This window comes from Hyphobacterium sp. SN044, from assembly GCF_021864465.1.
Classification (GTDB): Bacteria; Pseudomonadota; Alphaproteobacteria; order Caulobacterales; family Maricaulaceae; genus Hyphobacterium.
Genome location: NZ_JAKKUV010000009.1, coordinates 1 through 112374, shown reverse-complemented (window position 1 = coordinate 112374; position 112374 = coordinate 1). Strand labels below are relative to the sequence as shown.

The 112374-nt window shown below is 64.1% G+C and carries 109 protein-coding genes, 1 tRNA gene and 1 pseudogene (1 of these 111 only partly in view); 50 read left to right on the top strand and 61 right to left on the bottom strand.

The genetic code is table 11. The annotated features are described in order from the left end of the window. Positions 1 to 195: the 3' portion of a hypothetical protein gene (locus L5876_RS12350; protein ID WP_236956662.1), read on the top strand. It extends 222 nt beyond the left edge of the window; only the last 195 of its 417 coding nucleotides appear in the window; its start codon lies off the left edge, out of view; it ends in the stop codon at positions 193 to 195. A 10-nt stretch (positions 196 to 205) separates the two neighbouring features. Here L5876_RS12350 and L5876_RS12345 read toward each other — a convergent pair whose 3' ends face one another. The 3 genes from L5876_RS12345 to purD are packed head-to-tail and all read right to left on the bottom strand — an operon-like array spanning position 206 to position 3874. Continuing rightward, positions 206 to 1270 carry a phosphotransferase gene (locus L5876_RS12345; protein ID WP_236956661.1) on the bottom strand — a complete coding sequence of 355 codons (1065 nt, stop codon included), beginning with the start codon at positions 1268 to 1270 and terminating at the stop codon, positions 206 to 208. Continuing rightward, positions 1267 to 2553, bottom strand: a complete 1287-nt coding sequence (locus L5876_RS12340) for an amidohydrolase family protein (RefSeq protein ID WP_236956660.1) — start codon at positions 2551 to 2553, stop codon at positions 1267 to 1269. Before L5876_RS12340 ends, L5876_RS12345 begins: the two co-directional genes overlap by 4 nt. Positions 2554 to 2578: 25 nt before the next feature. Then, positions 2579 to 3874 (bottom strand): phosphoribosylamine--glycine ligase, encoded by a 1296-nt coding sequence (gene purD, locus L5876_RS12335; RefSeq protein WP_236956659.1) that lies wholly within the window; start codon positions 3872 to 3874, stop codon positions 2579 to 2581. 79 nt (positions 3875 to 3953) lie between these two features. On the opposite strand from purD, the gene xseA reads away from it, so the two are divergent. Genes xseA through L5876_RS12320 form a run of 3 tightly spaced genes read left to right on the top strand, consistent with a single transcriptional unit; the run spans position 3954 to position 6664 of the window. After that, the gene (xseA, locus tag L5876_RS12330; protein WP_236956658.1) at positions 3954 to 5519 is read left to right on the top strand and encodes an exodeoxyribonuclease VII large subunit; all 1566 of its coding nucleotides are present in this window, start codon (positions 3954 to 3956) and stop codon (positions 5517 to 5519) included. Positions 5520 to 5549: 30 nt separating this feature from the next. Continuing rightward, the gene (locus L5876_RS12325; RefSeq protein ID WP_039718539.1) at positions 5550 to 5774 is read left to right on the top strand and encodes a DUF2093 domain-containing protein; all 225 of its coding nucleotides are present in this window, start codon (positions 5550 to 5552) and stop codon (positions 5772 to 5774) included. Next, on the top strand, positions 5771 to 6664 hold the full coding sequence (locus L5876_RS12320; protein WP_236956657.1) for a M23 family metallopeptidase: 894 nt from the start codon (positions 5771 to 5773) through the stop codon (positions 6662 to 6664). The genes L5876_RS12325 and L5876_RS12320 overlap by 4 nt, the downstream gene beginning before the upstream one ends. Here L5876_RS12320 and L5876_RS12315 read toward each other — a convergent pair. From L5876_RS12315 to L5876_RS12300, 4 genes are read right to left on the bottom strand one after another with little or no spacing between them, the layout of a single operon-like run. Then, complete coding sequence (locus tag L5876_RS12315; protein WP_236956656.1) at positions 6613 to 7557, bottom strand: lysophospholipid acyltransferase family protein; 945 nt, start codon at positions 7555 to 7557, stop codon at positions 6613 to 6615. The genes L5876_RS12320 and L5876_RS12315 overlap by 52 nt on opposite strands. Continuing rightward, positions 7554 to 8576, bottom strand: coding sequence for a tetraacyldisaccharide 4'-kinase (gene lpxK / locus L5876_RS12310; RefSeq protein WP_236956655.1), 1023 nt, complete (start codon positions 8574 to 8576; stop codon positions 7554 to 7556). Before lpxK ends, L5876_RS12315 begins: the two co-directional genes overlap by 4 nt. Further along, positions 8573 to 9853, bottom strand: coding sequence for a 3-deoxy-D-manno-octulosonic acid transferase (locus tag L5876_RS12305; RefSeq protein ID WP_236956654.1), 1281 nt, complete (start codon positions 9851 to 9853; stop codon positions 8573 to 8575). Before L5876_RS12305 ends, lpxK begins: the two co-directional genes overlap by 4 nt. Further along, positions 9850 to 10593, bottom strand: coding sequence for a lysophospholipid acyltransferase family protein (locus L5876_RS12300; RefSeq protein WP_236956653.1), 744 nt, complete (start codon positions 10591 to 10593; stop codon positions 9850 to 9852). The genes L5876_RS12305 and L5876_RS12300 overlap by 4 nt, the downstream gene beginning before the upstream one ends. A gap of 113 nt (positions 10594 to 10706) precedes the next feature. Here L5876_RS12300 and L5876_RS12295 point away from each other — a divergent pair, with 113 nt between their 5' ends. Further along, positions 10707 to 11372, top strand: coding sequence for a beta-lactamase hydrolase domain-containing protein (locus tag L5876_RS12295; protein ID WP_236956652.1), 666 nt, complete (start codon positions 10707 to 10709; stop codon positions 11370 to 11372). Between the two features lie 3 nt (positions 11373 to 11375). Here L5876_RS12295 and L5876_RS12290 read toward each other — a convergent pair whose 3' ends face one another. The 10 genes from L5876_RS12290 to L5876_RS12245 form a co-directional block, all read right to left on the bottom strand. Beyond that, positions 11376 to 13133, bottom strand: coding sequence for an ABC transporter ATP-binding protein (locus L5876_RS12290; protein ID WP_236956651.1), 1758 nt, complete (start codon positions 13131 to 13133; stop codon positions 11376 to 11378). A gap of 24 nt (positions 13134 to 13157) precedes the next feature. Then, a complete protein-coding gene (locus L5876_RS12285; RefSeq protein ID WP_039718533.1) occupies positions 13158 to 13394 on the bottom strand; it encodes a DUF4170 domain-containing protein in 237 nt (78 codons plus the stop codon). Between the two features lie 22 nt (positions 13395 to 13416). Continuing rightward, positions 13417 to 14196 (bottom strand): 3'(2'),5'-bisphosphate nucleotidase CysQ, encoded by a 780-nt coding sequence (locus L5876_RS12280; protein WP_236956650.1) that lies wholly within the window; start codon positions 14194 to 14196, stop codon positions 13417 to 13419. After that, on the bottom strand, positions 14171 to 15532 hold the full coding sequence (locus L5876_RS12275) for a TldD/PmbA family protein (RefSeq protein ID WP_236956649.1): 1362 nt from the start codon (positions 15530 to 15532) through the stop codon (positions 14171 to 14173). The genes L5876_RS12280 and L5876_RS12275 overlap by 26 nt, the downstream gene beginning before the upstream one ends. Before the next feature lie 43 nt (positions 15533 to 15575). Further along, positions 15576 to 15968: an MAPEG family protein gene (locus L5876_RS12270; RefSeq protein WP_236956648.1), complete on the bottom strand. Its 393-nt coding sequence runs from the start codon at positions 15966 to 15968 to the stop codon at positions 15576 to 15578. Positions 15969 to 15980: 12 nt separating this feature from the next. Then, positions 15981 to 16439 (bottom strand): hypothetical protein, encoded by a 459-nt coding sequence (locus tag L5876_RS12265; RefSeq protein ID WP_236956647.1) that lies wholly within the window; start codon positions 16437 to 16439, stop codon positions 15981 to 15983. Positions 16440 to 16504: 65 nt separating this feature from the next. Next, entirely contained in the window at positions 16505 to 17164 is a 660-nt protein-coding gene (locus L5876_RS12260; protein WP_236956646.1) for a DsbA family oxidoreductase, read from the bottom strand. Position 17165: 1 nt separating this feature from the next. Then, the gene (locus tag L5876_RS12255) at positions 17166 to 17555 is read right to left on the bottom strand and encodes a hypothetical protein (RefSeq protein ID WP_236956645.1); all 390 of its coding nucleotides are present in this window, start codon (positions 17553 to 17555) and stop codon (positions 17166 to 17168) included. 64 nt (positions 17556 to 17619) lie between these two features. Beyond that, positions 17620 to 18033 (bottom strand): hypothetical protein, encoded by a 414-nt coding sequence (locus tag L5876_RS12250; RefSeq protein ID WP_236956644.1) that lies wholly within the window; start codon positions 18031 to 18033, stop codon positions 17620 to 17622. 21 nt (positions 18034 to 18054) lie between these two features. Continuing rightward, entirely contained in the window at positions 18055 to 19272 is a 1218-nt protein-coding gene (locus L5876_RS12245) for an acyl-CoA dehydrogenase (protein ID WP_236956643.1), read from the bottom strand. Between the two features lie 88 nt (positions 19273 to 19360). Between L5876_RS12245 and L5876_RS12240 the strand changes: the two genes are divergently transcribed. Together L5876_RS12240 and L5876_RS12235 are read left to right on the top strand one after the other, a co-directional pair. Beyond that, positions 19361 to 20098 (top strand): sulfite exporter TauE/SafE family protein, encoded by a 738-nt coding sequence (locus L5876_RS12240; protein WP_236956642.1) that lies wholly within the window; start codon positions 19361 to 19363, stop codon positions 20096 to 20098. Between the two features lie 5 nt (positions 20099 to 20103). Then, positions 20104 to 20697, top strand: a complete 594-nt coding sequence (locus L5876_RS12235; protein ID WP_236956641.1) for a GNAT family N-acetyltransferase — start codon at positions 20104 to 20106, stop codon at positions 20695 to 20697. Here the strand turns inward: L5876_RS12235 and L5876_RS12230 are convergent. Then, positions 20669 to 21115 carry a nucleoside deaminase gene (locus tag L5876_RS12230; protein WP_236956640.1) on the bottom strand — a complete coding sequence of 149 codons (447 nt, stop codon included), beginning with the start codon at positions 21113 to 21115 and terminating at the stop codon, positions 20669 to 20671. The two genes, L5876_RS12235 and L5876_RS12230, sit on opposite strands and share 29 nt — an antisense overlap. Positions 21116 to 21180: 65 nt before the next feature. Here L5876_RS12230 and L5876_RS12225 point away from each other — a divergent pair, with 65 nt between their 5' ends. Next, entirely contained in the window at positions 21181 to 22206 is a 1026-nt protein-coding gene (locus L5876_RS12225) for a pseudouridine synthase (protein WP_236956639.1), read from the top strand. After that, on the top strand, positions 22203 to 22763 hold the full coding sequence (rsmD, locus tag L5876_RS12220) for a 16S rRNA (guanine(966)-N(2))-methyltransferase RsmD (RefSeq protein ID WP_236956638.1): 561 nt from the start codon (positions 22203 to 22205) through the stop codon (positions 22761 to 22763). Before L5876_RS12225 ends, rsmD begins: the two co-directional genes overlap by 4 nt. A gap of 118 nt (positions 22764 to 22881) precedes the next feature. Here rsmD and mutL read toward each other — a convergent pair whose 3' ends face one another. The 10 genes from mutL to L5876_RS12170 all read right to left on the bottom strand — a co-directional run bounded on the left by mutL (position 22882) and on the right by L5876_RS12170 (position 35131). Further along, a complete protein-coding gene (gene mutL / locus L5876_RS12215) occupies positions 22882 to 24705 on the bottom strand; it encodes a DNA mismatch repair endonuclease MutL (RefSeq protein ID WP_236956637.1) in 1824 nt (607 codons plus the stop codon). A gap of 114 nt (positions 24706 to 24819) precedes the next feature. Then, positions 24820 to 25374: a DUF3035 domain-containing protein gene (locus tag L5876_RS12210; RefSeq protein ID WP_236956636.1), complete on the bottom strand. Its 555-nt coding sequence runs from the start codon at positions 25372 to 25374 to the stop codon at positions 24820 to 24822. A gap of 72 nt (positions 25375 to 25446) precedes the next feature. Then, positions 25447 to 25950, bottom strand: coding sequence for a signal peptidase II (gene lspA / locus L5876_RS12205; protein ID WP_236956635.1), 504 nt, complete (start codon positions 25948 to 25950; stop codon positions 25447 to 25449). A 3-nt stretch (positions 25951 to 25953) separates the two neighbouring features. Continuing rightward, positions 25954 to 28914, bottom strand: coding sequence for an isoleucine--tRNA ligase (ileS, locus tag L5876_RS12200; RefSeq protein ID WP_236956634.1), 2961 nt, complete (start codon positions 28912 to 28914; stop codon positions 25954 to 25956). A 159-nt stretch (positions 28915 to 29073) separates the two neighbouring features. Continuing rightward, positions 29074 to 30024, bottom strand: coding sequence for a bifunctional riboflavin kinase/FAD synthetase (locus L5876_RS12195; protein WP_236956633.1), 951 nt, complete (start codon positions 30022 to 30024; stop codon positions 29074 to 29076). 8 nt (positions 30025 to 30032) lie between these two features. Further along, positions 30033 to 30476, bottom strand: a complete 444-nt coding sequence (locus L5876_RS12190; protein ID WP_236956632.1) for a MaoC family dehydratase — start codon at positions 30474 to 30476, stop codon at positions 30033 to 30035. An 80-nt stretch (positions 30477 to 30556) separates the two neighbouring features. Beyond that, on the bottom strand, positions 30557 to 31411 hold the full coding sequence (locus tag L5876_RS12185) for a TIGR01459 family HAD-type hydrolase (RefSeq protein WP_236956631.1): 855 nt from the start codon (positions 31409 to 31411) through the stop codon (positions 30557 to 30559). Positions 31412 to 31451: 40 nt separating this feature from the next. Continuing rightward, the gene (locus L5876_RS12180; protein ID WP_236956630.1) at positions 31452 to 32663 is read right to left on the bottom strand and encodes an EAL domain-containing protein; all 1212 of its coding nucleotides are present in this window, start codon (positions 32661 to 32663) and stop codon (positions 31452 to 31454) included. A gap of 89 nt (positions 32664 to 32752) precedes the next feature. Beyond that, positions 32753 to 34315, bottom strand: a complete 1563-nt coding sequence (locus tag L5876_RS12175) for a hypothetical protein (RefSeq protein ID WP_236956629.1) — start codon at positions 34313 to 34315, stop codon at positions 32753 to 32755. Positions 34316 to 34462: 147 nt separating this feature from the next. Then, the gene (locus tag L5876_RS12170) at positions 34463 to 35131 is read right to left on the bottom strand and encodes an OmpA family protein (RefSeq protein ID WP_236956628.1); all 669 of its coding nucleotides are present in this window, start codon (positions 35129 to 35131) and stop codon (positions 34463 to 34465) included. Positions 35132 to 35352: 221 nt separating this feature from the next. Here L5876_RS12170 and groES point away from each other — a divergent pair, with 221 nt between their 5' ends. Together groES and groL are read left to right on the top strand one after the other, a co-directional pair. Next, complete coding sequence (groES, locus tag L5876_RS12165; RefSeq protein WP_039718514.1) at positions 35353 to 35643, top strand: co-chaperone GroES; 291 nt, start codon at positions 35353 to 35355, stop codon at positions 35641 to 35643. Positions 35644 to 35701: 58 nt separating this feature from the next. Continuing rightward, a complete protein-coding gene (gene groL, locus L5876_RS12160) occupies positions 35702 to 37345 on the top strand; it encodes a chaperonin GroEL (protein ID WP_236956627.1) in 1644 nt (547 codons plus the stop codon). A gap of 69 nt (positions 37346 to 37414) precedes the next feature. On the opposite strand, the gene L5876_RS12155 is transcribed toward groL, so the two are convergent. Beyond that, on the bottom strand, positions 37415 to 38068 hold the full coding sequence (locus L5876_RS12155; protein WP_236956626.1) for a hypothetical protein: 654 nt from the start codon (positions 38066 to 38068) through the stop codon (positions 37415 to 37417). A 305-nt stretch (positions 38069 to 38373) separates the two neighbouring features. On the opposite strand from L5876_RS12155, the gene L5876_RS12150 reads away from it, so the two are divergent. Continuing rightward, positions 38374 to 40296: a S9 family peptidase gene (locus L5876_RS12150; protein ID WP_236956625.1), complete on the top strand. Its 1923-nt coding sequence runs from the start codon at positions 38374 to 38376 to the stop codon at positions 40294 to 40296. Here the strand turns inward: L5876_RS12150 and L5876_RS12145 are convergent. Beyond that, complete coding sequence (locus tag L5876_RS12145) at positions 40293 to 41378, bottom strand: glycoside hydrolase family 3 N-terminal domain-containing protein (protein ID WP_236956624.1); 1086 nt, start codon at positions 41376 to 41378, stop codon at positions 40293 to 40295. The two genes, L5876_RS12150 and L5876_RS12145, sit on opposite strands and share 4 nt — an antisense overlap. A gap of 198 nt (positions 41379 to 41576) precedes the next feature. After that, positions 41577 to 42107 carry a hypothetical protein gene (locus L5876_RS12140; RefSeq protein WP_236956623.1) on the bottom strand — a complete coding sequence of 177 codons (531 nt, stop codon included), beginning with the start codon at positions 42105 to 42107 and terminating at the stop codon, positions 41577 to 41579. A gap of 131 nt (positions 42108 to 42238) precedes the next feature. Between L5876_RS12140 and L5876_RS12135 the strand changes: the two genes are divergently transcribed. The 3 genes from L5876_RS12135 to L5876_RS12125 all read left to right on the top strand — a co-directional run bounded on the left by L5876_RS12135 (position 42239) and on the right by L5876_RS12125 (position 44790). Then, a complete protein-coding gene (locus tag L5876_RS12135) occupies positions 42239 to 43168 on the top strand; it encodes a LysR family transcriptional regulator (RefSeq protein WP_236956622.1) in 930 nt (309 codons plus the stop codon). Between the two features lie 250 nt (positions 43169 to 43418). Then, complete coding sequence (locus L5876_RS12130; protein WP_236956621.1) at positions 43419 to 44537, top strand: hypothetical protein; 1119 nt, start codon at positions 43419 to 43421, stop codon at positions 44535 to 44537. Between the two features lie 94 nt (positions 44538 to 44631). Beyond that, positions 44632 to 44790 carry a hypothetical protein gene (locus tag L5876_RS12125; RefSeq protein WP_236956620.1) on the top strand — a complete coding sequence of 53 codons (159 nt, stop codon included), beginning with the start codon at positions 44632 to 44634 and terminating at the stop codon, positions 44788 to 44790. A gap of 164 nt (positions 44791 to 44954) precedes the next feature. Here L5876_RS12125 and hisS read toward each other — a convergent pair whose 3' ends face one another. Further along, positions 44955 to 46433 carry a histidine--tRNA ligase gene (gene hisS / locus L5876_RS12120; protein WP_236956619.1) on the bottom strand — a complete coding sequence of 493 codons (1479 nt, stop codon included), beginning with the start codon at positions 46431 to 46433 and terminating at the stop codon, positions 44955 to 44957. A 16-nt stretch (positions 46434 to 46449) separates the two neighbouring features. Further along, a complete protein-coding gene (pgi, locus tag L5876_RS12115; RefSeq protein ID WP_236956618.1) occupies positions 46450 to 48057 on the bottom strand; it encodes a glucose-6-phosphate isomerase in 1608 nt (535 codons plus the stop codon). A 68-nt stretch (positions 48058 to 48125) separates the two neighbouring features. Here pgi and L5876_RS12110 point away from each other — a divergent pair, with 68 nt between their 5' ends. Continuing rightward, entirely contained in the window at positions 48126 to 48602 is a 477-nt protein-coding gene (locus L5876_RS12110; protein ID WP_236956617.1) for a hypothetical protein, read from the top strand. Here L5876_RS12110 and L5876_RS12105 read toward each other — a convergent pair. The 3 genes from L5876_RS12105 to L5876_RS12095 all read right to left on the bottom strand — a co-directional run bounded on the left by L5876_RS12105 (position 48599) and on the right by L5876_RS12095 (position 52416). After that, positions 48599 to 50680, bottom strand: a complete 2082-nt coding sequence (locus L5876_RS12105) for a protein-disulfide reductase DsbD (protein ID WP_236956616.1) — start codon at positions 50678 to 50680, stop codon at positions 48599 to 48601. The genes L5876_RS12110 and L5876_RS12105 overlap by 4 nt on opposite strands. 156 nt (positions 50681 to 50836) lie before the next feature. After that, the gene (locus tag L5876_RS12100) at positions 50837 to 51625 is read right to left on the bottom strand and encodes a SapC family protein (RefSeq protein ID WP_236956615.1); all 789 of its coding nucleotides are present in this window, start codon (positions 51623 to 51625) and stop codon (positions 50837 to 50839) included. A 158-nt stretch (positions 51626 to 51783) separates the two neighbouring features. Further along, positions 51784 to 52416 (bottom strand): OmpW family protein, encoded by a 633-nt coding sequence (locus L5876_RS12095; protein WP_236956614.1) that lies wholly within the window; start codon positions 52414 to 52416, stop codon positions 51784 to 51786. 181 nt (positions 52417 to 52597) lie between these two features. Here L5876_RS12095 and L5876_RS12090 point away from each other — a divergent pair, with 181 nt between their 5' ends. After that, positions 52598 to 53035 (top strand): transcriptional repressor, encoded by a 438-nt coding sequence (locus L5876_RS12090; protein WP_236956666.1) that lies wholly within the window; start codon positions 52598 to 52600, stop codon positions 53033 to 53035. 156 nt (positions 53036 to 53191) lie between these two features. Continuing rightward, positions 53192 to 54106, top strand: coding sequence for a thioesterase family protein (locus L5876_RS12085; protein WP_236956613.1), 915 nt, complete (start codon positions 53192 to 53194; stop codon positions 54104 to 54106). On the opposite strand, the gene L5876_RS12080 is transcribed toward L5876_RS12085, so the two are convergent. Together L5876_RS12080 and L5876_RS12075 are read right to left on the bottom strand one after the other, a co-directional pair. Beyond that, entirely contained in the window at positions 54103 to 55002 is a 900-nt protein-coding gene (locus tag L5876_RS12080) for a lipopolysaccharide assembly protein LapB (protein ID WP_236956612.1), read from the bottom strand. The genes L5876_RS12085 and L5876_RS12080 overlap by 4 nt on opposite strands. Positions 55003 to 55049: 47 nt before the next feature. Next, positions 55050 to 55892, bottom strand: a complete 843-nt coding sequence (locus L5876_RS12075; protein WP_236956611.1) for a hypothetical protein — start codon at positions 55890 to 55892, stop codon at positions 55050 to 55052. 49 nt (positions 55893 to 55941) lie between these two features. Between L5876_RS12075 and L5876_RS12070 the strand changes: the two genes are divergently transcribed. Further along, positions 55942 to 56610, top strand: a complete 669-nt coding sequence (locus L5876_RS12070) for a DUF1131 family protein (protein WP_236956610.1) — start codon at positions 55942 to 55944, stop codon at positions 56608 to 56610. 78 nt (positions 56611 to 56688) lie between these two features. Then, on the top strand, positions 56689 to 57891 hold the full coding sequence (locus L5876_RS12065) for an NAD(P)/FAD-dependent oxidoreductase (RefSeq protein ID WP_236956609.1): 1203 nt from the start codon (positions 56689 to 56691) through the stop codon (positions 57889 to 57891). Here L5876_RS12065 and L5876_RS12060 read toward each other — a convergent pair. From L5876_RS12060 to L5876_RS12050, 3 genes are all read right to left on the bottom strand, one after another. After that, on the bottom strand, positions 57888 to 58778 hold the full coding sequence (locus tag L5876_RS12060) for a LysR family transcriptional regulator (RefSeq protein ID WP_236956608.1): 891 nt from the start codon (positions 58776 to 58778) through the stop codon (positions 57888 to 57890). The two genes, L5876_RS12065 and L5876_RS12060, sit on opposite strands and share 4 nt — an antisense overlap. Positions 58779 to 58880: 102 nt before the next feature. Further along, a complete protein-coding gene (locus L5876_RS12055) occupies positions 58881 to 59342 on the bottom strand; it encodes a hypothetical protein (protein WP_236956607.1) in 462 nt (153 codons plus the stop codon). Between the two features lie 56 nt (positions 59343 to 59398). Then, positions 59399 to 60898 carry an amidohydrolase family protein gene (locus L5876_RS12050; protein WP_236956606.1) on the bottom strand — a complete coding sequence of 500 codons (1500 nt, stop codon included), beginning with the start codon at positions 60896 to 60898 and terminating at the stop codon, positions 59399 to 59401. A 156-nt stretch (positions 60899 to 61054) separates the two neighbouring features. On the opposite strand from L5876_RS12050, the gene L5876_RS12045 reads away from it, so the two are divergent. Continuing rightward, the gene (locus L5876_RS12045) at positions 61055 to 61666 is read left to right on the top strand and encodes a hypothetical protein (protein ID WP_236956605.1); all 612 of its coding nucleotides are present in this window, start codon (positions 61055 to 61057) and stop codon (positions 61664 to 61666) included. 161 nt (positions 61667 to 61827) lie between these two features. On the opposite strand, the gene L5876_RS12040 is transcribed toward L5876_RS12045, so the two are convergent. Genes L5876_RS12040 through L5876_RS12030 form a run of 3 tightly spaced genes read right to left on the bottom strand, consistent with a single transcriptional unit; the run spans position 61828 to position 65680 of the window. Then, positions 61828 to 64023, bottom strand: a complete 2196-nt coding sequence (locus tag L5876_RS12040) for a 3-hydroxyacyl-CoA dehydrogenase NAD-binding domain-containing protein (RefSeq protein WP_236956604.1) — start codon at positions 64021 to 64023, stop codon at positions 61828 to 61830. Between the two features lie 23 nt (positions 64024 to 64046). Beyond that, positions 64047 to 65255: an acetyl-CoA C-acetyltransferase gene (locus tag L5876_RS12035; RefSeq protein ID WP_236956603.1), complete on the bottom strand. Its 1209-nt coding sequence runs from the start codon at positions 65253 to 65255 to the stop codon at positions 64047 to 64049. Next, positions 65252 to 65680 carry an endonuclease domain-containing protein gene (locus tag L5876_RS12030; RefSeq protein ID WP_236956602.1) on the bottom strand — a complete coding sequence of 143 codons (429 nt, stop codon included), beginning with the start codon at positions 65678 to 65680 and terminating at the stop codon, positions 65252 to 65254. Before L5876_RS12030 ends, L5876_RS12035 begins: the two co-directional genes overlap by 4 nt. Before the next feature lie 276 nt (positions 65681 to 65956). Between L5876_RS12030 and L5876_RS12025 the strand changes: the two genes are divergently transcribed. From L5876_RS12025 to L5876_RS12015, 3 genes are read left to right on the top strand one after another with little or no spacing between them, the layout of a single operon-like run. After that, a complete protein-coding gene (locus tag L5876_RS12025) occupies positions 65957 to 66616 on the top strand; it encodes a hypothetical protein (protein WP_236956601.1) in 660 nt (219 codons plus the stop codon). 4 nt (positions 66617 to 66620) lie between these two features. Next, the gene (gene pheT, locus L5876_RS12020) at positions 66621 to 69017 is read left to right on the top strand and encodes a phenylalanine--tRNA ligase subunit beta (RefSeq protein ID WP_236956600.1); all 2397 of its coding nucleotides are present in this window, start codon (positions 66621 to 66623) and stop codon (positions 69015 to 69017) included. Next, entirely contained in the window at positions 69017 to 69628 is a 612-nt protein-coding gene (locus tag L5876_RS12015) for a nucleotidyltransferase family protein (protein WP_236956599.1), read from the top strand. The genes pheT and L5876_RS12015 overlap by 1 nt, the downstream gene beginning before the upstream one ends. On the opposite strand, the gene L5876_RS12010 is transcribed toward L5876_RS12015, so the two are convergent. Both L5876_RS12010 and L5876_RS12005 read right to left on the bottom strand, forming a co-directional pair. Beyond that, positions 69625 to 70218 carry a DUF1134 domain-containing protein gene (locus L5876_RS12010; protein WP_236956598.1) on the bottom strand — a complete coding sequence of 198 codons (594 nt, stop codon included), beginning with the start codon at positions 70216 to 70218 and terminating at the stop codon, positions 69625 to 69627. The genes L5876_RS12015 and L5876_RS12010 overlap by 4 nt on opposite strands. A gap of 81 nt (positions 70219 to 70299) precedes the next feature. Further along, on the bottom strand, positions 70300 to 70737 hold the full coding sequence (locus tag L5876_RS12005) for a BLUF domain-containing protein (protein WP_236956597.1): 438 nt from the start codon (positions 70735 to 70737) through the stop codon (positions 70300 to 70302). A 146-nt stretch (positions 70738 to 70883) separates the two neighbouring features. Between L5876_RS12005 and lepA the strand changes: the two genes are divergently transcribed. Beyond that, positions 70884 to 72692, top strand: a complete 1809-nt coding sequence (lepA, locus tag L5876_RS12000; RefSeq protein ID WP_236956596.1) for a translation elongation factor 4 — start codon at positions 70884 to 70886, stop codon at positions 72690 to 72692. Here the strand turns inward: lepA and L5876_RS11995 are convergent. Beyond that, complete coding sequence (locus L5876_RS11995) at positions 72689 to 73570, bottom strand: HNH endonuclease (protein WP_236956595.1); 882 nt, start codon at positions 73568 to 73570, stop codon at positions 72689 to 72691. The genes lepA and L5876_RS11995 overlap by 4 nt on opposite strands. A 116-nt stretch (positions 73571 to 73686) precedes the next feature. On the opposite strand from L5876_RS11995, the gene L5876_RS11990 reads away from it, so the two are divergent. From L5876_RS11990 to L5876_RS11980, 3 genes are all read left to right on the top strand, one after another. Further along, positions 73687 to 74226, top strand: coding sequence for a peroxiredoxin (locus tag L5876_RS11990; protein WP_236956594.1), 540 nt, complete (start codon positions 73687 to 73689; stop codon positions 74224 to 74226). Between the two features lie 113 nt (positions 74227 to 74339). Further along, positions 74340 to 77147, top strand: coding sequence for a sorbosone dehydrogenase family protein (locus L5876_RS11985; protein ID WP_236956593.1), 2808 nt, complete (start codon positions 74340 to 74342; stop codon positions 77145 to 77147). A 63-nt stretch (positions 77148 to 77210) separates the two neighbouring features. Further along, positions 77211 to 78275 (top strand): sulfotransferase, encoded by a 1065-nt coding sequence (locus L5876_RS11980; protein ID WP_236956592.1) that lies wholly within the window; start codon positions 77211 to 77213, stop codon positions 78273 to 78275. Between the two features lie 111 nt (positions 78276 to 78386). Here the strand turns inward: L5876_RS11980 and L5876_RS11975 are convergent, their stop codons facing one another. From L5876_RS11975 to L5876_RS11965, 3 genes are all read right to left on the bottom strand, one after another. Further along, positions 78387 to 79049 carry a Fe2+-dependent dioxygenase gene (locus tag L5876_RS11975; protein WP_236956591.1) on the bottom strand — a complete coding sequence of 221 codons (663 nt, stop codon included), beginning with the start codon at positions 79047 to 79049 and terminating at the stop codon, positions 78387 to 78389. A gap of 64 nt (positions 79050 to 79113) precedes the next feature. Beyond that, on the bottom strand, positions 79114 to 79791 hold the full coding sequence (locus tag L5876_RS11970) for a 2OG-Fe(II) oxygenase (protein WP_236956590.1): 678 nt from the start codon (positions 79789 to 79791) through the stop codon (positions 79114 to 79116). A 120-nt stretch (positions 79792 to 79911) separates the two neighbouring features. Beyond that, on the bottom strand, positions 79912 to 81069 hold the full coding sequence (locus L5876_RS11965) for a hypothetical protein (RefSeq protein ID WP_236956589.1): 1158 nt from the start codon (positions 81067 to 81069) through the stop codon (positions 79912 to 79914). A gap of 137 nt (positions 81070 to 81206) precedes the next feature. On the opposite strand from L5876_RS11965, the gene serA reads away from it, so the two are divergent. Next, positions 81207 to 82412, top strand: coding sequence for a phosphoglycerate dehydrogenase (gene serA / locus L5876_RS11960; protein ID WP_236956588.1), 1206 nt, complete (start codon positions 81207 to 81209; stop codon positions 82410 to 82412). Here the strand turns inward: serA and L5876_RS11955 are convergent. Both L5876_RS11955 and msrA read right to left on the bottom strand, forming a co-directional pair. Beyond that, the gene (locus L5876_RS11955; protein WP_236956587.1) at positions 82409 to 83062 is read right to left on the bottom strand and encodes an HAD-IB family phosphatase; all 654 of its coding nucleotides are present in this window, start codon (positions 83060 to 83062) and stop codon (positions 82409 to 82411) included. The genes serA and L5876_RS11955 overlap by 4 nt on opposite strands. Positions 83063 to 83096: 34 nt before the next feature. Then, positions 83097 to 83756: a peptide-methionine (S)-S-oxide reductase MsrA gene (gene msrA / locus L5876_RS11950; protein WP_236956586.1), complete on the bottom strand. Its 660-nt coding sequence runs from the start codon at positions 83754 to 83756 to the stop codon at positions 83097 to 83099. Positions 83757 to 83930: 174 nt separating this feature from the next. On the opposite strand from msrA, the gene L5876_RS11945 reads away from it, so the two are divergent. Continuing rightward, positions 83931 to 84020 (top strand) — tRNA-Ser (locus tag L5876_RS11945). Positions 84021 to 84369: 349 nt separating this feature from the next. Here L5876_RS11945 and L5876_RS11940 read toward each other — a convergent pair. The 8 genes from L5876_RS11940 to L5876_RS11905 form a co-directional block, all read right to left on the bottom strand. After that, positions 84370 to 86094, bottom strand: a complete 1725-nt coding sequence (locus L5876_RS11940) for a recombinase family protein (protein WP_236956585.1) — start codon at positions 86092 to 86094, stop codon at positions 84370 to 84372. Then, positions 86091 to 86525 carry a DUF2924 domain-containing protein gene (locus L5876_RS11935; RefSeq protein WP_236956584.1) on the bottom strand — a complete coding sequence of 145 codons (435 nt, stop codon included), beginning with the start codon at positions 86523 to 86525 and terminating at the stop codon, positions 86091 to 86093. The genes L5876_RS11940 and L5876_RS11935 overlap by 4 nt, the downstream gene beginning before the upstream one ends. Further along, positions 86525 to 86995, bottom strand: a complete 471-nt coding sequence (locus tag L5876_RS11930; RefSeq protein WP_236956583.1) for a DUF3489 domain-containing protein — start codon at positions 86993 to 86995, stop codon at positions 86525 to 86527. The genes L5876_RS11935 and L5876_RS11930 overlap by 1 nt, the downstream gene beginning before the upstream one ends. A 239-nt stretch (positions 86996 to 87234) precedes the next feature. Continuing rightward, on the bottom strand, positions 87235 to 87840 hold the full coding sequence (locus tag L5876_RS11925; protein WP_236956582.1) for a DUF5681 domain-containing protein: 606 nt from the start codon (positions 87838 to 87840) through the stop codon (positions 87235 to 87237). Beyond that, positions 87840 to 89177: a site-specific DNA-methyltransferase gene (locus L5876_RS11920; RefSeq protein WP_236956581.1), complete on the bottom strand. Its 1338-nt coding sequence runs from the start codon at positions 89175 to 89177 to the stop codon at positions 87840 to 87842. Before L5876_RS11920 ends, L5876_RS11925 begins: the two co-directional genes overlap by 1 nt. Continuing rightward, on the bottom strand, positions 89174 to 89401 hold the full coding sequence (locus L5876_RS11915; protein WP_236956580.1) for a hypothetical protein: 228 nt from the start codon (positions 89399 to 89401) through the stop codon (positions 89174 to 89176). Before L5876_RS11915 ends, L5876_RS11920 begins: the two co-directional genes overlap by 4 nt. 97 nt (positions 89402 to 89498) lie before the next feature. Then, positions 89499 to 90218 (bottom strand): hypothetical protein, encoded by a 720-nt coding sequence (locus L5876_RS11910; protein ID WP_236956579.1) that lies wholly within the window; start codon positions 90216 to 90218, stop codon positions 89499 to 89501. 246 nt (positions 90219 to 90464) lie between these two features. Further along, positions 90465 to 90965 carry a hypothetical protein gene (locus L5876_RS11905; RefSeq protein WP_236956578.1) on the bottom strand — a complete coding sequence of 167 codons (501 nt, stop codon included), beginning with the start codon at positions 90963 to 90965 and terminating at the stop codon, positions 90465 to 90467. Between the two features lie 90 nt (positions 90966 to 91055). Between L5876_RS11905 and L5876_RS11900 the strand changes: the two genes are divergently transcribed. The 6 genes from L5876_RS11900 to L5876_RS11875 all read left to right on the top strand — a co-directional run bounded on the left by L5876_RS11900 (position 91056) and on the right by L5876_RS11875 (position 99625). Then, positions 91056 to 91259, top strand: coding sequence for a helix-turn-helix domain-containing protein (locus L5876_RS11900; RefSeq protein WP_236956577.1), 204 nt, complete (start codon positions 91056 to 91058; stop codon positions 91257 to 91259). A gap of 427 nt (positions 91260 to 91686) precedes the next feature. Next, positions 91687 to 93009 (top strand): DNA (cytosine-5-)-methyltransferase, encoded by a 1323-nt coding sequence (locus tag L5876_RS11895; protein ID WP_236956576.1) that lies wholly within the window; start codon positions 91687 to 91689, stop codon positions 93007 to 93009. Beyond that, a complete protein-coding gene (locus tag L5876_RS11890) occupies positions 93009 to 94586 on the top strand; it encodes an ATP-binding protein (protein WP_236956575.1) in 1578 nt (525 codons plus the stop codon). Before L5876_RS11895 ends, L5876_RS11890 begins: the two co-directional genes overlap by 1 nt. Further along, positions 94576 to 96777 carry a Z1 domain-containing protein gene (locus L5876_RS11885; protein ID WP_236956574.1) on the top strand — a complete coding sequence of 734 codons (2202 nt, stop codon included), beginning with the start codon at positions 94576 to 94578 and terminating at the stop codon, positions 96775 to 96777. The genes L5876_RS11890 and L5876_RS11885 overlap by 11 nt, the downstream gene beginning before the upstream one ends. 6 nt (positions 96778 to 96783) lie before the next feature. Continuing rightward, positions 96784 to 97746 (top strand): PD-(D/E)XK motif protein, encoded by a 963-nt coding sequence (locus tag L5876_RS11880; RefSeq protein WP_236956573.1) that lies wholly within the window; start codon positions 96784 to 96786, stop codon positions 97744 to 97746. A 313-nt stretch (positions 97747 to 98059) separates the two neighbouring features. After that, positions 98060 to 99625, top strand: a complete 1566-nt coding sequence (locus L5876_RS11875) for a caspase family protein (protein WP_236956572.1) — start codon at positions 98060 to 98062, stop codon at positions 99623 to 99625. A 306-nt stretch (positions 99626 to 99931) separates the two neighbouring features. Here the strand turns inward: L5876_RS11875 and L5876_RS11870 are convergent, their stop codons facing one another. Then, the gene (locus L5876_RS11870; protein WP_236956571.1) at positions 99932 to 100345 is read right to left on the bottom strand and encodes a helix-turn-helix domain-containing protein; all 414 of its coding nucleotides are present in this window, start codon (positions 100343 to 100345) and stop codon (positions 99932 to 99934) included. A 78-nt stretch (positions 100346 to 100423) separates the two neighbouring features. Here L5876_RS11870 and L5876_RS11865 point away from each other — a divergent pair, with 78 nt between their 5' ends. From L5876_RS11865 to L5876_RS11800, 14 genes and pseudogenes are all read left to right on the top strand, one after another. Continuing rightward, on the top strand, positions 100424 to 100822 hold the full coding sequence (locus tag L5876_RS11865) for a mercuric transporter MerT family protein (RefSeq protein ID WP_236956570.1): 399 nt from the start codon (positions 100424 to 100426) through the stop codon (positions 100820 to 100822). A gap of 23 nt (positions 100823 to 100845) precedes the next feature. Next, positions 100846 to 101181, top strand: coding sequence for a heavy metal-associated domain-containing protein (locus L5876_RS11860; protein WP_236956569.1), 336 nt, complete (start codon positions 100846 to 100848; stop codon positions 101179 to 101181). Positions 101182 to 101288: 107 nt separating this feature from the next. Then, positions 101289 to 101351, top strand: a complete 63-nt coding sequence (locus L5876_RS14885; RefSeq protein ID WP_236956665.1) for a hypothetical protein — start codon at positions 101289 to 101291, stop codon at positions 101349 to 101351. Between the two features lie 73 nt (positions 101352 to 101424). After that, entirely contained in the window at positions 101425 to 102855 is a 1431-nt protein-coding gene (gene merA, locus L5876_RS11850) for a mercury(II) reductase (protein ID WP_272906960.1), read from the top strand. Positions 102856 to 103257: 402 nt separating this feature from the next. Further along, positions 103258 to 103599, top strand: a complete 342-nt coding sequence (locus tag L5876_RS11845) for a PepSY domain-containing protein (protein ID WP_236956568.1) — start codon at positions 103258 to 103260, stop codon at positions 103597 to 103599. 88 nt (positions 103600 to 103687) lie between these two features. Beyond that, positions 103688 to 104179 carry a response regulator transcription factor gene (locus L5876_RS11840; RefSeq protein ID WP_236956567.1) on the top strand — a complete coding sequence of 164 codons (492 nt, stop codon included), beginning with the start codon at positions 103688 to 103690 and terminating at the stop codon, positions 104177 to 104179. After that, positions 104088 to 104669 (top strand): annotated as a pseudogene (locus L5876_RS11835) (NAD-dependent epimerase/dehydratase family protein); the annotation flags it as partial. The gene L5876_RS11840 and the pseudogene L5876_RS11835, both read left to right, overlap by 92 nt. Before the next feature lie 109 nt (positions 104670 to 104778). Further along, entirely contained in the window at positions 104779 to 105138 is a 360-nt protein-coding gene (locus L5876_RS11830; protein ID WP_236956565.1) for a hypothetical protein, read from the top strand. Positions 105139 to 105194: 56 nt separating this feature from the next. Next, the gene (locus tag L5876_RS11825) at positions 105195 to 106454 is read left to right on the top strand and encodes a TolC family protein (RefSeq protein ID WP_236956564.1); all 1260 of its coding nucleotides are present in this window, start codon (positions 105195 to 105197) and stop codon (positions 106452 to 106454) included. A 5-nt stretch (positions 106455 to 106459) separates the two neighbouring features. Further along, positions 106460 to 107710 carry an efflux RND transporter periplasmic adaptor subunit gene (locus L5876_RS11820; protein ID WP_236956563.1) on the top strand — a complete coding sequence of 417 codons (1251 nt, stop codon included), beginning with the start codon at positions 106460 to 106462 and terminating at the stop codon, positions 107708 to 107710. An 8-nt stretch (positions 107711 to 107718) separates the two neighbouring features. Beyond that, entirely contained in the window at positions 107719 to 110871 is a 3153-nt protein-coding gene (locus L5876_RS11815) for an efflux RND transporter permease subunit (protein WP_236956562.1), read from the top strand. Further along, a complete protein-coding gene (locus L5876_RS11810) occupies positions 110868 to 111224 on the top strand; it encodes a DUF3147 family protein (protein WP_236956561.1) in 357 nt (118 codons plus the stop codon). Before L5876_RS11815 ends, L5876_RS11810 begins: the two co-directional genes overlap by 4 nt. Before the next feature lie 221 nt (positions 111225 to 111445). Next, positions 111446 to 111718, top strand: coding sequence for a hypothetical protein (locus L5876_RS11805; protein WP_236956560.1), 273 nt, complete (start codon positions 111446 to 111448; stop codon positions 111716 to 111718). A 54-nt stretch (positions 111719 to 111772) separates the two neighbouring features. After that, positions 111773 to 112348: a TolC family protein gene (locus L5876_RS11800; protein ID WP_236956559.1), complete on the top strand. Its 576-nt coding sequence runs from the start codon at positions 111773 to 111775 to the stop codon at positions 112346 to 112348. Positions 112349 to 112374: the final 26 nt, after the last annotated feature.

Sequence of the window (112374 nt, the reverse complement as noted above, 5' to 3'; positions counted from 1 at the left end):
CGCAACAGCGTCGTGGCGGCAGGCTTTGCCGTCGGAGCGCTCTGGCTCGGCATGGCGATCGGCCGGATCGTATCCATGCTGGCCGACGGCAAGGCGCATCAGACGCGGACGTCCTACAACCTCTTCTCCACCGGTTTCGAGATCGCCATGGGTCTGGCCCTCTGGGCGCCCTGGCTGGGGCATATCGGCGGCTAAACCCGACGGGTCACGCCCCCATCCGCTCCGCGAACGTCCAGGCATAGTCCGCCATCGGCTTGACCATGGCGCCATATTCGCGCGCCTTGGCGTTCGAGGCATTGCCCTGCAGCGAGCGGTGATAGACGCCCTGAACGATGCCGGCGAAGCGGAACAGGTTGAACGCGAAGTAGAAGTCGAGCTTCGGCAGGCCGTCACGGCCCGTGCGTTCGCAATAGGCGCGGACATATTCGTCCTCGGTCGGGATGCCGAGCGATTTCAGATCCGACCCGAGGAAGCCGTTGCGCATCTCCTTCGGCGCGCGCCACTGCATCAGCTGATAGCTGAAATCGGCCAGCGGGTCGCCGAGCGTCGAGAGCTCCCAGTCCAGAACCGCGATCACGCGCGGCTCGGTCTTGTGGAAGATCATGTTGTCGAGGCGGAAATCGCCATGAACGATGCTGGAGCGTTCCTGCTCCGGCGTCGCGCCGGGCAGCCATTCGATCAGCCGGTCCATCGACTCGATCGTGTCCGTCTCTGACGCCTTGTACTGCTTCGACCAACGCGCGATCTGGCGGGCGATGTAATTGTCCGGCTTGCCATAATCGCCCAGCCCGGCCTTGGCGGGATCCACGCCGTGCAGCTGCGCCAGCGTGGCATTCATCGCGTCATAGATCGCGCCGCGCTCGTCCTTCGGCAGGTCCGGCAGGAACGGGTCCCAGAAAATGCGCCCATCGACGAAATCCATGACGTAGAATTCCGTGCCGATCACACCGCGGTCTTCGCACAGCCCGTGCATGACCGGCACCGAAAACCCGGTCTTTCCGAGCGCGCTCATCACCCGGAATTCGCGGTCCACCGCATGCGCCGACGGCAGAAGGTTGCCGGGCGGCTTGCGGCGCAGCACGTAGGACTTGCCGCCTGCATCGACGCGGTAGGTCGGGTTCGACTGACCGCCCTTGAACTGGCTGACGCGCAGCGGACCGGCAAAGCCCTCGACATTGTCGCGCATCCAGCGGTCGAGGCCCGCCTCGTCGAAGCGTAGCGCGTCGGCGACATCCTTCGTGCCGGAGAAGGTTTCGTCCATCTGGCTCATTGGTCGCGATACACCTCGCCGCCCTGCATCACGAACTGCATGTCCATCAGCGCCGAGACGCCGTCCAGCGGATCGGCGGCCACGGCGATGATGTCGGCATACTTGCCCGGCTCGATCGTGCCGATGTCGTCGCCCATCGCCAGATGGTCAGCGGCATTGACCGTGGCGGCGGTGATCGCCTCCATCGGCGTCATGCCGGCCTCGACCATCAGCTGGAATTCCCGTGCGTTCATGCCGTGCGGAGAAACACCGGAATCGGTGCCGAAGGCGATGCGCACGCCGCCCGCATGGGCGCGGCGCAGCATGGCCAGCATGTTCGGTCCGACTTCCATCGACTTCTGGCGCACTTCCGGCGTCATCCAGTCGGCGGTCTCGGCCAGTTCGGCCACCGTCACGCCCGCGATCACGGTCGGGACCAGATACGCCCCCGTCCGGCGGAACAGGCGGATGCTGTCGTCATCGAGATAGGTGCCGTGCTCGATCGAATCCCCGCCGGCTTCTAGGAAGGCGTTGATGCCGGACACGCCGTGCGCATGGGCGGTCACCTGACGGCCCATCATGTGCGCGGCCTCGACGATGGCTTCGAGCTCATCGGCGAAGAATTGCTGCTCGGTTCCCGCCGCGGTCTGCGACAACACTCCGCCGGTCGCGGTGATCTTGATCACGTCGACCCGGGCGCGGATCAGTTCGCGCACCGCGCGGCGGCAATCGGCCGGACCGTTGCAGGCCGCCGGGCTTTCCATGGCGTGCATCACATCGAGATTGTAGCCGTTGACGTCGGCATGGCCGCCCGTGGGCGTGACCGCCGGACCGGAGACGCGCATGCGCGGCCCAGCGATCCAGCCATTGCGCTGTGCGTCGCGCAGCGCGACCGAGGCTTCGAGATCCCCGCCGACATCCTGCACCGTGGTGAAGCCGGCCATCAGCGTCGTTCGGGCATAGGCCGCGCCCTGTAGCGCGTCGTCAGCGCTCGACCGCGTGACATTGTCCAGCCGCCGGGTCGGGCTCAGCTCGTGCTGCAGATGGACATGGCTGTCGATGAAGCCGGGCATCACATAGGACGAAGTCAGGTCGATCACCGTCGCCCCCTCGGGCGTGACATAGCCGTCCTCGACCGCCTCGATCCGCTCGCCCCGAATGATGATCGATTGCTCGCGTTCCGGCTGTTCGCCCGGCACGGCCAGCAGCCAGCCGGCGTGAATGACCGTCACGTCCTCATCTTGCGCAAATGCCGCAGATGTGGACAGCAGGGCTGCCGCGGCAGCCGTCAGAATCCGGATCATCGATGTCCTCCCCTTTGTCCCGACCTTAGCGGGAATCGCCGAGCGCGCGCCACCCGATATCCCGGCGGAAAATGCCCTCCGGCCAGTCGATCAGGTCGACCGCCTCATAGGCGCGCTTCAACGCCGCTTCGAGCGTGTCACCCGTTGCGGTGACATTCAGCACGCGGCCGCCCGCCGAGACAATGTCGCCCGCGCCATTCACATCCGTACCGGCGTGGAAGATCGTCACATTCTCCAACGCGGCGGCCTCCTTCAGCCCCTTGATCACGCTGCCCTTTTCGTAGGAGCCGGGATAGCCCTTCGTCGCCATGACAACCGTCACGCACGGCGTGGGGCGATCCGGCACCGGCAGCAGTCGCGCAAAGTCGCGCTGGTTCATCCCGCCGGTCGCGGACGCCAGCAGGGCCGGGACGATGTCCTCGTCCATCTGCGCCATCAGCACCTGGCATTCCGGATCGCCGAAGCGACAGTTGAACTCGACGACTTTCGGCCCCTCCGGCGTGATCATCAGCCCGATATAGAGCACGCCCTGATAGGCCATGCCGTCAGATTTCATGCCGGTCAGCATCGGACGCGTGACCTTGTCCTCAACGAATTGCATCAGTTCCGGCGTCATGATCGGCGCGGGCGCATAGCTGCCCATGCCGCCCGTGTTCGGCCCGGTATCGCCGTCGCCGACCCGCTTGTGATCCTGTGCCGGCGGCAAGGTGATGATGTTCGTCCCGTCGGTGATGACGAAGACGCTCGCCTCCTCGCCGGTCATGAATTCCTCGATGACCAGCTCGGCCGAGGCTTCCCCGAACTTGCCCGACAGCATCTCTTCGACTTCGCCATCGGCCTCAGCGCGGGTCTCGGCGATGACCACGCCCTTCCCCGCCGCCAGCCCGTCGGCCTTCAGCACGTAGGGGGCTTCAAGCGTGTCGAGAAACGCCTTCGCCTCGGCCACGTCCGTGAACCGGCCATAACGCGCGGTGGGCACGCCGTAGCGGCGCATCCGGTCCTTCGCGAACCCCTTGGAGGCCTCCAGCTGCGCGGCTTGCGCCGACGGTCCGAACACATCAAAGCCGCGTGCGCGCAGCCGGTCGGCCAGCCCCATCGCCAGCGGCGCTTCAGGGCCAACGACGATCAGATCGGGTTCCAGTTGCAAGGCCAGCTTTTCAAGGCCGTCCACGTCATCGGCTTTCACGTCGAAGCACGGCCCCAGCTTGTCCATCGCCACCGACCCGGGCGCGGAATAGATCTCGTCGACCAGCGGGCTGTGCGAGATTTTCCACGCCAGCGCGTGTTCGCGCCCGCCCGAACCGATGACCAGTATCCGCATGCCTGCCTCCGAAGCTCGTCTGCGCGGCAGGGTTAGACCGGACTTGCGCGCCTGACCAGAGCGCGACTACCTATCTGTCATGTCCGAGGACGCGTCCAACGCCCACGAGTTTTCCGTTTCCGAACTGGCCCTGTCGCTGAAGCGCACGGTCGAGGACGCCTATGGTCATGTCCGGGTGCGCGGTGAGCTCGGCCGGGTCACGATCGCCAAGTCCGGCCACATGTATCTCGACCTCAAGGACGAGAAGGCCGTCATCGACGGGGTGATGTGGAAGGGCGCGGTCAATGCCCTGTCCTTCCGCCCGGAAGAGGGTCTCGAAGTCGTCGCGGAAGGCCGCCTGTCGACCTATCCGGGCCGGTCGAAATACCAGATCATCATCGAGAAGCTGGAGCCCGCCGGGGCCGGCGCGCTGATGGCGCTTCTGGAGGAGCGCAAGAAGAAGCTCGCCGCCGAGGGCCTCTTCGCGGCCGAACGCAAACGCCCCCTGCCCTTCCTGCCGAAAGTGATCGGCGTCGTTACTTCACCGACCGGTGCGGTCATTCGTGACATCCTGCACCGCCTTGAAGACCGGTTTCCGCGCCACGTCCTGCTCTGGCCGGTCGTCGTCCAGGGCGAGACCGCCGCGCCGCAGATCGCCGCCGCGATCGAGGGCTTCAACGCCCTGCCTGCGGGCGGGCCGATCCCGCGCCCCGACGTGTTGATCGTCGCGCGCGGTGGCGGCTCGATCGAGGACCTCTGGGCGTTCAACGAGGAAATCGTCGTCCGCGCCGCCGCGGCGTCGGGCATTCCACTGATTTCCGCCGTCGGACACGAAACCGACACCACGCTGATCGACTTCGCTTCGGACCGGCGCGCGCCGACACCGACCGGTGCGGCGGAAATGGCCGTTCCCGTCCGCGCCGAACTGATGGCCGATGTACGCGGCTGGGACGAACGCCTGACGCGCGGCCTGATGCGGCTGGTGGACAACCGCAAGAACGAGCTGCGCTCTGCCGCCCGCGCCCTGCCCCGGCCGGAAACCTTGCTCGGCCTGGCCCGGCAGCGTTTCGATTCGGCCGCCGACCGCCTGCCGGTCGCGCTCAACCGCTTGGTCGAGCGCCGCAAGGACCGTTTGCGCATCGCCTCGGCCAGCCTGCACAGCCCCAAAGCGCTGATCGCGATGGCCAGACAGCGCTATGCCGGGTCGAAAGACCGGCTCGCGCCCGCACTTCGCTCACTCACGCGCTCGCGCCGGGAACGGCTGAACACCGTGATGGCCGGGCTTCGGCCCGCCACGCTGAAACGCGAATTGCAGCGCGAACGGCGCAGTCTCGATCAACTCGTCGTTCGGCTCACGGTCGGCGCCGAAAGCCGGACACGGGAGCGTCGCAAGGATCTCGCCGCGCTCTCGGCCCGGCTGGAATCGGTGAACTTCAAATCCGTCCTCGGTCGAGGCTTTGCGTTGGTTCGCGACGGCGATGGCGCGCTCGTGCGCGCCGGTGCCGGTCTGCAATCCGGTCAGGGCATCGAGATCGAATTCGCCGATACGCGCCGCAAGGCCGTCGTGGATGGCGAGGGACGATCTACCCCGCCGCAATCCGCGCCGCCGAAGAGGCGCAGCCCGGCCCCGAAACACCCGTCACCAAAGCAGGGCAGCCTGTTCTAGGCTGGCCCGCCTCGTGCTAGAGACCTCCCCATGACCTCTGCCTTCGATAGCGAATTCCAGGGCGAAGCCGTTCTCGAATTCTCCGATTCCGACTTCATGATCCTGAAGCCGGGCAATTTCGTGCGCTGCGCCGTCACGGGCGACCCGATTCCGCTGCGCGATCTGCGCTACTGGAGCGCCGAACTGCAGGAGGCCTACAAGGACGCCTACGTTTCGGTGAAACGCTGGCAGGACACGCACGGAGCCAGCCGATGATCGACCTTCTCCTCGCCCTCGCGCTTCAGACGTCCGATCCGATTGGCGACCTTCTGGAAGCCGACGCGGAAATGCCGCGCGCCGGGCAGGAAGCGGAAATCCCGCCGGCCCCGGAACCGCGCGAACGTCCGGTGCGCTGTGCCGGCGAATTCATCCAGGGCGCGATGCTGGTCTGCCGCACGGCGCCCGGCACGCGGATCGATTTCGGCGACCAGTCGGCCACCGCCGATGCCGAGGGCTGGGCGGTACTCGGCCTCGACCGCGACCAGGGCGAGGAAATCACGCTGTCTGCGCGCCTGCCCGACGGCACGGAATTCCTGCAGACCCATTCGGTGACCCAGCGCGAATACAATATCCAGCGCGTGGAAGGCGTGCCGCAGCGCACCGTAACCCCGTCCGAAGAAGACCTGATCCGCATCCGTGCGGAGAGCCAGCGCAAGGCCGCCGCCTACACCTCGCGGTGGGAAGGTGCGGGCTTTGCGGGCGGCTTCATCGCCCCGGCCGAAGGAATCATCTCCGGCGTATACGGCTCACAACGCGTCTATAACGGCACGCCGGGCCGTCCGCATTACGGGCTTGATTACGCCAACGATCCGGGCACGCCGGTCGTCGCACCGGCGGCGGGTCTCGTCGTGCTCGCCGACAACGACATGTTCTATGAAGGCGGCCTCGTCTTCATCGACCACGGCCAGGGCTTTACCAGCGCCTTCCTGCACATGTCGGATGTGACGGTCGATGTCGGCGATGTCGTGGAACAGGGCGACCAGATCGGCGCCATCGGTGCGGGTGGCCGCGCGACGGGTCCGCACCTCGACTGGCGCATCAAGTGGCGGAACCGCTACATCGATCCGGCGCTGGTGCTGGAGGTCGATCCCGCATCCTTGCGGTAGACCGACTTGTCCCAGCGGCGATGCACCCAGAACCATTGTTCGGGAGCTTCGCGGATCCGGTCCTCGACCCAGCGATTGATGTTGGTGACGGTGTCGCGCACGGCCTCGGTCTTGTCGGCCGCCGTGCTCTGCTCGATCGGATCGTAGAAGGTCACGCGGAAATTCGCGCCCTCAAGACGGCGGGTCACGATCGGGATCAGGGGCACGCCGGTGCGCATCGCCATCTTCGAGGGGCCCGGCGCGGTCATCGTCTCGTAGCCGAAGAACGGCGCGGCGATGCCGTCATTCATCTTCTGGTCGTTCATCAGCGCGACCGCCGTGCCCTCGGACAGGCATTTCAGCAATTCCTTCGCGCCGGCTCCGCCCTTCGCGGTCATGATCTTCAGACCGTAGGCCGCGCGGGTCGACAGGATGCGCTCGTCGATGATCGGATTGTTGGCGTGGCGGTAGGTGACGCGGCAATTGAGGCCCAGGTCGGCGATCACCGCCCCCATCACCTCCCAGTTCGAGAAATGCCCCGAGACGAGGACGTAGGGCTTGTGCTCGCGGGTCAGCTTCAGAACCAGCTCCTCGCCGCGCACCTCGACGCGTTCGCGCGTTTTCGGCGGGGCCAGCACCGCCATGTTCGGGTTCTCGCCGAGGAAGCGGCCGAAACTGTCCCACATCCGGGTCAGCAGCCGGTCGATCTCCGGCTTTGTCGCTTCGGGAAAGGCACGCTGCATGTTGATGCGCGCGACATTCTGCACCGATGCCATGGGCCCCAGACGGCGCAGTATGGCGGCCCCGGCATCGCCCGCGCGGTCGATCCCCATCGAGCGGAAAATTCCCTCATAGGTATCCCAGCCGAGCGCTTCGGCGCGCCAACCCAGTTTCTGGTGCCACGGTGCGTTCATCGTGCCGCGGCCTTTACCCCGCGCGCGGCGGCGGCGTCCAGACCGGCCTGCAAGATCGCATCGAGCGCGCGTGCGTCCGCGAACCTCGCGTCCACCCGGCTGACGAAGACGGTCTCGCGGAAACCCGCTTGCAGGCGCACGGCGTCCTTCTCCGTCGTGACCAGCGTACCATTCGCGCCGGAAGCAAGATCGGCAAGGCGTTCCAGTTCGCGCGCGCTGAAACGGTGATGGTCCGGAAAGGCCACGGTCTCGACAACATCGCCGCCCTGCCGGCGGATCGCATCGAAGAATTTCTCAGGCCGTCCGATCCCGGCGAAAGCAACCAGCGCTCCCGGCGGAGGCGGTTCGGCGGGTTCCAGCCAAGCACGAAGCACAGGCTTTTCGAGATCGGCGAGACCGAGTGCTTCGAAATTCGGAATGTCTTCCGGGCCGGGCATCATCACGACCACCGCGTCGGCACGCCTCAGCCCCGCTTCGACCGGTTCGCGCAGCGGGCCGGCGGGAAACACGCGGCCATTGCCCCATCCCGCCTCACCGTCGATCACGATGATCGAGGCGTCCTTGTGCAGCGACGGATTCTGGAAGCCGTCGTCCATGACGATCGCGTCCGCCCCATTCTCGACGGCTCGCAATGCACCTGCCACGCGGTCACGGCTGACCCAGACAGAAGCGTGCCGCGCGAGCAGAAGCGGCTCATCGCCCGTGTCGTCGGGCCCGTGCAATTCGGGATCGACGCGTTCCGGGCCTTTCAGGCGACCTCCATAACCACGCGACAGACCGTGGACGGCCACATCGCGGTCCGCAAGGCGATCCATCGCGGCGGCAGCGACCGGTGTCTTCCCGGTCCCGCCGACGCTCAGATTCCCGACGCAGAGGACGGCGGCATCGACCCGAGCGCCTGGCTTTGCCACGCGCTGCGCGGTCGCAGCGGCCTGAATGGCCGAGAGCGGCGACAGCAGCGCCTGTGCAAGCCGGCTGCCCGGTCCCGTTGATCCAGCCCAGAAGGCCGGCGGTTTCATGCGAGCGTTCCGGTCAGCATCGGGCGCAGGGCTGACATCGTCTGCGTCAGCGCACCGGAGGACAGGTCCTTCACGGCTTGCCGCGCCGCCGGGACCGTATCGGACTGCCCGTTCCAGATCGCCGCGACCGCAGCGGACAGCGCATCGGCATGCGCCACGCGCGTGACGGCGTCATGGGCTTCATAGGCGGCGAAGACATCGTCGAAGCTGGCGGTGAAGGGTCCGGTCAGCACGGCGGCGCCGCCCTGGGTCGCTTCGACGGGATTATGCCCGCCTATCCCGTCGATCAGGCTGCCGGCGATAAAGGCCACGGGCGACAAAGCGAACCAGAGTGCCATCTCGCCCATCGTGTCGGCGAGCCAGACCGAATGCTCCGGACCCGGCAAGTCCCCCGCCGACCGCCGCGCATGCGCGAAATCGCCGGAGGCCAGCGTATCGCTCATCGCATCGCCCCGGTCGGGATGGCGCGGCGCAAGGATCAGAAGCGCATCCGGATAATTCTTCAGAAGATTCTGGTGCGCGGCCAGGACGATCTCGTCTTCACCCGGGTGCGTGCTGGCGGCCAGCCAGACCGGGCGGCCGCCGATCGTCGCGCGAAAGCGCTCTAGAGTCTCTGCATCAGGCGGATCGGCTTCGGCATCAATCTTCAGATTGCCGACCATCGGCACGTCATCGTCGAGGATCGCCGACAACCCCTCGGCCGTGCGCCGGTCGGCCGCGCCGATCCACGCGAAGCAGCGCAGCAGACGCCGCGCGCTGCCGCGATTGGCCAGCCAGTTCCGGACCGACTTCGAATTCATCCGCGCATTGACGAGCGCCATCGGGATGCCGCGCCGTTCCGCCGCGAGCAATAGGTTCGGCCAAAGCTCCGACTCCGCAAAAATCCCGAGATCGGGCTGCCAGTAGTCGAGGAAGCGGCGCACATAGCGCGGCCGGTCGATCGGCACATACTGGTGAATGGCACGTGACGGCAGCTTCTCGCTCATCAGCTGCGCGGACGTCGTCGTTCCCGTCGTGACGAGGCAATGCAGATTGGGGTGCTCTTTCAGAAGCGCCCGCACCAGCGTCAGGATCACTCGCGACTCGCCGACGCTGGCGCCGTGCAGCCAGACGAGATGGCCGTTCGGCCGATTGCGCGAGGGCCGGCCCTGCCGCTCGTCGAGGCGGAGCGGGTCTTCCTTGCCGCGCTTGACCCGGTGGTGCAGCGCCGGATGCGCCAGCGGTCCGGCCAGACGCGTCGCCCAATGATAGACGAAGAGGCCAGGAGGCAGGCTCATGACACTGCCCCGGCGGTATCCGGGAGCGGTTCGGGCTCACTGATCGGCCCGCCGCACGCCCGATCGGCCTCGAGCGTGATGGCGTTGAGACGGTCTTCCAGGACCAGCCGCAGACGCTCCATCTCCTGCACCGAAGCATCGACCGGCACGACGATGGATTCGCCCCAGACCACCACGCCGCGCCCGAAGGGCAAAGGCAGGATGAAGCGGTCCCAGGACTTGGCGACATGCTTGTTCGTCACGGACCAGGAGAAGATCATGATCGGCGCACCGGTCGCCTTGGCGAGGCGCAGTGCGCCCATGGTCGCGCGCTGGCGCGGGCCGCGCGGGCCGTCGATCGTCAGCCCCATGCAGTTTCCGTCATCGACCCAGCGATCCATGTCGCGAAAGGCCGCCACGCCGCCCTTCGCCTTGTCCTTGCGGCGGTTTCGCGAGGACCCGCGAACGGTCGCAATGTCGAGATGACGCGCAAATCGGGCGATGAAGTCGCCTTCCTTTGATCGCGAGATGAGCATGGCCGGTTTTTGCGGTGCTGAACGCGGCCACGCCATGAAGCTCAGCGCGATGCGCGAATGCCAGAAGGCCGCCACGATCCCGTCGCCCCGCTCGGTCAGCGCATCGATATGATCGCGCCCGCGATACTCCCACCGCGTCGTCGCCGCACACAGCTGCATGTATCGCGCGAGCAGCCATGCAACCGCGATCTGGAAGGGGGCTGAACGGGTCAGGCGCTTTACCATGTTCACCTTGCTCGCAATGCCCGACTTGCGGGTCAAGTCCGGGCGGGAGTTGCGGGGGGAGATAAGCCCGCCTAAACCCCCGCGAAAGGGTTGTAGCAGGACCATTGCGCCTGATGGCTTACGATTTGACCAATGCGGCTGACCGCGAACGCGCCTGGCAGGACTATCTGTGGAAGGACCATGGCGTCCTGCGCCTGAAATTCCACAACATGCATCCGGTCGGCACCAAGGGCATGTGGCGCGCCAACCAGCCCTCGCCGAACCGGATCAAATGGCTGGCAGACAACGGCTTCAAGACCATCCTGAACCTGCGCGGCACCCAACCGGGACGGCCCTACTATGATCTCGAACACGACGCCTGCGAGCGTCACGGCCTCGCCATCGTCGACCTGCCCTGGGGGTCCCGCGAAGCGCCTTATGTCGATCGCATCGAACGGTTGATCGAAGTGTTCAATTCGATCGAATACCCCGCGATGATGCACTGCAAGTCCGGCGCGGACCGGGCCGGTATCGTCGCGGTGATGTACATGCTGCTGCACGAAGGTGCGTCCTTCGAGGAAGCGATCGACCACCTCTCGTTCAAATACCTGCACGTGAAGCAGGGCAAGACCGGCATGCTCGACTACTTCTTCGAGCAATACCGGCTCGCGAACGAGGCCGAGCCGATCGATTTCCTCGAATGGGTCCGCACGAAGTACGACCGTCAGGCGACCCATGACGGCTTCATGGCCAGCTGGTGGGGCAGTCTCCTGACCGAGAAACTCCTGCGCCGGGAATAGGCGTCAGCCCGCCGCGAATTGCAGCTTCGACAGGCGGGCATAGAGCCCGTCCTTCGCAACGAGGTCGTCGTGACGGCCCTGTTCAGCAATCCGCCCCTGATCGAGCACATAGATCCAGTCGGCATTACGCACGGTGGCCAGCCGGTGGGCAATCACGAAGCTTGTCCGGCCCTCGGTCAGCCGCGATAGCGCCTCCTGCACCCGCGCTTCGGCTTCGGCGTCGAGCGCGCTGGTCGCCTCGTCGAGCAGCAGGATCGGTGCGTCCTTGAGGATGGCGCGCGCAATCGCAATCCGCTGGCGCTGACCACCGGACAATTGCCCGCCGCGCGGCCCCACCGGCGCGTCGTATCCGCCCGGCAGAGCGGTAATGAAGTCATGCGCATCAGCTGCTTTCGCCGCCGCGGCGATCTCCTCGTCGCTCGCATCCAGCCGGCCGAATGCGATGTTGGCCCGCACCGTGTCGTCGAACAGCGTCACGTCCTGACTGACAAGGGCGATGGTCTGTCGCACCGACGCGATGGTCGCGGACCTGATGTTCTGCCCGTCTATCAGGACCCGGCCTTCGGTCGGGTCGTAGAGCCGTGGAATGAGGTTGAGGATGGTCGTCTTGCCGGACCCGGACGGGCCAACGAAGGCAATCGTCTGTCCCGGCTCTGCCCTCATCGAGATGCCGTGGAGAGCTGGCGCATCCTCGCCATAAGCGAAGGCGACGTTGTCGAACTCGACCGCGCCGCCGGAGAGTTTCAGAGGCTTAGCATCCGGTGCTTCGGTGACGGCGTCGGGCGTATCGATCACGGTGAACACCCGGTCCAGAACGGCCAGACCTTCCTGGACGACGGCGTTCAATGTGCCGAGGGCGCGCACGGCAGGGGCCATCACACCGATCGCGGCGATAAAGCCGATAACGTCGGGCACGCTCATTTCGCCATTGGATATCCGCCAGCCAGCGAAGCCCAGCACGCCGGCAAGCGCGATCCCGCCAATGACTTCCAGGATCGGATCGACCCGAGCCCTGGACGCCGCCAGCTTCAGGGCCAGTCTGAAACGCTTGAGGAAGGCACCGTGCGAGCGCTTCTCCTCGTATTCTTCCAGCTGATAGGTCTTCACCATCCGGACGCCGGAAAAGCTTTCCTCGAGGAAGCTCGTCACCTCACCCATCTGCTGCTGCGCCTCGTTGGACGTCTTGCGCAGCCGCTGGCCGATCCGCACGACCGGCAGGGCCGCGATCGGGTAGACGAAGAGGACGAGGATGGCGAGCATCCAGTCGAACCAGAACATCGCCGCGACAGCGCCGACCACGGTCAGCGTGTCGCGCAGGAGATTGTTGGCGGCGCGGACCAGCGCCTCTCGCAAGAGCGTGATGTCATTGGTGAACCGGGAGACCAGCGACCCGACGGGCTCGGCCAGCAGGCGCGCGAAATCGGCGCGCACCAGCCGCACGAACATGCGTTCCTGCAATTCCTGCATCACCCGCAAAGCGAGCCGGTTGGTCTGGACCGTCTGGGCGAACAGCGACAAGCCGCGCACCGCCGTCATCGCGAAGATGGCGATCGGCGCAATCCAGATCACCCGTTCGTCGCTGCGCTCGAGCAATTCCATCGTCCAGCTCAGGACAAAGGCATAGCTCGACACCGCAGCAGCCGTGAGCGCGGAGAGAAGCACTGCGACAAGCACCAGCGGCCAGCGATGCGCCAGCCAGTCGCGCCACAACCGGGCGGTCAGTTCACCTGTGGAACGGGCGCGGGGCGTTTCCGCGTTCAATCGGACCTCTTTCCCGCCCGCCGATCAGTGGTGATCCGACGACGGATCGAGCAGCTTGTGGGCGTGGATAATGAAATAGCGCATGTGTGCGTTGTCCACTGTCGCTTGCGCGGCCTGCTTCCAGGCGCGGCGCGCATCGTCGTAATTGGCAAAGGCCCCGACGAATTCGACCTTGGACAGATCCTTGAACTGGTTGGCGTGCGGGCTGACTTCGGACAATTCGCCGCCAATGACGAGATGAAGCAGCTGACGGTCGGGCATGGGGGCTCCGTTGGGTAGATGTCTAGGTCTTGTTTTGAAGCCGGTCTCTTAGCAATGCGTGAAGCCTCGGACCAGCCGCCAGCGGCGGTCGGCACTGCACCGTATCCGTGTTGTAGCGGTATGGCTGCCCGGCATGGTCGGTCAGGAGGCCGCCTGCCTCGGACATGATGATGTCCGCCGCCGCCAGATCCCAGTCCGATTTCGGCCGCGGCGAAACCGAGGCATCGAACCGTCCGGCGGCAACCAGCGCGATCCGGTAGGCGATCGAATTGCGCGACTCGATCGTCGTGCCTTCCTCCAGAAGACCGCGCGACAGGTGCGGATCGCCGAGAAGCCGGGCGCCCGCTAGAGTCGGCTGGTCGCTCGGGTGGATCGCCTCGCCATTCAGAGTTGCGCCCTCGCCCTTGGCGGCATCGAACATTTCGGCCGTGATCGGGTTGAAGATCGCACCCGCGACCGGACAGCCTTCCTCGACCACGCCGATCGAAACCGTGAAATGCGGCTTGCCCTTGATGAAGGCGCGCGTGCCGTCCATCGGATCGATCACGAAGCTGCGCCGCGCGGTCAGCCTGGTCCCGTCATCGACGCTCTCTTCGGACAGCCAGCCATAGTCGGGGCGCGCCGTTTTCAGGAGCGATTCCAGAGTCTTCTCCGCTGCCAGGTCGGCTTCGGTGACCGGATTTCCGCGGCTCTTCTCCCAGGCCTCGGCCCCGCGCCGGAAAAAGTCGGCAAGGATCTCGCCCGCCGCGCGGGCCGCCTCGCGTATCAGGGCGCGATCAGGATCCGCCAACGGAGAGGTCATCGACCAGCACGCTCGGCGCGTTCACCGCATGACGAAAGAGAAGGTCATTGGCCGGGACCAGCCGGGCAAAGATATCGACCAGATTACCCGCGACCGTGATCTCGCTGACGGGGTGATCGACCGCGCCGCCCGCTATCCGGAACCCGGACACGCCGACCGACCAGTCACCCGTATTCGGATTGAGCGAGGGTCCGAACATGTCGGTCACAAGCAGCCCGTCGGCGATCCCGCCGATCATGTCCTCCGGCGAGGAGTCTCCGGCATCGAGATGCAGATTGCTCGGACCTGCGCCCGGAGGTCCGCCGAGATTGCGCGCCGCGCAGCCATTGGGCTCAAGGCCGAGCTGGCGGGCCGCGGGAAGGTTGAGGAACCAGTCCGTAAGAACCCCGTCCTCGATCACCGCCCAGTCCCGCGCCGGCAAGCCTTCCCCATCCCACGGCCGCGATCCGAGACCCCAGTCGCGGGTCGGCACGTCGAGAATGCGGATGCCGTCGGCGAAGACTTTCTGACCGCGCTTGTCGCGCAGGAAGGACACGCCGCGCGCCACCGCCGGACCGCTGATCGCGCCACACAGCGAGGACAGGAAGACGCTCGACACGCGGCGATCGAACACGACCGGCCGCTTGCCCGACGGCAGGGTTTTCGGTCCGAGACGGGCAACGGTTCGCTCTCCGGCCTCCCTGCCGATCTCTTCCGCGGAACGCAGATCGGCCTCGCGCCGCGCCTGGGTAAAGGCGTAGTCGCGCTCCATCGCGCCATCGCGCGCGGCGATCATCACCGCGCCATAGCCCATGGTGGATTTACGCCAGCTGCCGGCAAAACCATTCGACGCGGCAACCGCGCCCGTCGCCGTTCCCCGGCTTGCGGTCGAGGATTCCGTCATCGTCACGCCGTCGACCGCGCGGCCGGCTTTCTCGGCTTCCGCAGCGAGCGCTTCGAGGTGTTCGGGGCTCCAGTCGCCGTCCTCGAACATGGCGATTTCGGGCGCGTGTTCGCAGAGCTGTCCCGGTTCGGCGAGCCCGGCCCACTTGTCCTCCGGGGCAATGCGCGCCATCGCAATCGCCCGCTCCACAACGGTTCTGAGGCCGTCGGGCGACAGGTCGGAGAAGGACACGCCCGCCTGCCGCTTGCCGATCATGACGCGCAAGCCGGCGTCCTGCGACTCGGAGCGCTCGATGTCCTCAAGCTCCCCGTCGCGCAGGGACACTTCGGTCGAACGCGATTCGATCACCGCCGCCTCGGCGGCGTCCGCCCCGCCCTTCCGGGCCAGGGCGACGAGCTCGTCGGCGATGGATTGAAGGCGTGCGGGATCGGGGGCGTCGGTGTGCTGGCTCATGCCGCATGCCTAGCCCCCGCAGGGGTTTCAGGCAACGCGCCGTCTACATCACCGCATACCAGAACAGGGCAATGACCTGCGCGAGATAGACCAGCGCGGTCAGCAAGGCGCCGATCGTCCGGCCGGGACCGGACTGTTTGCCCAGCCCCATGGTCGAGGCATGCGCCACCCGGGCGAGGGACAGTGCCACGCCCAGCACGTGGATCAGGAAGGCCGGCGCGCCGACGAGGGCGAGGATAACCAGCCCCACCAGAGCTGCCGGAATCCACTCCGCCGCATTGGCGTGAGCACGGATGCGCAGCTCCATGTCGGGAACGCCGCCGGTTCCGAAATTCACCTTGTGCCGCCCGCGCGCCAAACCGGTACCAAGGCCAAGGACAAGCAGAATCAGGATGTTGATCGCCGCGTAGAGCGCGGCGGCTTCGATCGCCGTCATGACTGATCCCTGTTAGTTGAAGCCGCGTTCAACGCATTCGCGCGTTTCGTTCGTCATGAACATCGCTGCGCTAGTGACTTCTTCGATCGTCAGACGCATGCGGATTTCCGTGGCTTCCTCGGCGCGCTGGTTCATCGAGGCGACGAGGAAATCCTGCACATCCTCGCTCAGTTCTTCCCGCGCCGACGCGGCGACGCAGATGCACGTCTCGCGCGACAAATTCGTGGATTGCAGGCAACCCTCGATGAATTCCGGGTCGGTCCCGGCGGACGTCATCGGCTCATCACCGCCGGATGATGCGACATCATTGCCGGCATCTTCGTCATCTTGTGCGGCATCATCGCCGTCTTGATAATCCATCTGGCCGTTCACGGCCTCCGGCGCGTCCTCGGCGGGATCATCCGAACCGCCGCAACCGGCCAGCACGAACGCGACCGCCGCGGCTCCGAAAATCGAAACGAGAGATCTCATTAGGCTTCCTCCCTGAAGAGCTTTCGGCGAGACTAGGACGAAATCCGGTCGTCTGCTGAAAATTCTCAATCCCCGTCGGCAAGGGCTTCCTTCGCAGCCTCGACGAGGGTTTCCGGCGCGACCGCGCCGGGCACGGCAAACTTGCCGTTGAGGATATAGGTCGGCACGCCGTTCACCCCGAGCCGGGCGAAGAACATCGCTTCGTCGCGGACCGCCGCCATATCCCGGTCGGTGGAGAAAAGATCGGTGAGGATCGCCTTGTCGAGACCGGCTTCGGCGCCGATCGCAATCAGCACCTCCGGGTCGCCTATATCCTTCAATTCCTTGAAATAGGCGGAGAAAAGCCGGTCGGCGATCGTCTCCGCCACCGCATTGTCCTGACCCCGCGCCCAGCGCATCAGCCGGTGCGCGTTCACGGTCGAGGGCCGGTGTTCGATCTCGCCGAAGCGGAACTCGATCCCGGCGGCCGGCGCGGCGGCTTCGAGATGCTCGCTCATCTGCTGCCACCGTTCCCGGTTAGTGCCGGAGAATTTCGCTTCCATATAAGCCTTGTAGGGCAGGCCCTGCGGCGGGATGGACGGGTCGAGCTCATGCGGCCGGAAGATGGTCTCGGTCGCGACCTCCGGCATCAGCTCGCGCGCCTTTTGCCAGTGGCGATGGCCGAGCCAGCACCACGGGCAGACAAAATCAATGACGAGGTCGACCTGCAGCGTGTCGTCCGCCACGCTATTCGCTCCGGACGGGCGCCAGCGACAGACAGGTCATCACGCCGTTCTGGATCACATTGGCAGCCGAGAGTTGCTCTTCCGGCTCAAGCGCGCCGAACACGCGTTCGCTTTCCTCGCGTGCGGCATCCCAGTCCTGGACCATGGCCTGATCCTGCAGCGTGCCCTGGCTCCCCAGTGCCATGGCCCGGAACAGGGCTTCGCTGGAATTTTCCGCCATGTCGGCGCTAAGGCAGTCACAGAACGCAGTGTACTCGGCTTCCTCGCCGCCCTGATTGACCGCCTGCTGCACGCGGCAGGCATGCTTCATGTACTCGTCGAGGACGGCGGGATCCTCGGTGAAGGGCGTGCTCTGCAAGACGACGGCAGCAAACAGGCTGGCAAGCGGCATGGATCATACTCCGTGAAACGGTGCGCACCTTGGCGGTCACGGACCGCTCGCGTCAAACCCCGGTTCAGGGGGTCGGCAGTCCGGTCAGGATGAAGGCCGCCACCGGCGCGGCGAAAATCGCGGCCACAACGATCTCGATCGCGACCGAGAGATAGGTGTGCTGGACGCGCACGCCCTTGTCGCCATCGAGGAGGAGGGAGACGATCCGGCCGAGCGCCGCCCCGCCCCATCCGGCGGAAAGGACGGCCGCCGCGCCGATCGCACCGAAACCGGTGACCGCCGCACCGATATAGGCGAGGTGCAGGAGCAGCATCATGCCCCCCAGCGTCGCCCGGAATTCGGCATAGCCGCCCGGCCGCGCCGGGTCGGCCTTCAGCCGTGTCAGGTTCGACCCGAATTCGGGCCGGACCAGAGCATACGCCCCGAGCCCGGCGCCGAAGACGGCGGCGACCACGGCAATGATCTCCAGAATGTCCATCTTTCACGCCTCCCGGCGGTTTCAGCCCTCGTTCGACAGGCGTTTCATTTCCATACGGGCGATGGCGCGTTCATGCACCTCGTCCGGGCCGTCGGCCAGACGCAGCGTCCGGATGCCCGCCCAGGCGCTGGCCAGCGGCGTGTCCTGAGACACGCCCGCGCCGCCGAACACCTGGATCGCATCGTCGATCACTTTCAGCGCCATGGTCGGTGCCGCGACCTTGATCATCGCGATCTCCTTCTGCGCCACCTTGTTGCCGACCGTGTCCATCATCCAGGCGGCCTTCAGCGTCAGAAGGCGGCAGGATTCGATGTCGATCCGGGCGCGGGCGATGCGGTGGTGCCACACCGACTGGTCGGCGATCCGCTTGCCGAAGGCGACCCGGCTCATCGCGCGGCGCACCATGAGTTCGAGCGCCCGTTCGGCGGCACCGATCGTGCGCATGCAGTGGTGAATGCGGCCCGGTCCGAGGCGGCCCTGCGCAATCTCGAAACCGCGCCCTTCACCCAGCAGCATGTTCGATGCCGGCACCCGCACATTGTCGAGCCGCACTTCCATGTGGCCATGCGGGGCATCGTCATATCCGAAGACGTTGAGCGGACGCACGACCGTGATACCCGGCGTGTCAGCGGGAACCAGGATCATCGACTGCTGCTTGTGGCGTTCCGCGTCGGGGTCGTTCTTCCCCATCAGGATGTAGATCTTGCAGCGCGGATCGCCGGCGCCGGACGACCACCATTTGCGGCCATTGATCACATACTCGTCGCCGTCGCGCTGGATCGAGCAGGAGATGTTCGTCGCATCGGACGACGCCACATCCGGCTCGGTCATCAGGAAGGCGGAGCGGATCTTGCCGGCGAGCAGCGGCTTCATCCACTTGTCCTTCTGCTCCGCCGTGCCGTAGCGGGCGAGCACTTCCATATTGCCCGTGTCCGGCGCGGAGCAGTTGAACACTTCCGACGACCACAGCACCCGGCCCATCTCTTCCGACAGCGGCGCATAGTCGAGATTCGACAGGCCGGCCCCGTCTTCCGATTCCGGCAGGAAGAGGTTCCAGAGATCGGCCGCCTTCGCCTTTTCCTTCAGCTCCTCGATGATCGGCAGCGGCTGCCAGCGATCGAGCCCGTTGGCGGCCAGCTGTTCGGCATAGGTCGCTTCATTGGGATAGACGTGCGCGTCCATGAAGGCGCGGACCCTGTCGAGATATTCCTGGCAGCGCGGCGAATAGGCGAATTCCATGTCCCGTCCCCTTGTGGTTCGTAGCAGCCGTATGGCCATCCTTTGGGGGCGACTATAAACCTCCTGACGAAAAAGGGAGGGGATTCGCATGACGTGGCCGATCATTATTGTCGCAGCCCTCGTCACCTCCTTTGTTTCCGGAATTTTCGGTATGGCCGGCGGGCTTATGCTGATGGGCGTACTCGCCTTTCTGCTTCCGGTCTCCGCGGCGATGGTCGTTCACGGCGCCATCCAGTCGGTCTCGAATGGCTGGCGTGCAATTCTGTGGCACCGCTGGATCGACTGGCGCATCCTCGGCCTCTACCTGATCGGGTCCGCAGCGGCTGCGGCGCTCCTCTTCGCCTTCATGATCCGCCTGCCGGAAGCCTGGCTCTTCATCGTGCTGGGGCTTGTCCCCGGCCTGCTCTGGCTGCCGCTGAAACAGTTCGCGCTCGATGCGCGCAAGACCTCCCACGCGATCGCATCAGGTGTCGGTGTCACGGGTCTGGGGATCGTCGCGGGCGTCTCCGGCCCGTTGCTCGACGTCTTCTACGTCACCACCGGCATGGACCGGCGCACCGTCGTGGCGACCAAGGCCGCGACACAAGTCGTCGCCCACGGGTTCAAGATCGCCTACTACATCGTCCCGGCGCTTGCCGCGGGGGCGCTGGCCGAGCCCTGGTGGCTGCTCGCGGCCATCCCGCTGGCCATGCTGGGCACCACGCTCGGAGCGCATGTCCTGAAGCGGATGAGCGACATCCAGTTCCGCAATGCAACGAAATGGATCGTGACGGTGATCGGCACCATCTACGTGATAAGGGGCATCCTCCTCCTCACCACGGGATAGCCGCCATGGATTTGCGTCCGAGGGTTCTCGAAAACGAATTCGTCCGCCTCGAGCCGATGGAGGAGCGCCACCGCGAACCGCTGCGCCCGGTCGCCGACGACGAGGACATATGGACGCTGATGACCCTGCCCGGCTTCGGGCCGCATTTCGACACCTGGTTCGACATGATGCTGGCGGCGCAGGACCGCGACCAGATCAGCCATGTGATCTACCGCAAGAGCGACGGGAAGGTGGTCGGGCATTCCGCTTATCTGCTGATCGTGCCTCAACATCAGCGCGTCGAGATCGGCTGGACCTACTACGCCGCCGAGGCCCGCCGCACGGCGGTCAATCCGGCCTGCAAGCTTCTCCTCGTCGGCAATGCCTTCGACAGCGGGGCGCAGCGCGTCGAGCTGAAGACCGGTGGCAAGAATCTGCGCTCCCAGGGCGCGATGACCAAGGCCGGATTCGTTCGCGAAGGGACGTGGCGCAGCCATCTCAACACCTGGCGCGGCGAGCGGCGCGATACGGTCTATTTCTCGATCCTGCCCGAGGAATGGCCCGGGGTGAAAGCCGGCCTCCAAGCGCGGCTCAACGCGTTTTCGTCCGCCGCTGCCTGAAGAAGTCCTTCAGCATCGCCGAGCTTTCCTCCCACATGACGCCGTGCTCGACCGCCGGCCGCCAGTGACAGGTCGGCTGGTCGAAGAATTTCGGGCCGTGGATCACCGCCCCGCCCTTCGGGTCGGTCGCGCCGAACACCAACCGTCCGATACGCGCATGGCTGATCGCCCCGGCGCACATCGCGCAGGGCTCGAGCGTGACGTAGAGTTCGAGACCCGTGAGCCGGTAATTGCCGATCGTTTCGGCGGCGAGGCGCATGGCGCGGATCTCGGCATGCCCGCTCGGGTCGTGCGTGGAAATCGGCGCATTGCCTGCGGCGGCGATGATGCTATCCGTCGCCGGATCGACTATGACCGCGCCAATGGGCGCCTCGCCTGCAGTGGCGGCGGCTTGCGCCTCCTGCAGGGCTGCCCGCATAAACCGGTTGTCGCGCGCCTCGTCCATGTCCGGGCGGTACGGCGCGCCCGCGAAAGGGTCAAGTCTTGAACGATACCGCAGACGGAGAACGCATCGCCAAAGTGCTGGCGCGCGCCGGCGTCGCCAGCCGCCGCGAGGTCGAGACGATGATCGAGGCCGGGCGGATCACGCTGAACGGCAAGACGCTGACCACGCCTGCCGTGAAAGTGACCGACAAGGACCGGATCACGGTCGACGGCCAGCCCGTGGGTGAGGCCGAACGCACACGGCTTTGGCGCTATCACAAGCCCGACGGGCTGGTGACGACGCACAAGGACCCGCAGGGGCGCGAGACCGTGTTCGAGACACTGCCGAAGGAAATGGGGCGCGTGATCTCGGTCGGCCGGCTCGACCTGACGTCTGAAGGCCTCCTCCTGCTCACCAATGACGGCGAGCTGGCCCGCGCGCTGGAACTGCCTTCGACCGCCTGGACCCGCCGCTATCGCTGCCGCGCCTTTGGCGATCTGACCGAGGACGGGATCGCGAAGCTGAGAAAGGGCATCACCCATGAAGGCATCCACTACGGCCCGATCGAAGTCGAGGTGGAACGCAAGCAGGGCGGCAATGTCTGGCTTCTGGTCTCGCTGAAGGAAGGCAAGAACCGGGAGGTCCGGAAGGCGCTCAACGCCGTCGGACTGACCGTGAACCGCCTGATTCGGACTGCCTACGGCCCCTTCCAGCTCGGCAGCCTCGACAAGGGCGAGGTCGCTTCGGTCAATAACCGGGTGCTGGTCGACCAGTGCGGCCACCTTCTGCCCAAGCTGAAGGACCAGACCGGCGACGACCCGGCCAGCGGGCAAGCGAAAGCGAAGACTCCGACGCGCAAGAAGCCGCCCATGGGCGACAAGCGAAAGTCCGGCGGACGTCCGCCATCCAAGGGGCCGGGTGGGCCGAAGGGCGACGGAAAACCGCAAGGCGACGGGCCGCAAAAGGGTCCCGGCCGTCCTCAGGGACCCGGCCGGCCGCAAGGGTCCGGCAAACCGCAAGGATCACGCCCGGCCCCCCGTTCTGGTGATCGTCCCTCCGGACCGCGTGGAAGCCGGTCCCGATGAGAATTGTCGCCGGACGCTTTGGCGGACGCCCGCTCGTGGCGCCGAAGGGGTCGGGCACGCGCCCGACCTCCGACAAGGCGCGTCAGGCCCTGTTCAACGTGCTGGAGCATGCCGACTGGACCCCGCCGCTCGACGGCGCGCGGGTGATGGACATCTATGCGGGGTCGGGCGCGCTCGGCTTCGAGGCGATCAGCCGCGGCGCCAGTTTCTGCCTCTTCGTGGAAACCGCTGCCACCGCGCGCGGCGCGATCCGCGACAATGCTGAGGCGCTGCAGCTCTTCGGCATCACCCGCATCCACCGGCGCGACGCCACCGCGCTTGGCACCAAGCCAGCCGGCGTCGGTCCGCCCTTCGACATCGCCTTCATGGATCCGCCCTACGGCCATGACCTCGCACCGAAGACGCTGCGCACGCTGAAGGAGGGTGGCTGGCTGAAACCCGACGCCCTCGTCGTGCTCGAAGTCGGCGAGGACGAGACGCCCGACACATCGGGCTGGACCGTTCTCGACCAGCGCGACTGGGGCAAGGCGAAGGTGCTGTTCTTGCGGGGTGAGTAGTTTTCCTCCCCCGTTTACGGGGGAGGTGTCAGCGCAGCTGACGGAGGGGGGAAATCCACCCTCGCTCCTTCGGGTCACTCCCCCCGCAGGCGGGGGGAGAAAGGTTTCTAAAGGCTCTCTACCGCCGCCCGAACAGCCGTTCGATATCCTTCAGCTTCAGCTCGACATAGGTCGGGCGGCCGTGATTGCACTGGCCGGAATGGGGCGTCGCCTCCATCTCGCGCAGCAGGGCATTCATCTCCTCGCCGGTGAGGCGGCGGCCGGAGCGCACCGAGCCGTGGCAGGCCATCGTGCCGACAACCTCCTCCAGCTTCTCCTTCAGCGACAGTGCCGCGTCATATTCCGCGAGTTCGTCGGCGAGGTCGCGGATGAGGCCCTGGACGTCGAGCTTGCCGAGCAGCGCCGGCACCTCCCGCACCGCCAGCGCGCCGGGGCCGAAGGGCTCGACAGACAGGCCAAGTTCGGCGAGTTCCTCACCGCGTTCGAGAATGCGCTTCAGATCGGCCTCGTCCATCTCGACAATTTCCGGCACCAGCAGCGCCTGTTTCGGCACGCCGCGGCCGGCCATCGCCGCCTTCATCTTTTCGTAGACGAGGCGTTCGTGGGCGGCGTGCTGGTCGACGATGACAATGCCGTCGCCGGTCTGGGCCACGACATAGGTCTCGTGCAGCTGCGCGCGCGCCACGCCGAGCGGACGATCGGGCTCCGGCGCGGCGGTTTCGGTCTCGTTACGCGCCTGCCAGTCCGGCTCGACCCGGGCGGAATGCCCGCCCAGCAGCGAGGACGCGGTCTCGGCGAATTGCGAGGGCGGCGGCGCGCCCCAGCTCTGCATCGGGCGGTAGCTCGGCGGCAGGGGCTGACTGCCCTGCGGACGCGCCGCGCCGAGCGCGAAACCGGACACCGTCGTCGACGCCCGGTGCCCCGCCCCGGCGAGCGCATGGCGCAGCGCCCCGACGATCAGACCGCGCACCAGCCCCGCATCGCGGAAGCGCACCTCGGCCTTGGCCGGGTGGACGTTCACATCGACGCCGCCGCCTTCGAGATCGACGAACAGCGCCACGACCGGATGCCGGTCGCGGGCGAGGAAATCCTGATACGCGCCGCGCACCGCGCCATGGAGCAGCTTGTCGCGCACCGGGCGGCCATTGACGAAGAGATACTGGTGCATCGCCGAGCCGCGATTGAAGGTCGGCAGCGAGGCAAAGCCCGACACCCGCACGCCCTCGCGCGCCTGGTCGATCTCCAGCGCATTGTCCCCGAAATCGCGGCCGAGGATTGCCGCCATCCGCGCCTTGCGTGCATCAGGCTCCGCGCCGGTCTCGGCCGCGAGGTTGAGACGCGAACGCCCGTCGAGCGTCAGCTGGAAGGCGATGTCGGGCCGGGACAGCGCGATGCGCTTCATCATGTCCGCGATGGCGTTGTCTTCCGCCCGCTCGGTCTTCATGAATTTGAGGCGCGCCGGGGTGGCGTAGAACAGGTCGCGCGCCTCGATCCGCGTGCCGGGCCGCCCCAGCGGCGGGGCCGGGCGGACCTCCGAGGTCTCGCCACCCTCAACCGCAATCGTCCAGGCATCGCCTTCGCCCTCGGCCTGCGAGGTGATCGTCAAGCGCGAGATCGAGCCGATCGAGGGTAGCGCCTCGCCGCGAAACCCCATCGTCGTGATGTGGAGGAGGTCGTCCTCGCCCTCGGCATCGATGGGCAGTTTCGACGTGGCGTGACGCTCGACGGCGAGCGCCAGCGTCTCGGCATCCATGCCGCGCCCGTCATCATCGACAACGAGCCGGTTGAGCCCGCCGCCTTCGGCGTTGACGATCACCCGCCGCGCGCCGGCATCAAGCGCGTTCTCCACCAGCTCCTTCACCGCTGCAGCCGGGCGCTCGATCACCTCGCCGGCGGCGATGCGATTGACGGTTCCCGGGGACAGGCGGCGGATCACGCTCATGGGGGCAGCCTTTCGCGCGGGCCCGAGTCGGTCAAGCCGAGCGCACGGTCAGCGGAGAAAAGAAAAAGGCGGCGGGCCGGAGCCGCGCCGCCTTCAACGGGAATGGTATGCGGATCAGAGACCCGGCAGCTTGCCGATACGGCTGCGGTCGCGCTCGATCTCGACGGGCTGGCCGCCGGTCACGGCGTCGATTCGGGCCTGTTCCTCGGCGAGGCGCGCGGCCTCTTCGTCGGCGTCAAGCGGCGTCTCGGCATCGCGATAAGTCGTGCCCGGACCTTGCCAGAACAGGATCTGGTCGGTGAAGCTGCGCGTCTTGCGCACGAGCCCCGCCGTTTCCCCGTCCACGATTTCACGGATGAAGGGGTCGGCTTCGCTGGCACCGGCGCGGGCGACGAGCAGCGCTTCGCCGTCGCTGCCTTCGAAATTGTCCTGCTGGCCGAACAGCGCGGCACGCGCCGCCTGATCCGGATAGACGTCTTCCGGACGGGGCTCACCCGGCCGCGGCGGACGCAGATTGTATTCCGGCGGCACGGTTAGCGGCGCGATGGTCACGACGCGGAACTCGTCCGGCGTGACTTTTTCCGCACCGAGCGCCTGGCGCACGTTGGAACAGCCGGTCACCGCCACGGCGGCGATGGCGAGGCTTATGAAGATGGCGCGTTGACGCATGGTGTTCCGCTCCGGTGTTGACGTTCGGACGGGAGTTTTAACGAAGCTGGCCCGTCCTTGCCAGCCTTTGGCTCATTTCGACTTTTCGCTGTTCAGCACGAGGTCGAGCAACAACAGGCCGACACCCACATTGATCGCCATGTCCGCGACGTTGAACACCCAGCTGAAACCGAGATCGGAAAAGTCGAGGAAGTCCGCCACGGCGCCGTAGATCGCCCGGTCGATCGCATTGCCGATCGCCCCGCCGATGATCGCGCCATAGGCAAACACCTGCAGCCGCCGGGTTGCCCGCAGCATCCAGGCGCAAAGGAGGCCGGACACGGCGAGCGAGAAGGCGATAAGGATCAGGCTCTGCCACAGCGCCTGCGCCTGGAAGAGGCCGAAGCTGATGCCCCGGTTCCACACCATGGTCAGGTTGAAGAAGGGCAGGACCTCGATCGAACTGCCCGCCCCGCCCGCGTCGAGATCGAGGATGTAGAGGATCCAGTATTTCGACGCCTGATCGAGCGCAATGATCAGGAGCGCGAAGGCAAAGCCGATAATGGCCAGCGTCGAGGATGAGCGGCGGCGAAACATGGATCAGACACGCTCCTTGCGGGAATCCCACCACGCCACGGCATCGGCGTCGCGCGGGCTGAGTTCAGGATAGCGCGGATCGCGGCCCACGTCGGGAGAGATTTTCCACGAGCGTGCGCATTTCCGCCCTTCGGCCGGCTTCACCTCGACGGCGGCGTCGTTCACGTCTTCGAGGCGCCAGGCCGAAGCCGGGAGCGTGCCCTCGACGAGATGCGCCGCGCTGGTGATCGAGATTTCCGCGAGGAAGTCGTCCACCCCGCCCGGCGCTTCCGCTTCGAGCGCGGCGCGATAATCGCCGGTCGAGACATGGATGACCGGAGCCGCCTCCAGCGACGAGCCGATCCGCTTTTCCCGGCGTTCGACTTCCAGCGCGCCCGTGACCACACGGCGCAGGCGGCGGATCGTCTGCCAGCGCGCGGCGCGGTCGGCGTCGAGCCAGGCCGACGGCGTGTCCGGGAAATCCTGCAGATGGACCGAGCTGTCGTCGCCCGGATAGCGGCTGACCCACGCCTCTTCCATGGTGAAGGGCATGATCGGCGCCAGCCAGGTGACAAGCCGGTCGAAGACCGCGTCCATCACCGTGCGGCAGGCGCGGCGGCGGACCGAATCCGGCCGGTCGCAGTAGAGGCTGTCCTTGCGGATATCGAGATAGAAGGCCGACAGATCGACGATGCAGAAATTGAACAGCGCCGCATAGACCCGCTTGAAGTCATAGGTCTCGTAGCCCTGCCGCACCGTGCGGTCGAGCTCGGCCAGACGGTGCAGGATGAAGCGCTCCAGCGCCGGCATGTCCGCCTCCGGCAGGAGCTCGTCTTCGGAGAATCCGTCGAGCGCGCCGAGCAGGTAGCGGATCGTGTTGCGGATCTTGCGGTAGGCATCGACCGACGTGTTGATGATCGCGTCGCTGATCCGCAGGTCGGCCGTGTATTCCTGGGACGAGGCCCACAGTCGCAGGATTTCCGCCCCGAACTTGTTGGCGACCTCGTTGGGCGCGACAACATTGCCGAGAGATTTCGACATCTTCCGGCCTTCGCCGTCCATGACGAAGCCGTGCGTGACGACCGCGTCATAGGGCGCGCGGCCGCGCGTGCCGCACGATTCCAGCAGCGAGGACTGGAACCAGCCGCGGTGCTGGTCGGAGCCTTCGAAATAGACGCTGGCCGGCCATTTCTGGCTCTCCGCGCCTTCGAGCGTGAAGACATGCGTGCAGCCGGAATCGAACCAGACATCGAGGATGTCGGTCACCTTTTCCCAGTCGCCGGCATTGTGTTCGGACCCGAGGAAATCCTCCGCCGGACGGTCGAACCAGGCATCCGCGCCGTCCGCCGCGATCGCGTCGATCACGCGGGCATGCACCGCCTCGTCGTCGAGGATTTCACCCGTCGACTTGTTGACGAAGATGGTCAGCGGCACACCCCAGGCGCGCTGGCGCGAGACCAGCCAGTCCGGCCGGCCTTCGACCATCGACCGGATGCGATTCTTCGCCGTCGCCGGCGTCCATTGCGTGTCGTCGATCGCCTTCAGCGCCAGATCGCGCAGCGTCTTGCCGTCGAGGAAGGGCTTGTCCATCGCCACGAACCATTGCGGCGTGTTGCGGAAGATGACCGGTGCCTTCGACCGCCAGGAGTGCGGATAGGAGTGCTCCAGACGTCCGCGCGCCAGAAGCAGTCCGGCCTCGACCAGCTTCTCGATCACCGCGGCATTCGCCGGGCCGTCCTCGCCCGTCTTCTTGCCGGAGGTGCGGATGATTTCGAGGCCCGCGAACAGGGGGATGTGCGGCAGGAATTCACCGCCCTCGCCCACCGTGTGCGGAATCGGCTCGCCCTTGTCGTGCCATTCCTTGGCGCCCATCCAGGCCACATAGTCCTCCGCGCCATGGCCCGGCGCGGTGTGGACGAAGCCCGTGCCATCCTCGTCGGTGACGTGATCGCCTTCCAGAAGCGGCACCGGGTAGTCCCAGTAGGTGTCCAGCCTGGCGAAGGGGTGCGAGCAGACGAAGCCGTCCGGGTTCACGTCGCTGACGCGTTCCCATTTGGTGATCGCGGCTTCCCCCGCGACCTTCTCCCACAGCGCATCGGCGCAGATCAGGAGATCGCCCGGCCGCGCCCAGGGCGTGAATTTCTCGGCGTCGGCGGCGATCACCTTGTAGGCCCCGTAGGCGACGCGGGAGGAGAAGCAGATCGCCTTGTTGCCGGGGATCGTCCACGGCGTCGTCGTCCAGATCAGGACATGCGCACCGGCCAACCCGCCCGGTATACCCGAGCCGTCCTTCTTCACACCGCGCAGCGGGAATCGGACCGTGATCGTGGAGGACACCTTGTCCTGATATTCGACCTCGGCCTCGGCCAGCGCGGTGCGCTCCACTGGCGACCACATTACCGGCGACGAGCCGCGATAGACGAGCCCGTTCTTCACGAATTTCAGGAATTCCGAGGCGATCACCGCTTCGGAGCCATAATCCATCGTCGTGTAGGGCTCCGCCCATTCGCCGATGCCGCCGAGGCGCTGGAACTCCTCGCGCTGCACATCGAGCCATTTCGAGGCATAGGCGCGGCACTCGGCACGGAACTCGGTCAGCGGGACCTCGTCCTTCGACTGGCCCTTGGCGCGGTATTCTTTCTCCACCTGCCATTCGATCGGCAGGCCGTGGCAGTCCCAGCCCGGACGATAAGGCGAATCATGGCCCAGCATCTGGCGCGAACGGACGATGAAGTCCTTGAGGATCTTGTTCATCCCCGTGCCGATGTGGATGTGGTTGTTCGCATAGGGCGGGCCGTCATGCAGGTTGAAGCGCGGCCGGCCCTCGGCCTTGGCGCGCAAACGGCCATAGATGTCCATCTCCGCCCAGCGCTTCAGCCATTCGGGCTCGCGCTGCGGCAGGCCGGCACGCATCGGGAAATCGGTTTGCGGCAGGAAAAGCGTCTCGCGATAGTCGCGGCCGGTTCCGTTCGGGGAATCCGTCATCGCGTTCAGGTCCTTGTCTGTATCGTGTTCTGGAAAAACGGGTCGCGCATATGTCCCGGCTCCCCGGCGCGATTCAGCGCGCGAGGACCGGGCCGGTAATTCGCCCGATGGCCGGATGTATGAGAAGCGCGAGGACCATGCGTGAGGCTGTAACAGAGGCTATGCGGACGGTCCAGTGACGGTGGCGGCGAGGATGTCGCGGGCGGCTTCGGCGTCCTTCGCGATCTGCTCCTTCAGCGCGTCGAGGCCGTGGAATTTCTGTTCCGGCCGGATGAAGCCGTGGAAGGCGACGGCGGCGGGCTCGCCATAGATGTCGCGCTGGAAGTCGAACAGGTGAACTTCGAGCCGTTCTTCCTGGCCGGCGACCGTGGGGCGGATGCCGACATTCGCCACGCCCTTTAGCCAGTCACCTGACCCGCCCAGCTGCAGCGTGACGGCATAGACGCCGAATTTCGGCCGCTGGTAGCGCGCGAGCGGAATATTGGCCGTCGGGAAGCCGATCGTGCGGCCGCGCCGGTCGCCCTCCTCGATCACGCCGTCAATCACCCAGGGCCGGCCCAGAAGCGTTTCGGCCTCGTCGACCCGGCCTTCGGACAGGGCTTCGCGAATCCGCGACGAGGAGATCACCTCCGCCCCGCCGGAGACCAAGTCCGCGGCATGCGCCGTGAAGCCATAGCTTTCGCCGAGCTGTCTCAGCGTGGCCGTATCGCCGGCCCGATTGGCGCCGAAATGAAAATCCGCGCCGGTGAAGACCGCGTCGGCCCCAAGCCCGTCATGCAATACCTCACGGGCGAACGCGCCCGGATCGCGGGCCTTCATCTCGTCATTGAAAGGCAGGACGTGCAGCCGGTCGATCCCCAGCGCTGCCAGCGTCTTCGCGCGGCGCGCCTCGCTCATCAAATGGAAGGGCGGACCGTCCGGGCGGAAGAAGTCGCGCGGATGGGGCTCGAACACGATCACATTCGCAGCCATCCGGTGTTCGGCGGCAAACGCCTTCATCTGGCCGATCAGCGCCTGATGGCCGCGATGAACCCCGTCGAAATTTCCGAGCGCGAACGCCCCGCCCTTCCGGGCGGCATCGAGACCGGAAAAGCCGCGAACCAGATCCATGCGAACCGTTACTCCGCCGATTTCTTGCGGCGCGTGCGGACCATCACCGTGGCCTTGGCCGTCATGGCAATCTCGCCCTCGACCGTGCACACGCAGTCCATCGTCACCATGCGGGATTTGAGGTCGACTTCCAGAACCGTCGCCTTGGCCAGCACCGTGTCGCCAATGCGGACCGGTCGCTGAAAGCGGATATCCATGCTGACGAAAATGGCCCCCGGACCCGGGAGCTCATTGCCGAGCACGCCGGAAATGAAGGAGGCGATCAACGCACCGTGCGCGATCCGGCCGCGGAACGGTGTGCGCCGCGCATACTCCTCGTCGAGATGGAGCGGGTTGTAGTCGCCGGACACTTCGGCAAACGCCTTCACCGCCGCGTCATCGACGACGCGGGTGATTTCGGCGGACCGGCCGATGTGAAGGTCTTCCAGCGGAATGGGCTCTTTCACACTCATGTCGGGGCGTCTCTCCAGAAATCCGGTGACGGTTTAAGCGGAGTTGCAGCGCGCTTGTCCAGCCCGATCGGCGCGCGGCGCTACCATTTAAGTTGTGCCGCCGCCCAGCGGCAGCGCGTGCCGTATTCCTCGAGCACCGACCCGACAGCTTCGGGATCAAACCGGTCGAGGTCGAGATCACCACCGAGAATGCCGCCCGCGACGAAAAAACCGTCGAGCCCGTTGCGCTCCGCACCGATCAGATCGGTTTCCGGCCCGTCGCCGATCGCCAGCACGCGCGACCGGTCGAGATGGTGGCCCGCTTCGGCCAGCACTTCGAAGGCCAGCTCGTAGATCGGTGTGTGGGGCTTGCCCGAAATCACCGTCTCGCCGCCCATTTCGCGGTAGAGCCGCGCCAGCGCGCCGGCACACCAGAGGAGATCGTCGCCCCATTGCACGACAATGTCGGGATTGGCACAGACCATGGGCAGGCCACGCGCCTTCATCGCCGCCAGCATGTCCCGGTAATCGTCCGGATGTTCGTCTCGGCGGTCGAATTTCAGCCCCGTGCAGACGACATAGGCAGCGTCATCCAGCGGCGCGAAATCCAGCGCGGCAAACTCGAACAGCGCATCGTCATAGCCCGGCGGTCCGATATGGAAGACCGGCCCCCGGCCAAGCTCGCGGATCGCCGCCAGCGTCGTGTCGCCCGATGTCACGATATCGTCCCAGGCATCGTCCGGCGCGCCCATCGAAGCGAGCTGCGCGGCCACGCGCGGCGCGGGTTGCGGCGAGTTGGAGATCAGCACGACCGGGCCATGGTTTGCCCGGTAGCGGCGCAGCGCCTCGATCGCCTCGGGCAGCAGCGTCCGGCCATCGCGGATCACGCCCCAGACATCGCAAAGAATGGCGTCATAGCGGTCGGCGATTTCGGAAAGGCGCGGCGCGTGTTCCATGGCGCGCCTTGTGGCCGGTCAGGCCGGGTCTGACAAGGCGTCAGCTCGCCATGCGCACCGGTTCGGACGCGGCATCCAGCACATCCTCGCGCACCGGGCGGGGCTCGCCGAACAGATGGCCTTGCGCATAGGCGATATCGATGTCGAGGATTTCGACGATCGTCGCCTCGTCCTCGACCTTCTCCGCGATCAGGTCGATGCCGTGCCGGGCGAACAGGCCGGCGATGTCCCGTGGCTCGATCGAGCCGGCCTCGATCCCGCCAATCGGCTCGCCGCTGCGGATCGTGTCGATCAGACGCGTGCCCTCGACCTTGGCAAAGCGGATGCCCGCGCGCTGCATTTCGGCGATGTCGACATTGAGGTCTCGGATCTGGTCGATCGAGAAGCGGAAGCCGTAATCGGCCAGCCGCGCCATGTTGCGCGCCGCCGCCGTCGAACGCGATTCGAAGGCGCCCTGCGGGATCTCGAAGATCAGCGAGCCGCTGAGTTCGCTGTGCCGGCGCATGAAGTCGAGGAAGGCCGGGAAGAAATTCTCGTCCGCCAGGGAGCGGAGCGAGAGATTGCAGAAAATCCCGATCCGGCGGTCTGACTTGGTCAGCCGCTTCACGATCTGCACGCAGCGGAAGAGAAGGAGGTTGTCGACCTCCGCCACGATCCCCGCCTCCTCGGCGGCGTGGATGAAGCTGGCCGGGGCGATCACCTGACCCGCCGCGTCGCGCAGGCGCGAATAGCTCTCGTAGAAATAGGTCTTACGCTGCGGCAGGGAGACGACGGGCTGCAGGTAGAGATCGATCCGGTTGTTGGCGAGCGCGTCGCGCACCGTCTCGATATCGACGCTGGACTGGCGTGGCTGCGGCGCGGCATTGGCCGCCGGCGCGATGGTGCGGCCATTGCCCATCCGTTTGACAAGGTCCTCCAGCATGCGGACTTCGCCGGTCAGCGTCGCCTCGCGTTCGCTGGCCTCGGCGCGGATCGTTTCGGTGATCGTGTCGATGCGGGCATTGGCGGCCTCGACCTCCTCCAGGAGGGAGAGGTTTGATGCCTTCAGCTCGTGGATCTGCTCCTCGAATGTCTTGCGCTCGATCGACCGCGCGGCAGCGGAATGCGCCTGCCCGGCAATCAGGAAGACGAAGGCTCCCATCAGCCACGCGAAGCTGGTCGACATCAGACCGAAGCGGTCGAACGCCAGCGCCGCGACGATCGCGATCATCGCATAGGTCAGGACGATGAGAATGTCCGTGGCCCGGATCAAGATGCCCCCCGGAGGCGTGGCTGACGAATCACCAAAGGTTAACCCGTCTGCCACTCTCTCCGCGGGGCGTTTTCAGATCGTTAACGAATTCACTGCTGCACCAGTTGCAGCGGGAAGAAGTCGAGCGTGCCGCTGCGCGAGCCGGACTTCGTGGCATAGCCGTCGATCACGAGATTGCCATTCCGAGTCTCGTAATAGCCGTAGAAGAAGTAGTTCGGGCCGCAGGTGTTCGTGTTCAGCGCCAGCGAGGCATTGTTGAGACCGAGGCGTTGCGCGCCGCCCACGACGCCGCTGAGGTCGCAGGTCACCGCGCTCTGCCCGTCGGCCGCCGGCCAGGTGACCGAACCGCTGACGCTGCCGAGCTCGTCGATCGCCGCCGTGCCGATGCTGGCACCGTTATAGACCAGCGACCAGCTGCCGACCGGCGTGTCGTCCGCATCGAAGACTTCGGTCGAGATCGGGTCCCAGATGCCCTGGAACTGGTAGTTGACGGTCCGGTCGAGGTCGCGGAAGCCGAGCGCGATATAAGATCCGCCGACCGCGGTGAAGCCGGCGAAGCCCGACCCGCCGCCGGGAAGGCTTTCGCCGTCGCCATAGCCCGCCGACAGGATGTTGCTCGCCGAGTTGCCGAGCAGGCCCGCCGGCGCGGTGTGAACGCCGTCGGACAGGGCTTCGGGCGTCCCGACCGTGATCTGGTTGGTCGAGTGGAAGATCGCCGTGGTGGACACCCCGTTCATCATGCCGCGATAGACGCCGCGCCGGTCGATCCCGGCCAGGGCCGGCGACTGGGCCGCCGTGGAGGCGGCGCCGAGGATTGGCGGCGACGGCGGGAAGATGGACTGCGGTGCCGAAACCGCCGCCCCCGGGACTTCCGAGAACAGCAGATAGATGCGCGCCACGGCCGGCAGGTTCGGGATCGAGGCCCCTTCGCGGATTCGCGCGAAGACCGCGAACGTGCGGACCTCGTTGGCGTCAAACCGGAAATCGACATTCTCGCCGCGCGCCGACTGGCAGACCCCGGTCGCCGGATTGGTCTCGCAGACGGTGAGTTCGACATTGCGCGGCATGAAGGGCGCACTGGCGCTGACCCGCACATCGGCGGCCGCCCCGATATTGATCGCTGCCGCCGAAAACGCCCGGATGCGCTGCTCGCCTTCATAGCGCAACACGCCGTCGCCGCTTGGGGTCACCACGATCGGCACGATGTCCGCGCGCGGCGTCTCGGAGGCCGAAAGGAAGACGGTGTTGACGCCGGGGGTCGGGGTGACGCCCCCGCCACCGCCACTCCGGTCGCACAGATAATTGATCTGCACATCCCGGCCGGGCGAGGCCGCCGTCGGTGTGAAGGACAGGATCAGCGATTGTGAACTGTTCGGCGGCAGGGGGAAGGATGCATTGTTCTCGCCGATCGGCGTGTTCGTCGCGTCGGTCAGCCGGAAGCCGAACTGATAGGGCTCATCGTCCGCGATCGAGAGGCGGCAATTCGTCCAGCTGCCGACACCCGCATTCTGCATCGTCGCGAACACCGTGACGGTCTCTCCAACCGTCGCGGCGCGGCTGTTGGGCAGGACCGCGGCACGCAGATCGTTCTGGGCATGAAGCGGCGCCGTTGACGCCAGTGCGGCAACCGCCGCGGCAATCCACCTGATCATCAAACACTCCTCTGGACCGTGACCTAAGGGCCTGAGGAAAATGATCGGGCAACGCCATGCAGCCCATCCCCTGTTCGGGGGAGGAAGCAAAGAAAACGGGGCGCTCCGGCCGGAGCGCCCCGCTTGTGAAGTCGATTATCCGCGCGCTTACGAGGTCGTGTGCGGACGGATGATGATTTCCACGCGGCGGTTCTGCGCACGGCCTTGCGGCGTGTCGTTGGACGCGATCGGCGAGGTCTCGCCCATGCCGCCGACATAGAAGCGGTCGCGCATGACGTTCTGGGCGATCAGATAACCGGCCACGGCCTGGGCGCGCTGTTCCGACAGGCGCTGGTTGTAACCGGCGTCGCCGGTGGAGTCGGCGTGGCCGACCACGTCGACATAGGTCGCCGGATACTGTTCCAGCACGTCCGCGACATCGTTCAGCACCGCGTAGAATTGCGGTTTGATCTCGGTCGAGTTGGTGTCGAACGTGATGTCGCCCGGCATGATCAGGCGCAGGTCGTTGCCCTCGCGGCGGACACCCACACCGGAATCGCGCAGCGCTTCGCGCATCTGGCGTTCCTGCCGGTCCATGTAATTGCCGACCGCACCGCCGGCGAGCGCACCGACGCCCGCGCCGATGAGCGCATTGGTACGGCCCTCTTCGGAATTGCTGGTGTTGGTCAGATAGCCCAGTGCGGCACCGGCGGCGGCACCGATCAGAACACCGCGGCCGGTGTAGTTCGGGCGCGTTTCGCCGGTATAGGGATCGGTTGTCGTGCAGGCCGCCAGCGTCAGAGCCGCGGCAATCACTGCGAAAATGCGCATCTTCATCGGGAAATTTCTCCGTTCAGCCACCCTCGACCGCGCGCACCATAGCGCTGCGCGTGTCATCCGCTCAACGTCCAACTCAGTGAAATGTTCCTGACAGTGCGGCCGAGCCCCTTGACGGTCTTCGGCCGCCTGCCTATCTCCGCGCCGTTAGCAGCCGGTCCTGTCGAGTGCTAATCGGCGGCCCGGCCAACGAGATCAACGAATTTACAGGGTGAACTCACATGAACTTTCGTCCGCTGCAGGACCGCGTGCTCGTGAAGCGCGTGGAAGAAGAATCGAAGACCAAGGGCGGAATCATCATTCCGGACACCGCCAAGGAAAAGCCGCAGGAAGGCGAAGTCGTCGCTGTCGGCAATGGCGCGATCAAGGAAGACGGCTCGGTCCGTCCGCTGGACGTGAAGGCCGGCGACCGCATCCTGTTCGGCAAGTGGTCGGGCACCGAAGTGCGCGTTGATGGCGAAGACCTCCTCATCATGAAGGAGTCGGACATTCTCGGCATCCTCGAGAAGTAGTCCTGGCCCGCATCGACGAACCCTCTGAACAACCAAGAAGAAAACGGAACGAACAGCCATGGCTGCTAAAGACGTGAAATTCTCCGCCGATGCCCGCGAGCGCATGCTGCGCGGCGTCGACACCCTCGCCAACGCCGTGAAGGTCACGCTCGGTCCGAAGGGCCGCAACGTCGTGATCGAAAAGTCGTTCGGCGCCCCGCGCACCACGAAGGACGGTGTCTCGGTCGCCAAGGAAATCGAACTGACCGACAAGTTCGAGAACATGGGCGCCCAGCTGATCCGCGAAGTCGCTTCGCGTACCAATGACGAAGCCGGCGACGGCACCACCACCGCCACGGTTCTGGCCCAGGCCATCGTCCGCGAAGGCATGAAGTCCGTCGCGGCGGGCATGAACCCGATGGATCTCAAGCGCGGCATCGACAAGGCCGTCGCCAAGGTCGTGGAATCGATCAAGGCCTCCTCGACCCCGATCAAGGGCTCGGGCGAAATCGCCCAGGTCGGCACCATCTCCGCCAATGGCGAGACCGCCATCGGCGAGATGATCGCCAAGGCGATGGAAAAGGTCGGCAATGAAGGCGTCATCACGGTCGAGGAAGCCAAGTCCCTCGAAACCGAACTCGACGTCGTCGAAGGCATGCAGTTCGACCGCGGCTATCTCTCGCCGTACTTCGTGACGGACGCCGAGAAGATGCAGGCCAACCTCGAAGACCCCTACATCCTGCTGTTCGAGAAGAAGCTGTCCTCGCTGCAGGCGATGCTGCCGGTTCTCGAATCCGTCGTTCAGTCCTCGCGTCCGCTGCTCATCATCGCGGAAGACGTCGAAGGCGAAGCGCTGGCCACCCTCGTGGTCAACAAGCTGCGCGGCGGCCTGAAGGTCGCGGCGGTGAAGGCTCCGGGCTTCGGCGATCGCCGCAAGGCCATGCTGGAAGACATCGCCATCCTGACCGGCGGCCAGGTCATCTCCGAAGACCTCGGCATCAAGCTGGAAAACGTCACGCTCGACATGCTTGGAACCGCCAAGAAGGTCACGCTGACGAAGGACGACACTACGATCGTCGACGGTGCGGGCGAAAAGTCCGCCATCGAGGCGCGCGTCGGCCAGATCCGCAAGCAGATCGAGGACACCACCTCGGACTACGACCGTGAGAAGCTGCAGGAACGTCTGGCCAAGCTCGCCGGCGGCGTTGCGGTCATCAAGGTCGGCGGTGCCACCGAGACCGAAGTGAAGGAAAAGAAGGACCGCGTCGACGACGCGCTCAATGCCACCCGCGCCGCGGTTGAAGAAGGCATTGTCGCGGGCGGCGGTGTTGCGCTCCTGAAAGCCATCAAGGGTCTCGAAGGCCTGAAGGGCGACAACGAAGACCAGACCCAGGGTGTCGGCATCATCATGCGCGCCCTGCAGGCTCCGATCCGCCAGATCGCCGAAAACGCCGGCGTCGAAGGCTCGATCGTGGTCGGCAAGGTGCTGGAAAACGCCAGCCCGACCTTCGGCTACAACGCCCAGACCGAAGAGTATGGCGACATGCTCGAGTTTGGCGTCATCGACCCGGCCAAGGTTGTCCGTCACGCGCTTCAGGACGCGGCGTCCATCGCCGGCCTGCTGATCACGACGGAAGCCGCGATCGCCGAAAAGCCGAAGAAGGACTCCGGCGGTGCCCCCGACATGGGCGGCATGGGCGGTATGGGCGGCATGGACTTCTAGTTCACCACCCAGATGGCAAATGCGAAAGGGCGGCCCTCGGGCCGCCCTTTTTGTTTCATCAGCCGGAAATCAGGATTCCGACTGTGGGCCGACGATGAGTGTCAGAACCCGGCCGTCGCTCAGAACCTCTTCGAAACGGATTTCCCCCGATTGGGAGGTAACGATGCCCCGGTCTTCCGCTCGCCAGTCTTCGCCATCGCGAAGTTCCCACACGCTGAGCATGACGTGCGCGGCGCCGTCGCGACAGGACGGGGCCGCCGCGGCTCCACAGGGTTCAACGACGAGCGCGTACCGGACAGATTCGCCCAAAGAGTCGGACACCGGCCCAGACCCCTCCGAACCCCTGCCAGCGACACCCTGGGATACGATCTGGCCGATGCCATCATCGAGGTTGACCTGATAGGCCAGCGGCATGTCAGCCGACGCGCTCGGAACCAGCAAAACCCCGGCCGTCAATGTGCCCGCCGATCCCAGGGCGGTCAGCGCGGCCCGGATCGGGCGTTGGAATAGAAATGTCATTGATCGAGTGATCCTCTGTTGCACACCATGCAACAAAACGAACACGCTCATTGAGCGGCGCAGCACCTCGCTCACCGAGCGGTTCGCGGACCGGCAGGCCTCGGCAAAAGCGTGCTTTTCTTCCGAGCTGACACGGACTTCGATCGACACGGTCTTTTTAGGATCGCGGCGCATGGGCGGTTCGTTCTTCATGGCGTCCGACAATTGGCATCTCCAAGCATCGAGCGTGACAGATTTCCTGTCCCGAAAAAGCGAATTCGTGTCCGGACACGGCAGTCTGTCTCGAAACGTTCGCAACGACACCTTCGAAGTGGGCGGAATGGGCGGCATGGACTTCTAGTCGCTCGGCACCGCAAGGTGCCAAGCGTCCCGGACCTGATCCGGGGACCCAAGCCTTGCAATTGCGAAAGGGCGGCCCTCGGGCCGCCCTTTTTGTTTCCGGCCGGTTTCGGTTGCGGCCCTCCCCCGGCCCGGCGTTATAGTCGGGCCAACCCATGGGGAGAGATGACATGAAGTCCTTGCGCCTTGCCTTCGCCGCCGCGCCGGCAGCTCTGCTGCTGACCCTGCCCGCCAGTGCGCAGGAAGAACCCGTCCGGCATGATGCCGCGACCTTCCACATGACGACGAGTTTCGGCATGGCCTCGAGCGCCGGCTTCGCCTTCTCGCCCGACGACAGCCGCATCCTGATCTCCAGCGACGAGACCGGCGTGTTCAACGCCTATGCCGTCGACCCGGAAACCGGCGAGCGCACGGCGCTGACGGAGTCCGAAACCAACGCGACCTTCGCCGTCAGCTATTTTCCGAATGACGACCGCGTCGTCGTGACCGCCGACCAGGGCGGCAACGAGCTGAGCCACATCTACATCCGCGACGAGAACGGCCAGCTCTACGATATCACGCCGGGCGAGGAGACGCGCGCGCAATTCCTCGGCTGGTCCCCGGATGGCTCGGACATGTGGGTGATGACCAATGAGCGCGATCAGGCCTCGATGGACATCTATGCCTATGACACGGTCAGCTTCGAAAGCCAGACCGTCTTCCAGAACGACGACTCGCTGGAGATCGGCGATGTCAGTCCGGACGGCCGCTGGCTGGCGCTGGTGCGCAACCGCACCTCGGCGGACAGCGATATCCTCCTGCTCGACCTCGCCTCCGGCGAGACCGAACCGACGCTGATCACCGAGCATGAAGGCAATATCGCCTACGGCGTCTACACCTTCACGCCGGATTCTTCGGCCCTTGTTTACGCCACCAACGAGCATGGCGAGTTCAACCAGGCCTGGACCTATGACCTCGAAACCGGTGACACCGCGCCGCTGATCGAGGCGGACTGGGATGTGTCCTTCGTCACCTATTCGCCGTCTGGCCAGTACCGCGTCTCGGGCATCAATGCCGACGCCCGCACCGAAGTGACCATCATCGACACCGGGACGGGGGAAACGCTCGCCCTGCCCGAGCTTCCGGCCGGCGATATCGGCTCGGTCCGCTTCTCGCGCGACGGAAGCAGGATCGCCTTCCTGATCGACAGCGCGACCTCGCCCTCGAACCTGCATGTCGTGGATCTGGAAACGCAGGACCACGCCCAGCTGACCAATGCGCTCAACCCCGCCATTTCCGAGGATGAAATGGTCGACGCGGAGGTGGTGCGCTTCGAAAGCTTCGACGGGCTGGAAATCCCCGGCATTCTCTACCGCCCGCATGGCGCCAGCGCCGACAATCCGGTCCCGGCCCTGGTCTGGGTGCATGGCGGTCCGGGCGGGCAGAGCCGGATCGGCTATTCCGCGACCATCCAGCACCTCGTGAACCATGGCTACGCCGTCTATGCGGCGAACAACCGGGGCTCGTCCGGTTACGGCAAGACCTTCTTCCACATGGATGACCGCCGCCATGGCGAGGAAGATTTGCGCGACATCGTCGCCGCAGGCGACTGGCTGCGCGAACAGGACTGGGTGAATGCCGATCAGGTCGGCGTGATCGGCGGCTCCTATGGCGGCTTCATGACCGCCGCCGCCCTCACCTTCCACCCCGACGCCTTCGAGGTCGGCATCAACATTTTCGGCGTGACCAACTGGGAGCGCACCCTCGCCTCCATCCCGCCCTGGTGGGAGAGCTTCCGCGAGGCGCTCTATGACGAGATGGGCGACCCCGCGACCGACGCGGAACGCCACCGCGCCATCTCGCCGCTCTTCCATGCCGACAGGATCACTAGGCCGCTTCTGGTCATCCAGGGCGCGAACGATCCGCGTGTGCTGCAGGTGGAAAGCGACGAGCTGGTCGCCGCGGTCGAGGCCAATGGCGTGCCGGTGACCTATGTTCTCTTCCCGGACGAGGGCCACGGCTTCCGCCGCCGAGAAAACCGCATCACGGCATCCGAGGCCTATCTCAACTTCCTGAACACGTATCTGAGGGGCGAGGGAGAAGCCGCGAACTAACCCGTCCGGCCACTGAGGGTTTCGATCCGGGCGAGTGAGCGGTTCACCCGCTGCTCGCTCAGTCGGCCCTCCTCGACCGCTTCCTCGACCCAGCGGGCGAATTTCTGCGGCAGGGCGGGGTCCGGCGCAGCGGAGTTCGACATCATGATGATGTCGTTGCCGGCCACGAGCGACCGGATCACCGCTTCACGCTGGGCGTAGTGATCGCGGATCGCGCCCATGTCGAGATCGTCGGTGATCACCGCGCCGCGATAGCCCATCCGCCCGCGCAGCAGCTCGTGCAGGATCGGGCGCGACAGCGTCACCGGGTCGCCACTCGGGTCGAGCCCGCGATGGATCAGGTGTCCGCCCATGATCAGATGCGCCTTGCGCCGTTCGATCAGCTCGGCAAAGGGCGCCAGTTCCGCTTCGCTCCAGCTCTCGGAAATGTCGACGAAGCCCTCATGGCTGTCGCCGGTCGAGCGGCCATGACCGGGGAAATGCTTGATGGCGCAGACTGCGCCTTCCGCCTCGAACGCGTCGATGAAGGCCCCGGCATAGTCGGCGATTGTCTCGCCGTCCGTGCCATAGCCCCGCCCCCAGCGTCCGATCACGCCATTGGCTTCGTCCTGGAAGTCTGCGACCGGCGCGAGATTCATGTCGAAGCCGGCGGCGGTGAATTCGCGCGCCGCGGCACGATAGGTCGCCTCGGCCTCCTCGGGGGATTGCGCCTGCGCCAGCACATGCGCGCGCGGGATCGGCGTATAGCCGAGATCGCCGGACAGGCGCTGGACCGCGCCGCCCTCCTGGTCGAGCGCCAGGAAGACATCCGGATTGATCTCGCGGAACCGCGCCGCCAGCCCTTCCGCGCCTTCGCGCGAACGCACATTGTGGCGCAGGAAGAGGACGCCGCCGATGCGGCCATTGGCCAGGTGATCGGCCACGATATCCGCGCCGTCGGCATCGGGATTGTCGCCGATGAAGCCCATCAACAACATCCGCGCGGCCCGGGCCGCGGTCATCCGGGCCGAGGCCCGGGCGACGGACGGAAAGGCAAGGCTTGCCGCACCGGCAGCCAATACATGTCGGCGATTCACACTCACGCTGTCTCTCCCGTCCGTCCCGGTCTCACGATTGAAGACGGGGCGCGGTGATGCAAGGCCTGCGCCGACACGCACGGCGATTGATTGCAGTGCGCTGTCGCAGCGGGAGAGATGATCCGGCGGTCCATGAACCGGCGGTGAGTACCGGAACGGAAGGCGAGCCGGGCGGGACTGACGCCCGCCCGGCTCGGTCCGGGATTATTCCGCGCTGAAGGGCAGCGAGGAGTGGTGCAGGACGATGTCGAGTTCGCCGTCCTCACCGCGAACATAGCCGAAGCTGTACTCCACCTTCACCTCGGTGCCGTCGGTGCGGGTGAAGTAGTAATTGCCCATCGCCATCGCGCTGTCGCTGTCGATGAAGGTCGCTTCATTCTCCCAGCGGACATGGGTGTAGGGCGCGATCGCGAAGCCATTGTCTTCCTCGATCGAGCCACCCACGAAGTAGGACAGAGCCTCGTCGAACGAACCGCGGAACTGATCTTCAGCGGCCAGCGTCGGCTTGAACAGGACCGGGTGCGAACCATAGGCGTAAAAGCGCTCGATGTGATCGCGCGCGGCCTGGGTGTAGTCGCCTTCGGCGGTGTAGGCGGCGCCGATCGCGACGATGCCTTCGCCCCAGGCCTGCTGGGCGGCAGCGACGTCGGCCTCGGTGATTGCATCCTGCGCCTGAGCGGCGGTGGCGAACAGGGCGGCGCCGGTCAGCGCAGTGGCAAGGGTCAGGGTCTTCATGTGGACTTTCCTCCAATATCCAGTGCGTTCCGTGGCACTGCGCCGGAGGTAGGCATTCCGCCCGCAAGTTCTAATGGAAACTGCGCCCGGGATTGATTGCCAAAAGGCATGGATAAGGCTATGCGGCGCGCATGCGCCCGACCCTCCGGCAACTCCAGTATTTCGTCGCCGTCGCCGAGCATCGCGCCTTCGGTCCGGCCGCCGATTCTCTCGCCGTCACCCAGCCCAGCCTGTCGAAGCAGATCGCGGCCCTGGAAGCCGAACTCGGCCTGACCCTGTTCGAGCGCACCTCACGCCGCGTGCGGCTGACCGAGGCGGGCGCTGCTCTGCTGGGCGAAGCGAAACGCGCCCTCCAGGCCGGGCACGCCTTCCGCACTTCCGCGCGGCGTCTGGCCGGGCAGTCCGAACGCCGGATGAAGGCCGGTGTCCTGCCTTCGATCGGCGCCTATCTGATGCCGCGGATGCGCGAGCGGCTGCGCGAACACACGCCCCCCATCTCGCTCAATCTGGTGGAAGGCGCATCGCGCGATCTGCTGCGCCGTCTCGCCGAAGGCGAACTCGACCTCGTTGTCGCGTCGGAAGGGGATGCCTCCGGCCTCAACGTCCGCTCGCTCTTCGATGAAACGCTGTGGATCTGCGGCAAGGCGGACGATCCGCTGATGACCAACGAAGCGCCGGTCAGACTCGAAGCGCTCGCCGGCCGCACGCTCCTGACGCTCGGCCCGGAGTTTCACCTGACCCGTATCGTGGAAGAGCTCGCTGCGGAGGCCGGGGCGGCGCTCAGCAGCGAATACCAGGGCACCAGTCTCGATGCGATCCGGCAGATGGCCGTGAACGGTGCCGGCATCGCCGTCCTGCCCAGCCTCTACGCACTCGGTGAAGCCTTGCGCGATCCGGACTTCAAGGTGCGCCGGGTCGATCACCCGAAGGCGGTCCATCCGGTCTTCCTCTACTGGAGCCGTTCGCTGAAGGATTCGTCCGAATTCGAACGCCTCGCCGACGAAATGATCGCTGAGAAGCTGAAGATACGCGCAGAGCGCGCGGAACGCTTTCCCGTCTAGCGGGCCCGCCCAAGGCGCATGTCCTGAATTTCATGCACGCGACAGCACGGCGTAACGCCCGCGGTAGGAAGCTGACCGGGCTGCTGAGACCCTGCCCGGCGGCGGTTCCAGCCCCCCTGCCGGGGCCGCCGCCGGACCCCTTTGGACCCCGGACCGGCAAGCTGGGCATGACGAAATATTCAGATCACCGCACGAGTCGCGTAATCCGCCGCGCGGCAGTCTGCTCCTCACACTTCAAAGGGGATACGCAATGAAAGCCTTCCTTCTCTCGGCATCCGCGCTCGCGCTCACCGCCTGCGCCGCCACCTCCGCGGACGAGCCGCATCAGGCCCGCACCGACCACCGCGTGCATGTGATGCACACCGGCGACATGCACCACGGGCGTCACGCCCGGGTCGTGGAAGTTGTCGGCGATCATGGCGAACGCACGGTCCATGTCGTGTCCGGCGACGGGACCAGCGAGATCAGCGTCAATGGCCGGCGCATCGAAGTCGTCGATGGCGCGGTCATCGTTGATGGCGAGCGCCACGACTTCGACGGTGGCCGTATCGTGATCGACGGCGACGACATTCACGTCAGCGAGGGCTTCGGGCCGCACCGCGCCTTCGCCTGGCATATGGGTCCGGACAGCGGCGAAGTCCGAATCGAAGTCGCCCGCGCGATGGAAGAGGTCGAACGGGCGATGGCCGAGATCGACTCGATCGACTGGGTCGCGCGAGACGAGGCCCTCGAGGAAGCCTTTGCCGAGATCGAGAATATCGAGATCGATATCGACGATCCGGACGAGGACACCTGGATTCACCGCGATGGCGAACGGGTGCGTTTCGGTGACCTGTCGCCCGCCGAACAGGAAGAGATCCGCGAGGAACTCGCCGAAGCCCGCATTGCGGCCCGCGATGCCCTGCGCTCGGCCCGTATCGAGATGCGGTCTGCACGTGACGAAGGCCGCAATGCCCGCATTGAGGTTCGGCGCGCCCGCGACGAAGCCCGCCGGGCACGCGATGAAGCCCGCGGCTTGCGCGACCAGATGCGCTGGCATTTCCGCGACATGGGTGATGCCAGCGAAATCCGTATCGAGGACGAGAATGGCAATACCCGCGTCTGGCTCGACGAGCGTGAGCTGGAGGGCGCCGAACTCGAGGAATTCCTCGACCGGATGGAAGAGCACAATGAGCGCTTCGCCGAAATGCGCTTCGGACAGATGCAATTCGATGGCGAGCCGCGCGTTTTCGTCTTCACCGACGAGGACGGCAGCGAAACCGAAGTCGTCCGCAGCCGCCGTGTCGTGGTCGAGATCGACAATGACGGCGACCGCCGCGTGATCGAGATCGAGCCAGGCGATGAACCGGCGCTCGAAGGCGACGACTGATCAGGGAATACCGCGACCGGCCGCAGGGGCGCGGCCGGTCGCGGCGAATACAACTGCCGGGGGGCATCCGCGCTTCAATCAAGAGGGATACCCAATGCGCATCAAATCTTTCGTGACCATGCTGATTCTGGCCACCGCCGCGCTCGCGACGACGGCCTGTGCATCCACCAGCAACATGTCGGACGACAACGACGCCCCGCGCGCCGAACGCACCGAACGCGAACAACCGCGCGTTCCGAGCGGCTTCTACTGATCCGATTGCGGAAAAAAAGCGGGCCGGCGAAACGCCGGCCCGTTAAATCGGTTGGTCGATTGAGGCGTCTCCTCCCCGAAACGCCGAAGGACTGAACGGTCAGGTCCTGTCCTGCAGTTAATGAAGCAGGCGAAAGGGGGGACGTCAAGCGCCCAAATCCCGCCTCAACCGTTAGCGCCCTTGATCCGTCCAAGGATCGCCTTCACCAGATCGCCGCGCGCCACGGTTTCCTGCGCCGGCTGCTCCTCGCGCCAGGTCCTGTTGTCCTCGATCTCGGCGGCGAGTTTCGCGCCCAGCTTCAGATCCTTGATCGTCGCCTGACCGTTCTGGCGTTCGTCCTCGCCGATGATCACGGCGATGTCCGCGCCGCGCCGGTCGGCATATTTCAGCTGCTTGCCCATATTTCCGCCGCCGAGGAAAGCCTCGGCCCGCACGCCTGCACCGCGCAGTTCAGCGGCCAGCGCCAGATAGTCCGCTGCGCGGTCCTTCTCGAGATTGAGCACGATGACGAGCGGTTCCGCGCCCTCAGCCACGCCGCGTTCGAGCGCCGCCAGAGCCGCCGCGAATCGGCTGACCCCGAAGGAAAAGCCGGTCGCAGGCACCAGCTGACCCGTGAAGCGCGCGACGAGATCGTCATACCGCCCGCCCCCGCCGACCGAACCGAATTGCATCGGCTGGCCGTCAGCATAGGTGGCAGTCGCCAGAAGCTCGGCCTCGAACACCGGGCCGGTGTAATAGCCCAGGCCGCGCACGATGGACGGATCGAACACCGCACGGTCCTCTCCGACCATAAGCGCGGTCAGGACCGCATCGATTTCGGTCAGCGCGGCCAGACCCGCCTCACCCGTTTCGGACGCGGAGACCAGCGGCGCCAGGCGCGCGATGACCTCGCCGCGCGTGCCTCCAGTCGAATCGAGGAAGGCGAGCACTTTTTCGATGCTGGCATCCGGCAGTTTCGCACCCTCGGTGAAGTCCCCGGACTCGTCCTTGCGGCCAGCGCCGAGCAGCGCGGCGACGCCGTCGCGGCCGAGCCGGTCGAGCTTGTCGGCCGCCCGCAGCACTTTCATGCGAAGACCCGGATCGCTGGCACCGATGCCTTCCAGCACGCCGTCGAGAATGCGCCGGTCATTCACCCGCACGACGTATTCGCCGTCCTTCAGGCCGGCCGCGCGCATCACTTCGCTGGCGAGCGCGATCATCTCCGCATCGGCGGCGGGTCCGGCGGCACCGACCGTATCGGCGTCACACTGGACGAATTGACGGAAACGGCCCGGGCCGGGCTTCTCGTTGCGCCAGACATCGCCGTACTGGTAGCGGCGGAAGGGTTTGGCGAGGTCCTGGAAATTCTCCGCCGCGAAGCGGGCCAGCGGCGCGGTCAGGTCATAGCGCAGCGCCATCCATTGCCCGTCGTCATCCTCGAGCGCGAACACGCCCTCATTCGGACGTTCCTCGTCGGGCAGGAATTTGCCGAGCGCGTCGGCATATTCGAAGGCCGGGGTTTGCAGCGGCTCGAAGCCCCAGGCGTCATAGACCTTCACCGCCGCCTCGATCAGCCGGAATTCGGCGCGCAGCACGCTTGCCGGCTTGTCCTCGAAGCCGCGCGGCCGTCTTGCCTTGGGCTTGAACGCCTTCTTGCCGCTCATCGTCTCGCTCCGGATGTCAATTCTTGCCGCCAAGGCGCGCGATCAGCTGCGCCGTGGAGGGGTCATGTACGCCGATCTCGCCGGTTTCAAGTTCGCGTTCCAGCGCACTGGCGAGCGTCTTGCCGAGCTCGACGCCGTACTGGTCGAACGCATTGATGCCGAAGAGCACGCTCTGGACGAAGACGGTGTGCTCGTAGAGCGCCAGCAGCGCCCCGACGCAGCCCGGATCCAGCCGGTCGAGCATCACGAAACTCGTCGGCCGCCCGCCGGGCATGACAAGGTGCGGGGCGAGGCGCCCGGCCTCCTCGGCATCCGTTCCACGTGCGATCAGTTCCGCCCTGGCCGTCTCCAGATCCCGTCCCGTCAGCAACGCTTCGGCCTGACCCAGCGCATTGGCCAGCATCATGCGGTGGCGGACCGGATCGCCATGCCCGTCGCGCACCGCAATGATGTCGGTCGGCACGACCGTCGTGCCCTGATGTAGAAGCTGGAAGAAGGCGTGCTGACCATTGGGGCCTTCCGCGCCCCAGATCACCGCGCCGGTCTCGCCGCGCATGTCGTCGCCCTTCAGGCCGACCCGCTTGCCCAGCGATTCCATCGACAATTGCTGCAGCCAGGCCGGGACAAGGGCAAGACGGGTGGCATAGGGCACCACGCCCTGGCTCTGCCCGCCGGCAATCACCCGGTTCCACCACGCGCAGACCGCCATCAGCACGGGCATGTTCTGTCCGAGCGATGCCGACATGAAATGCGCGTCCATCGCCGCTGCGCCGCGCAACAATGCGCGGAAGGCGGTCTCGCCGAGAACCGCCATTGCCGTCAGAGAAACGGCCGACCACAGCGAATAGCGCCCGCCGACCCAGTCCCACATCTCGAACACGCGGTCCGCGGGCACGCCGAAGGCGTCGGCCTTTTCCGGGGAAGCACTCGCAGCCGCGAGATGCGCGGACACGTCTTTTGTTCCGAGGCCCGCTTCAAGCCAGGCCCTTGCCGCCTCGGCATTGGCCTTCGTTTCGGCCGTGCCCATCGACTTCGACACGATGAAGACCAGCGTCTCTTCCGGATCGAACGCCTGAACGCACCGGTCAAAAGCGTCCGGGTCCGGACTGGCCAGGAAACGCGCCCGCACGGGGGCATCGGCCTGACCCAGCGCCTTCACGATCAGGCGCGGCCCGAGGTCCGACCCGCCAATCCCGATATGCAGGATGTTGCGCAGCGGCTTGTCCGTTGCGCCCTTGAGGCAGCCGGCGCGCATCGCCTCGGTAAAGGCCAGCGCACGGGACAGCTCGGCGTGTGCCGCCTTTTGCCCCGCACTGTCCTTGCCGCCGCCGCGCAGCGCCATGTGCGAGGCGGCCCGTTTTTCGGTGACATTGACCGGATGGCCGGCGGCGAGATTGGCGATTGCCTCGTCGACGCCGGCCTCGTCAGCCAGACGGATCAGCGCCTCGAACCCCTCGCCGGGGATGTTCTGTTTCGAGAAGTCGGCGAACAGGCCCGCCGCCGCCACGCTCCAGCGCCCGGCGCGACCGTCCTCGGATCGCAGGAAATTGCGCGCATCGCGTCCGGACACCGCCGACCGGATCGACTTCAACGCCGCAACGGCTTGTTCAGCTCCGTCTGTCATCCTCGTCCCTCACCCGCGCCATCAAGGCCCGTTACTTGCGTGCCTATCGCGTCGGAAAAGGAAAGACCATGTTCAGACCGCTCATCATAGCGCTTTTCGCCGTTTCGGCCGCGCCGGCCTTTGCCGGTCCGGGCGCCGATCTGGGCACCGAAGCGGCTGAACTGCGCGATGAGGCCCAGGCCCGCGCTGACGCTCTGGCTGCATCGCCCGCAGCGCCCGCCGAAGCCGTGGACGAAAGCTTCGTCGTGCGCGTCGAGGAGTTCTCGGCCGCCGCCGCCATGCTGTCGCGCCGCATAGAGGACGCGAACGGCCCGCAGGATCTGCGCTGCATCTTTCGGGGGATGTCCGCCGATGCCGGCGCACGCCTCGACGATTTCGCCGAAGCCGAGACGCAGGCCGATACGGCGCGCGTCTATCTGGAATATGTCTACCTGTTCAATCAAGCTGCCGAGATCGCGCCGGAGGCCGACGCCGAACTTCCCCGCATCGAGCCCGATCCGGGCTTTGCCTGCCCGGCCAGCCGCGACCCGCTCGGCGAGGGTTAGCCCGCCGCGCTTTCCAGCGCCTCGATGATCATGTCCGGGGAAATCACAGGCGGCAGCACGATCGGTTCCCCGCCATCGGCCGGATAGACGACATAGAGCGGCACCCCGGCTGCGCCGTGGCTGCGGATTTCCCGCGCAATCGTGTCGTCGTGATTGGTCCAGTCCGCGACCAGTTCCACGACGCCGGTGCGTTCGAACGCTTCGCGCACCGCGCCGCTGTTCAGCGTGACCTGTTTGTTGACCTGACAGCTGACGCACCAAGCCGCCGTGAACTCCACGAAGATCGGCCGGCCTTCCGCGCGGAGTTCGGCGACGCGCGCCGGTGACCAGGCCTCGGCGCGTTGTTCGATCGACGGCGCATCGGCCTGCGACACCGCCACCAGCGATCCGGCCAGCGCCAGTGCGCCGATCACTGCCGCGACCTTGCCCAGCACGCCTGACGACTTCAGCGCCCACAGGATGAAGCCGAGGCTCAGCGCCGCGATCAGCACGAAGAGCACGCCGGCGGAACCCGCCTGGAAGGACAACACCCAGACCAGCCACACCGCCGCGCCCATCATCGGGAAGGCGAGGAATTGCTTGAACCGGACCATCCACGCGCCCGGCTTCGGCAGGAAGCGCAGCAGCGACGGGAAGAAGCTGAGGATGAGATAGGGCAGTGCGAGCCCGAGCCCCATGGCCGCAGAAACGGCAACGATGAAATAGCCCGGCTGTGCCAGCGCCAGTCCGAGCGCTCCGGCGGCGAACGGTCCGATACAGGGCGCGGCGACGACCACGGCAAGCAGGCCGGTCATGAAGGCCCCGGCATCACCCTCCGCGCTTGCCCACTTGCCGCCCAGTCCCATGAGGCTGGTGCCGACCTCGAACACGCCGAGCAGGTTGAGCCCGATCGCCAGCATGACGAGGGCGAGGATGGCGACGATCAGCGGCGATTGCAGCTGGAAGCCCCAGCCGACCGTGCCGCCGGCCGCTTTCACGAAGGCCAGCACCAGTGCCAGTCCGACAAAGGCCGACAACACGCCCGCGAGGAAGATCAGGCCGTGGCGGCGCAACTCCGCCTCATGGCCGTGCGCACGCTGCACAAAGCCGAGCGCCTTGATCGACAGCACCGGGAAGACGCAGGGCATCAGATTGAGGATCAGCCCGCCAAGCAGCGCCAGCACCAGTGCCCAGGCCAGACCGCCGACCGACACCGGCGCGGCGGCAGATGCCACGACGCCCTCGACCTCGAACAGCTGGCCGCTCCGGGGATCGATCTCCACCGCCCGGTGCACCCAGCGCCCGTCGACGCGGGTCTCGAACGCGATAATGCCTTCGCCGCTTTCATTGCCGGTCCCCCGCCCGGACCCCGCTGTACGGATGGCCAGCCCGCCGGCTTCGGCCGTGACCGTCTGCTCGGACGCGTGGTCGAGCACCATGGGCGAATAGGGAAAATAGCCGGCATTGCGGATTTCCGCCGGATCGAGCCCGGTGACGGTGACGATAACCTCGTCGCCAGCGCGCTCGATTGCGGCCTCGACTGTCTCGTCGACCTGAGGGGCCTGTTCCAGCGCACGCGAGATCAGACCCGCGCCGCGACGGTCCGGGACCGCCTCCTCGCCGACCTCCAGAAACGCGGAAACCTGCGCGCATTCCGGGACGCAGATGTCTTCACAGACCAGCCAGCGCGCCTCTCCGCTGATCGGAAGCGGCCCGGGCCGCGCATTGTCGGAAACCGTCAGCTCGACCGGCAGGACGACGTCCCACGCATAGCCGTAATTGGCGAGCGGCCCGAAGGGGAAGACTTCCGGGGCCGGCCAGGTGAACGCGCCGGCCGAGACGCTGTCCGGCAAGTCCCAGACGATCTGCGTGGCTTCGCCGCTATCGCCCGGATTGCGCCAATAGGTGTGCCAGCCCTCCGGCATGACGAGACGCAGGCCGGCGGTGAAGGTCTGGCCCGGCATCACCGTCTCGTGGTCCGCGATGAGCGTGGCCTCGACCATCGGATCGGCCGGGCACGGCATTTGCGCCTCGGCCCGCCCTGTAAGAGCCAGCAGGAACGTCGCGGCAAGTCCGGCGATCTGGGGTAGGCGTGTCATCACTCGGGCATCCGTCCGGTGTCGTGTCTGGCGATGACATATAGCGCGGCCGCGCAATTGTCGAAGGGCGTTGCCGCAGAGGTGATCATGCGTGTCCGGAAACGAAAAACGCCGGCCCCGAAGGACCGGCGTTCGTCAGACAGATATTGTCTGAAATCAGTTGGCCGGTTTGGCCGCCTGGGCCTGGCCCACCGCGCGGAAATAGCGGTTGAGGATCCGTTCCCAGCGCGACAGCGACAGCATGTGCGCATAGATCGGTCCCAGCAGTCCGTCCTTCTTCGCGGCGAGGAAGACGTCGTCCGGCAGGGCCAGCAGCTTTTCCTCGGACACGCCGTAATAGTCGGCGACCTTGATCGTCTTCGAACGGTCGTTCGGATCCGCGACCTTCACTTCCTTCTTCTCGAACAGGTCGAGTTCGGTCAGGCGCGCGACGAAACGTTCGGTCACGCGCGAATCCGATTCAAACGCGCTGACGAAATCGATGGCTTCCTGCGTGACGCTGGTCGGCTCGCCATTCTCGTCAAAGAAGGGGAATTCCGGCTTGTCGGAAATCACGGCGGCGGCGCGATCGAAGCAGAAGGTCGCCGGCTGGTCCGGACCATTGGACGCCGACACGAAGGGGTAGCGGCGGATGAAGGCCGGAACCATGAATTCGTTGTCGAACTGGCCATCGTCCGTGATGAACAGGTTCTGGCCCTTCTGCAGGCCCATCACGATCGCCGGCATCTTGCGGTCGCCGATGAAGATGATCGGATAATAGGCGCTGGCCAGTCCGAACTCGCCGACAACCGTCGGAACGAAGTGCGTTTCCCGCACGAATTCATACGGCTTTTCGATCGACTTCAGGCCGAGCGAACGGTGATCGTTCTTGTTGAGCGGCACCGGATCCTTGTAGAGCGGCACATTGCCGGTCAGGCGCGGGCCGTTCGCAGGTGCGTCAGTCATGGTCTTTACCCCCGAAAATCAAGTCGGGGCTTGATAACCCATGACCCGACACACGACAACGCGGGCCTGCACCCGCTCTGACGCGAACTGTACATCGAAAAAATTCGGCGCCCCGGAGGAGGGTCCAGGGCGCCGAGGCGAGCCGCTCGCAGGGGATATCAGAAGCGGCGGCCGAAACCGATGCCGAACACCCAGGGATCGATATCCACATCCGCCTGGATGGTGCCGTTGATGGTCACGTCGGTGTTGATGTCGATCTTCTTCACGTCGACGTTGAAGAACCACACGTCGTTGATGTCGAAGTCGATGCCGGCCTGAGCGGCCAGACCGAAGCTGTTGTCGTAGTTGATCGACGTCGCGATACCGCCGGTCGGCAGGTCTTCATTGAAGAAGTGCGTGAAATTCACGCCCGCGCCGACATAGGGACGCACCCGGCCATTGGCGTTGAAGTGATATTGCAGCGTCAGCGTCGGCGGCAGCAGCGTGACCGAACCGAGATCGACATTGCCGGCCGCGGTGTTCACCGCCATCACGTCATGCGGCGTGACGCCGAGGATCAGCTCCACCGACCAGGTCGGCGTGAAATAATAGCTGATATCGAGCTCCGGCACGATGCCGCTGTCGATGTCCACATCGCCGCCGATCGGCGTGATGGTCGCCCCCTCGTCCGGGCTGACATTCAGGACGCGAAGCCGGAATTGCCAGTCGCCGGCCTCGGCGCCCTGAGCGTGCGCCCCCGCGCCGAACAGGGTGAAAGCTGCAACCGCGGTGAGAAGAAGTGTCTTTTTCATTGGATCTCTCCATGTCCCCAGAAAAGATGTGGACTTTATGGACCCGGTCGCCGCTCCTGTCCCTGCGCGTTTCGCCGCGCGTCAGCCTGCCGCACCCGTTGGGCACGTTGAGGCCACACGCGATATCGGGGATGGCTGCAAAGCTCGCCTGCCGGAAGAATTGGGATTACACTTGCCGACGATGATGACCGCCGATTCCATCGAGAAAACGCTCGACCACGCCGAGGCACTCTGCCGGAAGCGGGGCGAACAGCTGACGCCGACGCGCCGGCGCGTCCTCGGGCTGCTGCTGCAGGCCGATGGCCCCATCAAGGCCTACGACCTGCTCGAGCAGATCCGTCCCGACGGCAAGGCCAAGCCGCCAACCGTCTATCGCGCGCTCGACTTCCTGATGGCGGCCGGCCTCGTTCACAAGGTTGAAGCGCTGAACGCCTTCATCCCTTGTGTCGAGCATGACCATGTCGGTCATGGCTGCAGCGCCGAACTCTACATTTGCGGCGATTGCGGCAATGTCGAGGAACGCCACGGCATGCCGCGTCCGGACAATGCGCCCGAAGGGTTCAAGATCGACCGTTCGGTCGTCGAATATTACGGCCTGTGCGAGCGCTGCACTCACTGAACCGCGAGAACTGATTGAACTCCGGGATGACGGCGTCTGATCGAAGAACGCTATTCCGAATGGCGCGATCTTTACGATGATCTCAACAATATTCTTTGATTTTCTGGGTCCCTGCCTTCGCAGGGGCCCCGGTGGAATGGATTCGCGAGACGACTGATGCACGAACTCTGGCGCGGCAATGCGAACGCCTGGGAATGCGACGAGATGGGTCACCTCAATGTGAAGGCCTATCTGGGCAAGGGCATGCAGGCGATTGCGCGCCTGACCGAGCAATCGGGCCTGGTGCGCGCCTTCTCCCCCGGAGCCACGGCGACCATTCGCCCGGTCGAATGGCATGTCCGCTTTCTGGGTGAAGCCCGCCCGGGTGCGCCGCTCTACATCGAAGGCGGCTACTCCAGAGTTGGCGCCAGCGACGCCGACATCGCGCTCAGCATGCGCCATTCCGGTGACGGCCGGCTCGCCGCCACGCTGACAGCGCGGGTCGAGCATGTCGTGCCTGACACGGGACGCGTGTTCGATTGGCCGTCGCGTTTCCGCGGCGAGGCCGCAAGGCTTGAGGTCGAGCCCGCACCCGAGAGCACGCCGCGCGGATTGCCGCCGGCCGACTGGAATGAGCTGGTCTCGCTGAAGCGCGCCGAGGCCCTGCGCCTATTCCCCATCGGACTGGGACGGATCGGCATCGAGGACTCCGATGTCTTTGGTGCGATGCGGCCGGAATTCCTGATCGGCAAGGTTTCGGACTCGGTGGCAAACTTCGTGCAGGCCTTCCCCGACCGGCGCATGTCCGAAGGCGGCGACCCGAAGGGCGGCGCGCTTCTGGAATGCCGCATCCGCGTGCGCCGTTATCCGCGCACCGGCGACGGCTACATGGTCCGCTCGGCACTGTCGGGCGGCACCGACAAGGTCCGCCAGCTGGTTCACTGGGTGCTCGATCCGCTGACCGGCAGGCCGTGGTGGACGGTCGAGGGCATTGCCGCGACGCTGAATCTGCGAACGCGCCGCATCGAAGCGGCGACACCGGCGGAACTGGAAGACATCGCGAAAGCGGTACGCGGCGGCCTGAAAGGCTAGTCGGCGAGCGCCCGCATGCGCGCCATGGCCGCGGCAGCTTCGCCATCGGTCCGCGCCGCCTGCGCGGCCATTTCGTAAAGCGCGCGCGCGGCATCCCGGTCCCCGCGCTCGCTCTGTATTTCGGCCAGCATGAGGAGCGCGCTGAACCGTTCCGGGTCCATCGCCGTAACGCGCTCCAGCAGCGCCGCCGCCTCATCGGCATTGCCGTTCGAACGCGCGCACTCAGCCTGGACAATCATCGCGTCGAGATCCCAGGGATCATCGACAATTCGCGCATCGGCCTCGGCGCAGGCATCGCCAGCCACCGCCGCGGGCGGAGTGGTGCCGTTTGCATCTTCGGGCGTCAGTTCGGCGGGACCAGCAGGTATGTCGGCCGCGACGGCAGCCTCGGCCTCATGGTCGGTGTCTGGCGTCACGGCATCACCGTCGAGCCCGGCCCCGCCATGTGGAGCGCCGGTTGACGGCTCGTCCGCCGCGGCTGGTTCCCCGGCAGCAGCCGGTGTCGTCAGATGCGACGCGGGCAGTCCATCACCGGATGCGGAAACACCGCTCAGGCGCACGATGACCCGGTCGCCCTCGACCCGGACGCGGGCTTCGGTCCACGCCACCGCGAGATCGAAATCCGCGCGTGTCTGGCCGTCAAAGTCCGAGAATTGGATGGCACGAAGAACATCGCCTTCGGCGGCTTCGATCGCGGGCGGCACAATGCCCGGCGCAGTGAAGGCGACTGCCAGACCGCCCTGTTCCGCGAGCAATTCGCCATGCGAGGGTGCCTCGTCGAACACGAGCTGGATCCACGCCGTGTCGCCGTCGCGAGACAGGACAACATCGCGCAGATCGGCCGAAACTGGCGCGGACAGGGCAAAAACGAGAGCAAGAGCGAAGACGCAGCGCATGGCATCCCGCCTGCGCTGCGCCGGTTAAAACCCGATTAAGCGAACGGTCAGCCGACCGCCCCGCCGGGCCCGATACACGTGTCGTAGCCGAACGCCCCGATCAGCCGGCCGTCGGCGTAGCGCACGGCCTCGTAGGCGTAACAGCCCTGCCCGTTCGGCGGCAGGTCGCTGCGCACGAAGATCGGATCACCCTCGCCCAGTAACACGTCGGCCGGGTCGAGCGTCCGCACGGCATTCACCGTGCCGTCGGAGCGCGTCGTGCATTCCCAGCGACGGCCATCCCTGTCGGCTATGCGGACGCCCGTGCCGCCGCCGCTCGGCTGCGCCATCGTGATGTGATCGACATCCGCGACTTCCCGCGAACAGGAATCGATCGCGGAGAGATAGCCCATCAGGCCGCGCGACCAGCGCTCGGTCTCGGCGTTTTCCGACGCGCACCCTTCCATCGCCGATGCCCCGACCTCGATGCTGGCATAGTGGGTCGGCTGCGCCCCCGCCGTGCTGCAGGGGCCCGCCTGCAGCGCCACATGCACCGGTACGCCGGCATTGGTCTCGCCGGAAAAGCTGCGCATGCCATTGCCAAGATAGGGCATGTCGATGCTGAGTTCCGCGGCCGTCGGTGCGCCGTCCGGCCCGTAAAGCGTCAGCACGATGACGGGTTCACCGCCCTCATCGATGAAGCGCATCTCGCCGGACCAGCCATTTTCACCCGCCAGGTCGTAGCCGAAGCGCGAGGACGTGATCCGCGGCGCTTCATCGCGCGACGGCGCATAGTCGAACGCCGCGGTTGCGGGGGCCGGCATCGCTGCGCGATCCCCGGTGGAGGAGCCGGTGGTGGCACAAGCCGTCACGGTCAACCCCGCGACAATCGCCGCAATTGCGTGTTTCATGGATATCCCCCCTGAATGCTATGAAGTCCCTGCCGAGAAGGATATTGCCATGAAGCGACGCTACTTGCACCTGATCATCCCGGCCGCTGCCCTGCTGGCGACAGGATGTTCCGATCCCGCCACACCCGAAGCCGAGGACGATCTCGGCCCGCTGACCGGAATGCCGGACGGGACCAGGGAAACCGAAACGCCCGGCGACATCCCCGCCAACGACCCCGAACCCGACCAGACCCAGGCCTGGGAAATCACCGTCCGCGAATTCGGCCCCTTCGATCCCGCGACGCCTTACACACCCGAAGCGATCGGCGCAGCCCTTCCCGGATACGAGCTTGTCGAAAGCGAGCTTGAAACCGAGGGCTCGCCCTATCCGGTGACGATGGCCATGCCGCGCGGCGCGAGCGAACCGGTCATCGTCGTCGCGGGCATTCCGGGTGCCGACCTGATCTTCGCCGTCGCGGTGCGCGAACCCGGCAAGATCGCCAATGCGGCCGGCCGGATCGGTCAGACCTATGGCGAGGCCCGGTTCGAGGGCATGACATGCTGGCCGGGCGCGGAAGAGCGCTCGGGCGATGTCGTCTGCCTCGATCCGCGCAATTCGGCGGTTGGCTACTGGCTGAGCCCGGAAGGGTATGAGGGTCCGGACGGCGAGCTTCCGCCGGCTGACGTGCTCGCTGATGCGGTCATCTACGAGATCCGCTGGACCCCGCCCGCGGAATAGTTCTCCCGGACTTGCCCACTGCCTGCGAACGCGGTTCTCCGCAGTCTTTCCACGGGGTTTTCCACAAGGGATGTACCAGTGAGGATCGCGATCGCGGGATGCGGCATTGCCGGGCTGGCCACGGCTGCGGGACTCGCCCGGGCCGGGCATGACGTCACTGTCTACGAACGCTTCGCCGAAGCCCGCCCGCTTGGCGCGGGTCTGCTGCTGCAGCCCTCGGGCCTGAACGCCTTGCGGCAGTTGGGGCTTGAGCCGGAAGCGCTGGAGGCCGGGGCCCGGATCGAGCGGCTCCATGGCCGCACCCCGCCCGGCCGCCGCGTGATGGATCTGCGTTATGCGGAGGCGAAAGCCGGGGAGTATGGCGTCGGCATTCACCGCGCCAGCCTGTTCGGCGTGCTGCACACCGCCGCGATCAAGGCCGGGGTCCGGATCGAGACCGGCGCGGAGATCAACGGGATCACCGGCGCGGAACACCCGGGCTTCCGGCTTGCAGACGGGAGCGAGACACCGCCCGCAGACCTCGCCGTGATCGCCGACGGCGCGCATTCGGCGCTGCGCCGGGCGGTCTGCCCGACCGCGCGAGACAAACTCTATCCGTGGGGCGCGGTCTGGGCTGTCCTGGAAGACCCGAACGGCCGCTGGACGAAGGCCGCCGAGCTCGCGCAGGTCTATCATCGCTGCGAGGTCATGATCGGCATCCTTCCGGTGGGCCGCGACCCGCTACACGCCGACAGGCCCGCCTCGGTCAGCCTGTTCTGGTCGCTTCGTCCCGGAGAAGAGCCGGACTGGCGCAGCGAAGGCCTCACACCCTTCCGCGAGCGGCTCGAGACCTATTGGCCGGAAAGCGCCGAACTGCTTGCGGGCGTGACAGGCCTGTCGGCCTTTTCGCTGGCGACCTACCGGGATGTGCGCTGTTCGCGCTGGCACAGGGGCAATGTCGTTCTGGTCGGCGATGCCGCGCACGGTACCAGCCCGCAACTGGGCCAGGGGGCCAATCTGGCGCTTGGCGACGCGGTCGCGCTGACCGAAGCCCTCGGCCCGGGCCGCGTGTCCCATGCCGTGCTGAGCCGGTTTGAAACCAAACGTCGACCGACGACGCGATTCTATAACTGGGCGAGCTGGGCGCTGACCCCGCTATTCCAGAGCCGCTCGGGCTTTCTCGCCTTCTGGCGGGATTTGCTCTTCGGGCCGCTTTCGCGCCTGCCCCTCGTGCGCAACATCATGGCCGCGACCCTGACCGGGCGCGGGGCCATGCCGCCCTGGGGCGGCCACCGGTTCTAGACGGTGTCTCCGAACGACGCCGCCAGGTGATCGACGAAGAGGCGCACGCGCCGGGCGAGATAGCGGCTGGACGGATAGACCGCCCAGAGATCGCGGTGATCGGGCTCCCAGTCGGGCAGGATGCGCACCACGCGCCCCTGTTCCATCGCCTCGCGCGCGGCCCATAAGGGCGAGCAGGCAATCCCGACACCCTGGGCGGCAGCCTCCACTGCGGCGGTCGCACCGTTGAGCGTCAGCCGCCCCTTGATGCGGACCTCGGTCGTCTTGCCGTCACGCGTGAAATTCCATTGCTGCGGGGCCGGCTTGTTGCGGTCGATGATACAGTCATGCCGCGCCAGGTCTTCCGGCGTTTCCGGCGCACCGGCGGATTTGAGATAGGCGGGCGAAGCAACGATCGTCATGCAGGCGGCAGCGAGCCGCTTGGCGATCAGGGTTGAATCCGCAAGCTGGCCGATCCGCACGGCGACATCGAAGCCTTCGTCGACCAGGTCGACCATGCGGTCGCTGAGCGACATCCGCACTTCCACTCCCGGCCATTTCGCCATGAAGTCCGACACCGGCTTCATCAGCCGCCGCGCGCCGAAATCCACGGGGGCGGAGACGCGCAAGAGCCCGACAGGCGCGGAATTGTCTTCGGCCAGTCCGCTTTCCAGCGCCTCGTACTCCGCCAGCCAGGGCCGCACGCGTTCGAGCAGGGCCGACCCCGCATCGGTCAGGCGCACGGACCGCGTCGTGCGTTCCAGCAGGCGCGCCTGCATCCGGGTTTCGAGCGCCGTGATCTGTTTCGAGGCCGCACCCGGCGTCATGCCTTCGCGCTCGGCCGCTTTCGTGAAACTGCCAAGCTCGGCCACGGCCGCGAACAGGCGGAGGGAATCGATGCGATCCATTTGTGTCATCCCGGAAACGATACGGCGCGATGACGCTGATTAGCCGGGATGCATTCGCATGTCATGCAAAAGCGAAAGCCCGCCGGGACGGCGGGCTTCAACTCATTTCTCTTTCTCATTGTCCTCGGGGTTTTCGAGGTTGGACGGCTCGGCTGTACCCGGCGACCAGGCCGGCGGGTCCGAGGCCGGGAAGGTCTCTTCCAGCGCCTCGTCGACATCGCCGCGGTCCTGCTTCGGGTCTTTCGGCTTGTCTTCGGGCGTATTGTTGTTCGCAGCGCGTTCGAGCGCCGCTTCGGTTTCGCTTTCGGTCTGGACGCCGTTCAGTTCGGCACCCTCACCCGCCGCGGCACCGCGATCGCGTCCGGCGCGCTCCGCGGCGTCTGCGGGAACGGTCTCGTCGAAACGCTCGCCCTGACGCCCGGAAATGCTTTCATCGACGGGCGCGTATCCCTTGCCCGCCTCGGGGCGGCGCTGGTCGGTCAGGCCGCCATGCTTGTCCTCATCGAAAATTTCCGACTCGTCGGGATTCGGGGCGGCATCGGGGCCATCAAATCGGTCAGCCATGACACTCCTCCTTTGTGACTCAAGGAGAAAACGCCCGGCCCGGCATGCCTGTTCCGTCAACTGTCGTGAATGAAGCCGTAGACAGCGTTCGACGGTTCGGCCCCGGCGGCGCGGTATTCCGCCTTGTGCGCGCTCATCCGGTCATTGGCATAGTGCGCGACCGTGCGCTCTGCTTCGGAGAAACCGTAGAGGTCGGCGGAATTCGTGCCGAAGATCTTCGTCTTCAGCGGCCCGTCGCCGGCGCCGAGTGCGGGCAGGGCGAACCGCTCCTGCAAATCCTCCGGCACCTCGATCCGGCGGAAGGCCTCGATCTGCCATTGCGGCGAGCCCCACCACACCGCATCGGAGCCCCACACGACCCGGTCTTCGCCCAGACCCTTGACGAGAATGGACATCAGCGCTGCGGCAAGGCGCGGCTGGGTGATCGCGCCCTGACCGAAACTGGTGCCGACATCGGCATAGACATTGTTGACGCCGTAGCGCGCCGGGATGTCGGCGAGGTCGCTCGCCCATTCCATCCGCCCCGTCTCCTCGAAGTTCGCGACGAATCCGGGGTCGAACATCACCACGGGCCGCAGTGCCGCGTGGTAGATGATGAAGTTCAGCTGCGGCCAGTCCTGTGCCGCCTTGCCGACATCGGTCACCGCCGCGTGCTCCCACAGATCGGGCATACGCGTGGCGTAGTCGGCGGGCATCAGCCCCTTGTGGATGCACACATTCCTGATCCCGGCGCGAACCATCTTCTCATAGGCCGGATAGACCAGCTCTTCGTCGTCCAGCCGCCAGGGGTATTGCGAGGCCGGGGTCAGCGGATCGCCGATCGTATAGCCCTTCCAGCTGGCGGGGCGATGCACCTCGATCGCCTCGTCGAGTTCGTCCATCCAGCCCGGCGTGCCCGGGTGGAAGGCGGCATGGCCGAGCAGCCGGCGCGACCCCGCCGCTGCATTCAGCCGCGCCGTGTCGCGGGCGATGTGGGCGTTGGTCAGAAACTCGCGGGCCGGGTCGTCGGAGGTCGCAGTGGAGATGATCCCGACCGTCGTGTCGCTGTCGAAATAGACCTCCTTCACGAAGTTATCGAACTTCACGTCGGAGAAATCCGGGTCGCGCTGCGGCACGCCCTCGGCCTGCATCATCCGCGCCGCATTCCGGAAGCCGAGAATGCCCGGCCAAGCGTAATCGTCATGGACGAAATGAAGGTGACCGTCGAACACGAACTGGCCCGCATAGCGCGCGGCCATGTCGGCCCCGGCCTCGGCGTCCTGCATTTCCGCATCGGCGACCGAATAGAGCGGACCGAAGACCGCGTTGAGCGCGCCGAACGCCGCCGCCATCCCCATCGAGGTCCTGAGGAAGGCCCGCCGGTCCATGCCATGCTTCGGGGCAAGCTGACCGGCAATATCCCACAGCGCGGCCTCGACCCGCTTCTGGTCCTCGGTCTGCGGCGGCGGCGTGTATTCCCCGTTCGAGACGATCCGTGTCGGGATCGGCAGGCCCCAATCCCCCTCGCGCGTCAGCCGCGCCTTCGCCTTCCTGTCCGCCTTGATCCAGTCCGTCATCGGCAACCTCCCCGTGGCTTGGCGGGAAGGCTAACCGGAGGCGATAAATTCAGCGCATGAATTCCACGTGAGATTCAAGACTGCTCGATACCACGGCAACGCGGTCGAAAATCCATGCCATGATGCCGGAGCCGGTTCGGCGGAGGAGGCATCACCATGGCCCGCGACATCAATGACCTGATCGCCCATATCCGGGCGCTCGAGGAAGAACTGGAAACCGAGCTGATCGCGCGGCGGCGCGAGCTTGGCTACCGCTTCACCGAAGGCCGCGCCCGCTTCACCGAGGCCGTGAAGGAACGGCAACGGGCCATGAAAATCTCCGTCGGGCGCTTTCTGGCGCAGTCGGGCTTTCTCGAAATCCTGACCTCGCCCTTCATCTACGCCGTCCTCGTACCGATCGCCCTGCTCGACGCCGTCGCCAGCCTGTTTCAGGCGATCTGCTTCCGGGTCTACGGGTTGCGGCAGGTGAAACGGCGCGACTATCTCGTCTTCGACCGCCACCGGCTGGCCTATCTGAACTGGATGCAGAAGCTGAACTGCCTCTACTGCTCCTATGCCAACGGTGTGCTCGCCTATGTCCAGGAAATCGCCTCGCGCACCGAGCAATACTGGTGCCCCATCAAGCACGCCGAGCGCATCAAGGGTACGCACAAGCGCTATCCCGCCTTCCTCGAATACGGCGATACCGAGAATTATCCCGACAGCCTTCGAAAGCAGCGCACAAGGCTGCGCGATGAGGAAGAGGCGAGCGAAACACCACCGCAATGAAAAGGCCCGCCCTTCGAGACGCCGCCGTGCGGCTCCTCAGGGCAGGCCTTCTTTCCACATTGACGGTTCCCGGACGGCGAAGCCGATCCGGGATCCAGTCCGGACCCCGGTCTTCGCGACGCAAAACCGGGGACCGTCGAAGGTTTAACGGCTCGCGGCCCTTACGCCGCCGCCTTGTCCTTGCCGAAACGGCCGTAGAAGCTTTCGCCCTTCCGGGCCATTTCGCGCATCAGGTCCGGCACCTTGAACGGGTCGCCATACTTGGCGGCCAGCTCGTCGGCGCGGGTCACGAAATTCGCCACGCCGACCGTGTCGATGAAGGACAGGACGCCGCCGGTATAGGGCGCGAAGCCCCAGCCCAGGATCGAGCCGACATCGGCCTCACGCGGGTCTTCCACGATGCCTTCAGCCATGGTCCGCGCCGCCTCGATCGCCTGGGCGTAGAGAATGCGGTCCTTGATCAGCTGCAGCGAGGGCTGGTCCTCCATCGGCAGGACGCCGTTGACGGCGAACTGGCCGAGTTCCTGCCAGAGATGCTTGCCACTGTCGGTGTAGACGTAGAAGCCCTTGCCGTTCTTGCGGCCATAGCGCTGGGCTTCATACATGCCGGTGATGATCGGCTCGGTCGGTCCCGGATTGTAGTCCGGCCCCAGGTCGCGCTTGGTCTGCTGCAGCACCTTGTAGCCGAGATCGATGGCGACCTCGTCCTGCAGCGAGAGCGGACCAACCGGCATGCCGGCGGCCTTGGCACCATTCTCGATCAGCGCCGGCAGATAGCCTTCCGACAGCATCGCCATGCCCTGCTCGATATAGCGCATGACGCAGCGATTGGCGTAGAATCCGCGCGTATCGGCGACGACGATCGGGGTTTTCTTGATCTTCGCGACATAGTCGATGCACAGCGAGACCGCGCGGTCGCCGGTCTTCTCGCCGACGATCAGTTCGACCAGCATCATCTTCTCGACCGGCGAGAAGAAGTGCACGCCGATGAAATTCTCCGGCCGCGACGACGCCTTGGCGAGCGAGGTGATCGGAATGGTCGAGGTGTTCGAGCCGAAGATCGCATCGGCCGGCATGTGTTCCTCGGCCATCTTCGTGATCTTGTGCTTCAGCTCGCTGTCCTCGAACACCGCCTCGATGACGAGATCGACATCCTTCAGCAGGGAATAGTCGGTCGTCGGAGTGATGAGGTCGGCCAGCTTCTGCGCCTTCTCGGCGGTCAGCTTGCCGCGCTTCACGCCCTTCTCGAAGAAGTCCGTCGCGTGCTTCTTGCCCTTGTCGGCACCTTCCTGGCTGACATCGATCAGGACGACCTCGATCCCGGCCTGCGCCGAGACCGTGGTGATGCCTGCGCCCATGAAGCCGGCACCGATCACGGCAATGCGCTTGACCTCTTCCTTCTCCTGACCGGCGGGGCGGCGGCCGCCCTTTTCCAGCGCCTGCTTCGACAGGAAGAGCGAGCGGATCATGTTGCGGCTTTCCGGCCGCATCAGCAGCTTGGTGAAATACCGGCTCTCGATCCGGAGCCCCGCATCGATCGGCACCTGCAGGCCTTCATAAACGCAGGACAGGATGTAGCGTTGGGCTGGGTAATTGCCCCAGGTCTCCTTGCGCAGCATCGGATTGGCCGCGCCGAACACCTGCATGCCTTGCGGCGTGTAGACCGCGCCTCCGGGGATCTTGAACTTGTCGCCGTCCCAGGGCTGCTTCGACTGAAGCGGGTTTTCCTTCACCAGCTCCTTCGCCTTGGCGACGATCTGGTCCATCGGCACGACGGCCTGGACGAGGCCCTGCTGCAGCGCCGTGGCACCGTCGAACTGCTTGCCCTGCAGCATGATGGGCGCGGCGTTCATGACACCGACGAGGCGCGGCAGACGCTGCGTGCCGCCGCCGCCCGGCAGGACGCCGACGAGCGCTTCGGGCAAACCCAGCTTCACCTTCGGGTGGTCGGCCATGACGCGGTAGTGGCAGGCCAGCGTCACTTCGAAGCCGCCGCCCAGCGCAATGCCGTTGATCGCCGCGGCGATGGGCTTGCCGCAGGTTTCCAGCTGGCGCAGCGTCGCGTTGAGCGCGAATGCCATGTCGAACAGCTTCTGCTTGGCCTCGTCCTCGGAGAGGTTCTTCAGGTCGGCCATGCCGCCGCCGAGTTCCGACAGGTCCGCCCCGGCGCAGAAGCTGCCCTGCTTGCCCGAAGTGATGACCGCGCCCTTGATGGCGTCGTCGCTGGCGATCTTCCTGGTGAATTCCTGCACCTCGGCGATCACCTCGCCGGACAGGACATTCATCGACCGGCCCGGGCTGTCGAAGGTGACCAGCGCGATGCCGTCTGAATCGATGTCGATCTTGAAATGTTTCATTGTTTTGATCCTTCCGTCCGGTCCTAGACGCGCTCGATGATGGTGGCCGTGCCCATGCCGCCGCCGACGCAGAGCGTGGCGAGGCCGGTGCCCTTGCCGGTGCGTTCCAGCTCGTCGAGCAGCGTGCCGAGGATCATCGCGCCGGTCGCGCCCAGCGGGTGACCCATCGCGATGGCACCGCCATTGACGTTGGTCTTGTCGTGGGAAATGCCCATGTCGTCCATGAAGCGCAGGACGACCGAGGCAAAGGCCTCGTTCATCTCGTAGAGGTCGATGTCCTCAGCGCTCATACCGGCCTTCTTCAGCGCCTTCTTCGCGGACGGGGCCGGACCGGTCAGCATGATGGTCGGCTCCGACCCGATCGAGGCCATGGCCCGGATGCGGGCGCGGGGCTTGAGGCCCAGCCTCTCGCCGATCTCCTTGTTGCCGACGAGGATGGCGGCTGCGCCATCGACGATGCCCGAGGAATTACCGGCGTGGTGGACGAAGTTGATCTTCTCGACATGCGGGTATTTCTGGATCGCGACCGCGTCGAAACCGACAAAGGCCGACAGATCCTTGAACGCCGGATTGAGCGAGGCCAGCGACTGCATGTCGGTGTCCGGACGCATCAGCTCGTCATGATCGAGCTGGGTCAGACCGAGCTGGTTCTTCACCGGCACGACCGACTTCTTGAATCGGCCTTCCTGCCACGCCTTCGCGGCGCGCTTCTGGCTTTCCACGGCATAGGCGTCGACATCGTCGCGCGAATACCCGCCCAGCGTGGCGATCAGGTCTGCCCCGACGCCTTGCGGCACGAAATAGTGGTCGAAGGCCATTTCCGGGTCGGCCACCATCGCGCCGCCGTCAGAGCCCATCGGCACGCGGCTCATCGCCTCGACGCCGCCGCCGATTGCCATTTCCGCTTCACCGGACATCACCTTCGCGGCGGCCATGTTGGTCGCTTCGAGGCCCGAGGCGCAGAAGCGGTTGATCTGCACGCCCGCCGTCGATTCCGCGTAGCCCGCATTGATCACCGCTGCGCGGGCGATATCCGAGCCCTGCTCGCCGACCGGCGAGACGCAGCCGAGGATCACGTCATCGACGTGGGCCGTGTCCAGATTGTTGCGCTCACGGATCGCCTGGAGCTGCTGGGTGGCCAGCTGCAACGCGGTGATCTCGTGCAGCGAGCCGTTCTTCTTGCCCTTGCCGCGCGGCGTGCGCGTGGCGTCGTAGATATAGGCTTCAGTCATGGGTGACTCCTGGTGGAAGATTCGGAGAGCATTTTCCTCCCCCGTTCACGGGGGAGGTGGCCCGAAGGGCCGGAGGGGGGAAGGGCTGCGCCGATGGCGTCCATCACCCCGTCGAGATTGTCGTAGATGTCGTTGTTCCAGACGCGCAGAATCCGCCAACCGCGTGATTCCAGAAACGCAGTTCGCTTCTCGTCTCTTGTCAGTTCGCGATCGCTGCCATGCGTCGCGCCATCGACCTCAATAACCAGCTTCGCTTTCGCGCAGGCAAAGTCGGCGATGAAGTGTCCGACCGGATGTTGGCGTCTAAAGTGCCAACCTTTCAGCTGGCGCTTCTGAAGTTGCGCCCAGAGGATCGCTTCAGCGTTGGTCAGTTCGCTGCGCATCTGCCGTGCGAACTCGCGGCTTCGGGTTTCTTGCTCGCGCATCTACTCCCCCCCTCGCCGCTTCGCGGCACTCCCCCCGCAAGCGGGGGGAGAAAACGAGCCCGCAACACCCTTTCCTCCCCCGTTCACGGGGGAGGTGGCCCGAAGGGCCGGAGGGGGGAACGCGCCAGCGAAAGGCGGTTCGGAGTATACATTGGCCGCCCGGCGCCTAGGGCCCCCCCCCCCCCCCCCCCCCCCCCCCCCCCCCCCTCTTCCCCCCTCCGTCAGCTGCGCTGACACCTCCCCCGTGAACGGGGGAGGAAAGAAGGAGAGCGCCTGATGTGGACATGGATCAAAACCAATCATCAGGCGCTGACCGCGGTCGGTGCGATGGTGGTCGGCCTCGCCGCGCTTTTCGTGGCGTGGGACCAGGCGCGCGTGATGCGCGCCCAGCAGCATGCGGCGGTCTATCCCGTGATCCAGGTCGATGGCTTCCAATCCACCACGCCATCGCACGCCAGCCTCGGCATACGTGTGCGCAATACGGGCGTGGGCCCGGCGCTGATCGAATCCGTGACGCTTTATCAGGACGGCGAGGAGCGGGCCGATCTCTCCTCCTATCTCGAGCAACTCCCTGCCGGATACGACACGTCCTGGGCGGCGCTGACCGGCCGTTCCATGGCTGCCGGCGAGGAAGTCACCCCGATCGAACTGGTCTGGGCACGCAGGGACATCGACCTCGAAGATCTGATTTCCGCGTCTCAGGCCTGGGATCACTGGGAGATGGAGATTTGCTATTGCTCCGTCTTCGAACGCTGCTGGCGGACCTCGCCGCTGGGCGGGGCGCGTGCCGAACGGGTTCGCCACTGTGTCCGTGCGGATGCGGACCCCTTCGTGACGCTCGGCTCGGCCGCGATAGACGATCCGCAAGCCGGCGCGAACGCTCAACCCGACACCGAATCCGAACCGGTCGAGACGCCGGTAGAGAGCCAAGGCTAGACCGATGAAATTCACCCTCTCCTGGCTGAAAGAGCATCTCGAAACCTCCGCCACCCTGGCCGAGATCGAGCACGCCATGACCATGGCCGGACTCGAGATCGAAGGCATCGAGGACCCGGCGGCGGACTTGTCGGCCTTTACCGTCGCCCATGTGAAAGAGGCGGTACCGCATCCGGACGCCGACCGTCTGCGCGTCTGCACGGTCGACACGGCGGACGGCGAAAAGACCATCGTCTGCGGCGCACCGAATGCCCGCGCCGGCATGACCGCCATCTACGCTCCGCTCGGCACCTATATTCCGGGCGCGGACTTCTCGCTCGACGCCAAGCCGCGCAAGATCCGCGGCGTGGAATCCCATGGCATGCTGTGTTCCTCGGCCGAGCTTGGCTCCGGCGAGGACAGCGACGGCATCATCGACCTTCAGGGCGAGTGGAAGGTCGGCACCCCGGCCGCCAGGGCGCTGGGGATGGACGACCCCGTCATCGATTTCGAGGTCACCCCGAACCGCCCCGACTGGCTCGGTGTCGACGGCATCGCCCGTGACCTGGCCGCGGCCGGCATGGGCCATGTCATCACCAAGATGGCAAAGCCCGTCGACGGCAAGTTTGATTGTCCGGTGAAGATCGAGCTCGACTGGCCGGAGGCCTGCCCGGTCTTCGCCGGCCGCCTGATCCGCGGCGTGAAGAACGGCCCGTCCCCGGCCTGGCTGCAGAAGCGCCTGAAGGCCATCGGTCTTCGCCCGATCAATGCGCTCGCCGACATCACCAACCTCGTCTCCTACGACCGCTGCCGCCCGCTCCACGTCTATGATGCGGCGAAGCTGAACGGGGCGATCCGGGCCCGGAAGGGCCAGGGCGAAGCCGACCGCTTCGAGGCGCTCGACGGGAAATTCTACGTCCCGACCGACGAGATGTGCGTCATCGCCGACGATGCGAACTGCCTCGGCTTCGGCGGCGTGATGGGCGGCGAGGAAAGCGGCGTGTCGGAAACCACGACCGACGTCTTCCTCGAATGCGCCTGGTTCGACCCGGCGCTGACCCGCGCCACGGGCCGCGCCACCGGCATCGAGAGCGACGCGAAGCACCGTTTCGAGCGCGGCGTCGACACCCACTCCGTCCGTCCGGGCATCGAATGGGCGACGCGCCTCATCCTCGACCTCTGCGGCGGCGAACCCTCGCATGTTGTGGTCTCGGGCGAAGAGCCTGCGCCGCCGAACGCGATCGAGTTCGACACGCGTCAGGTGAAGCGCCTGACCGGGCTTGACCTCGAAGTGACGGAGATCGTCCGTATACTGGATACACTCGGCTTCACCGCCGCCGGTTCGGGCCATGCCCTGACCGTCGAGGTGCCGACCTGGCGGCGCGACTGCACCCAGCCTGCCGATCTGGTCGAGGAAATCGCGCGCATCCACGGCTTCGACAACATCGTGCCGGTTTCGCTGCCCCGCCTGCCGGGCCGCCGCGAACCGACCGCAACGGTGGGCCAGAACCGCGCCCGCTTTGTGCGCCGCGCGCTCGCCCTGCGCGGCTACCGCGAGGCGGTGACCTGGTCCTTCTGCGAGACGAAGGAGGCCGCGGCCTTCGGCGGTCACGGCGAGGGGCTGGCGCTGGAAAACCCGATCTCGTCGGAACTGGATGTCATGCGTCCCTCCGCGCTGATCCATCTCCTCAAAGCCATTCAGGCCAATGCCGACAAGGGTCTGGAAGACCCGCGCCTGTTCGAGGTCGGCCCGGTCTGGCTCGACGACACGCCGAGAGGCCAGAAGACGGTCGCCGCTGGCATCCGCTTCGTCGAGGCCGGCCGGCACTGGACCGGGACGCGCGAAGCCGATCTGTTCGACGCCAAGGCCGATGCGCTCGCCGCGCTCGACGCCGCCGGCGCGCCGGTCGACTCGCTGCAGGCCGCCCCCGAAGCGCGGTCCTGGTGGCATCCCGGCCGGTCCGGCGTGCTGCGTCTCGGACCGAAGAATGTCCTCGCCGAATTCGGCGAGCTTCACCCCGGCATGCTGAAGGCGCTCGGCATTGATGGCCGTGTCATCGGCTTCGAAGTCGTGCTCGACGCCATCCCGCAACCGAAGAAGCAGGCGCTTAAGGCCCGGCCGCCGCTGCAGCGCTCCGAACTGATGCCGGTCCGCCGCGACTTTGCCTTCCTGATGGACGACTCGGTTGCCGCGCAGGATGTGATCCGCGCCGCGAAGGGCGCCGACAAGGCGCTCGTCACCGATGTGCAGGTCTTCGACCTTTATCGCGGCAAGGGCGTGCCGGAGGGCAAGGTCTCGATGGCGTTTGAAGTGACGCTTCAGCCCACGGACAAGACGCTGACCGACAAGGAAATCGAAGCGGTTGCGGCCTCCATCGTCGCTTCGGTCGAGAAGGCGACTGGCGGAACGCTGCGCGGCTGATGACGGCGCCGGATCCTAAACGGCTGTCCGGCGCGGGTTTCGAGGCGCAGCGCGCCTTCCTGATCGACGCGGTGCTGGCCGAGCCGGGCGCGCGCGCCGTGCTGTCGCGGGCTGCCGCAATGGGCATGCCGGACTGGGCGTTGATGGCCGGGGCGATCTACAAGCCGGTCTGGAATGCCCTGACCGGCCGCGATCCGGCTTTCGGGATCAATGACTATGATCTCGCCTATTGCGACCCGGATGACCTCAGCTGGGAAGGCGAGGATGTGTGGATCAAGCGCGGCGAAGCGGTGTTCGGCGGCTTCCCGCGCGAGGTGGAAATCCGCAATCAGGCGCGCGTGCCGATCTGGTTCTCCGAGAAGTTCGGCGTCGAACGCGCGCCGATCCGGTCAACGGAAGAAGCGGTCTCGCAATTCGCGTCGAAGTCGCACGCCATCGGGCTCCGCCTCGACGGAAAGGGCCAGCCGGAGCTGATCGCGCCTTACGGGCTTGAAGAATTGTTCTCCGGCACGATCCGCCCGCTGCCCGGCATTGCCGACCCGGCGGGCTGGAACCGCAAATGCGCGGAGAACCGCGCGAACTGGCCGGAAATCGTCTTCGAGGCGGTCTAGAAGGGCAGCCAGTTGCGCTGACGCGAATAGGCCAGATAGCCGACATTCGCTCCGGCGCGCAGGCCGACGCCCGAGCGGATCGGGGCCAGCGTAATGCCGTCGGCGCGCTGATAGTTCACGCCCAGACCGGCGATGAGATAGGCCGAGCCTTCCACGCCCGGGAAGCGCTGATAGATCCGGTCATTGTCGTTGAGATTGTAGACCAGGGTGAAGACGCGGCTGGCATTGCCGCCCGTGTCGAAACCGATCGACGGGCCCTGCCAATAGACCTTCTGGCGCGCGCCATTGCGCAGGGTCAGCCAGCCTTCGCCATAGCGCAGACCCACGCCGACTGCGCCGGAAACTTCCTCGCCCGCGATATAGCCGACCGGACGGCCGAGATCGGAGAAGACGCGCTCGACCACGGCGGCGGCGGCCTCGGCGGTCACGCCGAAGAAGTCCGACATCGCCTCGACGATCTCGTCTTCGGAATAGGCCTCGACCGGCTCGGAATACTGGCTGGGCTGGCCGTAATCGGTTTCCTGGGCGGTTGCGCAGGAGGCGATCGCCATGGCGGCGAACGGAGCAGCAAGAAGGGCAAGCAGGCGCATCACGAATCTCCGGTCCGAATCCCTCGGCCGATCATAGACTCAAACCCGATTGCGGCGACAGCGCGGCGGGGCGGCGGATTACTATTCCGCGGCCTTCGCCACCGACAGGAAGCTGAGGAAGAGATTGCGGATCCACGGCGTCATGCCGGCCGGCAGATGCTTGACCAGGAGGGTGTTCGTCAGCGGAAACCATTTCGCGCCCGACGGCGCGCGCGGATCGTCGAGCAGGGAATAGCCCATCGCCCAGTCGGAAAACTCGCGCGTCACGCCGGATTCCGAATGGATGCGTACGATGCCGGTATGCCGGTCGTCCGCCGCGATCGACGAGAACACCCGTTCGATCGCGTCCTCCGGGCCCTCAAGCAATTGCATGAAGCTCGACCCGTCGAACAGGAGGAGGCCGGTGATGTCCTCCGAGGCATTTCGCGTCCGGGCGGCATCGAGAACGGCTTCGATATCGGCGAATTTCAGGCCCGGCCGGGCCGTCGACACATAGATGAGGCGTGCCGCGTTCGGCATGTCAAAGTCCTTCTCCCGTCAGGCCGCGGGAAATTCTTCAATCCTTGCCGCACATTACGGCTTCGGGAGAGCGGCGCAATCGTAACCTATGTTACGTCCTGACGTGCCGCTTGGCGGGATGCCCTTGCTCTGCTACCTCCCGCGCCATGACAACGAACCCCGCGCGCATCCGCAATTTCTCCATCGTGGCGCATATCGACCACGGCAAATCCACGCTCGCCGACCGGCTGATCCAGTTCACCGGCGGCCTGACCGAGCGCGAGATGAAGGAGCAGGTGCTCGATAACATGGATATCGAGCGCGAACGCGGCATCACGATCAAGGCCCAGACCGTCCGCCTCGACTACACGGCGCAGGACGGGGAGACCTATGTCCTCAACCTGATCGACACGCCGGGACATGTCGATTTCGCCTATGAGGTCTCGCGCTCGCTCTATGCCTGTGAAGGCGCGCTGCTGGTCGTGGACGCGGCGCAGGGCGTCGAGGCGCAGACCCTGGCCAATGTCTATCAGGCGATCGACGCCGATCTCGACATCGTGCCGGTGCTCAACAAGATCGACCTGCCCGCCGCGGAACCCGAACGCGTCTGCCAGCAGATCGAGGACGTGATCGGTATCGACGCCTCCGACGCGCTGAAGATTTCCGCCAAGACCGGCATCGGCATCCCCGACGTGCTGGAAGCCATCGTCACGCGCCTGCCCGCGCCGAAGGCCGGCGATCCGGAAGCGCCGCTGAAGGCGCTCCTCGTCGACAGCTGGTACGATACCTATCTCGGCGTCATCTGCTTGGTGCGGATCATGGAAGGCACGCTGAAAAAGGGCATGAAAGTCCGCCTGATGGGCGCCGGCGCCTCCTATCATGTCGACGGCGTCGGTGTGTTCCGTCCCGCCAAGCAGACCGTCGACAGCCTCGGGCCGGGCGAGATCGGCTATCTCAACGCCTCGATCAAGCAGGTGCGCGACGCCCGGGTCGGCGACACGGTCACCGACGAGCGCCGCCCGACCGCAAAGCCGCTGCCGGGCTTCAAACCCGCCGTGCCGGTCGTCTTCTGCGGCCTTTTCCCGGTCGACAGTGCCGAGTTCGAGGATCTGCGCGATGCGGTCGAGCGCCTCGCCCTCAACGACGCCAGCTTCAGCTACGAGATGGAAACATCCGCCGCGCTCGGCTTCGGCTTCCGTTGCGGCTTCCTGGGCCTGCTCCACCTCGAAGTGATCCGCGAGCGGCTGGAGCGGGAATACAATGTCGACCTCATCACCACCGCCCCGTCGGTGATCTACAAGATCACCATGACGGACGGCGAGGTGATCGATCTGCACAATCCCGCCGACATGCCCGACCCGGTGAAGATCGACGCCATCGCAGAGCCGTGGATCACCGCGACCATCTTCGTGCCGGACGAATATCTCGGCGGCGTTCTGAAACTGTGCCAGGACCGGCGCGGCATCCAGAAGGAGCTGACCTATGCCGGCTCGCGCGCCATGGTGGTCTACGAACTGCCGCTGAACGAGGTCGTGTTCGACTTCTACGACCGGCTGAAATCCATCACCAAGGGCTATGCCAGCTTCGACTATCAGTGGAAGGACTATCGCGAGGACGACCTCGTGAAGATGTCCATCCTCGTCAATGACGAGCCGGTCGATGCCCTCTCCATGATCGTGCACCGCTCGCGCGCCGAGGCGCGTGGCCGCGGCATGTGCGAGAAGCTGAAAGATCTGATCCCGCGGCACATGTTCAAGATCCCGATCCAGGCGGCCATCGGCGGCCGGATCATCGCCCGGGAAACCCTCTCCGCGCTCCGCAAGGACGTGACCGCCAAATGCTATGGTGGCGACGCGACCCGCAAGCGTAAGCTGCTCGACAAGCAGAAGGAGGGGAAAAAGAAGATGCGCCAGTTCGGCAAGGTCGACATCCCGCAGGAAGCCTTCATCGCCGCCCTCAAGATGGACGCGGATTAACCTTTAAACCGGTTTTCTCGATGCCACCGCAGAAACGTGTCGCCCGGCTGATCTCGCGCAGTGTCGGGAACGTGAACGTATCCGCTTGGATGGAATAGACGCTCTACGCCTTCCGGAATGAGAGAAGTTGCGACCAATAGTCGGAAATCACGATCCACGCTGAGCAAGCCGCGATCGAACATCCAATGGACCGTCCGAGATAGCGCGATGCCGTTTCGAATTGAGTCGGGGCCGCGGTCTTCTACCGGCTTGATATGGGCCGCTTCGATTTCTGCACGACCCCCACCGTTGATGAGTCTCAAGCCTGTGATAGCGCAACGAGAATCGTAGGCATTTCTGACTTGAAGCGCAAACGCACGGTCTCGCACCTTCCGCTGGAGTATTTGTTCGAATACCGGTCTTTCGAAGTCGAACTGTTCTTCCTCAAATCCGCTTTGCGCTGAGAAGCGATCGTCAAGTTCTGGTCCAAGTGCAGGCGCAAATCCCGCCTTGAGAACGAGGTCGAACTCGTGGTCTGGTATTCGACGTATCGACCAACCCATCGCCCCTCGACTCGGAAGTCCGTCGTCCCGAGCCAACTTAGATTCCCAAAAAGATCCGTCGGCTCGCTGAAACGGAACCGCGACTGGAAACGTCATGAAGTCGCTGATGCGCGCGTAATAATGATCGTCCCGATCCCGATCGTCGAAGATTTCGGAAATTCTTCCGGCAGCCCAATAGGCCATGCGACCATCGCCCCGCCGGGGTTCATAGAATAAGCAACCATCCTCTCGCGCTTCTTCAGCAGCTTTGAGGTATTGTCGAGGAAAGTGATAAAGTTCACCAGGCACGTCGTCATACCCGCTCTCAGCGCGCTGAGTTAAAACGACTTTCGGCATTTCAATCCTCCACCTAACGAAAGCATCGGCCGACCGAGCCGAAATTTCAACGTTCTCTCGCCAAGGCATCGCCGCGTCCTATATCCTCCGTCCGAAACCCAACCGGGAGACCCGTCATGTTCCGCCACTTCCTCACCGCCGCCGCCCTCAGCGCCGCGATCGCCGCGCCCGCCGCCGCCGAACTTCAGCCCGGCGAGGCCGCACCCGACTTCACGGTCGAGGGGTATCAGGCCGGGGAGCCGGTCAGCTTCCACCTGACCGAGGCGCTGGAAAGCGGTCCGGTCGTGCTCTTCTTCTTCCCGGCGGCCTTCACCTCCGGCTGCGAGGCGCAGGCGGCGAGCTTTGCCGAATCCATCGCCGAGTTCGAGGCGCTGGGCGCGCAGGTGATCGGTGTCACGGCGGGCAATACCGACCAGCTCGCGGATTTCTCGACCCAGCATTGCGCCTCGGCCTTCCCGGTCTTCGCCACGGCGGACGGCATGATCGGCGACTATAAGGCGGGCTGGCTCCTGCGTCCGGGTTGGACCAATCGGACCACCTATGTGATCGGCACCGACCAGACGGTCGCGATGGCCTATACCGAGCTCAGCCCTTACGAGCATGTCGACCGGTCGCTGGCGGCGCTGCGCGGCCTGCAGGGCGCTTCCGCCGAATAATCCGGCCACTGATCCGGCCAGCGGCGGAACACTTCCGGGGGTAATGCGGTTGGAGTCGCAAGTTGCGGGCGGTTTCCCGCTCGCGTTCACGCGTGCGACCCCCGGAGTCTCCCATGTTCAAAACCGCCCTCCTGACCGCCACGGTACTCGCCGCCGGCGCCGCTCATGCTGACCCCCAACTGGGGGCATCGACGCTTCCCAATGCCCGGGCAGGTTCGGTCGGCGATACGCTGACCGCCTTTGCGGTGATGGCCAACAGCGGCGACACGGCGGGCACGAGCTGCGCCCCGGCGGTCAGCGGCTTCCCCGGCACATTCGGCTTCCGCGCCGTCGATTCCAGCAACCAGACCTTTACCGCAGCACAGGATGTCCCCGTCGATATTCCCGCCGGCGGAACACAGAATTTCATTCTCTCCTTCACCGCCAGCGAGCCCTTGGACGAGGCGGAAATCGATCTCGACTTTGTCTGCTCCAACGCCCTGCCGGCGGCCCGGATCGATGGCGTGAACACGGTGCTGCTGACGGCTCGCACCGGGCCCGGGCCGGACATTCTTCCTGTCATGATCACCCCGTCGGGCGATGGCGTCATGCGGATCGCCGCGCTGAACCGGGCACAGGCCGCGGCCGTGGCAGCGGCGAATATCGGCGACGGAACGGATATCGATGTCATCGTCAGTGCCGACATGGGCGATCTCCTCGGCGAGCCCTTGACCCTTGGCGTGTGCGAGACCGGCAGTGACGGTAGCTGCATCGATGAGGCGGGCAATCCGGCCCAGACACCGCCCCCGCCCGGCCAGACCAGCGTCAATGCGACGATCGGCAACGATGCGTCGACCTTCTCGGTCTTTGCCTATGCCGACCAGGGGGCGGGTGTCCGGTTCAACCCCGACCTGTCGCGTGTCCACCTGCGCTTCCATACGCGCGAGGCGCCGCCCGTCGCGCCCGAGGAACTCGCCTCGGTCGCTCTGGCGCGCACGCCCGAACTGGCAGGCACGGAGTTGTCCTCGGCATCGAGCGCTGCGACCGCACCGGGGCGGCCGCCCATTGTGGGCGAGACGCTGCCTTCCGGCATTTTCGAAGCTGTGTTCGAAACCGGCGATGCGCGCGGCGAAGGCCTTCTCCTGTTCGGACCTGACGGCGTGGTCGCAGGCGGGTTCGGCCTGTCGCAACGCATTGCGCCCTTCGATGATGTGGCGCTCGCCTTCTTCGGCACCGCCGTACCGGGCAGCGAGGCCGGGCGCATTCGCGCCGACAACGCACGTCTCCATGATCTGGAAGATGGCGGAGCGGAAACCTACACCCTCCGTGGGCCCTTTGCGCCGGCGAGCCATGTCGAAGGCGTTTTCGATCCCGCGGACACCGAAAACCCGCGTATCCTGTTTCGCGGTCAGTTCGACAGCCTTGTGGCGCGGGAGGTCCCGCTGACCGACCTGACCGGCCCGTACCAGCTGATCGCCAATGGCACGCCGGCAGGATATGCGACTTTGACATCGGGCAGCGTCGACGGCAGCTTCGCCTCCGGTGGCAGCATGAGCGCCAACTGCCTGATCGATGGCGATTTCAGCTACGCCGACGCGCAATTTCAGACCAATCTTTTGAGCGCCGCGATGACGATCGCGTCTTCGGGCGAAGGCCCCGCATGCAATGCGATCGGCAATCTGGCGGGGCTTGGCTTCGAGGCCGACTGGCCGTCCGACCGCCGCGGGGAGGTGACCGACAATATCGTGACCGCCTTCCTCGAAACGCTCGCGGACGACGGCGCGGCCACGGTTCAGTTCCGCCCGATCCTCGACACCGGTTTCCGGGTCCGCCGCGTCACAACCGGCCTGTCCCAGGCCCTGTTCGTTACTGGACTGCCCGGCTCTCCGGCGCGCATCCTTGTGGCGCGCAAGACCGGTCAGGTCCATATCGTCAACGCGCTGACCGGCGCGGTCGACCCCGATCTCTTCCTTGATGTGTCGGCCAATATCTCGACAGAAGGCGAGGGCGGTCTGCTCGGTCTCGCCCTGGCCCCGGACTTCGACACTTCCGGCGTCTTCTACGTCAATGTCACGAATGCGGACGGCGACACGGAAATCCGCCGTTACGCGACGGAGGGCGACGATCCGGATCAGGCCGACCCGGCCAGCATGGACGTCATCCTGACCTATGCGCAGCCCCAGGCCAATCACAATGGCGGATGGCTGGGCTTCGGGCCGGACAACATGCTCTACATCGCTTCCGGCGATGGCGGGGGCAGCGGTGACCCGTTCGAAAATGGCCAGAATCCCAACACGCTACTCGGAGCGATTCTTCGAATTGATCCGTCGTCGGATGACTTCCCCGGCGACTCCCAGCGCGACTATGCGATTCCGGCCGGAAACCCCTACGCCTCCGGCGGCGGCGCGCCGGAGGTGTGGGCCACCGGCCTCAGAAATCCTTTCCGCGCCGGCTTCGATCCCGCAACGGGGGATCTCTATATCGGCGATGTGGGCCAGGGGGCCGTCGAGGAAGTCGACATCATCCGCCGCGGCGAGGCGGGCCTCAATTTCGGCTGGCCCGTGCGCGAGGGCACACAGCCGCACGAAGGCGGGGCCGACAGCGATGCCTTTACCGGCCCGGTGCTCGACTATCCCCATGGCTCCGGCCCCTATCAGGGCAATTCCATCACAGGCGGCTATGTCTATCGCGGCGAGCTGGCGGCGCTGAACGGCCACTATGTCTTCGGTGATTTCGTCAATGGCAATGTCTGGTCCATCCCGGTTGAATATCTGGATCCGGACAGTCCGGTCCCCGCGCCGGGCCTGATCCAGCGCGATCAGGACTTCACGCCCGATGCCGGGTCGATCGACAACGTGTCCAGCTTCGGAACCGATCAGAGCGGTGGCCTCTACATCGTCGATTATGACGGCGAGATCTTCCGCATCGAGCCGGAGGCCTGAGCCGGACATCTGAGGCGGCCACCGCCCCTTATCCTCCCGCCTGAACTCGTCTAGGACGGGGGCATGAACGCGCCGCTTTCAACCCAGGAAGTCGCGGACGGCTTCGCCGCCGGTCCGCGCTACTTCCCACATTCACTGGATATCGCGGCGCGCCGCGTGCTAATGCTCGACCTTCCCGTCGAAACCTATCTCGCCGAGAGCTTTCTCGACGACCGCCTGTTCCGGTCCGGTCCGCGTGGCGGCTGGCTCGGCGAGGACGATTTCCTCGCCATGGCCGGGCAGCTTCCGGCCCCCACCGACGCGCCGGGCTTCATCTTTCATGTCGGCCATTGCGGCTCGACCCTCCTGTCACGGCTTCTCGCCGCGCTGGGCGGTTTCCCGGTGCGTGAACCGACGCCATTGCGCGTGCTGGCCGACGCGCGCTGCGAGGCAGACAAGCCGTGGGATCCGCTGGGGGAGGCGCGTTGTCGCGCCCTGATCGATGCCTTCGTGCGCAGCTGGGCGCGCCGGCCGGAGGGGGCGGCTACCGCCATTGTCAAGGCGACCAGCCTGTCGAGCGGTCTGGCCCCCGACCTCATGGCCGCGGCTCCCGGTGCTTCGGCGCTGACCGTGCGCATTCCGCTTCCGTCCTATCTCGCTGCGCTGCTGGCACCGGACGAGCCCTCCGCCGATTTGATGCGCGGCGCGCGGGTGCGCCTGTCCCGCCTGGCCTCGCTCTGCGGCGGCGACCCCGGCGTCCGCCTGCATGCCCTGTCGCCCGGCGAACTGGCCGCACTCAGCTGGCTCGCCGAAGCATCGACCCTGGCCGGCCTGGCGCAGGCGGAGCCGGGCCGTGTGATGGCGCTCGATTTTGAGGGTTTCCTGTCCCGGCCCGGCGAAATCCTCCACGCCGTCGCGGCGCATTTCGGTCTGCCGGCCGCACCGGACGACGCAGAGCGGTCGATCGCCTCGCCGATCATGTCGCGCTATTCGAAATCGCCCGATCAGGGCTTCACGCCGGACGATCGCGCCGCACAACAGGCCGAAAGCGCCGCGCGTAATGCCAGCGAGATCGCGAAAGGCCGGGCCATGGTCGAGGGATTGGTCGGGCGGTACGAAGGACTGGCCGGCATGTCGGACTGGCTGTGAAATCCTCCCTCTCCCCTCGGGGGAGAGGGCCGGGGTGAGGGGTGACTTTAAGAAAACCTCTCATCCGGCCTTTCAGGCCACCTTCTCCCCCCCCAGGGGAGAAGGAAAAAACTAGCGCAGCCAGAGCCGCTTCAGATTCTGCTGCACGAATTCCAGCCGGTTGCGGTTCTCCCAGCTCATAGTGTCCGCCTCATAGGCATAGACCTCGCCCAGCTCGTAGAGGATCTCGCGCAAGAGGCTGTCGGGCAGGCGCGACTGGATGAAGGTGATGGCGACGAGGCGCTCGCCCTTCGTCACCTCCTTCACCTGGTGATAGGTCGTGGACGGATAGACGATCGCATCGCCCGGCTGACCCTTGTACATCATCGTCCGGTTGCCGAGACGGGATTCCAGCTCGCCGCCCTCATAGCTGTCCGGATCGTTCAGGAAGACGGTACAGGACAAATCGGTGCGGATGCGCTGATTGCCGACGATGATCTCGCCGGCATCGATATGCTCGCCATAATGCTGGCCCGGCCCGTACTTGGTCAGCAGCGGCGGCGCGATCATCTGCGGCAGGGCGAAATCCTCGAAATCGCGGCTGCGGCGGAAGGCCTGGAACACGATGCTCGAGGCTTCCGAGGAATCCGACGTCGACTGGTCGGCCTGCAGATTCTGCTTCACCGTCGTGTGCGGATTGGTCGCCTTGCCATCGACGAAGCGGACTCGTGCGGCAATCTCCTGCAGGCGCTGGACCTCGCCGGGATCGAGCAGTTTCTCGATGGTCAGGAACATGGCCGGCCTCCTCCGTTTCGCCGGTCACGATAGGGCGGAATTGGCCAGTCGGGAAAGCCGTGTATCAGGCCGCCGGGTCGAGCACGCCGCCGACCCCGGGATTGACCCGGAACCAGCCCGCCAGGCTCAGCCGCTCGCGTGCCGCCGGGCGCACTTCATGGGGAATCCGCTCCGACAGCATGACGACCAGCGTGCCGGGCTTCGGCGCGATCAGGGCAGTGGGCTCGCCCGTGTCGTCGGGGCCCGTCCACATGGCCAGCTCCCCGCCATCCCCCTCCGCCCACGCCTCGTTGAGATAGGCCACGAAGCTGACGACGCGGGACTTCACCCCGCCGGCGAACGCGTCGAGATGCCGACGATAGAAGCCGCCTTCGGGATAGTGCGCGAAATGCGCCTCGAACTCGAACAGGCCGAGGAACAATTCGCGGTTCAAAGTCTGGCGCAGTGCTTCGGCACCATCCAGCAGGCGGCGTTCGGCTGCGTCCTCGCCCTCGAGCCAGGCGATTTCCGCCCGGCGGATGCGCGGCGCGCCGGTCAGCGCCTCGCCGCGCCCGACCCGTCCCTCATCGAACGCGTTGCGCGCGTACAGGGTCTGTGCGCGGGCGCGCAGCGCGGGGACCAGTTCGGGGTCGATCGCCTGCTCGATCGCCGCCCAGCCGCGCTCGGCCAGCCCCTCGACGAGGGCGGCTTCCAGATTGGCTCCGAACAGCGGACGGGGACAGGTATCGGCGACAGCGGGCATGAGCGCGGGCATCCGGGCAAAAGGTGCGCGCGTTTACGCCCGGATTGCCGGGGGTGCAATCGAATTCGGTAGAAGACACTAGTTCCGGGACCAGCCATTCACGAGCGACGACGCGTCGGATTAGAACAAGCGGCCGCGGCCCGAGACATTGCCGCGCTGGGCGAAATACGGATTGCTTCCGTGCATGAAGGTCGCGTTGTTGAAGACGCGCGACTGGGCGAAACTGTAGTCGGCTGTGGGTTCGCATTGCGGGCGCCAGCGCCAGTCCTCCACGGCATTCTCCAGGATCCGCGCCGCGCGGCTCGACGCGCGATTGTCGGCTGGCTCCGCCCGGAACTCGCCCATCCGTCCGTTGGCATCCACTGTGTAGTGGACTTCGACGCGCAGCGTTTCCCCCGGCCGCCTGTTGATATTCACCGCCGGTATGCGTTGCCAGACCGCGACGGGTTCGTTGGTGAGGGCTGCGCACCAATTCTCCCGGGCGGCGGCAGGAAGACGGTCTGTGCCGTCGCCCGTCCGGTCGCCATACCCGAAAACGAGGACGATATTGAACTGGGTCGTCAGCTCGTTGAGGATTTCTTCCGCATCGGACCCCTGCGGCGGAGAAGCGAAGATTTCTCCGATCAGGTTTGTGGCTTCGTCCCACGAGGCCCGCCGGATCGCGTCCGAAACCCGGATACGCCTGACCAGGACATACTCTTCACTGCCCGCATGGCTGATGGCTTCAAGCCGGTTCAACCAGCGCCATTGCTCGTCGGTGATCCCGTCCTCACGGAACGGATTGAGGCGCATCAACCGCGTCAGCACGATGAAGAGCATTTCGCGTTCATAGGCGTCCAGAGCCTCGGTATGAGGGGCGTCGATGGACTGGAAGGCGGCCAGATGCGCCAAGGCGATGTCCGGGCCTTTCCCGGCCAGCGCATATGAGAACAGGAAATAGTTCAACCGTGCCTGATCCGTCGGGCTGCCCACTTCGGTTGCCAGAAGCAGTGAGCGGGCAAGATGGTCCTGAGCGGCCAGAAGGTTGTCGGTCCGGGCATGGGCGAGACCGGAATTCTCCCAAAGTATCAGGCGAAGATCGGCGTCGATTCCCGCCGCATCCGCGGCCTCTGCGGTCTGCAACGCCGCATCAGCTGCGCCTTGCCAGTCCTCCTCCGCAAGGGCCCGCTCATAAGCGAGATAGGGCGTGGCCACTTCCGCCGGCAATTCCTGCGCGGCGGTCGTGCCGGACAGCACGACAGCGGCGGTGATCCCCGCCAGAACATCAAGTACGCGCACGACACCCCTCCCGCTTCGCGCTCCGGTTGCGAGCCTAGCATCGCCTGTGCGGGCGGCCAGCGAAAACGAGCCGCTAGCCACGCCGCGCCGCGCCTGCTAACGATTTCGCAGATGCAGCATTGCGAACGGATTCCCGAATGAAGGCGCTTCTCGTCGAGAATATCCACCCCGAGGCCGATACCGCCTTCGCGCGCAATGGCGCAGTCGAGATCGAGAGGATCGATCATGCGGTCGAGACCGATGAGCTGATCGGCAGGCTGAAGGGCGTGCACCTGCTCGGTATCCGCTCGCGGACCCGGATCACGCGCGAAGTGCTCGCCGCCGCGCCGGACCTTCTCGCCATCGGCTGCTTCTGCATCGGCACCAACCAGGTCGATCTCGAAGCCGCAGCGGAAAAGGGCGTCTATGTCTTCAACGCGCCTTTCGCCAATACGCGCTCGGTGGCCGAGCTGACGCTCGCCTCGGCGGTCATGCTGATGCGCGGCATCCCGGCCAAGACGAACGCGATCCGCCGCGGCGAATGGCAGAAGAGCGCGCGCGGCTCGCATGAGGTGCGCGGCAAGAAGCTGGGGATCATCGGCTACGGCAATATCGGCTCGCAGCTTTCCGTGCTCGCCTCCGGTCACGGCATGCACGTCTATTTCTATGACGTCGAACCCAAGCTCGCCCACGGCAATGCAAGGCCACTCGCCTCGCTTGAAGAGGTGCTCGACATTTCCGACGTTGTGACGCTGCACGTGCCGTCCACGCCGCAGACCCGCGGCATGATCGGCGCCGAACAGCTGAAGCGGATGAAGAAGGGCAGCTTCCTGATCAACCAGGCGCGCGGCGATCTCGTGGATATCGACGCGCTGGCCGGCGCCATGCGCACCGGCCACATCGCCGGGGCCGCAGTTGACGTTTTCCCGAAGGAGCCGGCCTCCAAGGACGAGAAGTTCGAAAGCCCGCTGCTCGACTTCGAGAATGTGCTGCTCACCCCGCATATCGGCGGCTCGACCGAAGAGGCGCAGGCCGCGATCGGCCTCGATGCCGGGATCAAGCTGGCGCGCTATGCCTTCGAGGGTGGCAGTGCGAAGGCGGTCAATCTGCCGGAGCTGGAGCCGGGCCTGCTGGCCGAGGGACGGTCGCGCCTTGTTTCCATCCACCGCAACCAGCCCGGTTATCTTTCGCGCCTCAACGAGGCGGCAAGCGCCATGGGGCTGAACATTGCCTCGCAATATCTCAATACGGCGGGCGCGTTCGGCTATGCCACGGCGGATCTCGAAGGCGAGATTCCGGGCGATCTGCTGGACCGGATCGAGGCGATGGACGGCACGATCCGTGCCCGGCTCCTGACCCGCTAGGGCAGGAGGGCCGCGCGCAGGTCTGCGACCGTATCGGCGAATTCCGGTGCGCGTTCGGCGACTCTGGCGCGCCGCACGACGCCGCCAAAGCCGATGAAGCGCTGCGCGGCTCCGGCCTCGTGGGCCTCGAGATCGGTGATGCCGTCTCCGACCATCACCGTCTCGCTTGCCCCGCTCGCCGCGGCGAGTTCGCGCAGCACCACCGCCTTGCCGCCATTGTCGGACAGCGGGATCGAGGCGTCGAACCCCGACACCGCCTCCCCGTCCCACGTGAAACGGTTCGTCCGGCACATGGCTTCCGCAAAGCCGAGATCCCGCAGCGCCAGCCTGAGCAGGTCGTGAAACCCGCCCGAAACGGCGGCCACCGCATCGCCGCGTGCTTTCAGGTTCGCAACGAGGTCCGCCATCCCCGGCGTCAGATGCCGCTGCAGCGCGACCGCGATCCGCGCGACGTCGAGCCGCGACAGGCGGGCAAGGTCGAGCCGCGCGGCGAGCGAGGTTCTGAGACTCATCGTCCCGCCCATGCCGGCATTGGTGATCGCTTCGAGTTTCTCGCGCGCCTCGGGACCCAGCCGCTCGGCCAGGGCGAAGTCGAGGCTTTCGACTTCAAGAAGCGTGGAATCGACGTCGAAGCAGACGAGACGGGTCATGCGTGTACGCTAGCGTGTCTTCCCCGGAAGGCCACTACTCCGCGCTGACGCCAAGCCCGATCGGACAGACGACGCCCGTCCCGCCGAGGCCGCAATACCCGCCCGGATTCTTGGCGAGGTATTGCTGGTGATAATCCTCGGCGAAATAGAAGGGGCCGGCCTTCGCGATCTCGGTCGTCACGCTGCCGCGCCCGGCGGCTTTCAATGCCGCGTCATAGGCCTTGGCCGAGGCTTCGGCTTCGGCGCGCTGGGCCTCGTCCATCCAGTAGATCGCGGAGCGGTATTGCGTGCCGACATCCCCACCCTGGCGCATACCCTGGGTCGGATCATGATTCTCCCAGAACAGCTTCAGCAGCTCGCCATAGGAGATGACTTTCGGGTCAAACACGATGCGCACGACCTCGGCATGGCCGGTGCCGCCGGTGCAGGTCTCCTCATAGGTCGGGTTGGGGGTCGAGCCGCCGGCATAGCCGACGCTGGTCGACCACACGCCCTCTTCCTGCCAGAACAGGCGTTCCGCGCCCCAGAAACACCCCAGGCCGAATACCGCGACCTGATGCCCGACGGGCACGTCCCTCAGAGAATGGCCGTTGACGAAATGCCGGTCTTCGAGCGGCATCGGCGTGTCGCGGCCCTTCAGGGCCTCGGCGGCCGGGACCAGCTCGTTCTTCCACTTCTTGTCAAACCACGCCATTTCAGCCTCCTCGCCGGGACCTCTCGGGTCCCATCATATGGCGCGCGATCGGCGTTCCGGGAAGAGGCGATCTCGCAGCCGTGATCACGGCGCGACTGCAGCGTGACCCGGCCGTCACCGCCCGCCCTGCTTGACCGGAAGCCGCCCATGGATATGGTGCGCGCCCATTGCGCTGGTGAGGTGGCCGAGTGGTCGAAGGCGCACGCCTGGAACGCGTGTAGACGGGCAACCGTCTCGAGGGTTCGAATCCCTCTCTCACCGCCAGCATATTTCCACTTTTAAATCAATAATTTAGAACGTTTTTGTTACTCCCGTCATTCCGGCGGTTAGCAGGGACTTTTGTGAAGCGAGACCGGGCTACCTCGTTGGTTTCCCTGCATTCTGGGCCCACGGTCTCTCATCGCGGTTTTGCACAGATCGGTTAGGGGGCCATTTCCCTGTAAATAGCGATTTGCAGGGAAGATCGGGCAGTTGGGGCCCAAATCTGCAAGTTCCGCTAGATATTACCACGTCATTTCGGGGGTTTAGCGTGCAATTCCCTGCGCTCAATAACAGGGAAAAGCCATTCCCTGTTACGCCAATTAACAGGGATTATTTAATCACCGAACAGGGATCATTTCCTGAAGTTTGCGGGTGTAAAGCCGAGCGCCTTTTCCTGCGCCTTCCATCCCAGCGGAATGGGATGGGTCAGGAGGTATTGCACGGAGACCTCGGGGGGTTGGCGGCCGTCGAGAATGGCAGCGGTGATCTCCGGCGATAGGAAGGCCAGGCGAATGCGCAGCCGCACCGGACTATCGGTCCAGCCATGGCGGCGACCGATCGCAGCCAAGGAGACACCCTTGCGGACTTCGGCCAGCCATTGATGAGCACGCGCGATGGTATTGATGAGGGTCTGGTCAGGTTCGCGTTCAAACTGGCCGGTGATGATCTTGACCTCGACGCCGCGCCGGCGGATCGCAAAACCGGACCGGATTTGTAGCGCCTCCTCATTGAGGGCATCGGGGCTCACATCGATAGCCTTTGCCAGCGCATCGCGATCGAGCTCGATTGCCAGGGCATGGGCCGACACCGTGATGGTGTTGGGCAGGGCGCGCAGGAGAGTCTCGTCGCGTTTGAGCAATCGGGCATGGAGCTCGCGGACTTGGCGCTGAACCTGGTAGAGCGCGATCGCATCCGGCTCGCTAAGGAGTTGGTCGCCGTGCTCGGCCAGGTGCGCCGCGATGGCGCTTGAGATCGCGCGTTCAAGCTTGAGGGCCGGGAGGCGCCATCCTGACGGGTCCTTGCTTTGTGCTTGCATCAGGCGGCGCGAGACATAGTAGCGGATGCGTTTCGACCCGGCTTTCGATGAGGATTTCGTGTGGCTGGGAGTCAGGCGGTCGCCGGTCTCGTCATAGAGCTTTCCTGCGAGCGGTGAGCGTTCATGAGGCTCACGCAATTGTCCGGATTTTGAGTCGCGCACGCGCGGTTTGGCGGCATGGGCTTGGAGCTTGGCCTGGACGCGCTGCCAGAGTGCATCATCGATGATGGCCGCGTGCTGGCCCTCATAGATTTCGGCCTTGTGGCGGATTTTGCCGACATAGATGGGGTTGGTGAGGATGAAGTGGATTTGTCCATGGCCGAGCGGCTGGCCGCCATAGGCCTGCCCGGACTTGAACTGGCGGGCCTTGGCGCGAATTCCAGCTGCCGCGACCTTTTCGGTCACCGTGCGCAGGCATTCATGGCGATCGTAGAGTCGATAGATCGTGGCGATGTGTGCGGCCTCGGCCTCGTTGATGACGAGGCCTCGCCTGGCCGGGTCCGGATCGACGTCATAGCCAAGCGGCACCATGCCGCCCATCCACATGCCCTTCTTCTTGGACGCGGCGATCTTGTCGCGAATGCGCTCGCCGGTGACCTCACGCTCAAACTGGGCAAAGGACAAGAGGACATTCAAGGTCAGCCGTCCCATCGAGGTCGAGGTATTGAACGCCTGCGTGACCGAGACGAAGGAGCAGTTTGCCGCATCAAGCCGGTCGACCAGCTTGGCAAAGTCAGAGAGCGAACGGGTCAGCCGGTCGATCTTGTAGACAACGATCATGTCGATGCGGCCCGCCTCGATATCGCCGATCAGGCGCTGGACGCCGGGGCGCTCCATCGTGCCGCCCGATATGCCGCCATCATCATAGCGTTCTGGAATAAGCTTCCAGCCCTGCCCCTTCTGGCTGGCGATATAGGCCGCGCACGCTTCAAACTGGGCGTCGAGGGAATTAAAGTCCTGGTCCAGGCCTTCTTCGGAGGACTTGCGGGTATAGACCGCGCAGCGAATGGTGGGGCTGGGCGCTTGCGAGACGGTCGTCATGGCGCAGCCTTTCGCCCGGTCAGCCCGAAGAATCTAGGCCCTGACCAATGCGTGCCCGTGATTGCCTTGGCCACGCTGGAGAGCGTCTTGTATCGGGTGTCGCGATAGACAAAGCCGGTCTCGGTCACATCGACGCGGTGGGTGATCCCGTTCCAGTCGCGAACGAGCTGGCTGCCGGGTTTGAGGCGCGGGGCAGTGGGCTTTGGCGGGTCCCCGCGTGCAGCTGCCACCAGGCGGTTTTCCAGCCGTGTGCCCAGCCCACCCGACGCACACACCTGCAGGTCGTAGGCCAGGAGCCGGGCTAGCAGGGGCTGGCTCATCCCGTAGGGCGGTCTCATGCCAAATTCTTCGAGCCACATGTCAGCCAGTTCGCCGCGGGATCGATCAAGAAGGGCTTCCAGATCGATTTCAGGCAGTTTGCGCCTTGCCATCACGCAGACTCCTTCGCTGACCCCAGCGTATAGCGCGAGGCCCTGCTTCCGACCTCGGGCGGGAGCCTGGTGATCGTCATGCCGTCCTTCTTCAAGCCCGTCAGGGCGGCGCGTGTGGTATGGGGCAGCCAGCCCAGCGTTTCAGCCAGGGCCGGTACAGTGACGCCGTCCTTTGCCATTAAGAGTTCAATCAGCCGGGCTTTCTTGGTTGTTGGCTTCGGTTCAGCGTTCTTCGATTTTGGCTTGGCTGTAGGCTTTGGCACGGGCTCAAGGGCAGCGAGGCCAATCTCGGTGATGCGCACCGACTTGGAATTGCGGGTGAGGAAGCCGGTTTGGGCGAGGGCCTTAAGGTCGCCCTCGATCGCGGCCGGGTCGGCGTCGCTGCCGGCCAGCGCCCTGGCGGGCACGGGGCCGCTAGCGGCTTTAAGGGTTTCAAGGATGCAAAGCTGGGATTTGGAAAGCCTGGTCATGTCTGTCTCCGGTGTGGTGCGGCCAGGAATGGCGGGCCGTGGTTACACCGAGACAAGCCCGAAAGGGTTCGGGCGCTTGCCGTCATGCATGCTCGGGTCGAACGCGAAGTCCAGTCGTTATATGAGGTGCGGAGGTAAGAGAGCTCGACTTGGGCTGCTGGCCGTCCACGTGGAAAAAATAAGCGCCTGTGATATTGCCGTGTCCTGTCGCGCCATTTCCTGCGGTCTAAGCGGCCTGGCTATCCCAGATTCAAACTACCCCCGACATCGTCATCATCATCGCCCTCGTCAGGGGCATAGCTATGTTCGCCATCATCATCGCACGGCATGTCGCCATTCGGCTCTTCGATCATGTCTGCTGGCCCTGAGTCTTCGGCATCGTCAGGCAAATAGCCCGGCCAAGATTCCCGGGTGATCGTGTTTTCTTCCTTGGAGTAATGAATCCGTTCGCCAGGCTTCTTATAGCACTCCTCTTCTGGAATTCTGGCGTGTACCAACTCGATGACGAGGGGTTTCGGATTTTGCTCAGTTGTCGCAATTCGCTCGATGTCGGCCTGATGCTGATTGGCCAGCTGATGAACTTTCTCAAAGGCTTTCGGATCCCCTTTGAGCGCCTTTTCCATCAATCGACGTGCGATCATTTCTTCGCCCGTCATCGAGACTACTTCACCATTGACCCGCGCCGAATACTGCTCGCGCATCAGCCTTGAGACCTGGCCGGCAACCGTAGATGCCAGTTTCTTGGGTCGGCCGCGAGGATTGCCGCTCTGCCCTTTCTTGAACCGGGTCGATTTGGGTGGCTTGCCATAGCCGACCTCGTAATCATCGCTTGAATTGTCGGGCATCACAGCGCCTCCTCGGCTGGCTCGCCCATGGCATCCAAGCCCCAGTCACGGCGCATCTCCCTGACCAGGCTGAAGGTCTCGCCGCTACCTTCATGAATGGCCGAAAGACCCATGGCCTCTTCAAAGCGCCGGATGATCAGGTCACAATAGCGCGCATCCAGCTCGATCAGCCGTGCCGACCGCCCACAGCCTTCAGCCGCCAGCAGTGTCGAACCCGATCCTCCAAAAGGATCAATCACGACCCCGTCGACTCGCGTCACATCCTTGATCGCGTCGGCCACCATGGCGGTCGGCTTGACCGTCGGGTGCATGGCCAGTTCCTTGCGCTGACGCGACATGCCCGGATAGTCCCAGACATTGGTGCGGTTGCGGCCAAAGCGTCCGAGCTGGACGTTATTGGTGTGCCTGGCCCCGCGCCGCGCAAAGACAGCGACCATCTCGTGCTTGGACCGATAAAGTGAGCCCATTCCGCCCACATCCTTGTTCCAGACGCAGATGTTCTTCAGCGTGCCGATCTCGGCCTCACCGGCCTTGACCAGGTCACAGATGTGCCGCCAGTCCATGCAGGCAAACACGATCGCGCCCGGTTTTACATAAGCGCTGATCTGCGCTGACATCGCCGACAGGAAGTTCCCGAATTCAGCGTCGGACATTTCACCTGACGCCATGACGAACTCGTCATGCGTCTTCTTGCCAAGCCCACTGACATGTCCGGCGATCGGCACATTGTAAGGCGGGTCCGTAAAGCAGGCATCGGCCAGCTCACCGCGCATCAACTTCTCATAGCTCGCGGCTTCCAGCGCGTCGCCGCAGACCAGACGGTGACGACCCAGGCGCCAGACATCGCCGAGCTCGGAAACGGCTGGTCCATCTTCTGGCTCAGGCAGGCTTTCAGGGTCAGCCGAGTGAGCTTCGCCGGCCATCAGCACATCGATCTCGCCGGTCTCAAAGCCAATGGCCTCGATCTCGAACTCGAGATCCATTTCGATCAAAGCGCCGATTTCCAGGCGCAATAGATCCTCATCCCAGCCCGCCGTTTCAGCTAGGCGATTATCCGCGATGACATAGGCCTTTCTCTGCGCCTCGCTCATGCCGGAAAGCCGCATGACAGGAACTTCGCCGAGACCCAGGGATCTTGCTGCTTCCAACCGGCCATGCCCGGCGATGATTTCCAGGTCGTCGCTGACCAGGATCGGGTTCGTCCAGCCAAAGGTCCGGATACTTGCAGCCACCTGCTCGATCTGACGCTTCGAATGCGTGCGCGGGTTGTTGACGTAAGGCTTGAGTGCGGAGACCGGGACGGTCTCCACGCACAGGTCGCGGATGGAGGCAGTCATGACGCACCTCCAAAGACCGGCAAGGTTCCGCGTGCGACAGCGTCGGCTGCATAGTCAACAAACTCAGGCTCACACGCATAATAGGTGAGCCCGCGTGCAGGGTTTGCGATGCAATAGATCCAGAACTTTGTTCGCTTCGCCTTACGATGATCGTCGATATCGATCAAACGGCTCGCGAAATGAATACGACCCGGCAGCAGTGCCGGGGGATTGAACTTGGGCATCACTGCCTCCTTTTCGATTAAAGAAGGCCGTTAGATGAAGCACTCAAATGGGCGCGGTTAGAAAAAGAAGTGTACCGCCCGTCAAAAAAGGCGATCTTCAGGCAGTTTTGCGCTTTCTCATATATTCCTGGATCGCAAAGTGAGTGCGCGTGGCATAGCTCGCGGACGTCAAACTGACGATGATCTGCGTAATCCATGTGCCGCTTTTTGACGTGGCTTCGACGCTGTACCTGGGATCGGACCGGCCCCCGATCGTTACCGGCGCGCCCGTGAAATGCTCCCAGAGCTTGCACAGTTCTTCGACGGCCCAGGGCAAGGTCGCGTCGCGTTGTTTACCGATTCTCTTGCCGGGGTTTCCAGAACGATCCCTGGGCGGCGTGTTGAGATGATCAATGGCGCGCCTTGCCGCTTCTCTCAGCGATGTTTCGTTCACGTCGTCTGTGGCTAGGGCATCGACGAGACTCGGGGCTCTTTTCAGTTCCGGCACGTCCATCATCAAGAGCTGATTGTGAACCGCCTCCTGGGCCCGACCATTGAGCCGTGCGACAAGCCCGCAATCGACGATTGGTTGGTCAAGCAGAGTTTCGAGCGCCTTTGTAGCCTGCCGGATTGTGAAGGAACGCGCGCCGCGCCGATGACCGCATCGAAGGGACGTGCCGATTTCAGTGAGCTCAAGTCGCAATTGCTCACGGTCAATTGGCACCCGCGATGGCTCCATCATGTTCAGCCAGCGATCGAGATCGTCATCACAAAACTGGACCGGCTCGAAATCAGCAAAGCCGTCGTCATCCCAGGCCTCGTCAATTTTTCTGGGCATGCCCTTGTTCCGCGTTCCTGGAACTCAACGAACGCGCACCACCGCAAATCGGCTATGCACGGTCAACTATTGTTTGTGCGGCGCGGGCCAGGACAAGCGCGTCTTCGAGATGGGTGATCAGTGGCGCAATCATGGTCGGTAGAGGGCCGGCTTGATGGTCGGCTGCCAGCGTTGCGGCGTCTTCGATAATGCCCGTGATCTGCGCCATCAGGTGATGAAAGAGTTCTGCGGTGTCGTCCTCACCCGTCACGCGTCAAACACAGCAGTGAGGGTATCAGCGACCGCGGCCATGTCATTCAGGCGGTAGGGCGCGTAGCGGTCCTTGCTGTTGGCGCGGGGATTGGGTGTGAGTGACATCTTCCGGGACCGGAGGTTTGAAACAGCGGCCACATCGCGCGAGGCGATCAACCACGCTGCTTCAAGCTGAGCAGTTTGACCGTCGATTGCAACGCACAGCAGAAAGAGCCGGGCATCGTCGCGCCACGTCGTACGCCCAACGTCATACTGCACCGTCTGCGGGCGGGCCTCGCTTAAGAAAGTCCAACTCTTGATCTGCAGGCCAAGCGATTGGTGCGTGAGTTTGTCATGCACCATCACGTCTATCCCATCGTCATCGACCAGCGGGACATAGCTCGACAGCCGCCCGCCCGATGCCAGCATGAGCTGGCTGGCGACCATGATTTCGGCGGTCGCTCCAAGCTGGCCCGATGTCGGACGTGCGTATGCAGGCTGGGTCGTCATTGCCACCAGACAAGGCTCGGACGCCGATCAAAGTCAACAAGAAAAAGAGACTCATAGTCTGTAGTCCAAAAGTCTGCACCGGTGTCGGCTTGCGGGATGGATATCCGCCGCCGCCTTGCAACAAATATGCGCGCGATCAGGCGCGAAAAAGGCTGGTCCCAAGAAGAGCTCGCCGACCGCGCCGGCGTGCACCGCACTTATATCTCAGGCGTGGAGCGCCTCGTGCGAAATCCGACAATCACCGTTGTTGGGCGGATCGCGGAGGCGCTTGGCGTGAAAGTGGGGGACCTGGTTAATTGATGTCTGCTTTGGCGTAGGAGGGGACCCACGGATTAGGAAACCGTTGCTCTATCCTGCTGAGCTACGGGGGCGCTTGGTTTACCCTTCTGATATATCTAGGAAATTTCTACAATCTGTCTTGCCGGATTGTATTGAAAAAGTAGCACCCGGTCCCAAACAATTCAAATCGGTCACACAAAACGTCGGCTGTTCTGCGCAATACGGATGCAACACGAGCAACCTATGGAACCATCGACTCCTATCTTCGCTGAAAGCTAAAGCCGTGCACATCCGAGCGACCCCACAAGCGGCGGGGAAGCGCAGTGGCGCGAAGCTCCGAAATCAACGCAGCGATGCCCGCAGTTTTCTGGCCCGAACCACATTGTCTGGGGTTATCGCTTCAACTTGTTGCAGGAACCGCTATGCACGTGTAGGTTAAAAGAGGGAAGTGAGCGCGCGCAACCTTATGAAATTCATAGATTTGTTTGCCGGACTCGGTGGGTTCCACCAGGCGCTAGAACAACGCGGCGGAGAATGCGTTTTTGCTTCCGAGCTCAACGTGCATCTCGCAGGGCTTTATGAAAAGAATTTCGGGATTCGCCCTGCCGGCGATATTAGGTCGGTCGATCTGAGCGCTATTCCTGATCACGATATTCTTTGTGCGGGCTTCCCTTGCCAGCCATTCTCCAAGGCCGGCGACCAAAAAGGCCTTGAGTGCCCGCAATGGGGTAACCTCTTTGATTACGTGGTCGCGATACTACAACTCAAACAGCCACGCTTCTTTATCATTGAAAATGTTCCCAATCTAATTCGCCATAATGGGGGGAAGACTTGGTCTATCATTTGCGACCAGCTTAAAGCTGCAGGGTATGCTATCAGTTGGGAGCGCCTGTCACCGCACATGTTCGGCGTACCGCAGAAGCGCGAGCGGGCCTTCATCGTCGGCGATCGTCATGGGCTCAGCAATTTTACATGGCCCATCCCGGACGAAATTCCGCAGACTTCGATCCGCTCTGTCCTCGACGATAATCCGCCCGAAGCCCATGGCTTGAACAGCGATCATCTTCGGTATCTTGAAACATGGCAGGAGTTGATTGCTGCATTCCCGAAAGACCAGCACCTGCCCTCCTTCCCTATTTGGGCAATGGAGTTTGGTGCGGATTACCCGCTCGATGGCCTTACGCCCTATGCACGCAGCTATAAGCGGCTTGGCAAGTTCAAGGGCGCATTTGGTATGTCATTGGCGGGATTGTCGCCCGAGCAGACCGAAGCTGCGCTGCCATCTTACGCACGTACGACTCTCGACCACTTTCCGGCTTGGAAGATCGACTTCATCGCTAAAAACCGGGCATTTTACACGGAACATCGCGATATCATCGATCCTTGGATCGGCAAGATCAAAGACTTTCCTCAAAGTTTTCAAAAACTCGAATGGAATTGTAAAGGCGCTGAGCGTAATATTTGGAAGCATATTATCCAGTTTCGTGCGAGTGGCATTCGTGTAAAGAAGGAAGATACCGCGCCGTCTCTTATTGCTATGACAACGAGCCAAGTCCCCATCATCGCGTGGAAGAAACGCTATATGACCCCGCGCGAGTGCAGCCGCTTGCAAAGTATGGGTGGACTACTCCATCTGCCCGAAACGAAAAGCGGTGCCTACAAAGCTTTCGGAAATGCCGTCAATGTCGATGTGGTTGGCAGTATCTACGACGCCCTCGTGGGCAAAGCTGTTTCAGAGAGCGCTGTTCACTCGGTCGTGGCGGCTGAGTAATGGCGCAGCTGAATTCTGTTAATATTCGCCCAGGCGTCAATGTTCTCTCGGTCCTGCCGCACCTAAACTACAAGGCATGGTACGCCTTGGCCGAGTTTGTCGATAACGCCATCCAGAGCAGCTTGGACCGACAGCGGGAACTCAAGGCGACTGATGGAGCCGATTATCGTCTTCATGTCGATATCCGTTTCGCGTCTCAGGAGAACTGCATCACGATACGAGACAACGCGGCGGGTATTGCTGCGTCGGATTATCAACGCGCCTTCCGGCCCGCTGAAATCCCCCCAGATGCGTCGGGCTTGTCTGAATTCGGCATGGGGATGAAGAGCGCGGCGTGTTGGTTTGCGCCAAACTGGACCGTCCGGACAACTGCGCTTGGAGAGAATATCGAGCGGACCGTGATCTTCGACATCGACAAGATCGTCGAAGACAGTACTGAAGAATTGCATGTCATATCGACGCAAGTGTCAACGGAAAAACACTATACTGAAATCCGTCTCGACAATATCCGTCGCTTCCCGCGCTCGAAAACAGTTCAGAAAATCAAGGATCATTTATCGAGCATATATCGGATATTTATTCGTGATGGGTCGATGCTGCTTACCATCGACGGCGAGCCGCTCGCCTACAACGACCCGGACATTTTGATTGCTCCGAGCTATCGCGACCCTGACGGCCCAGCCATCGCTTGGAAGAAAGACATCGCTATCGATCTTGGCGACGGTCGCGCCGCCACCGGTTTTGTCGCGATACGCGAACCCGCAAGTACGCGCCTGGCAGGATTGGCGCTATTCCGGCGCAAACGCTTGATCATGGGCAGCTTCGACGAAACCTATCGCCCTGAAGACATATTCGGAAGGTCGAATAGTTTCGCGTACCAGCGCATCTTCGGCGAAATCCACCTCAAGGGTTTCCATGTAAGCCACACTAAAGATGGAGTTAAGTGGGAAGAAGCCGAGGAAGCCTTTCTAAGTGAACTCCGCCAGGAACTATCTGGAGAAGACTTACCGCTGCTCCAACAAGTTCGTGAGCACAGAAGCAAGAAGGACGTGAAGGCCACACGCAAGGACGCCGCCGCAGCTCTTAAATCCATGGCGGAGCGGCTTAACAATCAAAACCTGACATCACAGACCCATGCAGGCGCGCAAGATCAGGCTGACCCGCCAATTTCTGAGCCAGAGCCTGATGACATAGCACCGTTTCCCGATCTACCGGACGCAGACAACGAGCACGTACGTTTTCGGATGCGGTTTCGGAGAGAGGACTGGGTCGTAGCCGTCGAACTGTCCTACGCGGACGACGGAGCGGACTGGCTGGATATCCGCAATCGCCCATCCATCACTGACCCGGAGCCGCGGCAGATCACTATTCGGTTGGCCATGCTCCACCCCTTTATGGCGCAATTTCCAACGCTGGACTCCGAAAGTTTTACAGCCGTCCTGAATATTGCCGCCGCGATGGCGCTTGCTGAAGTCGAGGCAGGGGAGCTTGCTGACCGGAACCCCTCTGCCGTCCGTCGTTTCACCAACGAGATTCTTCGAAACCAAATGTCCAAGAGGCTGTCCGATGGCGAATGATCCTCGAGCGATCACAGTCGCGCCGAGCCGCGCAGGCGCAGATGGCACTTGGTCGCCCACCCAGGGGGCTGCGTTCACCGATTTGCTGAATGCAAACACAGCTTTGTCGGACGACGAGAAAGAACGGCTTGTTCAGGAAACTGTTTCCATAATGAGCGAGTGCGTCCCGCCAGAAGCAACGGACGCTGTGAATACGGGACTCGTGATCGGCTATGTCCAGAGCGGCAAGACTTTGTCGTTTACGAGCCTTGCGGCCCTCGCACGGGATAATCGGTTTCGACTTGTCATCCTGCTTGCTGGGACCACCAACAACCTTGTTGAACAGAGCTTCGACCGTTTGAAGGGCGATTTGGATACTGCAGGCACCCGTGAATGGAATCTGTTCACCACACAGCAGAAGGCCTTCCAGCAAAGCGAAGCCGAGCGCGTGAATGCCGAACTTGCTCGTTGGCGGCGCGGTAGCCCCCGCGCGCGGACGATCATGATTGTCTCGATGAAACAGCACCAACACCTGGACAATCTCGCCAGACTTCTTGGCGGGTCTGATTTTTCCGACGTGCCGACGCTGATCATTGACGATGAGGGTGATCAGGCGGGCATGAACACAAAAGCCAAGCAAGACGACGAGAGCACGACATATGCACGGATCAAAGCGCTGCGCGCGCTATTCCCACATCACAGCTATATCCTCTATACGGCGACTCCCCAAGCACCGCTCCTGATCAGCCGCATTGATGCGCTCTCCCCTGATTTCGGGCGCGTCCTGACCCCTGGCACGCATTATGTGGGCGGGCAGGAATTCTTCGTTGAGGGGGCGGACAAATACGTCAAGCTCATCCCTTTGAGTGAAGTGCCGGACAAAAACGATCCCCCGCACGAAGCGCCAGAGAGTCTGCGCGCCGCGCTCAGGGACTTCTTCATTGGCGTAGCGATCGGCTTGCTCGAAGACGAGTTCCGGAAGGGGCGAAACCGCTCAATGATGATCCATCCTGCCGTCGCCAAAGACGAACACTTGATGTTCAAGCGATGGACGCAGCAAATAAAGGATCATTGGTCAGCGATCTTGCAAGACAGCACGCATCCTGACCACACAGGGCTTTTGGACGAGTTTCGTGAGTCTGCGGACGGCATCTTTGAAACTTACGACACGTCAGTGACCTTTGAGGATATCTCCCCGGTCTTATTCGAAGCGATGGAAGAGACCGCAGTAGCCGAACTCAACACGCGCGAGAAAAGCCGCATCGCTCCCGTCGATTGGGCGGGCGAATATAGCTGGATTTTGATCGGTGGGATTGGCCTTGACCGTGGTTTCACAGTCGAGGGCCTGACAGTCACCTACATGCCGCGATCGACCGGCGTCGGCAATGCGGACAACATTCAGCAGCGCGCCCGCTTTTTTGGCTACAAGAAGCGATATCTGGGGCTTTGTCGTATCTATTTGACAAGTGCGAATACCGACGCCTTCGTCAGCTATGTGAAGCATGAAGAGTCCGTTCGCGGCTCTATCCGCACTCATCTTGAACAGGGCGGGAGCCTGAAAGACTGGCGTCGCACGTACTTCCTGGATCAGAAGCTCAAACCCACGCGGTCTTCGGTCATTTTGCTGGAGATGTATCAGTCGAAAGGTAAGGGCGGTTGGATAGTTCCCGATCATCCCTTCGATGACATCGTGACAGTCGCTGAAAACCGAGAACTTGTGGAACGGATTCTCGCGTCGTTCGATTTTACGCCGTATGCGGAAGATGGGTGGAACGACAAGCAGGTCGTACCCGCGTTCAGTGACACCATTACCCTTACCGACATTCTGCCAATGATCGGCCAATTTCAATATCGTTCGCCTGACGATAACCTCCGCCATAGCGCACTTATGCTAGGCCTCGAACGTATGGTCTCCGAAGAGCCCCGTATGACCTGCAGCTTCTACGCTCTGTCCGGGCCATGGTCGGGCGTGGATTATCGGCGGACACTGACGGAAAAATCACCGCCAAAGGTCAAGCAACTCTGGCAGGGCCCGAACGCGCCGACCAACTATCCCGGCGCGCGCGCATTGGTGTCTTCTGAGACCGTCACGTTTCAAATGCATCGATACGATATCCAGACCGCCGACAAGAAGCGCACGCTGCACGACGTTCCAATCCTCGCTGTCCATATCCCCGATCCGTTGATGGAGCGTGTCTGGGTTGAGCGGTGAAGGCTCATGCTGACCGATCTGTACCCTAAGCTTTGCCAAACGATTCCCCAGGATGGCGCTGCCCTCTTCGGACTGCCAGTAGGCAGAGACTATCCGTATTGGCTTGCTGTCGATGCTCAAGCGTTTCCCGCGCTTTTGCTTCCTGCCCGCGCGAATGATTTCCGGCCCGACATCACATTGCGCGCTGTAGATGCCTTGTTTTCGCGCATCTGCGTCATCGACACCGATTCGTCCGAACCGCACGAGGGATGCTACTCGCTTGTTCGCCTCAAGGAGAGCGATCCGGCAATTGTCCGCCTGTTCCTCAGAATACTGGAAGAAAGCTTCTGCGCGAAGCGCCCACCAACAACCAATGCAGAAATTGCCGCTCGCGTACAGCAGGTCGCAACGCTCTTCAGTCGAGTCGAGGATAATACTCGTGATCTTGTTGGGCTCTGGGGCGAACTTACTCTTATCTCCCATGCACAGAATACCGACGCCGCAGTACGGTGCTGGAGTTCCCGTAAAACTGCCAAGTATGATTTTGTAGCTGAGCACTTCGTACTGGATGTAAAAACTACAACGAAACCCGTCCCGCAGCATCGGTTTTCGCTCGATCAGCTGCGACCATCGGGCGCGTTTGACGCCTATATCGCGTCACTATGTGTGATCGAAGTGCCAAGCGGGCAGACAGTTGCCGATCTTTTAGAGACAGTCTCTGCCAGAATTTCAGATCGTGACCTGCGCAGCGCATTCTTGACCCAGTGCCTCACCAAAGGTGGACGCGACCTGTATCGAAGTAATCTGGTCCTTCAGGCCTATCCGGACAATGCCTCTCTCAACCTCTTTCGAGCAGCGGAAATCCCTGTTCCACACGTGCACGCGAGTGACCCGATTGAGAACATTCGCTTTGACGTTGATCTCTCAGAAATCGTACCGCTCCCTGATCAATACCGAACGTCAATTTTGACGTTTGAGATTGCCAAATGATTCCCCAAGAAACTGAAGTGTATCGTCGGCAAACCGATAGCCGGTGATTTACGCCAATAGCGGACGTTTGGGCATTGCCGGAGGAAGCTCGGCGTTAGTGGGCTTGCTGCGTGATTTTCCGCATGAAGAACCCATTTCGGTATTGACCTGCGCCTCGCTCGTTCCTCCGATATTGCGTGATCGTGAGTTCCAAGATCGACCTACGGCGGACTAGGGTCAAAGGCACATAATCGCTAGCATGCGATCCGCGTGGTAGAATCTCGAGTTCACCCAATGATATCACGCTCCAAGTAGGCAATAGCAGCTTCTTCGAATGACCAAGAAACCCAAAAAACTAGAAGTCTCAGAAGAGCCATCAAGCCTTCTCGCCAGCGGTGGACACGTGACGGCAATCATCATTGCCATTGAAGAGTATCAGCCGCGATCGAACGGCCAGATCCCAAGCGTCGATTTTGCTAGAGCCGACGCAGCCGCTTTTTCGGCGACCCTCGATAAAATGTTTCCGGACAGAGAGATACACCGCATCGAGCTGATTGATAACATGGCAACGAACATGAACGTTCGAGATGGCGTAAAGCAAGCCATCCACGCGACGGGACCAGACGACCTTTTGATATTCTATTACGCCGGCCATGGCTTCCATAACGGAGTCTCGAACCAGATAACCGTCTGGGATAGCAACGGTCTCAATCTGTCCGGAACATGCCTCAATCTGCGCGAATTACTTTTTGATCCCGTCGAGAAAAGCGAATGCCATCGGCTCCTTGCGTTCATTGATGCCTGTGCTGAAGACCTTGAAGAGCAGTTCAGCAGCCGTGGCGTAGTTTCGAACATGAGCGAGGCCGAGTTCAAGGCTTTCGTGAACGTCGACCAATATGTGGGCGTATTCCTGTCATGCACGCCTGGGCAGAAGTCTTACAGCCATGCCGGGCTTGGTCACGGCGTTTGGTCGTACCATCTCGTGCATGCGCTAAGTGGCAAGGCGCCAGACGCGATCGATGCGTATGCAGTCATTACCGACGCCTCGCTCAGAGATTATCTGAGCACGTCGGTCCGTCGATACATAACCAAAAACATGTCTACAGCGGCACAACAGACCCCGCTCACACGTACGTCAGCAACAAACCGCTTTGCGATATGCCAAGTAAACGAGGAAGAGGAACTGGTCCCACCCGAGAATGACTTTACAGGTCTATCGTTCAACCCGGACGCCATATTTTTCAGCCACATTGAAACGCGCGCGTACGACAAGCTGCCGGGGTTCTCCCGCTCAAAGAAACACTTCGTACCCGACAACGTGAATGCAAGCAGCGCAGAATTTGCCCGCAATCTGCTTGAGGAAGAGATCGCGGAGGAAATCGAAAATTACTATAAGGAAACCAAGCGTGTCCTACGGCTGCGTCGGGATGATATTGGAACCGGTGACGACACATTGGACACCGATTATTTCCGTTTCTGGATCGAGGTCAGGCAAACGCCAGATGACCCTGCCGAGATCCAAATCATGCGGTGTTTGTCCGTGCGCAACGACTCTGAGGAAAAACTTCAGGGCATCGACGAGATATTTGGCAACACGTTTGATCGTGTCGTCTGCCGTATTCGTGGGCGCGGTCCGGATTTCGACTCAGTTGTTCGACGTCTCGAAGATGTTGTAATGGAGTATGGTGGAACACTGGAAGAATCTGAGCGAAAACAACAAGTAACGTACTACTTTCCGGAGAAAGGTCGACTGGAGTTTGATCTAGCTGATGGGCGCGTAAGCATATGCGCCGACCGTAAATCCAGCTTCTTGGATATATTGGAGCTGGCACGTCCAGTTGCACTAGGCACCCCGCAAGAGCCAATCAAATATCTCTCGGATGAGTCCCAACGTGTTTGAGAGAAAACAAACGGGTGAGCACCCAGGCTTTTGACGCTTTCGATTGTCCGAAATCCTGTCTTTGAAAATTTCTCTTCAAGTAGGATTTGACCATGAGGGCGACCTGCGACCCAATCCGCACCTCGCCGATCACGAATGAATGAGGCCCATCTCACGCGGTCAAAGGCGCATAATTTCCATTATGTGTCCCCGGAGGGTCACTTGTTAGAAAAGTTCTACAACGGTGAGGTGATGGGCGCGTGCAGTCAGTGAGTGATGTCGCGATTATAAATTCAGCCGATTTCGTTCATTCGTTGAGTCCTGATATTAAGTTGCGAGTGCATCAAGAACGGGACATTCGGGCACTTGTTTGCCTGAGCATTGAGCCGCTGTAGTTGCGAGCACTTTTTCGATGCGCTTTAGATCCACGATCTTAGCCCGCACAGCGGCAAGATGTTGCTGTGTCACCGCCTTTACTTCTGCACAAGTTTGAGTGCCTCGATCGACAAGGCGAAGAAGTCCGCGCAGTTCCTCGATGGAGAAACCGAGTTCCCGGCCACGCAGGATGAAGCGCAGACGCGCGACGTGGGCTTCGTCATAGACGCGGTAGCCTGACGCCGTGCGCGGCGGCTCCGGCATCATGCCGATCTTCTCGTAATAGCGGATGGTCTCCAGATTGCAGCCCGTCTGCCGCGCAAGCTGCGCGCGCTTCAATCCCTTCCCGGAACCGTGATCGCTCATAGTGTCGAAAACCGTCTTGAGCCTGTAGCTGCTACAGACCTTATCTTCCTTTCAGCACGAAAGCGAGGATGACGACGCATGAGCACGACCGAAGCGGAAGCCCGGCCATTGCGAGTTGAGAACCACGCTGAAGACCGGAAGCAGAAACTCTTTGCGGCTGGCGGCGTGGTCGGGGCCATTCTGGCCTCGACCTGCTGCGTGGTGCCGCTGCTGTTCGTCATACTCGGGATTTCCGGGGCGTGGATCGGCAACCTGGCGGCGCTGGAGCCCTACAAGCCGTACTTTGCAGGCGTTGCTCTGGTCTTCATCGGCCTCGGCTTCCGGCAGGTCTACTTCAAGGCCAAGCCCGCCTGCGTGGAGGGCAGCTATTGCGCAAAGCCGCAGTCGGCCGTCATCACCAAGACCGCTCTTTGGCTCTCCGCCGTCATCGTCCTGCTCGCGTTGACCATCAACTGGTGGGCGCCACTTTTCTACTGATCCCAAAAACAGGAGCAACTTCCGTGAAACGATCCCTTATCCCCGCCGCCGCCGCCCTGCTGGTCCTCGGTGGAACCGGTTGGGCAGCCGTACCCGCCGCGACCTCCGCCGCCGCCCAGTCCGCTTCCCAACCGGTGGCGACCGCACAAACCGCCACTTTCGCTATCGACAACATGACCTGCGCGCTCTGCCCGATCACCGTCAAAAGGGCGATGGAGGGGGTTGCCGGCGTGCAGTCGGTGACCGTTGATTTCGATGCCAAAACGGCGACGGTGGTTTTTGACCCATCGGTCACGAGCGTGGACGCCATCGCCGCCGCGTCCACGAATGCGGGCTATCCGGCCTTGGTCCACGGCTGAGCCAGATGAGGGACGCCACGATCATAATTGGCACGTCCATTGCCGCCATCTGCTAAGCGAGTCCCCTGCTGGTCATTGCCCGTGGTGCGCTTGGACCGTCGGCCTGGGTGAGCGGGCTGGATTTCATGCCGCAGCCCGGGCTCGCCGACTTCGCCGGTCTGACAGCCTAAGGCCAGTGGCGGCGCAAGCGCGCAGCGGCCTGTTGCGATACAAGCCCTCAGACAAACAAGGAAAGAGCCTGACATGGCGGACTGCTGCGTCCCGACCAAATCATCCAAAGCGACCTGCGACGTCGCCGTCATCGGCGCCGGCTCGGCGGGGTTTTCCGCCGCCATCACCGCCGCCGAACAGGGTGCCAACGTAGCGCTGATCGGCCATGGCACCATCGGCGGCACCTGCGTCAATGTCGGCTGCGTACCCTCCAAGACCATGATCCGGGCCGCCGAGGCGCTGCATGGCGCGCGGGCGGCGGGGCGCTTCCCGGGTCTGACCGGAGACGCGCAGGTGAATGACTGGCGGTGTCTGATCACCGCCAAGGGCGACCTCGTCTCGACGCTCAGGCAGAAGAAATATGCGGACCTCCTGCCCGAATACAACACCATTACCTATCTGGAAGGTGAGGCCCGGCTGAACGGGGCCGGAGTGATCGTCAACGGCAATGCCATTGCCGCCGGCAAGACCATCATCGCCACGGGCGGGCGGCCCGCCGTGCCGCCCATTCCCGGCATAGACAAGGTGAACTACCTGACCAGCACGACGCTGCTGGAACTGGAAAACCTGCCCGAGAGCCTGATCGTCATCGGCGGCGGCTATATAGGGGCCGAACTCGCCCAGATGATGGCGCGCATGGGTGTGAAAATGACGGTGATCTGCCGCTCCCGGCTGCTGCCGCAGGTGGAGCCGGAGATCTCCGCAGCTCTGGCGGACGCGTTCCGGGCCGAGGGCATCAGCCTTCATAGAGGCATCGCCTACGATGCCTGCCATGAAGACGAAAGCGGCGTCACTGTCTGCGTCAAGAAGGGCGGCAGGCTGATCGAGCTGACGGCCGAACGGCTTCTGGTCGCGACAGGGCGCACGCCCAATACCGAAGCACTGGGCCTCGCCGACGCCGGCATTGAGCAGGACAATCGCGGCGCCATCGTCGTCGATGACCGGATGCGCACGTCCAAGTCCGGCGTCTACGCCGCCGGCGACGTGACCAACCGCGACCAATTCGTCTACATGGCGGCCTATGGGGCCAAACTCGCCGCTCTCAACGCGCTTAACGGCGACAGCCTCGCCTACGACAACCGCGCCATGCCGTGGGTCGTGTTCACCGACCCGCAGGTGGCGGGCGTGGGCTTGAACGAAGAGGCGGCGAAGGCCGCCGGTCACGCGGTCAAGACCTCCGTCCTGCCGCTCGACGCGGTGCCGCGCGCGCTGGCCGCCCGCGACACGCGGGGGCTGATCAAGCTGGTGGCCGACGCCAGGACCGACTGCCTGCTCGGTGGCCAGATCCTTGCCCATGAAGGCGCTGACAGCATTCAGACACTGGCCATGGCGCTGAAGTTGGGCATGACCGCAAAGTCGCTCGGTGAGACGATCTTTCCGTATCTCACCACAGTGGAAGGATTGAAGCTTGCCGCCCAAACTTTCGACAAGGATGTAGCAAAGCTTTCCTGCTGTGCGGGTTGAGCTCTAAATCAAACGAGCTCCGAGTGGCGTGGACGGATGTGTTGACCGACTTTCCTAGTTTCCTTGGGGGAGGAAATTTAGCAGGGAAGTTTGCAGTTCCCTTTGAAACGAAAAGGGCGCTCTTACTGGCTGGCTAACGTTGCGGCCTCCACCGAAGTCTGACAGTCGCAGCACTCCCGTTGATGTTCCGATTGGAATAGTTGACGCTTAGCGCCAACGATCAGCTTCCGGGGACGGTTTTTCATTCGGTTATGTAAGAGATCAAAATTTGGTACACGGCAGTTCCGATTGTCAATTTACAAAAAAAGTATAATTGACGCGAGGTTCGGTCGAGACGAACCGTCTAGCTCCAATGTCGTTCGAGCGTGATTTGCTCTCGAAAATCGAAACTGGAGACCCGCCATGACCTCCCCCAAACGCTTCCTGTTGGCTCTCACGCTTGCCGGTTTTGTTGCCGCGCCGGCGGTGGCCGCGAACGACATGTGGTCCGTCGATGACCATGCGGAACATGAGGCTTTCATCAATGCCGCTGTCAGCCTGAGCGAAGCGATCGCCCTTGCTGAAAGCGAGACAGGCGCTCGCGCCATTTCGGCTGAATTCGAGAAAGAGGACGGGCAATTCGTTTTTGCCGTTGAACTGCTCGACAGCAATGGCCGCGAGATCGAAGTCCTTATCGACAGCGCAGTTCTGCGAGTGATCGAAATCGAGGACGATGAACGTGATTCCGGAGGCGACCGCAGCTGACGCAGCACCACCGGTGCGTATCCGGCGGTTTCCTGAACGTCCCCCCCGCGGTATCGCCGGATACGCCCTCTCTCGCTAAGTTGATCTCATGAAACTCCTGCTCGTCGAAGATGACGCTGTAACACGCGATTACGTCCACGCCGGTCTGATCGGCGCGGGCCATTCCGTCGACGTCACCGATGATGGCGTGGACGGGTTCGCGCTCGCGCGCCGCGGCCAATATGACGTGATTATTCTCGACCGGATGGTGCCGGGTATGGACGGATTGTCCATTCTCAAGGCGCTCCGGGCCAGCGGAGAGCAGACGCCAGTGATCTTCCTGACCGCTGTGAGCGGTGTTGACGACCGTGTGTTGGGGTTTGAGGCGGGAGCGGACGATTACCTCGTCAAGCCCTTTGCGTTTTCCGAACTGGCCGCTCGGCTGAATGCACTGGGACGACGTCCCGGCCTGTCGAGCGAGGCGGTCAAGCTTGTGGTGTCTGACCTGGAGATGCACCGACCTTCACCAGGGCATCGTCTGGGGCACCCAGACCGAGGAGACCCGCAAGGACGAACGGCTGATCAACCGCTTCGACTTTGACGGCGATTACGGCACGGTGCTGAACCGCTTCCTGATGCAGGCCGCCGTCGGCCACCCCCTCATCGTTCACGGCACGGGCGGCCAGACGCGCGCCTTCATCCACATCCAGGACACGGTGCGCTGCATCCAGCTGGCGGTTGAGAACCCGCCAAAAACCGGCGCGAAGGTCCGCATCATGAACCAGATGACCGAGACGCACCGCGTCCGCGATCTGGCGCGGATGATTGCCGGGATGACAGGCGCAGAGATCGCGAACCTGCCCAATCCGCGCAACGAGGCCGACGAGAACGACCTCCATGTCGAGAACGACACCTTCCTGTCGATGGGCCTGAAGCCGATCACGCTGGAAGCCGGCTTGATGGAAGAAGTGACGGATGTCGCACGCAAATACGCTGACCGTTGTGACCGCTCGAAGGTCCCGTGCGTGTCCTACTGGAACGAGACGCGCAAGGCGGACCAGAGCCCGTCACCGCTGAAGGCGGTGTCCTAGGACATTTCAGATGCTGAAATCCTGCCAAGTGACCACCCGACCATCAGCTGACTTTGAAGGTTTGCCAGCAGGTCATTAGTTGCGTATCGTTCGCACTTGGGAGTGTTTCGTGGTCCGACTGATTGTCAGCATTATCATCCTGACCGTGGCCCTTATGGGTCCCGGAACGATGTCTGCTGCCCACGCGCATTCGGAAAACGTCGATACCGGCCATGCGGCCTCCCTGCGGCATGCTGAAACGCATCACGAGAAGCAGATCGGTTCGGACGAAGTCGATACCGATACGCTCGGAGCCACGCGTGCGGCGCATTTTCATGTTCACGTCCTGAGCGATGTCGTGCCGCATGTCATTCAGGGCGGCTGGATGGTTGCAAGGAATCGCGAAGCCGCAACCCACGCGCTCTTTTCCCCGAATGCGCCGCGCAATGCTGGCCGCCAGGCACTGAAACGGCCACCCCGGCTCCTCTGATCTGAACCGCCCGGCGTCGACGCCGGTTTGTTTTCGTTCAGTCAGCAGGAATCTACATGAACATCGTCAAACGGGCGCGTCTGTGCGCCCTGCTGGGTGCGGTATCCCTATCGGGGCCGGCCCTTTCCCTGGAAGAACCAACTTCCGGGTTCGATCGCGAAGCCGCGGTTTCGCTTGCCCTTGCCAATGCGCCCGGAATCGAAGCGGCCGCGCTGGAAGCCGAGGCAAGCGGCGCCCTGATCGCAGGTGCCGGCCTCCGGCCCAATCCCACGCTCGAGATTGAATCCGACACGATCGCCGGAACGGCCGGAAACTATCTTCTCAATGCCGGCGAAACGTCGGTCGCCCTTTTGCAGCCTTTAGAACGCGGCGGGGATGCGGAGGCGCGCGTTCGTCTTGCGCAACGCGAGTTCGGTGCGGTGGCATTGGCACAGTCGAGCCTCGAAGCGGACCTGGTCCGCGATGTCGAACTGGCCTTCGTCGCGCTTCAGGCGGCTACGGCACGCTTCGAAGTCGCGATCGGCCGCCGGGAGGCGGTCGCGTCATTCGCTGAGGTGGTGGAACGCCGTGTCCAGGCCGCCCGGGACCCCGTGATGGCACGAAGCCGTGTGGCTGCACGTCTTGCTGAAGCTGAAATAGATGTCCAGGCGGCCCGCCGGGAGGTTTTGCGCCAGTCTTCCGGGCTTGCATCCTATTGGGCGGCTTCACAAGCACCTGCTGTAGAACTGGAGTCATTCTTCACTCGCGGCGAAGCGCCAGCGCCAGGACGGGCTCTGGAGACAGCCGACCTTCGCCGATTGCGCGCCGAGCGCGACATTCGCGACGCTAGGCTGCAAGTTGAGACCGCTCGTGCCATCCCCGACGCGACAGTCGGCTTGACCGGGCGGCATCTTGCCTCAACCGATGACCTCACCGTCGGATTTCGTTTCGCGATCCCGCTTCAGGTGTGGAATGCCAATCGGGCCGAGATTGAAAGCGCCCGGATCGCAGCGCAGGCCACAGACGCCCGGATATCGGCCGCCCTTCGCGACTGGGAGCGCAATGAGGAACTGAACCGGTCCCGGCGGGTCTCGGCTGCTGAAGAGGTTCTGTCGCTTGAGACAACGGTCATCCCGACCCTGGAGGAGGCGCTCTGGTCGGCAAGGTCCGGGTATGAGCGCGGCGTGTTTTCAATCCTCGACGTGTTCGATACCCAGCGCGCCCTTGCCGACGCGCGCTCGCGCCGTGTCGATGCTCTCCAGGCGCTCCACGAGGCCGACATTCACCTTCTTCGACTTTACGCCAGCCCCCGTCCAGCCGGCCCGCAACAGGACTGAATGCAATGATTAAATCCTTTCACTTTCTTATGCCGCTTGTCGCGGCACCTGTGCTGGCTCTCGCGGCTTGCGGAACCGATAACCCGTCGAGCAGTGACCCAGACCATACTGCGATTGGTGCGTCAGAATACGAACGGGGCCCTCACAATGGCCGGATGCTGCGCGAGGGACGCTATGCACTGGAACTGACGATCTTCGAGCAAGGTGTCGACCCGGAATTCAGGCTCTACGCCTATCGGGACAACGCGCCGATCGACCCGCAAACCGTCAATGCCAGCATCACGCTGTCACGACTGGGTGGGCGCGACGATGAGTTTACCTTCAGGCCCGTGCAGGACTATCTCCGCGGCGATGGAGTCGTGACCGAGCCGCACTCTTTCGAGGTCCATGTGCGAGCCGATTTCGGCGACACAGTTGGTGAATGGTCGTTCGAGTCCTTTGAAGGTCGCACGACGATCTCCCGTGCTCAGGCCGATGCTGCCGGAGTGGTCGTGGAGCCTGCTGGACCAGCAAGGCTTGAGCAAACCACAAGTGTTTACGGGGTGATCGAACTTCGGCCCGAAGCCCATGCCGAGATCCGCGGCTGGTTGCCAGGCCGGATTGTTTCGCTGAACGCCACGATCGGCGACCGGGTCACCCAGGGACAGACCTTGGCCCGGATCACCGCCACCGACAGCCTTCAGACCTACTCGGTCACATCGCCGATCAACGGCATCGTGATGGCACGTCCAGCAACGAATGGCGGCCCGACGGGCGATGGTCCGCTCTTTGAAATTGCCGACCCAACCCAGCTTCATGCTGAACTGTTCCTGTATCCTGGCGACATGAGCCGTATTGCTGCCGGTCATCCTGTCACCCTGACCAGCGTCGACGGCCAGCGGACCTTTGAAGGAGAGATCGAATTCATTTCTCCAGCAGTGGATCCCGTGAGCCAGCGCGCCATCGCGCATGTTCATCTCGATAATCCCGACGGTGTCTGGAGAGCCGGTGAGGCGGTGGAGGCCGCCATTGTGACCGGGGTTGCCGAGGTTCCGCTCGCCGTACGAACAGACGCCCTACAGCGTTTCCGCGACTTTACCGTCGTCTATGCGCGTGTCGGCGACACCTATGAGGTGCGGATGCTCGAACTCGGGCTACGCACGCCGGAAATGACGGAAGTCCTCGGCGGGCTCGAACCCGGTGAAGCCTATGTCTCGCAGAACGCCTTCCTGATCACTGCTGACGTGCTGAAGTCCGGCGCCAGCCACGACCATTAGGATCAATCATGCTCGAAACCATTATCCGACAATCCATCCGGTATCGCTGGCTGGTCCTGGCTCTGGTGTTCGCACTGGCCGCATTGGGGATCTGGAATTTCAACAAACTTCCTATTGATGCCACGCCGGACATCACGAATGTTCAGGTCCAGATCAATATGGAGGCACCGGGGTTTTCCCCGCTTGAAGCAGAACAACGCCTGACCTTCCCTGTCGAGACGGCCATCTCGGGTGTGCCCAATCTCGCCTATACGCGTTCGATATCTCGTTATGGCCTGTCGCAGGTCACGGTCGTTTTCGAAGACGGGACCGACATCTATTTCGCCCGCCAGCTGGTGAATGAACGGCTTCAGGCCGTGAGTGGCCAGCTTCCCGAAGGGGTGACCCCCGAATTGGGTCCGATCGCTACCGGGCTTGGCGAAATTTTCATGTACACAATCGAGTCCGAGCCCGGAGCCACCCGTGATGACGGGTCTGAATGGACCGCCGAGGACCTCAGGACGCTTCAGGACTGGGTCATCCGGCCACAGCTTCTGCGTACCCCCGGGGTGGTGGAGGTGAACACCATTGGCGGATTCGTGCGCCAGTATCACGTGACGCCGCGACCGGCCGACATGGCAGCTCTAGGCCTCACCTTCGACGACATCACCGCGGCGCTCGACAACAACAACGCCAACTCCGGTGCCGGATTCATCGAACACAATGGCGAGCAGCTTGTCATTCGCTCGCCTGGCCAGACGCGGACAATCGACGAACTGAGATCAGTCGTTGTTGCCAATCCAGGCGGCAGGCCGGTCCTCCTCGGCGACATTGCCGATGTCTTGCTTGGAGAGGAGATGCGTTCAGGCGCCGCCACCGAAAACGGTGAAGAGGTGGTGCTCGGGACTGTCTTCATGCTCATGGGCGAGAACAGCCGCGAGGTCGCCCGAGCCGTCAGCGAGAGACTGGAAGAAGCTGCCCGCGCCCTGCCAGACGGGGTTCGAGCCGTTGAAGTTTATAACCGGACGGAATTGGTCGACCGGACGATCGAGACGGTCGAGAAAAATCTCGTCGAAGGCGCGCTCCTTGTGGTGGTTGTGCTGTTTGTGCTGCTTGGCAATGTCCGGGCCGCAATTCTGACGGCACTCGTCATCCCGCTATCGATGCTGATGACCATTACCGGGATGGTCGAGAACCGCGTGTCGGGCAATCTAATGAGTCTCGGTGCGCTCGACTTTGGCCTGATCGTCGACGGGGCCGTGATCATTGTCGAAAACTGCCTGCGGCGTATCGGGCACCGGCAATCGGAGCTTGGCCGCCTTCTCACCCGCGATGAACGGTTTGCCGAGACAGCTGCTGCTGCGGCCGAGGTGATCAAGCCGTCGCTATTCGGGGTTCTGATCATCACCCTTGTCTATGTCCCGATCTTTGCCCTGACGGGTGTCGAGGGGAAAATGTTCCACCCCATGGCCTTTACCGTGGTGTTCGCATTGACGTCAGCGATGTTGCTGTCCCTGACGTTCGTCCCGGCTGCCGTGGCGATGGTTGTGCGCGGCAAGGTCGAGGAAAAGCCGAACGTCGTCATTCGTAGCGCATCGGCGATCTACCGGCCTGCGCTCGACTTCGCTCTGCGGTTCCGCTGGGTCGTGGTGGCGGGAGCTGTGGCGCTCGTCGCTTTAGGGGGAGTTGCTGTTTCCCGGATGGGAACCGAGTTCATTCCCCAACTCGACGAAGGGGACATCGCCCTTCACGCCTTGCGCATTCCGGGAACCAGTTTGAGCCAGGCCCTGACCTTGCAGGTCGCGCTGGAAGAACGGATCCGGGAATTCCCTGAAGTGGAAAGGGTGGTCTCCAAGATCGGTACTGCAGAAGTGGCGACCGATCCGATGCCGCCGAGCGTGGCAGACACCTTTATCCTGCTGCGTCCCCGGTCCGAATGGCCGGACCCAAGACGCTCGCGCGATGATCTTGTCGCGGAACTGAACAGCGCAGTTCAGGAAATTCCAGGCAACAACTACGAATTCACTCAGCCGATCGAGATGCGGTTCAACGAATTGTTGTCAGGCGTTCGAGCCGATGTCGCCGTCAAGGTTTTCGGCGACGATCTCGACGCCTTGCTGGAGATCGGCGAAAGGCTCGAAGGGCTGATCGAAAGCGTGCCAGGCGCCAGCGATGTTTCTCTCGAACAGGCCACCGGTCTGCCCATGCTGCAGATCGAGCCGCGCCGGGACGCCCTTGCGCGATACGGATTGAGCGTCGATGACGTCCAATCGGTGGTCCGCACGGCACTCGCGGGTTCCCCTGCCGGCCAGGTGTTTGAAGGCGACCGGAGGTTCGACATTATCGTCCGGTTGCCGGAGTCGGAACGCACCGATATCGATCGCCTGGGCAGGCTCAACATTCCCTTGCCCGGCAGCCGGACGGGACCCGACGGCTTTATTCCCCTCGCCGAAGTCGCGGACATCACCCTGACAATCGGTCCGAACCAGATCAGCCGGGAGAACGGCAAGCGGCGCATCGTCGTGACGGCCAATGTTCGCGGTCGCGACCTCGGATCCTTCATCGCCGATGTACGCAGCCGGGTTGAGCAGGATGGCGATATACCTTCGGGTTACTGGGTCGAATACGGAGGGACGTTCGAGCAGCTCATCTCGGCAGCGAACAGGCTGAGCCTGGTCGTACCGATCGCCTTGGGTTTGATTTTCCTGCTGCTGCTGGCCCTATTCCGGTCCGTTTCCGATGCGGCGATCGTCTATTCGGGGGTGCCGCTGGCCCTTACCGGGGGCGTTGCAGCGTTGTTGTTGCGGGGGTTGCCGTTATCAATCTCCGCCGGCATCGGCTTTATCGCCCTGTCCGGCGTCGCGGTGCTGAACGGCGTGGTGTTGCTGACCTTTATCCGGGCCCTCATGGACAGGGGTACACCACTCGACACCGCGATCCGCGAAGGTGCGATGACACGCCTGCGGCCGGTCCTGATGACCGCTCTTGTTGCCAGCCTCGGTTTTGTGCCGATGGCGTTCAACGTAGGTCCAGGCGCGGAAGTACAGCGGCCGCTTGCGACCGTCGTGATCGGCGGGATCATATCGTCGACCATTCTAACGCTGCTCGTGGTCCCGGCCTTGTTCAGAATCGTCCGAGGAATGGTGACTGCACGGCGGGCCGTGGTGGAAAGACCGGCATGATTTGGGCCGCCATCAAGGCTGTGATCTCGGGCATTCTGATCGCGGCCATATCTGAAGCCGGCCGCCGCAATGCGGCGGCCGGCGCAATCGTCGCCTCACTTCCTCTTGTCTCTGTTCTGGGCATGATTTGGCTGTGGCGGGATACCAGAGACACCGTCCGGCTGGCCGATCACGCCGAGGCAACTTTCTGGTTTGTTCTGCCCTCTCTGCCGATGTTCCTGCTCGTCCCGGCGCTTCTGCGCCGGGACGTCGGTTTCTGGGCTGCCCTCGGCCTCGGCTGCCTCCTGACCGTCGTCCTCTATTGGCTTGTAGTATTCGCTGCGCCGCGACTGGGCATAAGACTGCCATTCTGAGCTATTGCGAGGGCTCATCGAGTGCTGCGGCAATTCGAACCTTCATGAACGGTATCCATAGTGCTAGGGTGACACCTTCGTGGATGAGACCGGACTCTGTGCCAAACCCAGCCTCCATTATTTTTTCCGCCCTGCGGGTGCTGAGCGTTGCGCTTCTGGCAGCCTCGCTTTCCATTGGACCCATATCGAGCGCGAGCGCGGCGTCGCCCGAAGACGTGGGCATGGCCGGTACGGGAACCATGTGCGAACACGAGATGGCCGGGCCGGACATGCCGCAATCCATGGCGATGGAAGACTGCGAGGGGGCGGCCGAGTGTTGCGATGCCTGCCAGATGGCCGACTGCCCGCTGGTTTCGGGATCGCCACCGTATCCGCTTCCCCATAACGCCGAGATCGGCCGAATCACGCTGCCCGATGTGTCGCGACACGCCGTGTCCGACGACCGGTTCGATTCGATTGCCTTTCTGACCCCCAAACGACCTCCCCGGATCTGATTCCCGCGCCGGTTTGCCGGCGCTTTCGGCGAATCATTTTCGAGGAGACCCCCCATGATTACGAACCTCATGCTGGCGGCGCTGATCGGCGCCGGCCTCCAATCGGCGTCGCCCGGCCCGTTGAGCCTGGCCGAAGCCATCCACATTGCCCGGCAGCAGCCCGATCCTTCCGTTTCGCGGTATGACGCCGCAGCCCGTGCCGCCCGTCACCGAGGCGAGGCGGCGGCGGTTTTGCCCGATCCGGTCGTCTCGGCGGCGATCATGAACCTGCCCCTGACGACGCTGGACCCCTCAGGCGATCCAATGTCTCAGTTGCGACTGTCTCTCCGCCAGATGTTCCCCCGGGGTGACAGCCTTCGTCTTTCGCGCTCGCAAGAACGCGCCCGGGCGCGAGAGGAGCGTGCGCGGCGCGATCTCGCCGTTCGGGAGATCATTCTCGACGTCCGCAATGAATGGCTGGAGCAGCGCTATTGGGAATTGGCAAGGGAACAGACCTTGCAACGCCTTTCAACGCTTCAGGATCTATCCGGAGGGCAGTGTCAGAGGAAACTCGGCGTTAGCGGATGGGCCATCATCCTGAGCGACAGTGTCAGAGGAAACCCGGCGTTAGCCGGTTCGCCGCCATCCTGAGCGGATGAGCCCGAACCCGTTCCGCT

Excerpts from the sequence above, each read along its gene's own strand:
- L5876_RS12345 (WP_236956661.1), bottom strand. The coding sequence starts at position 1,270 with ATGAGCCAGATGGACGAAACCTTCTCCGGCACGAAGGATGTCGCCGAC.
- L5876_RS12340 (WP_236956660.1), bottom strand. The coding sequence starts at position 2,553 with ATGATCCGGATTCTGACGGCTGCCGCGGCAGCCCTGCTGTCCACATCT.
- purD (WP_236956659.1), bottom strand. The coding sequence starts at position 3,874 with ATGCGGATACTGGTCATCGGTTCGGGCGGGCGCGAACACGCGCTGGCG.
- xseA (WP_236956658.1), top strand. The coding sequence starts at position 3,954 with ATGTCCGAGGACGCGTCCAACGCCCACGAGTTTTCCGTTTCCGAACTG.
- L5876_RS12325 (WP_039718539.1), top strand. The coding sequence starts at position 5,550 with ATGACCTCTGCCTTCGATAGCGAATTCCAGGGCGAAGCCGTTCTCGAA.
- L5876_RS12320 (WP_236956657.1), top strand. The coding sequence starts at position 5,771 with ATGATCGACCTTCTCCTCGCCCTCGCGCTTCAGACGTCCGATCCGATT.
- L5876_RS12315 (WP_236956656.1), bottom strand. The coding sequence starts at position 7,557 with ATGAACGCACCGTGGCACCAGAAACTGGGTTGGCGCGCCGAAGCGCTC.
- lpxK (WP_236956655.1), bottom strand. The coding sequence starts at position 8,576 with ATGAAACCGCCGGCCTTCTGGGCTGGATCAACGGGACCGGGCAGCCGG.
- L5876_RS12305 (WP_236956654.1), bottom strand. The coding sequence starts at position 9,853 with ATGAGCCTGCCTCCTGGCCTCTTCGTCTATCATTGGGCGACGCGTCTG.
- L5876_RS12300 (WP_236956653.1), bottom strand. The coding sequence starts at position 10,593 with ATGGTAAAGCGCCTGACCCGTTCAGCCCCCTTCCAGATCGCGGTTGCA.
- L5876_RS12295 (WP_236956652.1), top strand. The coding sequence starts at position 10,707 with ATGGCTTACGATTTGACCAATGCGGCTGACCGCGAACGCGCCTGGCAG.
- L5876_RS12285 (WP_039718533.1), bottom strand. The coding sequence starts at position 13,394 with ATGCCCGACCGTCAGCTGCTTCATCTCGTCATTGGCGGCGAATTGTCC.
- L5876_RS12280 (WP_236956650.1), bottom strand. The coding sequence starts at position 14,196 with ATGACCTCTCCGTTGGCGGATCCTGATCGCGCCCTGATACGCGAGGCG.
- L5876_RS12275 (WP_236956649.1), bottom strand. The coding sequence starts at position 15,532 with ATGAGCCAGCACACCGACGCCCCCGATCCCGCACGCCTTCAATCCATC.
- L5876_RS12270 (WP_236956648.1), bottom strand. The coding sequence starts at position 15,968 with ATGACGGCGATCGAAGCCGCCGCGCTCTACGCGGCGATCAACATCCTG.
- L5876_RS12265 (WP_236956647.1), bottom strand. The coding sequence starts at position 16,439 with ATGAGATCTCTCGTTTCGATTTTCGGAGCCGCGGCGGTCGCGTTCGTG.
- L5876_RS12255 (WP_236956645.1), bottom strand. The coding sequence starts at position 17,555 with ATGCCGCTTGCCAGCCTGTTTGCTGCCGTCGTCTTGCAGAGCACGCCC.
- L5876_RS12250 (WP_236956644.1), bottom strand. The coding sequence starts at position 18,033 with ATGGACATTCTGGAGATCATTGCCGTGGTCGCCGCCGTCTTCGGCGCC.
- L5876_RS12245 (WP_236956643.1), bottom strand. The coding sequence starts at position 19,272 with ATGGAATTCGCCTATTCGCCGCGCTGCCAGGAATATCTCGACAGGGTC.
- L5876_RS12240 (WP_236956642.1), top strand. The coding sequence starts at position 19,361 with ATGACGTGGCCGATCATTATTGTCGCAGCCCTCGTCACCTCCTTTGTT.
- L5876_RS12235 (WP_236956641.1), top strand. The coding sequence starts at position 20,104 with ATGGATTTGCGTCCGAGGGTTCTCGAAAACGAATTCGTCCGCCTCGAG.
- L5876_RS12230 (WP_236956640.1), bottom strand. The coding sequence starts at position 21,115 with ATGCGGGCAGCCCTGCAGGAGGCGCAAGCCGCCGCCACTGCAGGCGAG.
- rsmD (WP_236956638.1), top strand. The coding sequence starts at position 22,203 with ATGAGAATTGTCGCCGGACGCTTTGGCGGACGCCCGCTCGTGGCGCCG.
- mutL (WP_236956637.1), bottom strand. The coding sequence starts at position 24,705 with ATGAGCGTGATCCGCCGCCTGTCCCCGGGAACCGTCAATCGCATCGCC.
- L5876_RS12210 (WP_236956636.1), bottom strand. The coding sequence starts at position 25,374 with ATGCGTCAACGCGCCATCTTCATAAGCCTCGCCATCGCCGCCGTGGCG.
- lspA (WP_236956635.1), bottom strand. The coding sequence starts at position 25,950 with ATGTTTCGCCGCCGCTCATCCTCGACGCTGGCCATTATCGGCTTTGCC.
- ileS (WP_236956634.1), bottom strand. The coding sequence starts at position 28,914 with ATGACGGATTCCCCGAACGGAACCGGCCGCGACTATCGCGAGACGCTT.
- L5876_RS12195 (WP_236956633.1), bottom strand. The coding sequence starts at position 30,024 with ATGGATCTGGTTCGCGGCTTTTCCGGTCTCGATGCCGCCCGGAAGGGC.
- L5876_RS12190 (WP_236956632.1), bottom strand. The coding sequence starts at position 30,476 with ATGAGTGTGAAAGAGCCCATTCCGCTGGAAGACCTTCACATCGGCCGG.
- L5876_RS12185 (WP_236956631.1), bottom strand. The coding sequence starts at position 31,411 with ATGGAACACGCGCCGCGCCTTTCCGAAATCGCCGACCGCTATGACGCC.
- L5876_RS12175 (WP_236956629.1), bottom strand. The coding sequence starts at position 34,315 with ATGATCAGGTGGATTGCCGCGGCGGTTGCCGCACTGGCGTCAACGGCG.
- L5876_RS12170 (WP_236956628.1), bottom strand. The coding sequence starts at position 35,131 with ATGAAGATGCGCATTTTCGCAGTGATTGCCGCGGCTCTGACGCTGGCG.
- groES (WP_039718514.1), top strand. The coding sequence starts at position 35,353 with ATGAACTTTCGTCCGCTGCAGGACCGCGTGCTCGTGAAGCGCGTGGAA.
- groL (WP_236956627.1), top strand. The coding sequence starts at position 35,702 with ATGGCTGCTAAAGACGTGAAATTCTCCGCCGATGCCCGCGAGCGCATG.
- L5876_RS12150 (WP_236956625.1), top strand. The coding sequence starts at position 38,374 with ATGAAGTCCTTGCGCCTTGCCTTCGCCGCCGCGCCGGCAGCTCTGCTG.
- L5876_RS12140 (WP_236956623.1), bottom strand. The coding sequence starts at position 42,107 with ATGAAGACCCTGACCCTTGCCACTGCGCTGACCGGCGCCGCCCTGTTC.
- L5876_RS12135 (WP_236956622.1), top strand. The coding sequence starts at position 42,239 with ATGCGCCCGACCCTCCGGCAACTCCAGTATTTCGTCGCCGTCGCCGAG.
- L5876_RS12130 (WP_236956621.1), top strand. The coding sequence starts at position 43,419 with ATGAAAGCCTTCCTTCTCTCGGCATCCGCGCTCGCGCTCACCGCCTGC.
- L5876_RS12125 (WP_236956620.1), top strand. The coding sequence starts at position 44,632 with ATGCGCATCAAATCTTTCGTGACCATGCTGATTCTGGCCACCGCCGCG.
- hisS (WP_236956619.1), bottom strand. The coding sequence starts at position 46,433 with ATGAGCGGCAAGAAGGCGTTCAAGCCCAAGGCAAGACGGCCGCGCGGC.
- pgi (WP_236956618.1), bottom strand. The coding sequence starts at position 48,057 with ATGACAGACGGAGCTGAACAAGCCGTTGCGGCGTTGAAGTCGATCCGG.
- L5876_RS12110 (WP_236956617.1), top strand. The coding sequence starts at position 48,126 with ATGTTCAGACCGCTCATCATAGCGCTTTTCGCCGTTTCGGCCGCGCCG.
- L5876_RS12105 (WP_236956616.1), bottom strand. The coding sequence starts at position 50,680 with ATGACACGCCTACCCCAGATCGCCGGACTTGCCGCGACGTTCCTGCTG.
- L5876_RS12100 (WP_236956615.1), bottom strand. The coding sequence starts at position 51,625 with ATGACTGACGCACCTGCGAACGGCCCGCGCCTGACCGGCAATGTGCCG.
- L5876_RS12095 (WP_236956614.1), bottom strand. The coding sequence starts at position 52,416 with ATGAAAAAGACACTTCTTCTCACCGCGGTTGCAGCTTTCACCCTGTTC.
- L5876_RS12090 (WP_236956666.1), top strand. The coding sequence starts at position 52,598 with ATGATGACCGCCGATTCCATCGAGAAAACGCTCGACCACGCCGAGGCA.
- L5876_RS12085 (WP_236956613.1), top strand. The coding sequence starts at position 53,192 with ATGCACGAACTCTGGCGCGGCAATGCGAACGCCTGGGAATGCGACGAG.
- L5876_RS12080 (WP_236956612.1), bottom strand. The coding sequence starts at position 55,002 with ATGCGCTGCGTCTTCGCTCTTGCTCTCGTTTTTGCCCTGTCCGCGCCA.
- L5876_RS12075 (WP_236956611.1), bottom strand. The coding sequence starts at position 55,892 with ATGAAACACGCAATTGCGGCGATTGTCGCGGGGTTGACCGTGACGGCT.
- L5876_RS12070 (WP_236956610.1), top strand. The coding sequence starts at position 55,942 with ATGAAGCGACGCTACTTGCACCTGATCATCCCGGCCGCTGCCCTGCTG.
- L5876_RS12060 (WP_236956608.1), bottom strand. The coding sequence starts at position 58,778 with ATGGATCGCATCGATTCCCTCCGCCTGTTCGCGGCCGTGGCCGAGCTT.
- L5876_RS12055 (WP_236956607.1), bottom strand. The coding sequence starts at position 59,342 with ATGGCTGACCGATTTGATGGCCCCGATGCCGCCCCGAATCCCGACGAG.
- L5876_RS12050 (WP_236956606.1), bottom strand. The coding sequence starts at position 60,898 with ATGACGGACTGGATCAAGGCGGACAGGAAGGCGAAGGCGCGGCTGACG.
- L5876_RS12045 (WP_236956605.1), top strand. The coding sequence starts at position 61,055 with ATGGCCCGCGACATCAATGACCTGATCGCCCATATCCGGGCGCTCGAG.
- L5876_RS12040 (WP_236956604.1), bottom strand. The coding sequence starts at position 64,023 with ATGAAACATTTCAAGATCGACATCGATTCAGACGGCATCGCGCTGGTC.
- L5876_RS12035 (WP_236956603.1), bottom strand. The coding sequence starts at position 65,255 with ATGACTGAAGCCTATATCTACGACGCCACGCGCACGCCGCGCGGCAAG.
- L5876_RS12030 (WP_236956602.1), bottom strand. The coding sequence starts at position 65,680 with ATGCGCGAGCAAGAAACCCGAAGCCGCGAGTTCGCACGGCAGATGCGC.
- L5876_RS12025 (WP_236956601.1), top strand. The coding sequence starts at position 65,957 with ATGTGGACATGGATCAAAACCAATCATCAGGCGCTGACCGCGGTCGGT.
- pheT (WP_236956600.1), top strand. The coding sequence starts at position 66,621 with ATGAAATTCACCCTCTCCTGGCTGAAAGAGCATCTCGAAACCTCCGCC.
- L5876_RS12015 (WP_236956599.1), top strand. The coding sequence starts at position 69,017 with ATGACGGCGCCGGATCCTAAACGGCTGTCCGGCGCGGGTTTCGAGGCG.
- L5876_RS12010 (WP_236956598.1), bottom strand. The coding sequence starts at position 70,218 with ATGCGCCTGCTTGCCCTTCTTGCTGCTCCGTTCGCCGCCATGGCGATC.
- L5876_RS12005 (WP_236956597.1), bottom strand. The coding sequence starts at position 70,737 with ATGCCGAACGCGGCACGCCTCATCTATGTGTCGACGGCCCGGCCGGGC.
- lepA (WP_236956596.1), top strand. The coding sequence starts at position 70,884 with ATGACAACGAACCCCGCGCGCATCCGCAATTTCTCCATCGTGGCGCAT.
- L5876_RS11995 (WP_236956595.1), bottom strand. The coding sequence starts at position 73,570 with ATGCCGAAAGTCGTTTTAACTCAGCGCGCTGAGAGCGGGTATGACGAC.
- L5876_RS11990 (WP_236956594.1), top strand. The coding sequence starts at position 73,687 with ATGTTCCGCCACTTCCTCACCGCCGCCGCCCTCAGCGCCGCGATCGCC.
- L5876_RS11985 (WP_236956593.1), top strand. The coding sequence starts at position 74,340 with ATGTTCAAAACCGCCCTCCTGACCGCCACGGTACTCGCCGCCGGCGCC.
- L5876_RS11980 (WP_236956592.1), top strand. The coding sequence starts at position 77,211 with ATGAACGCGCCGCTTTCAACCCAGGAAGTCGCGGACGGCTTCGCCGCC.
- L5876_RS11975 (WP_236956591.1), bottom strand. The coding sequence starts at position 79,049 with ATGTTCCTGACCATCGAGAAACTGCTCGATCCCGGCGAGGTCCAGCGC.
- L5876_RS11970 (WP_236956590.1), bottom strand. The coding sequence starts at position 79,791 with ATGCCCGCTGTCGCCGATACCTGTCCCCGTCCGCTGTTCGGAGCCAAT.
- serA (WP_236956588.1), top strand. The coding sequence starts at position 81,207 with ATGAAGGCGCTTCTCGTCGAGAATATCCACCCCGAGGCCGATACCGCC.
- L5876_RS11955 (WP_236956587.1), bottom strand. The coding sequence starts at position 83,062 with ATGACCCGTCTCGTCTGCTTCGACGTCGATTCCACGCTTCTTGAAGTC.
- msrA (WP_236956586.1), bottom strand. The coding sequence starts at position 83,756 with ATGGCGTGGTTTGACAAGAAGTGGAAGAACGAGCTGGTCCCGGCCGCC.
- L5876_RS11940 (WP_236956585.1), bottom strand. The coding sequence starts at position 86,094 with ATGACGACCGTCTCGCAAGCGCCCAGCCCCACCATTCGCTGCGCGGTC.
- L5876_RS11935 (WP_236956584.1), bottom strand. The coding sequence starts at position 86,525 with ATGGCAAGGCGCAAACTGCCTGAAATCGATCTGGAAGCCCTTCTTGAT.
- L5876_RS11930 (WP_236956583.1), bottom strand. The coding sequence starts at position 86,995 with ATGACCAGGCTTTCCAAATCCCAGCTTTGCATCCTTGAAACCCTTAAA.
- L5876_RS11925 (WP_236956582.1), bottom strand. The coding sequence starts at position 87,840 with ATGCCCGACAATTCAAGCGATGATTACGAGGTCGGCTATGGCAAGCCA.
- L5876_RS11920 (WP_236956581.1), bottom strand. The coding sequence starts at position 89,177 with ATGACTGCCTCCATCCGCGACCTGTGCGTGGAGACCGTCCCGGTCTCC.
- L5876_RS11915 (WP_236956580.1), bottom strand. The coding sequence starts at position 89,401 with ATGCCCAAGTTCAATCCCCCGGCACTGCTGCCGGGTCGTATTCATTTC.
- L5876_RS11910 (WP_236956579.1), bottom strand. The coding sequence starts at position 90,218 with ATGCCCAGAAAAATTGACGAGGCCTGGGATGACGACGGCTTTGCTGAT.
- L5876_RS11900 (WP_236956577.1), top strand. The coding sequence starts at position 91,056 with ATGGATATCCGCCGCCGCCTTGCAACAAATATGCGCGCGATCAGGCGC.
- L5876_RS11890 (WP_236956575.1), top strand. The coding sequence starts at position 93,009 with ATGGCGCAGCTGAATTCTGTTAATATTCGCCCAGGCGTCAATGTTCTC.
- L5876_RS11885 (WP_236956574.1), top strand. The coding sequence starts at position 94,576 with ATGGCGAATGATCCTCGAGCGATCACAGTCGCGCCGAGCCGCGCAGGC.
- L5876_RS11880 (WP_236956573.1), top strand. The coding sequence starts at position 96,784 with ATGCTGACCGATCTGTACCCTAAGCTTTGCCAAACGATTCCCCAGGAT.
- L5876_RS11875 (WP_236956572.1), top strand. The coding sequence starts at position 98,060 with ATGACCAAGAAACCCAAAAAACTAGAAGTCTCAGAAGAGCCATCAAGC.
- L5876_RS11870 (WP_236956571.1), bottom strand. The coding sequence starts at position 100,345 with ATGAGCGATCACGGTTCCGGGAAGGGATTGAAGCGCGCGCAGCTTGCG.
- L5876_RS11865 (WP_236956570.1), top strand. The coding sequence starts at position 100,424 with ATGAGCACGACCGAAGCGGAAGCCCGGCCATTGCGAGTTGAGAACCAC.
- merA (WP_272906960.1), top strand. The coding sequence starts at position 101,425 with ATGGCGGACTGCTGCGTCCCGACCAAATCATCCAAAGCGACCTGCGAC.
- L5876_RS11845 (WP_236956568.1), top strand. The coding sequence starts at position 103,258 with ATGACCTCCCCCAAACGCTTCCTGTTGGCTCTCACGCTTGCCGGTTTT.
- L5876_RS11840 (WP_236956567.1), top strand. The coding sequence starts at position 103,688 with ATGAAACTCCTGCTCGTCGAAGATGACGCTGTAACACGCGATTACGTC.
- L5876_RS11825 (WP_236956564.1), top strand. The coding sequence starts at position 105,195 with ATGAACATCGTCAAACGGGCGCGTCTGTGCGCCCTGCTGGGTGCGGTA.
- L5876_RS11820 (WP_236956563.1), top strand. The coding sequence starts at position 106,460 with ATGATTAAATCCTTTCACTTTCTTATGCCGCTTGTCGCGGCACCTGTG.
- L5876_RS11815 (WP_236956562.1), top strand. The coding sequence starts at position 107,719 with ATGCTCGAAACCATTATCCGACAATCCATCCGGTATCGCTGGCTGGTC.
- L5876_RS11810 (WP_236956561.1), top strand. The coding sequence starts at position 110,868 with ATGATTTGGGCCGCCATCAAGGCTGTGATCTCGGGCATTCTGATCGCG.
- L5876_RS11805 (WP_236956560.1), top strand. The coding sequence starts at position 111,446 with ATGGCCGGTACGGGAACCATGTGCGAACACGAGATGGCCGGGCCGGAC.
- L5876_RS11800 (WP_236956559.1), top strand. The coding sequence starts at position 111,773 with ATGATTACGAACCTCATGCTGGCGGCGCTGATCGGCGCCGGCCTCCAA.